The 115,053-nt window shown below is 69.9% G+C and carries 101 protein-coding genes (1 of these 101 only partly in view); 63 read left to right on the top strand and 38 right to left on the bottom strand.

What is annotated here, in order from left to right; all coding sequences use genetic code 11:
• Positions 1–117 precede the first annotated feature (117 nt).
• The 3 genes from AB0M51_RS25985 to AB0M51_RS25975 are packed head-to-tail and all read right to left on the bottom strand — an operon-like array spanning position 118 to position 2,228.
• Positions 118–885 carry an NPP1 family protein gene (locus AB0M51_RS25985; RefSeq protein ID WP_344187108.1) on the bottom strand — a complete coding sequence of 256 codons (768 nt, stop codon included), beginning with the start codon at positions 883–885 and terminating at the stop codon, positions 118–120.
• Between the two features lie 57 nt (positions 886–942).
• Positions 943–1,704 (bottom strand): hypothetical protein, encoded by a 762-nt coding sequence (locus AB0M51_RS25980; RefSeq protein ID WP_344187106.1) that lies wholly within the window; start codon positions 1,702–1,704, stop codon positions 943–945.
• Entirely contained in the window at positions 1,701–2,228 is a 528-nt protein-coding gene (locus tag AB0M51_RS25975) for a sigma-70 family RNA polymerase sigma factor (protein WP_344187104.1), read from the bottom strand. The genes AB0M51_RS25980 and AB0M51_RS25975 overlap by 4 nt, the downstream gene beginning before the upstream one ends.
• A gap of 86 nt (positions 2,229–2,314) precedes the next feature.
• Here AB0M51_RS25975 and AB0M51_RS25970 point away from each other — a divergent pair, with 86 nt between their 5' ends.
• Complete coding sequence (locus AB0M51_RS25970; protein WP_363750795.1) at positions 2,315–4,984, top strand: BTAD domain-containing putative transcriptional regulator; 2,670 nt, start codon at positions 2,315–2,317, stop codon at positions 4,982–4,984.
• On the opposite strand, the gene AB0M51_RS25965 is transcribed toward AB0M51_RS25970, so the two are convergent.
• Genes AB0M51_RS25965 through crcB (AB0M51_RS25950) form a run of 4 tightly spaced genes read right to left on the bottom strand, consistent with a single transcriptional unit; the run spans position 4,981 to position 8,387 of the window.
• Complete coding sequence (locus tag AB0M51_RS25965) at positions 4,981–6,174, bottom strand: MFS transporter (protein ID WP_363750793.1); 1,194 nt, start codon at positions 6,172–6,174, stop codon at positions 4,981–4,983. The two genes, AB0M51_RS25970 and AB0M51_RS25965, sit on opposite strands and share 4 nt — an antisense overlap.
• The gene (locus AB0M51_RS25960; protein WP_344187098.1) at positions 6,174–7,517 is read right to left on the bottom strand and encodes an ADP-ribosylglycohydrolase family protein; all 1,344 of its coding nucleotides are present in this window, start codon (positions 7,515–7,517) and stop codon (positions 6,174–6,176) included. The genes AB0M51_RS25965 and AB0M51_RS25960 overlap by 1 nt, the downstream gene beginning before the upstream one ends.
• A 19-nt stretch (positions 7,518–7,536) precedes the next feature.
• Positions 7,537–7,908, bottom strand: coding sequence for a fluoride efflux transporter CrcB (gene crcB / locus AB0M51_RS25955; RefSeq protein ID WP_344187096.1), 372 nt, complete (start codon positions 7,906–7,908; stop codon positions 7,537–7,539).
• Entirely contained in the window at positions 7,905–8,387 is a 483-nt protein-coding gene (gene crcB, locus AB0M51_RS25950) for a fluoride efflux transporter CrcB (RefSeq protein ID WP_363750790.1), read from the bottom strand. The genes crcB (AB0M51_RS25955) and crcB (AB0M51_RS25950) overlap by 4 nt, the downstream gene beginning before the upstream one ends.
• Before the next feature lie 253 nt (positions 8,388–8,640).
• Here crcB (AB0M51_RS25950) and AB0M51_RS25945 point away from each other — a divergent pair, with 253 nt between their 5' ends.
• Positions 8,641–10,665, top strand: a complete 2,025-nt coding sequence (locus AB0M51_RS25945) for a DNRLRE domain-containing protein (RefSeq protein ID WP_363750788.1) — start codon at positions 8,641–8,643, stop codon at positions 10,663–10,665.
• 12 nt (positions 10,666–10,677) lie between these two features.
• Entirely contained in the window at positions 10,678–16,662 is a 5,985-nt protein-coding gene (locus AB0M51_RS25940; RefSeq protein WP_363750786.1) for an RHS repeat-associated core domain-containing protein, read from the top strand.
• A 29-nt stretch (positions 16,663–16,691) separates the two neighbouring features.
• On the opposite strand, the gene AB0M51_RS25935 is transcribed toward AB0M51_RS25940, so the two are convergent.
• The 3 genes from AB0M51_RS25935 to AB0M51_RS25925 form a co-directional block, all read right to left on the bottom strand.
• Positions 16,692–19,676 (bottom strand): BTAD domain-containing putative transcriptional regulator, encoded by a 2,985-nt coding sequence (locus AB0M51_RS25935; protein ID WP_363750784.1) that lies wholly within the window; start codon positions 19,674–19,676, stop codon positions 16,692–16,694.
• Positions 19,677–19,735: 59 nt separating this feature from the next.
• The gene (locus tag AB0M51_RS25930) at positions 19,736–22,042 is read right to left on the bottom strand and encodes an FdhF/YdeP family oxidoreductase (protein ID WP_363750782.1); all 2,307 of its coding nucleotides are present in this window, start codon (positions 22,040–22,042) and stop codon (positions 19,736–19,738) included.
• A gap of 164 nt (positions 22,043–22,206) precedes the next feature.
• Positions 22,207–23,142, bottom strand: coding sequence for a hypothetical protein (locus tag AB0M51_RS25925; RefSeq protein WP_344187084.1), 936 nt, complete (start codon positions 23,140–23,142; stop codon positions 22,207–22,209).
• Between the two features lie 124 nt (positions 23,143–23,266).
• Between AB0M51_RS25925 and AB0M51_RS25920 the strand changes: the two genes are divergently transcribed.
• Both AB0M51_RS25920 and AB0M51_RS25915 read left to right on the top strand, forming a co-directional pair.
• Positions 23,267–23,689 carry a MarR family transcriptional regulator gene (locus tag AB0M51_RS25920; RefSeq protein ID WP_344187082.1) on the top strand — a complete coding sequence of 141 codons (423 nt, stop codon included), beginning with the start codon at positions 23,267–23,269 and terminating at the stop codon, positions 23,687–23,689.
• Between the two features lie 102 nt (positions 23,690–23,791).
• Complete coding sequence (locus tag AB0M51_RS25915; protein WP_344187080.1) at positions 23,792–24,226, top strand: DUF6069 family protein; 435 nt, start codon at positions 23,792–23,794, stop codon at positions 24,224–24,226.
• Here AB0M51_RS25915 and AB0M51_RS25910 read toward each other — a convergent pair.
• Both AB0M51_RS25910 and AB0M51_RS25905 read right to left on the bottom strand, forming a co-directional pair.
• Positions 24,187–25,350, bottom strand: a complete 1,164-nt coding sequence (locus AB0M51_RS25910; protein ID WP_344187078.1) for a globin domain-containing protein — start codon at positions 25,348–25,350, stop codon at positions 24,187–24,189. The genes AB0M51_RS25915 and AB0M51_RS25910 overlap by 40 nt on opposite strands.
• Positions 25,351–25,438: 88 nt before the next feature.
• A complete protein-coding gene (locus tag AB0M51_RS25905) occupies positions 25,439–26,260 on the bottom strand; it encodes a PIG-L family deacetylase (RefSeq protein ID WP_344187076.1) in 822 nt (273 codons plus the stop codon).
• Between the two features lie 81 nt (positions 26,261–26,341).
• Between AB0M51_RS25905 and AB0M51_RS25900 the strand changes: the two genes are divergently transcribed.
• The 9 genes from AB0M51_RS25900 to AB0M51_RS25860 all read left to right on the top strand — a co-directional run bounded on the left by AB0M51_RS25900 (position 26,342) and on the right by AB0M51_RS25860 (position 34,083).
• Positions 26,342–27,343: a lysylphosphatidylglycerol synthase transmembrane domain-containing protein gene (locus tag AB0M51_RS25900; protein WP_344187074.1), complete on the top strand. Its 1,002-nt coding sequence runs from the start codon at positions 26,342–26,344 to the stop codon at positions 27,341–27,343.
• On the top strand, positions 27,340–28,407 hold the full coding sequence (locus AB0M51_RS25895) for a glycosyltransferase family 4 protein (RefSeq protein ID WP_344187072.1): 1,068 nt from the start codon (positions 27,340–27,342) through the stop codon (positions 28,405–28,407). The genes AB0M51_RS25900 and AB0M51_RS25895 overlap by 4 nt, the downstream gene beginning before the upstream one ends.
• Positions 28,404–29,147 (top strand): FAD:protein FMN transferase, encoded by a 744-nt coding sequence (locus tag AB0M51_RS25890; protein WP_344187070.1) that lies wholly within the window; start codon positions 28,404–28,406, stop codon positions 29,145–29,147. The genes AB0M51_RS25895 and AB0M51_RS25890 overlap by 4 nt, the downstream gene beginning before the upstream one ends.
• The gene (locus tag AB0M51_RS25885) at positions 29,144–29,803 is read left to right on the top strand and encodes a response regulator transcription factor (protein WP_344187068.1); all 660 of its coding nucleotides are present in this window, start codon (positions 29,144–29,146) and stop codon (positions 29,801–29,803) included. The genes AB0M51_RS25890 and AB0M51_RS25885 overlap by 4 nt, the downstream gene beginning before the upstream one ends.
• A complete protein-coding gene (locus AB0M51_RS25880; RefSeq protein WP_344187066.1) occupies positions 29,800–31,020 on the top strand; it encodes a HAMP domain-containing sensor histidine kinase in 1,221 nt (406 codons plus the stop codon). The genes AB0M51_RS25885 and AB0M51_RS25880 overlap by 4 nt, the downstream gene beginning before the upstream one ends.
• Before the next feature lie 24 nt (positions 31,021–31,044).
• Entirely contained in the window at positions 31,045–32,466 is a 1,422-nt protein-coding gene (locus tag AB0M51_RS25875; protein WP_344187064.1) for a ferredoxin reductase family protein, read from the top strand.
• A gap of 334 nt (positions 32,467–32,800) precedes the next feature.
• Positions 32,801–33,064 carry an FMN-binding protein gene (locus tag AB0M51_RS25870; RefSeq protein WP_344187062.1) on the top strand — a complete coding sequence of 88 codons (264 nt, stop codon included), beginning with the start codon at positions 32,801–32,803 and terminating at the stop codon, positions 33,062–33,064.
• Positions 33,061–33,507 (top strand): FMN-binding protein, encoded by a 447-nt coding sequence (locus AB0M51_RS25865; RefSeq protein WP_344187060.1) that lies wholly within the window; start codon positions 33,061–33,063, stop codon positions 33,505–33,507. The genes AB0M51_RS25870 and AB0M51_RS25865 overlap by 4 nt, the downstream gene beginning before the upstream one ends.
• 111 nt (positions 33,508–33,618) lie before the next feature.
• Positions 33,619–34,083 (top strand): hypothetical protein, encoded by a 465-nt coding sequence (locus tag AB0M51_RS25860; protein WP_344187058.1) that lies wholly within the window; start codon positions 33,619–33,621, stop codon positions 34,081–34,083.
• On the opposite strand, the gene AB0M51_RS25855 is transcribed toward AB0M51_RS25860, so the two are convergent.
• Positions 34,080–34,679, bottom strand: coding sequence for a zinc-binding dehydrogenase (locus tag AB0M51_RS25855; RefSeq protein ID WP_344187056.1), 600 nt, complete (start codon positions 34,677–34,679; stop codon positions 34,080–34,082). The genes AB0M51_RS25860 and AB0M51_RS25855 overlap by 4 nt on opposite strands.
• Entirely contained in the window at positions 34,676–34,972 is a 297-nt protein-coding gene (locus tag AB0M51_RS25850; RefSeq protein WP_363750773.1) for an alcohol dehydrogenase catalytic domain-containing protein, read from the bottom strand. The genes AB0M51_RS25855 and AB0M51_RS25850 overlap by 4 nt, the downstream gene beginning before the upstream one ends.
• A gap of 33 nt (positions 34,973–35,005) precedes the next feature.
• Between AB0M51_RS25850 and AB0M51_RS25845 the strand changes: the two genes are divergently transcribed.
• Positions 35,006–35,263 (top strand): hypothetical protein, encoded by a 258-nt coding sequence (locus AB0M51_RS25845; RefSeq protein WP_363750771.1) that lies wholly within the window; start codon positions 35,006–35,008, stop codon positions 35,261–35,263.
• Between the two features lie 52 nt (positions 35,264–35,315).
• Here the strand turns inward: AB0M51_RS25845 and AB0M51_RS25840 are convergent, their stop codons facing one another.
• The 4 genes from AB0M51_RS25840 to AB0M51_RS25825 form a co-directional block, all read right to left on the bottom strand.
• Positions 35,316–35,528 (bottom strand): antitoxin, encoded by a 213-nt coding sequence (locus tag AB0M51_RS25840; RefSeq protein ID WP_344187052.1) that lies wholly within the window; start codon positions 35,526–35,528, stop codon positions 35,316–35,318.
• 14 nt (positions 35,529–35,542) lie between these two features.
• A complete protein-coding gene (locus AB0M51_RS25835; protein ID WP_344187050.1) occupies positions 35,543–35,965 on the bottom strand; it encodes a hypothetical protein in 423 nt (140 codons plus the stop codon).
• A gap of 210 nt (positions 35,966–36,175) precedes the next feature.
• Complete coding sequence (locus tag AB0M51_RS25830) at positions 36,176–36,562, bottom strand: metalloregulator ArsR/SmtB family transcription factor (RefSeq protein WP_344187048.1); 387 nt, start codon at positions 36,560–36,562, stop codon at positions 36,176–36,178.
• On the bottom strand, positions 36,559–37,152 hold the full coding sequence (locus tag AB0M51_RS25825; protein WP_344187046.1) for a sigma-70 family RNA polymerase sigma factor: 594 nt from the start codon (positions 37,150–37,152) through the stop codon (positions 36,559–36,561). The genes AB0M51_RS25830 and AB0M51_RS25825 overlap by 4 nt, the downstream gene beginning before the upstream one ends.
• Before the next feature lie 246 nt (positions 37,153–37,398).
• Between AB0M51_RS25825 and AB0M51_RS25820 the strand changes: the two genes are divergently transcribed.
• The 9 genes from AB0M51_RS25820 to AB0M51_RS25780 all read left to right on the top strand — a co-directional run bounded on the left by AB0M51_RS25820 (position 37,399) and on the right by AB0M51_RS25780 (position 46,374).
• Positions 37,399–38,358, top strand: coding sequence for a helix-turn-helix domain-containing protein (locus AB0M51_RS25820; protein ID WP_344187044.1), 960 nt, complete (start codon positions 37,399–37,401; stop codon positions 38,356–38,358).
• 97 nt (positions 38,359–38,455) lie between these two features.
• Positions 38,456–38,965 (top strand): DUF2505 domain-containing protein, encoded by a 510-nt coding sequence (locus AB0M51_RS25815; protein ID WP_344187042.1) that lies wholly within the window; start codon positions 38,456–38,458, stop codon positions 38,963–38,965.
• An 89-nt stretch (positions 38,966–39,054) separates the two neighbouring features.
• A complete protein-coding gene (locus AB0M51_RS25810) occupies positions 39,055–39,528 on the top strand; it encodes an oxidoreductase (RefSeq protein WP_344187040.1) in 474 nt (157 codons plus the stop codon).
• On the top strand, positions 39,525–41,540 hold the full coding sequence (locus AB0M51_RS25805) for a proton-conducting transporter membrane subunit (RefSeq protein ID WP_344187038.1): 2,016 nt from the start codon (positions 39,525–39,527) through the stop codon (positions 41,538–41,540). Before AB0M51_RS25810 ends, AB0M51_RS25805 begins: the two co-directional genes overlap by 4 nt.
• Positions 41,537–42,466: an NADH-quinone oxidoreductase subunit H gene (locus AB0M51_RS25800; protein ID WP_344187036.1), complete on the top strand. Its 930-nt coding sequence runs from the start codon at positions 41,537–41,539 to the stop codon at positions 42,464–42,466. Before AB0M51_RS25805 ends, AB0M51_RS25800 begins: the two co-directional genes overlap by 4 nt.
• Before the next feature lie 5 nt (positions 42,467–42,471).
• A complete protein-coding gene (locus AB0M51_RS25795; RefSeq protein ID WP_344187034.1) occupies positions 42,472–43,116 on the top strand; it encodes a hypothetical protein in 645 nt (214 codons plus the stop codon).
• Positions 43,116–44,585: a proton-conducting transporter membrane subunit gene (locus AB0M51_RS25790; RefSeq protein ID WP_344187032.1), complete on the top strand. Its 1,470-nt coding sequence runs from the start codon at positions 43,116–43,118 to the stop codon at positions 44,583–44,585. The genes AB0M51_RS25795 and AB0M51_RS25790 overlap by 1 nt, the downstream gene beginning before the upstream one ends.
• A 41-nt stretch (positions 44,586–44,626) precedes the next feature.
• Entirely contained in the window at positions 44,627–46,090 is a 1,464-nt protein-coding gene (locus AB0M51_RS25785; RefSeq protein WP_344187030.1) for an NADH-quinone oxidoreductase subunit C, read from the top strand.
• 20 nt (positions 46,091–46,110) lie between these two features.
• Positions 46,111–46,374, top strand: coding sequence for a hypothetical protein (locus AB0M51_RS25780; protein WP_344187028.1), 264 nt, complete (start codon positions 46,111–46,113; stop codon positions 46,372–46,374).
• On the opposite strand, the gene AB0M51_RS25775 is transcribed toward AB0M51_RS25780, so the two are convergent.
• A complete protein-coding gene (locus tag AB0M51_RS25775; RefSeq protein WP_344187026.1) occupies positions 46,352–47,299 on the bottom strand; it encodes a LysR substrate-binding domain-containing protein in 948 nt (315 codons plus the stop codon). The two genes, AB0M51_RS25780 and AB0M51_RS25775, sit on opposite strands and share 23 nt — an antisense overlap.
• A gap of 72 nt (positions 47,300–47,371) precedes the next feature.
• On the opposite strand from AB0M51_RS25775, the gene AB0M51_RS25770 reads away from it, so the two are divergent.
• Entirely contained in the window at positions 47,372–47,740 is a 369-nt protein-coding gene (locus AB0M51_RS25770) for a hypothetical protein (RefSeq protein WP_344187024.1), read from the top strand.
• Complete coding sequence (locus AB0M51_RS25765) at positions 47,733–49,280, top strand: multicopper oxidase family protein (protein WP_344187022.1); 1,548 nt, start codon at positions 47,733–47,735, stop codon at positions 49,278–49,280. Before AB0M51_RS25770 ends, AB0M51_RS25765 begins: the two co-directional genes overlap by 8 nt.
• Here the strand turns inward: AB0M51_RS25765 and AB0M51_RS25760 are convergent, their stop codons facing one another.
• From AB0M51_RS25760 to AB0M51_RS25750, 3 genes are read right to left on the bottom strand one after another with little or no spacing between them, the layout of a single operon-like run.
• Positions 49,281–50,876, bottom strand: a complete 1,596-nt coding sequence (locus AB0M51_RS25760) for a DUF4139 domain-containing protein (RefSeq protein WP_344187020.1) — start codon at positions 50,874–50,876, stop codon at positions 49,281–49,283.
• A gap of 9 nt (positions 50,877–50,885) precedes the next feature.
• Positions 50,886–51,398: a hypothetical protein gene (locus AB0M51_RS25755; protein WP_363750762.1), complete on the bottom strand. Its 513-nt coding sequence runs from the start codon at positions 51,396–51,398 to the stop codon at positions 50,886–50,888.
• A gap of 41 nt (positions 51,399–51,439) precedes the next feature.
• Entirely contained in the window at positions 51,440–52,357 is a 918-nt protein-coding gene (locus AB0M51_RS25750) for an LLM class flavin-dependent oxidoreductase (RefSeq protein WP_363750760.1), read from the bottom strand.
• Between the two features lie 161 nt (positions 52,358–52,518).
• Here AB0M51_RS25750 and AB0M51_RS25745 point away from each other — a divergent pair, with 161 nt between their 5' ends.
• From AB0M51_RS25745 to AB0M51_RS25735, 3 genes are all read left to right on the top strand, one after another.
• Positions 52,519–54,774, top strand: coding sequence for a DUF222 domain-containing protein (locus tag AB0M51_RS25745; RefSeq protein ID WP_363750758.1), 2,256 nt, complete (start codon positions 52,519–52,521; stop codon positions 54,772–54,774).
• 173 nt (positions 54,775–54,947) lie between these two features.
• Entirely contained in the window at positions 54,948–55,115 is a 168-nt protein-coding gene (locus AB0M51_RS25740; protein WP_363750756.1) for a hypothetical protein, read from the top strand.
• Positions 55,116–55,765: 650 nt separating this feature from the next.
• A complete protein-coding gene (locus AB0M51_RS25735) occupies positions 55,766–56,266 on the top strand; it encodes a hypothetical protein (RefSeq protein ID WP_344194599.1) in 501 nt (166 codons plus the stop codon).
• Positions 56,267–56,309: 43 nt separating this feature from the next.
• Here the strand turns inward: AB0M51_RS25735 and AB0M51_RS25730 are convergent, their stop codons facing one another.
• Positions 56,310–57,254: a hypothetical protein gene (locus AB0M51_RS25730; protein WP_344194601.1), complete on the bottom strand. Its 945-nt coding sequence runs from the start codon at positions 57,252–57,254 to the stop codon at positions 56,310–56,312.
• 205 nt (positions 57,255–57,459) lie between these two features.
• Between AB0M51_RS25730 and AB0M51_RS25725 the strand changes: the two genes are divergently transcribed.
• Together AB0M51_RS25725 and AB0M51_RS25720 are read left to right on the top strand one after the other, a co-directional pair.
• Positions 57,460–58,521, top strand: a complete 1,062-nt coding sequence (locus tag AB0M51_RS25725; RefSeq protein ID WP_344194603.1) for a LacI family DNA-binding transcriptional regulator — start codon at positions 57,460–57,462, stop codon at positions 58,519–58,521.
• Positions 58,518–61,889: a sugar-binding protein gene (locus AB0M51_RS25720; protein ID WP_344194605.1), complete on the top strand. Its 3,372-nt coding sequence runs from the start codon at positions 58,518–58,520 to the stop codon at positions 61,887–61,889. Before AB0M51_RS25725 ends, AB0M51_RS25720 begins: the two co-directional genes overlap by 4 nt.
• A 48-nt stretch (positions 61,890–61,937) precedes the next feature.
• On the opposite strand, the gene AB0M51_RS25715 is transcribed toward AB0M51_RS25720, so the two are convergent.
• Positions 61,938–63,119 carry an MFS transporter gene (locus tag AB0M51_RS25715; protein WP_344194607.1) on the bottom strand — a complete coding sequence of 394 codons (1,182 nt, stop codon included), beginning with the start codon at positions 63,117–63,119 and terminating at the stop codon, positions 61,938–61,940.
• Entirely contained in the window at positions 63,116–63,757 is a 642-nt protein-coding gene (locus tag AB0M51_RS25710) for a GntR family transcriptional regulator (protein WP_344194609.1), read from the bottom strand. The genes AB0M51_RS25715 and AB0M51_RS25710 overlap by 4 nt, the downstream gene beginning before the upstream one ends.
• Before the next feature lie 65 nt (positions 63,758–63,822).
• On the opposite strand from AB0M51_RS25710, the gene AB0M51_RS25705 reads away from it, so the two are divergent.
• Positions 63,823–64,389, top strand: coding sequence for a GNAT family N-acetyltransferase (locus AB0M51_RS25705; protein ID WP_344194611.1), 567 nt, complete (start codon positions 63,823–63,825; stop codon positions 64,387–64,389).
• Here AB0M51_RS25705 and AB0M51_RS25700 read toward each other — a convergent pair.
• Both AB0M51_RS25700 and ligA read right to left on the bottom strand, forming a co-directional pair.
• Positions 64,386–65,981 (bottom strand): DHA2 family efflux MFS transporter permease subunit, encoded by a 1,596-nt coding sequence (locus AB0M51_RS25700; protein ID WP_344194613.1) that lies wholly within the window; start codon positions 65,979–65,981, stop codon positions 64,386–64,388. The two genes, AB0M51_RS25705 and AB0M51_RS25700, sit on opposite strands and share 4 nt — an antisense overlap.
• A 131-nt stretch (positions 65,982–66,112) precedes the next feature.
• The gene (gene ligA / locus AB0M51_RS25695) at positions 66,113–68,110 is read right to left on the bottom strand and encodes an NAD-dependent DNA ligase LigA (RefSeq protein ID WP_344194615.1); all 1,998 of its coding nucleotides are present in this window, start codon (positions 68,108–68,110) and stop codon (positions 66,113–66,115) included.
• A gap of 99 nt (positions 68,111–68,209) precedes the next feature.
• Here ligA and AB0M51_RS25690 point away from each other — a divergent pair, with 99 nt between their 5' ends.
• The 15 genes from AB0M51_RS25690 to aqpZ all read left to right on the top strand — a co-directional run bounded on the left by AB0M51_RS25690 (position 68,210) and on the right by aqpZ (position 83,790).
• The gene (locus AB0M51_RS25690; protein ID WP_344194617.1) at positions 68,210–69,193 is read left to right on the top strand and encodes a CoA transferase; all 984 of its coding nucleotides are present in this window, start codon (positions 68,210–68,212) and stop codon (positions 69,191–69,193) included.
• A 10-nt stretch (positions 69,194–69,203) separates the two neighbouring features.
• Entirely contained in the window at positions 69,204–70,223 is a 1,020-nt protein-coding gene (locus tag AB0M51_RS25685) for a LacI family DNA-binding transcriptional regulator (RefSeq protein WP_344194619.1), read from the top strand.
• Positions 70,224–70,337: 114 nt separating this feature from the next.
• Positions 70,338–71,663 carry an extracellular solute-binding protein gene (locus AB0M51_RS25680; protein WP_344194621.1) on the top strand — a complete coding sequence of 442 codons (1,326 nt, stop codon included), beginning with the start codon at positions 70,338–70,340 and terminating at the stop codon, positions 71,661–71,663.
• Positions 71,660–72,559 carry a sugar ABC transporter permease gene (locus AB0M51_RS25675; RefSeq protein WP_344194623.1) on the top strand — a complete coding sequence of 300 codons (900 nt, stop codon included), beginning with the start codon at positions 71,660–71,662 and terminating at the stop codon, positions 72,557–72,559. Before AB0M51_RS25680 ends, AB0M51_RS25675 begins: the two co-directional genes overlap by 4 nt.
• The gene (locus AB0M51_RS25670; RefSeq protein WP_344194625.1) at positions 72,559–73,464 is read left to right on the top strand and encodes a carbohydrate ABC transporter permease; all 906 of its coding nucleotides are present in this window, start codon (positions 72,559–72,561) and stop codon (positions 73,462–73,464) included. Before AB0M51_RS25675 ends, AB0M51_RS25670 begins: the two co-directional genes overlap by 1 nt.
• Positions 73,464–74,579, top strand: a complete 1,116-nt coding sequence (locus tag AB0M51_RS25665; RefSeq protein WP_344194627.1) for a Gfo/Idh/MocA family oxidoreductase — start codon at positions 73,464–73,466, stop codon at positions 74,577–74,579. The genes AB0M51_RS25670 and AB0M51_RS25665 overlap by 1 nt, the downstream gene beginning before the upstream one ends.
• Complete coding sequence (locus tag AB0M51_RS25660) at positions 74,576–75,712, top strand: CaiB/BaiF CoA-transferase family protein (protein WP_344194629.1); 1,137 nt, start codon at positions 74,576–74,578, stop codon at positions 75,710–75,712. Before AB0M51_RS25665 ends, AB0M51_RS25660 begins: the two co-directional genes overlap by 4 nt.
• Positions 75,709–76,818, top strand: a complete 1,110-nt coding sequence (locus AB0M51_RS25655; protein ID WP_344194631.1) for an extracellular solute-binding protein — start codon at positions 75,709–75,711, stop codon at positions 76,816–76,818. The genes AB0M51_RS25660 and AB0M51_RS25655 overlap by 4 nt, the downstream gene beginning before the upstream one ends.
• Positions 76,815–77,264, top strand: coding sequence for a MaoC/PaaZ C-terminal domain-containing protein (locus AB0M51_RS25650; RefSeq protein ID WP_344194633.1), 450 nt, complete (start codon positions 76,815–76,817; stop codon positions 77,262–77,264). The genes AB0M51_RS25655 and AB0M51_RS25650 overlap by 4 nt, the downstream gene beginning before the upstream one ends.
• Positions 77,261–78,064, top strand: coding sequence for an amidohydrolase family protein (locus tag AB0M51_RS25645; protein ID WP_363750746.1), 804 nt, complete (start codon positions 77,261–77,263; stop codon positions 78,062–78,064). The genes AB0M51_RS25650 and AB0M51_RS25645 overlap by 4 nt, the downstream gene beginning before the upstream one ends.
• Before the next feature lie 143 nt (positions 78,065–78,207).
• On the top strand, positions 78,208–79,044 hold the full coding sequence (locus AB0M51_RS25640; RefSeq protein WP_363750744.1) for a glycosyltransferase family A protein: 837 nt from the start codon (positions 78,208–78,210) through the stop codon (positions 79,042–79,044).
• Positions 79,044–79,760 carry a polysaccharide deacetylase family protein gene (locus AB0M51_RS25635; RefSeq protein WP_363750742.1) on the top strand — a complete coding sequence of 239 codons (717 nt, stop codon included), beginning with the start codon at positions 79,044–79,046 and terminating at the stop codon, positions 79,758–79,760. Before AB0M51_RS25640 ends, AB0M51_RS25635 begins: the two co-directional genes overlap by 1 nt.
• A 68-nt stretch (positions 79,761–79,828) precedes the next feature.
• On the top strand, positions 79,829–81,478 hold the full coding sequence (locus AB0M51_RS25630) for a DUF4091 domain-containing protein (RefSeq protein WP_363750740.1): 1,650 nt from the start codon (positions 79,829–79,831) through the stop codon (positions 81,476–81,478).
• A 78-nt stretch (positions 81,479–81,556) separates the two neighbouring features.
• The gene (locus AB0M51_RS25625) at positions 81,557–82,966 is read left to right on the top strand and encodes an LCP family protein (protein WP_344194645.1); all 1,410 of its coding nucleotides are present in this window, start codon (positions 81,557–81,559) and stop codon (positions 82,964–82,966) included.
• Positions 82,967–83,028: 62 nt separating this feature from the next.
• A complete protein-coding gene (gene aqpZ / locus AB0M51_RS25620; RefSeq protein WP_344194647.1) occupies positions 83,029–83,790 on the top strand; it encodes an aquaporin Z in 762 nt (253 codons plus the stop codon).
• Between the two features lie 19 nt (positions 83,791–83,809).
• Here the strand turns inward: aqpZ and AB0M51_RS25615 are convergent, their stop codons facing one another.
• Positions 83,810–84,259, bottom strand: coding sequence for an Lrp/AsnC family transcriptional regulator (locus tag AB0M51_RS25615; protein ID WP_344194649.1), 450 nt, complete (start codon positions 84,257–84,259; stop codon positions 83,810–83,812).
• A gap of 150 nt (positions 84,260–84,409) precedes the next feature.
• On the opposite strand from AB0M51_RS25615, the gene AB0M51_RS25610 reads away from it, so the two are divergent.
• Positions 84,410–87,838, top strand: a complete 3,429-nt coding sequence (locus AB0M51_RS25610; RefSeq protein WP_344194651.1) for an indolepyruvate ferredoxin oxidoreductase family protein — start codon at positions 84,410–84,412, stop codon at positions 87,836–87,838.
• Between the two features lie 67 nt (positions 87,839–87,905).
• The gene (locus AB0M51_RS25605) at positions 87,906–89,444 is read left to right on the top strand and encodes a CehA/McbA family metallohydrolase (RefSeq protein WP_363750736.1); all 1,539 of its coding nucleotides are present in this window, start codon (positions 87,906–87,908) and stop codon (positions 89,442–89,444) included.
• A 3-nt stretch (positions 89,445–89,447) separates the two neighbouring features.
• Here AB0M51_RS25605 and AB0M51_RS25600 read toward each other — a convergent pair whose 3' ends face one another.
• From AB0M51_RS25600 to AB0M51_RS25575, 6 genes are read right to left on the bottom strand one after another with little or no spacing between them, the layout of a single operon-like run.
• Entirely contained in the window at positions 89,448–90,218 is a 771-nt protein-coding gene (locus AB0M51_RS25600) for a dihydrofolate reductase family protein (protein WP_363750734.1), read from the bottom strand.
• A 60-nt stretch (positions 90,219–90,278) separates the two neighbouring features.
• Positions 90,279–90,998: a respiratory nitrate reductase subunit gamma gene (gene narI, locus AB0M51_RS25595; RefSeq protein WP_363750732.1), complete on the bottom strand. Its 720-nt coding sequence runs from the start codon at positions 90,996–90,998 to the stop codon at positions 90,279–90,281.
• Positions 90,995–91,675, bottom strand: a complete 681-nt coding sequence (gene narJ, locus AB0M51_RS25590; protein ID WP_344194659.1) for a nitrate reductase molybdenum cofactor assembly chaperone — start codon at positions 91,673–91,675, stop codon at positions 90,995–90,997. Before narJ ends, narI begins: the two co-directional genes overlap by 4 nt.
• The gene (gene narH / locus AB0M51_RS25585) at positions 91,672–93,372 is read right to left on the bottom strand and encodes a nitrate reductase subunit beta (RefSeq protein WP_363750729.1); all 1,701 of its coding nucleotides are present in this window, start codon (positions 93,370–93,372) and stop codon (positions 91,672–91,674) included. The genes narJ and narH overlap by 4 nt, the downstream gene beginning before the upstream one ends.
• Positions 93,372–97,034 (bottom strand): nitrate reductase subunit alpha, encoded by a 3,663-nt coding sequence (locus AB0M51_RS25580; RefSeq protein WP_363750727.1) that lies wholly within the window; start codon positions 97,032–97,034, stop codon positions 93,372–93,374. The genes narH and AB0M51_RS25580 overlap by 1 nt, the downstream gene beginning before the upstream one ends.
• Positions 97,031–98,287 carry an MFS transporter gene (locus AB0M51_RS25575; RefSeq protein ID WP_344194665.1) on the bottom strand — a complete coding sequence of 419 codons (1,257 nt, stop codon included), beginning with the start codon at positions 98,285–98,287 and terminating at the stop codon, positions 97,031–97,033. Before AB0M51_RS25575 ends, AB0M51_RS25580 begins: the two co-directional genes overlap by 4 nt.
• A 166-nt stretch (positions 98,288–98,453) precedes the next feature.
• Here AB0M51_RS25575 and AB0M51_RS25570 point away from each other — a divergent pair, with 166 nt between their 5' ends.
• Positions 98,454–99,179, top strand: a complete 726-nt coding sequence (locus tag AB0M51_RS25570) for a VIT family protein (RefSeq protein WP_344194667.1) — start codon at positions 98,454–98,456, stop codon at positions 99,177–99,179.
• 131 nt (positions 99,180–99,310) lie between these two features.
• Entirely contained in the window at positions 99,311–100,165 is an 855-nt protein-coding gene (locus AB0M51_RS25565) for a universal stress protein (RefSeq protein ID WP_344194669.1), read from the top strand.
• 6 nt (positions 100,166–100,171) lie between these two features.
• Here AB0M51_RS25565 and AB0M51_RS25560 read toward each other — a convergent pair whose 3' ends face one another.
• Together AB0M51_RS25560 and AB0M51_RS25555 are read right to left on the bottom strand one after the other, a co-directional pair.
• Positions 100,172–101,149 (bottom strand): hypothetical protein, encoded by a 978-nt coding sequence (locus AB0M51_RS25560; protein WP_344194671.1) that lies wholly within the window; start codon positions 101,147–101,149, stop codon positions 100,172–100,174.
• Between the two features lie 33 nt (positions 101,150–101,182).
• Complete coding sequence (locus tag AB0M51_RS25555) at positions 101,183–101,623, bottom strand: pyridoxamine 5'-phosphate oxidase family protein (protein WP_344194673.1); 441 nt, start codon at positions 101,621–101,623, stop codon at positions 101,183–101,185.
• 205 nt (positions 101,624–101,828) lie between these two features.
• Between AB0M51_RS25555 and AB0M51_RS25550 the strand changes: the two genes are divergently transcribed.
• From AB0M51_RS25550 to AB0M51_RS25525, 6 genes are read left to right on the top strand one after another with little or no spacing between them, the layout of a single operon-like run.
• Positions 101,829–102,986: an extracellular solute-binding protein gene (locus AB0M51_RS25550; protein ID WP_344194675.1), complete on the top strand. Its 1,158-nt coding sequence runs from the start codon at positions 101,829–101,831 to the stop codon at positions 102,984–102,986.
• Positions 102,983–103,894, top strand: a complete 912-nt coding sequence (locus AB0M51_RS25545; RefSeq protein ID WP_344194677.1) for a sugar ABC transporter permease — start codon at positions 102,983–102,985, stop codon at positions 103,892–103,894. Before AB0M51_RS25550 ends, AB0M51_RS25545 begins: the two co-directional genes overlap by 4 nt.
• A complete protein-coding gene (locus tag AB0M51_RS25540; RefSeq protein WP_344194679.1) occupies positions 103,852–104,760 on the top strand; it encodes an ABC transporter permease in 909 nt (302 codons plus the stop codon). The genes AB0M51_RS25545 and AB0M51_RS25540 overlap by 43 nt, the downstream gene beginning before the upstream one ends.
• Before the next feature lie 7 nt (positions 104,761–104,767).
• Positions 104,768–105,844: an ABC transporter ATP-binding protein gene (locus tag AB0M51_RS25535; protein ID WP_344194681.1), complete on the top strand. Its 1,077-nt coding sequence runs from the start codon at positions 104,768–104,770 to the stop codon at positions 105,842–105,844.
• Positions 105,841–107,343: an inositol monophosphatase family protein gene (locus tag AB0M51_RS25530; RefSeq protein ID WP_344194683.1), complete on the top strand. Its 1,503-nt coding sequence runs from the start codon at positions 105,841–105,843 to the stop codon at positions 107,341–107,343. Before AB0M51_RS25535 ends, AB0M51_RS25530 begins: the two co-directional genes overlap by 4 nt.
• A gap of 29 nt (positions 107,344–107,372) precedes the next feature.
• Positions 107,373–108,359: a cytochrome c oxidase assembly protein gene (locus AB0M51_RS25525; RefSeq protein WP_344194685.1), complete on the top strand. Its 987-nt coding sequence runs from the start codon at positions 107,373–107,375 to the stop codon at positions 108,357–108,359.
• On the opposite strand, the gene AB0M51_RS25520 is transcribed toward AB0M51_RS25525, so the two are convergent.
• Positions 108,356–109,915 (bottom strand): N,N-dimethylformamidase beta subunit family domain-containing protein, encoded by a 1,560-nt coding sequence (locus AB0M51_RS25520; protein ID WP_344194687.1) that lies wholly within the window; start codon positions 109,913–109,915, stop codon positions 108,356–108,358. The genes AB0M51_RS25525 and AB0M51_RS25520 overlap by 4 nt on opposite strands.
• 111 nt (positions 109,916–110,026) lie before the next feature.
• Here AB0M51_RS25520 and AB0M51_RS25515 point away from each other — a divergent pair, with 111 nt between their 5' ends.
• From AB0M51_RS25515 to AB0M51_RS25500, 4 genes are read left to right on the top strand one after another with little or no spacing between them, the layout of a single operon-like run.
• On the top strand, positions 110,027–110,755 hold the full coding sequence (locus tag AB0M51_RS25515; RefSeq protein ID WP_344194689.1) for a thioredoxin domain-containing protein: 729 nt from the start codon (positions 110,027–110,029) through the stop codon (positions 110,753–110,755).
• The gene (locus AB0M51_RS25510) at positions 110,752–111,561 is read left to right on the top strand and encodes a cytochrome c biogenesis CcdA family protein (protein WP_344194691.1); all 810 of its coding nucleotides are present in this window, start codon (positions 110,752–110,754) and stop codon (positions 111,559–111,561) included. Before AB0M51_RS25515 ends, AB0M51_RS25510 begins: the two co-directional genes overlap by 4 nt.
• A complete protein-coding gene (locus AB0M51_RS25505; RefSeq protein ID WP_344194693.1) occupies positions 111,558–112,190 on the top strand; it encodes a GntR family transcriptional regulator in 633 nt (210 codons plus the stop codon). The genes AB0M51_RS25510 and AB0M51_RS25505 overlap by 4 nt, the downstream gene beginning before the upstream one ends.
• A gap of 1 nt (position 112,191) precedes the next feature.
• Complete coding sequence (locus AB0M51_RS25500) at positions 112,192–113,379, top strand: MalY/PatB family protein (protein WP_344194695.1); 1,188 nt, start codon at positions 112,192–112,194, stop codon at positions 113,377–113,379.
• On the opposite strand, the gene AB0M51_RS25495 is transcribed toward AB0M51_RS25500, so the two are convergent.
• Entirely contained in the window at positions 113,363–113,956 is a 594-nt protein-coding gene (locus tag AB0M51_RS25495; RefSeq protein WP_344194697.1) for a DUF2249 domain-containing protein, read from the bottom strand. The two genes, AB0M51_RS25500 and AB0M51_RS25495, sit on opposite strands and share 17 nt — an antisense overlap.
• 52 nt (positions 113,957–114,008) lie before the next feature.
• On the opposite strand from AB0M51_RS25495, the gene AB0M51_RS25490 reads away from it, so the two are divergent.
• Positions 114,009–114,641: a helix-turn-helix domain-containing protein gene (locus tag AB0M51_RS25490; RefSeq protein ID WP_344194699.1), complete on the top strand. Its 633-nt coding sequence runs from the start codon at positions 114,009–114,011 to the stop codon at positions 114,639–114,641.
• 5 nt (positions 114,642–114,646) lie between these two features.
• On the top strand, positions 114,647–115,053 hold the 5' portion of the coding sequence (locus AB0M51_RS25485) for a class I SAM-dependent methyltransferase (protein WP_344194701.1). The gene runs 187 nt beyond the window's last position; 407 of the gene's 594 nt are visible here — the first part of the coding sequence; its start codon is at positions 114,647–114,649; the stop codon falls past the right edge of the window.

The raw sequence follows: 115,053 nt of genomic DNA, 5'->3' as shown, positions 1-115,053 counted from the left end.
TTTTGGGGGGGGTGGGGGTCCCCCCCCCCCCCGGGCCCCGGGGTTTTCTCCCACCTTCGGGCGTGGCGCCCCCCGGGGGGGGGGCGGGCGCGGGGGGCCCCCCCACGCCGGAGCTGATCAGGCCCAGGGGTCGAACGGGATCCCGGCCGGCTCGGACGCGTTCAGCAGGTTGCGGAACCGGTCGTCCTTGTCGGTGATCTTGATCGTCGCGGACCCGAAGTCCGCGGTCATCAGCGTGTCGCGCAACGCCGTACTCGGGTAGCCGTTCCAGCCGACGAGCGGTGGGTAGCGCCAGTTGTGGTAGTGGTTCTCCGGCGGTTCGTCGTTGCTGTTGGCGAGCCGGAAGAAGTGCGTGCTCGCACCGTCCTTGTGGTAGACGACCTTCGGGTGCGAGCCGTCGAACCGGACCTGCGAGCGGGGGTAGGTGACCTGGCTCGAGTGCTGCGTCGTGGTCACGTACTCGACCTCGTTGGTGGCCTGGTTGACCCACGAGATCACGTGTTCCCAGTCGTGCCGGTGGCCGCCGAGGCTGCTGCCCGGGAGGGCCTGGTCCTTCTCGAAGTAGCTGGCGTACACGATCGCGCACCAGCCGTTGTTGCACTTCTCGCGCGAATAGGTCTGCGAGTTGTCGAGGTCGGACTGGTCGCGGCAGTTGCCGTTCAGCGCACCGGTCGGGTTCAGGCCCGGGTTCAGCGTGCCGTCGGGGCCGATCGCCGGGGTGGCGTAGCAGCCGTCGGTGTCGTAGTCGTACGCCGGCGAGAACGACTGCTCGTACCCGTCGGCGTTCTGCGGGAGGTTGTGCGGTGGCTCGGCGTACGCCATCGCGGCCGAGGTGATCATCAGGGCGGCGGTGCCGAGGACGACGCCGAGCGTTCGTCTGGGCATGTGTGCTCCTCACTTATTTCAGGGCGGTAAGGAAGGTGCACCCAGATCTTAGGGCGGTCAGAGCCTGAGCGTCAGGGTTGCGGCCGTGCCGTCGGTATACGTCACCTGCACGGGTACGCCGGTCTTGTTGGCGTTCACGAGTTCGTCGCCGGGGAACCAGAGCGCGAACTGGCCGGCGCTGACGCTCGCGGCGACCTTGCCGTGCGACCTGCTGGCGTAGCTGACCGCGGTGACGTCCTGGCCGGCCAGGCCGGTGATGACGGACAGGTCGTGTCCGTCACTGGAGCCGGTGCCGAGCGTGACCGGGGTCAGCGCGCGGGGCGCCGGCAGGTCGGTCGTCGTACCGATGGCGCCGAACTGGTCGCGGAACAGGTGCCGGGACCGATCGGTGATGCAGAGGGCACCGAAGCCTTTCCGGTCTGCGAGTACGACGAGGGTCCAGACGCCGCGGCGCTCCGCGATCGCCGTGCCGGCGGTGGCCAGTTGGTTCTTGTACTGGTCGTCGGAGTTGTCACGGCAGGCCTTGGAGGCGTCGAGGGCAGCCTTCCCGGTGAGTCCGCTCGGCGTGCCGGTCCAGGTCGCGAACGCCTGATCCCCGCCGACCGCCGAGGGCAGCACCAGGGCAGCCGCGGTCGCGGCAGCGACAAGACCTGTGCCGATGGCGAGCCGTGGTACCCACCGGCTGTGACGACGGGCCGGTGGTGGAGCGGGCGTGGCGAGGATGCGGTGCAGGGTCGCCTGGGCGCGGGGGCTTTGCGGGTCTGCGCCGGTGGCTGGGTCGAGGGTCTTGAGGACGGCCAGCTCGTCGGGTGCGGTCATGACGGGTGCCTTTCGGGAGTCTGTGCGGGGAGGTGGCCGAGCAACGAGCGCAACGCGCGCCGCGCCCGGCTCAGACGCAACCGGAACGCGACGGGGGAGATGCCGAGTACGGCGGCGGCCTGTGGCGCGCTGAGGTCGTCGAGGACCGCGAGCGCGAGCGCCTCCTGATGTCCGTCGGTCAGCCGTCCCCACGCGCGACTCAGATCGACCTGCCGGGCGACTAGTTCGACGTCGTCGTCGAGCGCCGCCGGGATCGTCGCGGCCAGCCGGACGGCGACCGCGTGTTGCCGGCGCGCCCCGCGGTGGGTGTTCAGGATGACGTTGCGCGCGATACCGAACAACCAGGCCCGCGCGTCCGCGGTCCCCGTCGGGAGATCGGCCGGCCGCCGCCACGCCACCAGGAACGCCTCGGCGACGATGTCCTCCGCCTGCGGCTCGGGTACCCGGCGCTGCGCGAACCGGACCAGATCGGCGTACGTCGCCTCGAACAGCGCGACGAACCGCTCCTCGTGATGGTTGCTCATAGCCCGTACCTGTCCGGCATCCCGTTCGGTGTGTCGGGCCATCATGCACGCTGGAGGGTGGACCCGGCCGGGCGCACAATGGCGTGGTGCGGTTTCGGATTCTGGGGTCCGTCGGGGTGGTGGCCGGGCAGAGCGAGCTCGTGATCCCCGGGGAGCGGGTCCGCACACTGCTGGCCGCTCTGCTGCTGCGTGCGGATCAAGTGGTGCCTGCGGAGCAGCTGCTGTACGACGTGTGGGGCGAGGACCTTCCGGCCAACCCGCGGTCGGCGATGCAGGCCGCCGTGTCCCGGCTCCGGCAGGCGACGGGTGCCGAGGTGCAGCATGCGTACGGCGGCTATCGGATCGCGCTGGACGGGCACGAGCTGGATCTGACGCAGTTCCGGGACCGGGTCGCCTCGGCCTCGGCGGCTGATGCCGAGGAGCGCCTCGACCTGCTGACGGCAGCGTTGCGCCTTCATCAGGGCGACGTCCTGCGGGGCGCGTCGACCGGGACGTTGGCGAGGCGGTTCGGGCCCGGGCTGCGGGACGAGTGGCTCGACGTACGGGAGCAACGAGCCGAGGCGTTGTTGCTGCTCGGGCAGGTGGATGGGGCCGCGGCCGAGCTCGTTGCGCTGACCAACGACAGCCCGCTGCGGGAACGGGCCTGGCTGTTCCTGCTGCAGGCGTTGCAGGCGGCCGGCCGTACGGCGGAGGCGCTGGCGGCGTACGAGAAGGTCCGGCAACTGCTGGCGGACGAGCTCGGCGCGGACCCGTCGCCCGAGCTGCGCGACCTGCACCAGCAGTTGCTCGACAGCGAACGCGCCGCGGCCTGGACCGCGCGTACCCGGCTGCCGCTCCCCGTCACCGGCTTCATCGGCCGCGACGACGAAACCGCCAAAGCCCTGGACCTCCTCACCCAAGACGACGGCCTCCCGGTCCTGCTCCTGTCCGGCCTCCCCGGCGTCGGCAAATCCGCCCTGGCCACCCGAATCGCCCACGCGGCGAAACACAGGTTCCCTGACGGCCAATGGTTCGTCCGCCTGCGCGATCGCCCTGCGGACGCTGTCGTCGGAGAACTCCTGGGGTACTGCGGCATCAGCGCGAGCGCAGTCCCGGACAGTCCCCGGGCGCGCACCGAGACCTACCGGGAAGCACTGGCGGGCCGGCGCGTTCTGCTCGTCCTCGACGACGCGATGTCGGCCGCCGACGTGCACGCGCTGCTGCCGAACAGCGCAGGCTGTGCCGTGGTCGTCACCAGCCGGCAGTCGCTGGCCGACCTGTCGATCACGGCCGGGGCCAGCGGCATGCTGCTCGCACCGTTGACGCCGGACCAGTCGACGACCTTCCTCCGCACCACCGGCGAGTTCGCGGCCGCAGGCGCTGCGGAGGAGCTGTCCGAGCTGTGCGCGGGCCTGCCGCTGGCGTTGCGGATCGCGGCCGCCGGGGCGCGGATGCTGCCGCCGTCGAAGCTGGCGGCGTACGTGAGCCTGCTCCGGAAGAGCCGCATCGAGGGGCTGTCCGGTGCACTGGGGTCTCACGGCGTCCGGGAGTCGTTCGACCTGTCGTACAACGCGCTCGATCTGCAACCACGCCGGCTGTTCGGATTACTCGGTCTGCACCCCGGAGACGAGTTCGGCGCCGGCGTGGCGGCGGCCCTGCTCGGCACCAGCACCGCCGAGGCCGGCCGGACATTGCAGGAGTTGGCCGACGCGAGCCTGCTCATCCGTACCGATGTCGAGCGGTACAGGTTCCACGATCTGGTCCGCGAGTACGCCGAGGACCAGGCCCCGGCCGACCGCGCGGCGGCTGTCGCCCGGATGCTGGACTGGTATCAGTTCTCGGCCGTGGCTGCGGAGGCCTTGATCCATGACGCGGACCTCGGACAGCTGGTCTCCCGGAGGTCGGTCGACGAGGTCCGGGTGCAGGCACCGGCCGACGAGTCCGCCGCTCTCGACTGGTACGACACCGAGTGGGAGAACCTGACCGCGTTGGCTCGCTGGGCCGCGGCGGCCGGCGAGCCGGACCTGACGTGGCAACTGCCCGGACTGCTCTGGTCGTACGTCGCACTGCGCCGTCGCTGGCAGGACCATCGGGAGCTCTACACCGCGGCGGTCGAGGCAGCCAAGGACCAGGAGCGTCTCGACGGTGCGGCCTGGGTCGCGCTGTATCTGGGCAACACGCAGCTCTACATCGGAGATCTCGCCGCGGCCGCCGAGAGCTATCAGGAGGTTGTTCGCCTGAGTCGGCTGATCGGCAACACAGACCGTGAGGCGGCCGGTCACGGCAACGCCGGGCTGGTGCTGCACACGATGGGCGATCTGCGCGGCGCGATCAGCTGCTACGAGGCGGCGCTCGAACTCGAGCGCCCCGGCAGCGGCCGCGCGCAGACCCTGAACAACCTGGCCAGCTGCCTTCGGCGCCTGGGCGCGCTCGACGAGGCACGAGCGGCGGCTGCCGAAGCGGCGGAGGTGTATCGGTGTCTGGACCAGCGGTCTGCGCTCGGATTCGCGGTGGGCAACCTGGCCGACGTCTGCCTCGCCCAGGGCGATCTCGAGGCCGCCCGGGGGTACCTGTCCGAGTGCCTCGAGATCGCCCGCGACTTCGAGATGGTACGGCTCGAGGCCGAGGCGTGCGCCGTACTGGCGTTGATTCATGAGGCAGCCGGCGAAGCAGCGGCGGCGGCCACCGCGGCTCGTTCCGCGATCGACCTGATGGGCCGCATCTCGACCCCGGAGACCGCCACGATCGCGGAGCGGGTCGAGCACCTGCTCGGCTAGCGCTGTTCGCGTCTGCTCAGCAGGGTGAAGGCGGCGATCGAGACGGCGGTCAGGCAGGCGGGGATGAAGAAGACGTGCGGGAGGCCGATGGCGGCGACGCCGATGCCGCCGATGGTGCCGCCGATCGCGGAGCCGAGGGGGATGGCGCTGAGGAAGATGCCGGAGGCGGTGCCGACACCCTCGGGATAGAGGCGCTGCGCGATCGTGACGCCGAGGGCGCCGACGCAGGCCCAGAGGCCGGCGGTCAGGGTCTGGCCGAGGAACAGGCCGGCGACCGACGTGCTGAGCGCGTACGTGACGTTGCCGGCCAGGCCCAGTACGGCGCCGGCCGTCATCGCGCGCATCGCGCCGTACCGATCCGCGAGCCGGGCGACGACCGGGAGCAGCAGGAGTTCGAGCAGCGGCTGGATGCCGATCACCGCGCCGCGGACGGCGTCGGAGACGTGCAGCTGGTCGGCCATGTAGATCGGCAGGTAGCCGAACTTGATCGTGTCGCCGGTCATCGCGAGCACGCAGACGGCGGTGAAGACCAGCAGCGGCAGCATGTGGTCGATCCGGCGGCGCTCCGTGGACGTGCTGCGGTGCGGGTCGTCGTACCGCTCGACGCGCTGCCGGCCGAGCGGGAGCACCTGGGCGAACACGCAGACAGCCGTTGCCACCAGCAACGGCCGCAGCCCGAAGACGCCGCCGAACCAGCTGCCGAACACCGGGCCGAGGATCCAGCCGGTGGTGAACGCCATCCGGATCGTCGCGATCACCCGGTTCTCGGCCCGGGTCGGGTGCCGGCTGAGCTCGTCCCGGCAGGCCGCGAACAGCTGCGCCATCGAGCCGCCGGCGACGCTGAGCGCGAGTGCGCTGATCACGAACGGCATCCACACCGCGGTCGACGCCGCCATCGCCAGCCACCCGGCCGCACCGATCAGCGCGCAGATCCGGAACCACAGCAGCCGGTCGTGGCTCCGGTCCGACCAGCGGCCGACCAGGAACCCGGCGAGCGGCGCGGCCAGGTTCGTCACGTAGTACAACCCGGCCACCGGCAGCGGCGTGTGCAGTTCGCGGACCAGGAACAGCGTCAGCTGTGGGGTCGCCGACGACACCCCGATGCCGGCGACCAGCAACGAGAGGAAGGCCGAGCGGTAGAACCGTGACCGGAGGACGACGCCGAGTGCGGACTCCGACCGATCGAGCATCACCGTCGGCGCTGCACGGCGAGCCGGACGGTGCGCTCGGCGAGGTCCGAGATCCGGGCGTGGTCGAAGCCGAACAGCGCGGACCGGGTCCGGTCCTCCAACGGCGCGATCATGTGCTCGGGCAGACCCCGGGTGCCGGTCAGTACGCCGAGCACCGAGCCGACAGTCGCGCCGTTCGAATCGGTGTCCCAGCCGCTCATCACCACCCGGCCGACGCCGGTCATCCAGTCGTCCTCCGACCACAGCAACGCGAGGGCGACGATCGCCGCGTTGTTGATCGTGTGCACCCACGAGTAGTGGCCGTACCGCTCCTGGACCCGGCCGAGCGCGACCTCCCACGCGACCTGGGAGTCATACAGCGCCAGCACGTCGCGCAGCGCCTCGGCCAGTCGCGACTCCGGCGGTACGACGCCTGTCGCGCGCTCCACCACCTCGCGCGGTGACGACGCGGTGAACGCGGCCGCCACCAGCGCCGCCGCCCACATCTCGCCGTAGATCCCGTTCCCGACATGGGACAGCGCCGCGTCCCGGTAGGAGAGCTGCGCCGCGGACCACGGGTCGCCGGCGTGCACGTATCCGAAGACGTCGCCGCGGATCTGCGCGCCGATCCACTCGCGGTACGGGTTCCGCCGCCGCGCGGCCTCCGGGACGGTGAACCCGTTGACCAGGTTCAGGTACGCCGCCCGCTCCGCCGTGTACACCTGCTCGATCGGGAACAGCCGCGTCCAGGCACGGCCGACGTCCTCGGTCCGCAGCTCGTCGCCGTGGGTCTCGAGCAGGTGCAGCGCCAGGATCGCGTAGTCGATGTCGTCGTCCCGCGCCGAGCCGTGCACGTTCCCGCGCGTGGTCTCCGGCCAGCACGGGACCAGCCGGAACCCGTCCGGCATCGGATCCAGCACCGGGACGTAGTCGCGCAGCGGGTAGGCGTCGGCGAGCTTCAGGTAGTCGCGGATCCGGTCGGTCGTCCAGTAGTCACCCGACTCGACCGGCTTGCCGAGGTTGCACCCGGCGATCCGCCCGAGCCACCCGGCCCCGATCCGGTCGGTCAGCTCCGCCTCGGGCACAGCAGAAGCGGCGGGCCGACCGTCGAGCGTGTCCTCGATGTCCCCGAGCCCGTCCGGTTCGACGTACGTCCAGCCGGGCAGCCGTTGCGCCAGGGACATCCGGTCGACCAGGTCCAGGACCGCGTCCCGGTCGCCCGGATCGGTCCGGTTCGCCTCCTGCACCAGCGCGTCGACGTCGTACCCGGTCTCGCGCCGCTGCCGGACCTCGTCGACCAGCAGGTTCACCGGCTGCATCGCGTCGTGGAAGTGGCTCGAGTACCCGGATCCCAGTTCTGTCACGTGCTCAAGTTCATCATGCTCAGGACCAGAGCGCCTGACTGACCGCCGTGCCCAGGAAAACGCTCCCCAGGCCGGCGACGATGCTCGCGGTCACGTTCGCGACGGCGAGGAACCGGGCCCGGTCCTCGAACAGCCGGATCGTCTCGTAGGAGAACGTCGAGTACGTCGTCAGCGCCCCGCAGAACCCGGTCCCGACGAACAGTTGGACGCCCTGCGGCAACGCGTTCGACGCCCCGGCCAGGAACCCGAGGACGAGCGCGCCGAGGACGTTCACGCTGAACGTCCCCCACGGGAACATGGAGTCGTGCCGGGCCTGGACGGCGCGGTCGGCGACGTACCGCAGCGGCGCCCCGAGCAGTCCGCCGGCGATCACCAGCAGGAGCCGGGTCATCGGGTCCGCCAGGTGATCAGCGCCCGGGTCGCGCTCACCGTGCAGCGGACCGCGAGCAGCGCGCCGACGACCGTGGCGGCGAGATACAGCAGCCCGGTCCCGGCGTGACCCCCGGTGACGAGCTTCTCGATGTCCACGGCGTACGTCGAGAACGTCGTGAACCCGCCGAGCACCCCGGTGCCGAGGAACGGGCGGACCAGCCGCTGCTGGGTGAAGACGTCCGTGACCAGCACCATCAGGATCCCGATCAGCCCGCAGCCGACGATGTTGATCACGAAGGTGTTGACGGGGAACCCGCCGGCCGGCGTCGGCCAGCCGAGGCTGATCAGGTATCGCGCGGTGGCCCCGAGCGCGCCGCCGACCGCGATCACGCCGAGAATCGCCGGGTCGTGCGCGCGCCGGGCACGGCCGTCGACCCGCAGGTCGACGTCGGAGTCGACCGCGCCGCGCGGCAGCGGGTTCACCGGGTGATGGTCCACAGACAGGCCTCCTACCAGCACTGACCTCCCGGCACGACGCCGAGAGGTTCCACAGGTAGGGACTGTTGGCCGCCGGACTGACGACAGTTCGGTCCGGCGAGCCCCACCGCCGGTCAAGCGCCGTCGATCATACCGGATGCCCTGCCGTCATCCGATGACGGTGAGTTGACGGTGGGCTCGGCCATGATCACGGCGGACGCTGCCGCGTCCGTCCGGGGGCCGGGGGTGGTCCGGCACGTCATGAGGGGTGTGGATGAGACAGATCCGGAAGTTCGTCCTGGCCGGGGCCGGGCTGAGTCTGATGCTGACCGGCTGGAGTACGCCGGCCGGAGCGGGACCGGCCGGCCCCGCCCATACGCCGGCGCCGGTGGTTGCGCGGTCGCCCGAGGCGCAGGCCCGGGCGACCGGGCAACGGGTGGAGGTCACCCGCGAGCGGTCCGAGACGTCGACGGTGTATGCGAACCCCGACGGGACGTACACGGCCGAACTGTCGCCGACCCCCGTCCGGGTTCGGCAGGGTGGCGGCTGGGCACCGGTCGACAACGGTCTGGTGACGCGGGCCGACGGCAGCGTGGGTCCGAAGGCGGCCGGCACACCGCTGCGGTTCTCCGGCGGTGGCAGCGAACCCCTGGTGACGTACGGCGAGAACGCTCGCCGGATCGTGCTGCGTTGGCCCGGCAAACTCCCGAAACCAGTCCTCTCCGGTGCCACCGCGACCTACCCGGAAGTCTTCCCCGGCGTCGATCTGCAGGTAAGCGCGACCACCGCGGGCTTCTCGCAGGTGCTGGTCGTGAAGAGCCGGCAGGCTGCGCGGAACCCGGCGCTGCGACGGGTCGGCTTCGGTCTGAGCACCTCGGGGCTGTCCGCGAAGGTCGGTCCGACCGGGATCACGGCGTACGACAGGTCCGGCAAGGCTGTGCTCGGCTCGGGAGCCGCCGCGATGTGGGACTCGGCCGGTGCCCGTAGCCAGAGCCGGATGACCCTCGCGAACGGCCGGCTCGTACTCGAGCCGGACCGGCGCCTGCTGACCGGCTCCGCGACGAAGTACCCGGTGTACGTCGATCCGCCGTGGGGTACGACCACGTCCGGATTCGTGATGGTCTTCAGCGGTCACCCCAACGACACGTACTACGGCGGTGACGGGGACCGGATCGCCAAGGTCGGCGACTGCGCGTGGGACTACTGCAACGGGATCGGCATCGCCCGGTCGTACTTCCAGTTCAACGCGTCGGCGTTGAAGGGCAAGCACATCATCAGCGCCGAGCTGAACGCGTTCGAGAACTACGCTCCGTCCTGCAGCGCCCGCAACGTCGAGCTGTGGTGGACGTCGTCGCAGGTCAGCAACACCACGACCTGGAACAACCAGCCGTTCGGCCGGGGTACCAACATCCACCTCGGGACCAGGACGGTGGCCTACGGCTACAGCTCCGCGTGCCCGGGCAACTGGGTCGGGTACGACGCGGTCGAGGCGGTCAAGCACGGTGTCTCGCAGGGCGGGATCACCACGTTCATGCTGAAGGCGCAGAACGAGTCGGACGCGCTGGCCTGGAAGAAGTTCACGATCCTGCCGTCGCTGTCGGTCGTCTACAACAGCTACCCGGGTACGCCGGCGGCGCCGACGGCCGAAGGCAAGAGTTGCGGCACCGCGCCGAACGAGGCGTACGTCAATCCGTACGTCGACAACGATCCGGCGAAGGGCCTGCGAGGGCCACGGCTCGCCACAAAGGTCACCGACGCCGACGGCGGCAACCTGCGCGTGAAGTTCGAGTGGTCGAACCGCAGCCACACGGTGCTCGGTACGGCGACCACCGCCAGCCTGTCCTCCGGGTCGACCTTCACCGCGGACGTTCCGGCGTCGCTGGCGGCGGACGGCGCCAAGCTCTCGTACCGCGCGATCGGTGACGACGGCACCGACGTCGGCCCGTGGTCGGCCTACTGCGACGTCACGATCGACCGGACCGCGCCCACCGGTGACCCGTCCGTTGCCTCCAGCACCTATCCGGAGTGCCTCGGGGCCGACTGCCCGGCCGGCGGCGGGATCGGCCAGGCGGGCACGTTCACCTTCGACGCCGGCGGGGACGCGGACGCGGTCGGCTTCCGCTACGGCCTCGACAACGACCAGACGCCGTTGTCAGTGCCGGCCGGCGCCGCCGGAGGGACCGCGACTGTGCAGGTCACGCCGACGGCGAACGGCCCGATGGACTTGTACGTCCGGACCGTCGACCGGGCCGGGAACCTCGGCACCGTCCTCCACCGCTACCACTTCTACGTCGGCTGACGGGGGCTCATCATGCGACGTCATCATGTGCGGGGGATCCTCGCGACAGTGCTCAGCGGGTGCTTGGTCGTCTCGCTGACAACGGCCGGCCGGGCGACTGCTGTGCCGACGCCGGCCAAGGTCACTCCGCACGGGGTCCAGAACATCCCGTCCGTCGGCGGGCGCGACGCGGCGCCGGTTCGCGTCGCCGAGCCGCCCGCCGACACCGCGGGACTGCCGGAACCGAAGTGGCCGCCGGCCACGTCGGCCGATGTCGCGGTCTCGAGCACCGCGGCGCGCGTGAAGGCCGGCCAGACGCCGGTGACCCTCAGTTCGCCGACACCCGGGAAAGTGCATCTACAGGTCCTCGACCGGACCTCCGCAACCCGTGCCGGAGTCGACGGTCTCGTGCTCAAGGTGCGCGGCGCGGCCCGGCAGAAGATGTCGGTCACGGTCGACTACAACGCCTTCAAAGGTGCGTACGGCGGCGACTGGTCGTCAAGGCTCCGGCTCGTACCGGAGTCCGGGGCCGGCGTCGGCGCCGTACACAACGATCCGCGGACCGGCACGCTGACCGCGGACGTCGCCTTCGACGGCACCGAGCAGACATTCGCGGTGACCGCCGCCCCGGCCGGCTCGACGGGGGACTACAAGGCCACGTCTCTGGCGCCGTCCGGCAAGTGGCAGGTGTCCGATCAGAGCGGCGACTTCACGTGGTCCTACGACCTCCGGGTCCCGCCGGTACCGAGCGGTCTCACGCCGGACCTGGCCGTGTCGTACGACTCGCAGTCGGTGGACGGCCGAACGGCGACCAGCAACAACCAGCCGTCCTGGATCGGAGAGGGCTGGGACCTCGGCGTCGGGTACATCGAGCGCTCGTACAAGGCGTGTGCGGACGACTTGAACGGCAACAACGGCACGACCAAGACCGGTGACCTCTGCTGGGGCACCGACAACGCGACGATGTCCCTCGCTGGGCACTCCACGCCGCTGGTGCTCGAGAACGGCACCTGGCGGCCGAAGTCCGACGACGGTTCGCGCATCGAGCACCTCACCGACGGCACCAACGGGGACAACGACCACGAGTACTGGCGTGTGACGACCACGGACGGAACGCAGTACGTGTTCGGTCGCACCACCGACTCGGCGTGGACCGTTCCGGTGTTCGGGAACAACGCCGGGGAGCCCTGCTACCAGACGACGTACGACGCCGCCTGGTGCCAGCAGGCGTACCGGTGGAACCTGCAATCGGTCACCGACGCGCACGGCAACACGATTACCTACAAGTACGCTCCCGAGAGCAACCTGTACGGGCGGAACCTCGGAAAGAGCGCGGTGTCCTACGTCCGCGGCGGCACGCTGCTCGAAGCGGACTACGGCACGCGCACCGGCAGCACCGGCCAGGCACCCGCCCGGGTGGTCTTCGGTACGGCGGACCGTTGCCTGTCGAACTGCACCACGCACAACGCGTCGACCTGGCCCGACGTGCCGTGGGACATGTCCTGCACAGCGTCCCCGTGCACCAGCAAGTACTCTCCGACGTTCTGGTCCACGAAGACGCTCAACACTGTGACTACGCAGGTCTCGACGGGCGGTGGCGGGTACCGCGACGTCGAACGCTGGACCATGACGCACAGCTTCCCCTCGCCAGGTGACGGCACCACCGGTGCGCTCTGGCTCCGCGACATCACCCACGCCGGCACGGCTGCCGGCACTGTGACACTGCCTGCGGTCGTCTTCGGGGGCACACTGAAGGCAAACCGGGTGAACAGCGCCGCGGACGGTCTGCCGGCGCTGTACAAGGAGCGCGTCACCTCGATCAAGAACGAGTCTGGTGGCGAGGTCGACGTGACCTACTCCAACCCGGACTGCACACCGACCAGCCTGCCGAGCGCGGCCGACACCAACACGAGACTGTGCTTCCCGGTCCGCTGGACGATGCCCCCGGCAACAACTCCGGCCAACGACTGGTTCCACAAGTACGTCGTCCGCCAGGTCGTGGAGAACGACCGTACCGGCTCGAACCTCGCGATGGTCACGAACTACGACTATCTCGGCACGCCCGCCTGGGCCTACAACGACAACCCGCTGCAGAAGCCGGAAGACCGCACCTGGAACGAGTGGCGCGGGTACAGCCAGGTCCGCGTCCGCCAGGGTGACACCGTCAACGACAAGAACAAGCCCGAGTCCGCGACGACGTACACGTACTTCCGCGGCATGAACGGCGACAAGCTCACCAGCGGCACCCGCACTGCCCAGATCAAAGACTCCACCGGCACCGCCATCGACGACAACGAGCAGCTGGCCGGCTTCCTCCGCGAACAGATCACGACCAACGGAGTCGGCGGACCCGAGGTCACCGGAGAGATAGACACGCCGTACAGCCGGCTGACCGCGACCCAGGGCACACTGCGCGCCTACCAGGTCGAGACGGCACAGAAGGACGGCCGAACCCGGCTGAACGACGGCACCTACCGCCGTACCCGGACCAGCTCGACCTACGACGAGTACGGAAACGAAACCCAGACGAACGACCTCGCCGACGTCACGTCACCGACGGACGACCGCTGCACCACGACGACGTACGCAAAGAACACGACCACCATGCTGGTCAACCTGCCGAGCTCGGAGACAGTCGTCGGAGTCGCCTGTGGCACGACGCCTACGTTCCCGGACGATGCGATCAGCGAGACAGAGACGTACTACGACGGCGCGGCTCTGGGTGTGGTGAGCAAGGGCGACGTCACCCGGACCAGGAAGGCGAAGTCGTATTCGGGCGCGACGCCCGTGTTCATGGACCTGTCCACGACTACGTACGACGGATACGGACGCGCACTCGTCGCGCGGGACGCGCTCAACCGGCCGGTGACGACTGCGTACACCGACGTCAACGGCCTGACCGTCGGGACGACCACTACGAACGCCCTCGGCCAGTCCACCAAGACCGTCGTCGACCCGGCCTGGGGCCTGTCGACGTCCACGACCGACGCGAACAACGCCCAGACAGGCTTGCTGTACGACGGTCTGGGGCGCCTGACCGCAGTCTGGAAGCCGGGGCGCTCGCAGGCGCACGGGGACACCCCGGACATGCACTACACCTACATCGTCCGGAATAGCCTGCCGAGCATCGTGCAGACCGACACGTTGGTTGCGAACGGCAACACAACGACCGGCTACACGCTGCTCGACGGGTTCCTGCGCTCCCGGCAGACCCAGGCCGAGAGTCCAGCGGGCGGCCGGATCATCACCGACACGTTGTACGACTCCCGCGGACTCGAGAACGTCGACCGTGCGGCGTACTACAACTCGTCCGCGCCCGGCACGACGCTGTTCCTCCCGGACGCCGGTCAGGTACCAAGCGCGACCGTGAAGGTGTACGACGGCGCAGGACGCGAGACCGCGTCGATCTACACCCATCTGAACGTCGAGCAATGGCGCACGGCCACGTCGTACGGCGGCGATCACGTCGACGTCGTGCCGCCGGCTGGTGGCACACTGACCAGCAAGTACAGCGACGCGCGCGGCAACACGACCAGGTTGCTGCAGTACCACGGACGCTCGTTGAGCGATCCGTACGACACCACGACGTACGACTACACGAAGGCCGGCGATCTGGCTTCCGTGACCGATGCTGCGGGCAACAGTTGGCGGTACGGTTACGACGTGCTCGGCCGGAAGGTCCGCTCGGACGATCCGGACAAGGGTGTCGCGACCATGACGTACGACGACGCCGGCCAGCAGTTGACCAGCACGGACTCCCGCGGCAAGACGACGGCCACGGTGTACGACGCGCTGGGACGGGTGCTGGAGACGCGGCTGGGCTCGGCAACCGGCACGCTGCTCACCCAGCGGGTGTACGACACCCTGGCGAAGGGTGCACTGACGTCCACGACGCGTTTCGTCGGCGGGAACGCCTACACCACGACGATGACGGGGTACGACGTCGCCGGACGACCCACTGGACAGACGGTGAGCATCCCGGCGAACGAAGGTGCACTCGAGGGGTTGTACACGACAGCGTTCACGTACGCGGCCGACGGCAGTCCGAAGACAACAAGCGAACCGGCGCTCGGTGACTTGCCGGGCGAGACAGTGGGGTTCGGGTACGACGATCTCGGCAAGCTGAACACCGTCGCCGGCGCGACCGCCTACGTCACTGGCACGGAGTACACGGCGCTCGGGGAGGTCGGGCAGACCATCCGCGGAGCCGTGGGCAAGCGGCTTTGGCAGACGTCGTACTACGAGGACGGCACCAGGCGGTTGCTGGAGACACTGACGGAACGAGAGCAGCCGGGCGGCGTGATGGCGCATGACATGCGGTACAGCTACGACCCGTCGGGCGACGTGACCAAGATCGGTGATCTGACGGCCGGCTCGGCTTCGGACACCCAGTGCTTCGGGTACGACTACCTGCAGCGCGTCAGCACCGCGTGGACGGCGACGGACGACTGTGCGGGCGCACCGTCCGCGTCGACGGTCGGTGGACCGGCGCCGTACTGGCAGAGCTTCGGCTACGACCTCACAGGAAACCGGACGAGCACCGTGCAACACGGTCTGGCCGGTGCGGCGGATGTGTCCAGCACGTTGACGTATCCGACGCCCGGCACGGCCCAGCCGCACACCGTTCGTGACGTCGTGACCGACGGCCGTACGTCGAAGTACAGCTGGGACTCGAACGGCAATCTGACCTCGCGGCCGGGACCGGACGGGACGCAGCAGACGCTGACCTGGAACGACGACGGGACCCTCGGCTCCCTCAGTTCGGCGGCCGGCACAACCGGGTACGTCTACGATGCCGATGGCAACGAACTGCTCCGGCACGACCCGGGCGCCACGACGCTCTACCTGGGCGACGGCGAACTCCGGCTGGACACGGCGACCGGCACGCTGACCGGGACGCGGTATTACGCCGGGATCGGAATCCGGACCGCGGCCGGTCTCGTCTGGACCGACGCGGACCAGCATGCCACCAGCACGGTGGCTATCGATGCGAACACGCTGACCGCGACCGTCCGCCGGATGGACCTGTTCGGCAACCTTCGCGGCCCCGACTGGCAGTACGGCGACCGGGGTTTCGTCGGCGGTCGCACGGAAGACTCAGGGCTGATCCGCCTGGGAGCCCGCGAATACGACCCGACCCTGGGCCGCTTCGTCTCCACCGATCCGGTCATCGACCCGACCGACCCGCAACAACTGAACGGCTACGCCTACTCCGGCAGCAATCCGGCGACCACCTCGGACCCCACCGGCCTGATCGGCTCCTGCCCGGACAACGACTGCCGGGGTCACCGAGGCTCCAACGCGAAGAAGCTCGACCAGCACCACCTGGACCGCGTGGCCCATCACGTGATCCGCGAGCGGCAGATCCTGCGGCGACTGGGTGCGTACTGGCGGAAGACCTACGCAGCCGAGGCACTGAAGCGGTACCGGGCGGCAGCGCCGGCCCGCAAGGCAGACGACGGGTACAACCGGAACGCCCCGACGACACAGGCCTACGACGGGAAGCTTGACCTGACCAACAACAGGGCGATGCGCAACTACTACGCGAGAGACGGCGTACCGACGGCCGACGGCATGCGGGTGGTGACCGGCCGGGTCTGGATGGCGACGGACTGTGGCGCCTGTCCGGGTAACGGGTATGTGGATGTCACGGTCACCGGCTCGTGGTCCGCGGACGGATCCTCGTACATCCAGAGCGTGACCTTCGACAACCACACGAACTGGGAGGTCGACGTTGTCCAGATGCGGCAGGTCGACCGCGGGGGGTACTTCGACGTCGACAAGCAGTTCCTGGCGCCCGGCGAGCGAAGGCCTGTTGCAGTGAATCGCCGCACCAGCGGCGGGAACTCGGACTTCTCGTTCACCATGATCGTCGGCGGTGTGATCGCTCCGATCGGCCCGGGCGACGGGGACATGGCGGAGGCCTCGCCGACGGGCAAGGGCAACGGCGCAGGCGGCTCCGGCCTACCGGGGAACGGAGGCCGCAACGAGTGGGTGATTCGTCCGGACGGTGAGTGAACGCACCCGCCTGGTGCGGGCTGGAGGTTTCAGTCCGCACCGGGTGGCGTGCCGCCGGCGAGGCCGGCGAGGAAGGTTTGGCACCGGATAGCGAGGGCGTGGTGGTGGGTGGTGGTGGCCAGGTGCAGGGCGGTGGTGCCGGCTTGCACGGCCCGGGCGGGGTCGGTGTGGAGGAGACAGTGCGCCTGGCCCAGGTGGGATTCCGCGATGTACAGGGTGAAGCCCTTGGTGGTGCTGAGGGCCAGGACCTGGGCGAACGTCGTGCGGGCGGCGCCGTGGTCACCCCGGGCGAGTTGGACCCAGGCGAGGGCGGTGCGGGTTTCGGCCTCGGTCAGGGGAGTGGCGTCGGTCAGGTCCAGGCCGGCCTTGGCATGAGCGAGGGCGACGGTGAGGTTGCCGGCGGCCAGTTCGGTGAGGGCGAGTTCGGCGAGGCAAGAGGCGCGGTTGCGGCGGTGGTCGGCGTGGAGCCCGGCGCCGAGGTCGACCCGGGCGCCGTCGAGATCGCCGAGCATCCGGCGAGCGGTGCCGCGGTTGATCCGGGTGATGACGGCGATCGACGGCGGCGGGTCGAGCGCCAGGCATCGGTTCGTGCTGACGAGTGCGCCGGCCGCATCCCCCAGGAGGAGCTGGTTGTGGCTCAGATTGAGGAGTGCGTTGGCGCTGAGCAGGTCGGCGCCGACGCACTCGAACCTGCCGACGGCCTGTGCGAGCAGTTCGGCCGCTCGGTCGAGTTCCCCGAGCGTGTTGTGGGCGAGTCCGAGGTTGGCGAGCATGGCCGCCTCACCGACGACGAACCCGGTGGCCCTGAACAGGCGAAGCGCGTGCTGACCGAGTTCGATGGCCGCCGCCGGGTCGCCACGTACGTACGACCGTGTGGCGAGACTCTGCCACAACAGCCCGCTTGTGCGATCGCAGGGCGCCGCGGCGATCCCGGCCTGGCAGAGCTGTTCCCATTCGGCAAAATGCAACCCGGCGAACAGGTAATGTCGCAGCGCGTCCGCGAGCTCGGCCGTTGCCTGCCCGGCCCGCGGATCGGCGGCGATCACCAGTAGATTGCGGAACTCGGCGTCCAGCCAGTCGCGGGCGTCCTCGGCCTCCGGGATGTCGTACCCGGCGCCCGGTTCCGGCGGATCGATGAGAGGCCGGTACTCCGGCTGGATCGCGGCCCGCGTCGTGCCGACGTACCAGGCTGCGAGGCGCTGCCAGGCGCTCTCGGCATCGGGGTCGGCGAGCTCGGCGGCGTACAGTCGCAGCAGATCATGGATTGCGTACCGCCCGGGCGCGACGACCTGCAGGAGATTCGACGCAACGAGTGTTCTGAGCAGTCGCTCGGACTCTTGCTGGGAAGATCCGAGCACGGGCGCGGTCGACGCGGCCGTGACGTCGTGGCACGGGTTGACCCCGAGCAGCCTGAAGCAGCGCCGCGTGTCCTCGTCCAGTACGGCGTACGCGAGGTCGAACACGGGACGTACCGCGGTCGCGGGATCGTCGAGGATCGCTAGGCGCGTGAGCCGGTCCGGGCCGTCGAGCTCCGCGCAGTACGCGGCGATGCCGGTGTGGGGCTGGACGGCCAGGTTCGCGGCCGCGATCCGCAGCCCGAGTGGGAGCCCGCCGCACAGCCGGGTGAGCCGACGGCAGCTCTCGTGCTCGGCTTCGACCCGCGCCCGGCCGAGAACCTGCGCGAACAGGCGGAGCGCGTCGTCGTCATCCAACGCGTGCACCGTGATCGGCGTTGCGCCCGCAGTGGCGACCAAGCCGGCCAGCAGACGCCGGCTGGTGACGAGGACGCCGGCGCCCGGGGTGCCGGGCAGTACGGCGCGTACCTGGTCGTCGGTGCGTGCGTCGTCGAGGACCAGCAGGACGCGCCGGCCGGCGATTCGGGCCCGGAGCAGGGTCGACAGTTCGTCCTCGTCGGCCGGCAGAGTCCGTGGATCAGCACCGGACGTACGGAGTAGTTCTCGGAGGACACTGGCATGGTCGCGGGCCGCGCGGCCCTGACCGAGCCGGACGTACCACTGCCCGTCCGGGTAGGCATCGGCCAGCCGGTGTGCGAGCCGGATCGCCGTCGCGGTCTTGCCGGCACCGGGAGGCCCGGTGACGGCGACCACGGAAACACTGTCCGGCGCCGGAGCGAGCGCCGTCGCTGCCCGGTCGAGCAGTTCGTCTCGCCCGACGAAGTCCCGGATCCCCAACGGCAACTGCCTCTGCACACTCCACCCGGTACCATCCGCAATCTTCGGAGCGGTGTCTGCGGAGGCCGCTGGATCGGTGGTCGTGCCGGGAGTGAGCACGATGTTGTCGGTAAGCAGGGACTGGCGGAGGTGACGGATGGTGAGGCCGGGGTCGACGCCGAGCTGGTCGACCAGTTGCGTCGCGAGTGCGTCGTACGCCGCGAATGCCTCCGACTGGCGGCCGCTGCGATGCAACGCGAGCATGAGCTGGCCGCACAGCCCTTCGTGCGTCGGGTGCGCGCGGGTGAGCGCTCGCAGCTCGGGCACCAGGTCGTGGTGCCGGCCGAGTTCGAGGCGGGCGTCGAGTGAGAGTTCGAGCGCGGCGAGCCTTTCGTCGAGCAGCTTCGCCGCAGCATCCCGGATCAGTGGACGATCGGTGAACTCCTCGAGGGGATCGGCTCGCCAGAGCCCGAGGCCGCGGTCGAGTACGGCGGTTCGCCGATCGAGGTCGCTGGTCGAGCGCGCCTGCGTGATCGACGTCCGGAACACGTCCATGTCGAGTTCGTCCGTGGTCAGCCGGATCCGGTAGCCCGTGGCGCCGGTTCTGATCCTGCCGCTGCCCAGTAGCTTGCGCAGACGGCGTACATAGGTCTGCACCGCGTCCTTGGGCGACACGGGCATCGCCAGCGGCCAGAGCAGGTCCGCGAGCTCGCCCACCGGGACTTCCCGATGAGCGCAGACCAGCAGTGCGGCAAGCAGGACCCGTAGGCGTGGGGCCGTCACCGGGACCGGTGCCCCGTCGTCGTCCAGGACCTGCAGTGGGCCGAGTACTCCGAATCGCACGGCAACCTCCCCCAGTCGTTCGCGACCGGAGGATAGTCGGAGCGGGCGGGGGCGCCCAATCAGTTCGAGGCTTCTCGAACCGTTGGTGTGACGCGGACGTGGATGTTCTTCATCAGGGGCTGGTCGCTCTGGGTGCTGTAGTCGGTGGCGGCGACGAGGACGTTCATTTCGGGCATGTAGCCGGCGGCGTTGCCGCGGGGCATGTCGTAGCGGAGGGCACGGTACTCGCGGAGGACGCGGGTGGAGCCGTCGCGGGCGGTGGCGGTGATGTCGACCAGGTCGCCCTGCGCGAGACCTCGGGCCTGCATGTCCTCGGCGTTCATCAGGATCAGCGTGCGGAGGTTCTTCACGCCGCGGTAGCGGTCGTTGTCGGAGTAGATCGTGGTGTTCCACTGGTCGTGCGACCGCATGGTCTGCAGGATCAGGACGTCGTCGTCGGCGGGCCGGAGGTCCGGCAGGTCCGCGGTGGAGAACTCCGCACGCCCGCTCTCGGTCCGGAAGACCAGTTCGCGCGCGGGCTGCCGGAGCCGGAAGCCGAGCGGGTGCCGCACCCGCCGGTTGAAGTCCTCGAACCCGTCCAGCGCCCGCGCCATGATGTCGCGGATCCGGTCGTAGTCCTCGACGTACGACGTCCACGGGGTGCGCGTGTCCGGCAGCGTGGCCCGGGCGATCCCGGCGATGATCGCGGGCTCGGACAGCAGCGCCGGCGAAGCGGGGCGTTTGCGGCCGGTCGACAGGTGCACCATGCTCATCGAGTCCTCGACCGACACCGACTGCGGACCGGCGGCCTGGACGTCGAGCTCGGTCCGGCCCAGGCACGGCAGGATCAGCGCCTGCCGGCCGTGTACGAGGTGGCTGCGGTTCAGCTTGGTGCTGACCTGCACGGTCAGCTCGCATGCGCGCAGGCCTTCCGCGGTCGCGGCGGTGTCCGGCGCGGCGAGCGCGAAGTTGCCGCCCATCCCGACGAACACCGTCACGGACCCGTCCCGCAGCGCCGCGATCGTCCTGACCGTGTCGAGTCCGTGGTGCCGCGGCGGGTCGATCTCGCAGGCGGCCGCGAGCCGGTCGAGGAACGCCGTACCCGGCCGGTGGTCGATCCCGCAGGTCCGGTTGCCCTGCACGTTGCTGTGGCCGCGGACCGGCGACGGTCCGGCGCCCTCACGGCCGAGGTTGCCGCGGAGCAGCAGCAGGTTGACGATCTCCCGGACGGTGTCGACGCCGTGCTCGTGCTGGGTGACACCCAGGCACCAGCTGATCAGCGTGCGGCGGGACCGCGAGTAGATCGTCGCGGCCCGGCGGATGTCCGCCTCGGTCAGCCCGGACTGCTCGACGAGGTCCGCCCAGTCGGTCTGCTCGCAGAGCTTCCGGTACGCCGCGAAGCCGTCGGTGTACCGCTCGAGGAACACCTCGTCGAGTGCCTTCGGGTCGGTCTCCGCCTCCTCGAGTACTGCCTTCGCGATCCCGCGGAGCAGCGCGAGGTCGCCGCCGACCCGGACCTGCAGGTTCAGGGTGCTGGTCGGGGTCGACCTGTTCAGCGCCATGTCGACGAACTCGTGCGGCACGATCGTCCGCCCGGCGGCCGCCTCGACCAGCGGGTTGATGTGCACGATCTGTGCGCCGCGCCGGTACGCGTCGGACAGCGCGGTCAGCATCCGCGGCGCGTTCGAGGCGGCGTTCACCCCGAGAACGAAGATCGCCTCGGCGGTCTCCCAGTCTTTCAGGTCCGCCGTACCCTTGCCGGTGCCGAGAGCGGCCTGGAGTGCGCGGCCGGACGCTTCGTGGCACATGTTCGAGCAGTCCGGGAGGTTGTTCGTCCCGTACTCACGGGCGAACAGCTGGTACAGAAACGTCGCCTCGTTGCTGAGCCGGCCGGACGTGTAGAACGACGCCTGGTCGGGGGAGTCGAGTCCCTGGAGCTCGGTGCCGATCAGGTCGAACGCTGCCTGCCAGCTGATCGGCACGTAGTGGTCCGTCGTCGCGTCGTACACCATCGGCTCGGTCAGCCGGCCGACGTCCTCGAGCGCGAAGTCCGTCCAGCTCTCCAGTTCGGCGACGGTGTGCGCGGCGAAGAACTCGCGGCCGGCGCGCTTCGGCGTCATCTCCCAGACGACGTGCTTGACGCCGTTCTCGCAGAGGTCGAGTTTCAGGCCGTCGATCGCGTCCGGCCACGCACACCCGGGGCAGTCGAACCCGCCGTTCTCGTGGTTCATCCGCAGCATCGCGCGCGGCCCGGAGGTGATCGCGTGCTCACGGCCGAGCACCTTGGCCACGGACCTCGCCGCACCCCAGCCCGCGGACGGATGGTGGTAGTCCTTCTGCGACCACTCGGCCTCGGTCGTCGGTCCGTCGCCGCCCTGGTCGCTCATCGTGTCCGCTCCCTCTGATCGCGCCTAGGTCCGAGTCTGCACCTTTCGGTCGCCGCGTGCGGAGAGGTTGTCGCCATCGACAGCCGGTGTCGTCTGTGGCAACAGCCGTACGTCGCCGGCGGCCGGCTCGGCCGCCGGCGACGTAGCCGGTTGGTGCGGAGCGGTCAGCCGCCGTTCAGGACGTCGTACTTCGGGGCGATCCGGAAGTACTGCGGGTCCGAGAAGGTCAGCGGGACCTTGCCGAGGCTCTTGATCACGGTGCTGCCGCCGTTGGCGTGGCCGACGGCGTACAGGTAACCGGACCTGGTGTCCCGGTCGATGCCGAGCAGCAGCGTGCCGCTCGTGCCGCACTTGGTCGCGACCAGCTGCTCGAAGCCCTGCCAGGTCGACCCGCGAACGACCTTGCTGGTCGGCGCCGCGAGGTACTTCGTCGGCCAGGTCACCGTGACCAGCGCGCCGGACCGGGTGTTGGCCAGGAACGTCTCGGAGGTCGCCGTCCGTCCGATCAGTGCGATGCCCTTGACCGTGCTCAGGCCGCCGACGCCGGAGGTGATCCGCCAGCTGCCCCCGTCGGACACCCAGCGCTGCGTGATGCCGTCGGTGCGCTGCCCGTACAGCAGGACGCGTGCCGGGTCACCGGCGTTCGCGGGCTGCAGGACGGACTGCTCGATCCAGCGGTAGTTCCCCCAGCCGCCGCCGACGCGCAGGTTGTTCTTCGGATAGTGCGGGTCGATCTGGCTCTCGCCGTCGACGACGAACGAGTTCGTGTACAGCGCGCCGCTCTGCACGGTGAGCCCGGACCGCGCCTCCAGCGTGCCGAGCAGCGGCGTACCGGTGAACGTGCTGATGTGCTGCACCTGGTTCGGTGCGAACACGCCGGCGGTGCCCCGGACGCCGCCGACGGTGATCGGGCTGGTGGCGTTGATCATCCGGCTGGTGAACGCCCCGGTGGACGTCACCGATCCGAGCCGGAGCGCGCACGCGGCCGTCGTCGCGGTCTGCCCGGCCGTCGTGGACTGCTGTGCCTGGGCCGTCGCGGCCGTCCCGATCCCCAGAGCGAGTACGGCGGCGGAAGCGAGTCCTACGGTCTTGCGAATCATGGCGGTTCCTCCCCTGACGCGGAGGCACCCCCGCCTCCGTCGTACCGGATTGGAATCCGGACCGGCCCGAAAAGTTGCCGCTATCGTTGGGCATCTTCCGCGGTCTTTCAGAAGGGTTGCGACAGTGGCGAAAGCACTGGCGGCCGGGCCGGCCCTGATCAGGGTGTCGACGGCGGTCACCGAGCAGTACGAGCGGATCAGTTCGGAGCTCGGGCTGACCATGCAGCAGGCACGGTTGCTGTTCGTCCTGCACCGGCAGCCGACGAACATGCTCGGCCTCGGTGCGGAGCTGCGGCTGACCAAGTCGACGATGACCGGCGTGGTGGCCCGGATGGAGACCGCCGGCCTGGTCGCCCGGGTGCCGGACGCGACCGACCGGCGGAACTTCGTCGTCACCCCGACCGAGCGCGGCGCCGAGGTCGCGGAGGAGTTCGAGCGCCGGCTGCGCACCGAGGTACGCCGGATGCTGCAGGTGCTCGAGCCCGCCGAACGGGACACCCTCGGCCTGCTGCTGACCGCGGTGATCGCCGGCCACGAAGGCAGGTAGTACGAGTTTCGGACTGATTTGGCCGAATCCCTGGTGTTTCGCCCGGGCTCTGGCCTACTCTCAAATTGGTACGAGAGTCGTACTGATTCTGGAGGTGGCCCGATGGCTTCGATCGATGTCCAGCAGCAGCCGGTGGCGGTCGGTCGCCGCCGGTACGCCGTCCTGTTCGGCGCCGCGGTGGTGGCGGCCGGACTCAACTACCTGGTCGCGCGCGGCGCCGTCGCGCTCGGGGCGAACGCCGGCTTCGCGCCGCTGACCGCGCCGGTCTTCGTCCCGCTGACGCTGCTCGGCACCGCGGCCGGGTACGCCGGCTGGACGCTCGTCCGCCGCCGGTCCGCGGCCGCGCTCAAGGTCGTGGTGCCGCTGGTACTCGTGCTGTCGATGATCCCGGACCTGTTGCTGCTGGCCACCAAGTTCATCCCGGACGCCTCCGGCACGGCCGTCGCGGGCCTGATGCTGATGCACCTGGTCGTGACGGCCGTCGCCGTACCGGCGTATCAGTTCACCAGCCAGGTGTCCGGCCCGAAGACCTCGTAGTGCACGTCCGCCGCGGCGACGCCGGCCTCGAGCAGTTGCGTGCGGACCGACTGCATGAACTCGAACGGCCCGCAGAGGAACGCCGTCGTCCCGGCCGCGATCGGCAGCCCGTCCAGCTCGACGAACCCGGTGCGCTCGGCCGGCCAGTCCGCGGGCGCCTCTTCGTACCAGACCTGGATGTCCAGCCCGGGCAGGTCATTGCTGAGGGCCTCGAGTTCGGCGCGGAACGCGTGCGCGCCGGCGGTCTGCTCGCCGTGCAGCACGGTGACCGGGCGGGCGGCGTCGGTGGCGGCGAGGTGCCGGAGCAGGCTCAGCATGGGCGTGATGCCGATCCCGGCCGACGCGAGCACGAGCGGCGCGTCCCCCTCCGGCAACGTCACCGTCCCGAACGGCGCGCTCACTCGCAATGTGTCGCCCACCGCGACCTCCTCGTGCAGGTACGCCGACACCTCGCCGCCGGTACGCCGTACCGCGAAGGAGTAGGTCGCGCTCCCGGGACCGTCGAGCAGGCTGTACTGGCGGATCTGCTGTGCACCGTCCGGCAGCGGCACCTGGACCGACACGTACTGCCCGGGGAGGTAGGACGGGACGGGCGGGCCGACGGTGAACACCACGGTGTCCGCGGTGGCGTCCCGCCGTTCGAGGACCGGGAGTTGGCGCCAGACGTCCTGCTTTTTGATCGCGGCCGCGGCGTACAGATCGGTCTCGAGGGCGATCAGCGCGTTGGCCATCAGCCAGTACACCTCGGTCCACGCTTCGGCGACCTCGGGCGTGACGGCCTCCCCGAGGACCTCCGCGATCGCACCGAACAGGTGGTCGTACACGACGGGGTACAGCTCGGGCGCGACCCCGAGCGAGGCGTGCTTGTGCGCGATCCGGGCCAGCATTCGCGTCGGTGGTACGACGGGATCGGCGAGCAGCGCGGTCGCGAACCGGGCGATCGATCCGGCGAGCGCCTGCGGCTGGTCGCCGTTCGCCTGGTTGCCGCGGTTGAACAGGTCGGTCAGCAGCGCGGGATGCGCGGCGAACAACCGGCCGTAGAAGTTCGTCGTGATTTCCCCGACAGCGGCTCCGACGGCCGGCAGGGTCGCGGCCACGGTGGTACGGGATTTCGGCGTCAGCATGAGCCCTCCTCGAGCGTCGTCTGCCTGACGCTAGGGACGGCATGTTTCACCGACGGTCAACCGGCGTGAACCAGGTGTGACCGCTTGCTCACACCACCGGACGCTGCCTGAGAGTGGCGAACAGGTCGTCGAGTGGTGCGCCGGGGGTGCGGCCGTGCTCGACGTACCACTCGCGGCCGAGCATCGACCGGAACAGCCAGCGCGGCAGCTTGAGCAGCAGGCCGAGCGTGCGGGCTCCTTCGTCGGCGCTCGCCTGGCTCGCGTGGGCCTCGAACGACGCCCGCTTCTGCGGTACGTAACGCCGTACGTCGACCCGGTGCGTGATCGCGGCGCTGGGGGAGTAGGCGTGGTCGTACGCCGCAGTCGACACCGCCGGCAGTACGCCGGGGAGCGCTGTCACGATCCGGATCAGCCGGCGGATCAGCCGCCGGTCGATCGTTGCCTCGAGCACCAACGGGGTGCCGGCCCGCTCGGCGGCGTACGTGCCGGCCGTGTAGACCTGCCGGTGGTCCGGATGCCCGTAGCCGCCGGCCGGGTCGTAGATCGTCAGCGCGTCGGCCTGCTCCTCCCGGAGCAACTCGATCAACGGCTGTGCGGCCTCCGCCGTGGGCAGCGTGCTGAAGCCGCCGTCCGTGGGCGGCCCCGACGATCCGGAGTCCTTGAAGCCGAACCGGACCACTCGCGCACAGCCGAGCGCGGCCGCCGACCGGTCCAGTTCGTCGCGCCGGAACGCCGCCAGCCCCGGGCCTGAGCGGTACGGCGAAGCGGCCGCCCCCGCCTCGCCGTCCGTGGCGACCGCGAGGACGACGCGATGCCCCTCCGCGGCGAGCCGCGCCAGGGTGCCGCCCATCAGCAGGGCCTCGTCGTCCGGGTGCGCGTGGAATGCCACCAGGGTGTACGGCCCGGCCATGCTGCGAGCATGGCATGCCGTACGCCCCCGGGCCAGTTGCTCTCAGCACCCTCTCAGCACCGGCGCGACAGGCTGGTGTCGATGAACGAGCGAGAACGGCTTGCGGGTTGGCGACGGCGGCTGCTGACGTCCGTCCTGAGTGCGTTGGTAACGGGGGCCCTTGTGGTGTTCCTGCCACGAGCGGTCGGGTCGACCTGGCGCGAGGTCGGCGACGTACTCGCGCGGGTGTCGGTCGGATCGCTGATCCTGCTCGCTGTTGTGTGGATTGCCGGCTTGTGGGCACATTCGTTCGTCCTGGCCGCGTCCCTGCCTGGACTGACGAAACGCCGCGCACTGACGCTGAGCCTCACCGGCAGCGCGGTGGCAAACGTTCTCCCGCTCGGTGGCGCCGTCGGTACGGCGCTGAACTTCACGATGGTGCGCCGCTGGGGTTTCACCCGGCGGGCGTTCGGCGGCTTCCTGACCGTGACGACGCTGCTGAACGTGGTGTCCAAGCTCGGGGTGATCGCGATCGCGCTCGGCCTGGTGCCGGTCCTGCACAGCGCGGCGGCGTTCGGCCCCAGCAGCCTGCTCTTCCTGCCGGTGCCGGTCGGCGTCCTGCTGGGCGTCTGGATCCTGGCCGACGAGCGGGTCGCCAAGACCATCGGCCGCCGGCTGGACAAGGTGTTCCGGCGTTCGCGTCTCGAGGAACGGCTTCCCCGGTTCCGGCGGACGACGCTGCAGCTGATGCGCACCGGCTGGCGGCCGATGACAGGCGGGATGGTCGCCTACCTCGCTCTGCAGCTGGCGCTGCTGTGGCTGTGCTTCCAGGTGCTGCACGTACCCCTCGGCCTGGCGGTGCTGTTCACGGCGCTGGCGGTGGAGCGGCTGCTGACACTGGTGGCCATCACGCCGGGCAGCGCGGGCGTCGTCGAGATCGGTACGTCGGCCGCGCTGGTCGCGCTCGGCGGCGACCCCGCGGGTGTGGCCGCGGGGTTGCTGCTGTTCCGCGGGTTCACGTTCCTGATGGAGATCCCGGTGGGCGGTGTGATGCTGGCGATCTGGACCTCCTTGCAGCGCAGGACGCAGGTGATGGCGGCATGAGGATCGCGCTGGTCAGCGACGTCTACCTGCCGCGGCTCGGTGGTATCGAGCTGCAGGTGCACGACCTCGCCGTGCACCTGATCCGGGCCGGTCACGAGGTCACGGTCTACACGCTCCAGGAGGGGCAGGGGGCCGGCGTACCGGTGGTGCGGCTGCCCTCGATGGCCGGCGTGCCGCTGCCGGTGTCGGTCGATCGGCTGCGGTCCGAGCTGCCGTCGTTCGACATCGTGCACGCGCACTCGTCGATCGTCTCGCCGCTCGCCTGGCGGGCGGCCCGCCTCGCGCGGTCCGCGATCGTCACCGTGCATTCGTTGCCCGGTCCAACGATGCCGTGGCCGCTGGCACAGCTCGACCGGTACATGGGGAAGGTTGGGTGGACCGCCGTCAGCGCGGCGGTCGCGCACGTGATCCGGCGGGCGCTGCCGGGGCGCACGGTCGACGTACTGCACAACGGCGTCGACCCGTCCGCGTGGCGACCCGCGCGGCGCGGGCCGCACCCGTTGACGATCGTGAGCACGATGCGGCTGGCCCGCCGGAAAAGACCGCTCGCGTTGCTGGACACGCTGGCGGCGATCCGCGAGCTCGTCCCGTCGACCGTCCCGCTGCGCGGCGTGATCGCCGGCGCCGGGCCGCGTGAGCGGGCGTTGGACGCCCGGCGGCGGGACTTCGCGCCGTGGGTGGAGCTTCCCGGACGGTTGACGCGGTACGAGCTGCGGCAGCTGTACGCGTCCGCCGACGTGTACCTGGCTCCTGCGGAGCTGGAGTCGTTCGGGGTGGCGGCCCTCGAGGCCCGGTGTGCGGGGCTGCCGGTGGTCGCGATGTCGACCGGCGGCGTCGGCGAGTTCGTCCGGAACGGCATCGAGGGGTACCTCGTCGACACCGACAGCGAGATGGCCCGGACCACGGCGGCGCTGCTGACGAGTCCCGCCGTACTGCATCGGCTGCAGCAGTACAACCGGCACACGCTGCCGAGCATGACCTGGGAGCGGGTGATCGCCCAGCATGTCGCGGCGTACCAGGCTCAGCTTGTTCTCAGGGAAGGCTCTCTAGCCTCGGCATCATGAGGCGGAGCTGGGTCGAGCAGGTGATGGGGATGCCCATCAGTGTGCTGGCCCGGGGCGAGGACGCCGGGTCCGCCGCGGCGGAGGCCGCGGTCAAGGAGCTGTACGCCGAACTGGTCGAGGTCGACCGGGTGTTCTCGCCGTACCGGCCGGACAGCGACGTGAGCCGGCTGGGGCGCGGCGAGGCCGGGTGGGACGAGGTTTCCGCCGAGGTTCGCGACGTCGCGGAGCGGTGTGCCGCGGCGCGGGAGCTGACCGGCGGGCTGTTCGACGCCGACCTGCCGGACGGCGGGTGGGACCCGTCGGGACTGGTGAAGGGCTGGGCGGTCGAGCGCGCCGGAGACCGGTTGCGCGCGGTGGACGGTGTCGACTGGTGCCTGAACGCGGGCGGAGACGTCCTCGTCGTCTGCCCGAGCGCGGAGCCGTTCACGATCGGGATCCAGGACCCGCACGATCCCGGCCGGGTGGTCGCGAGTCTGGCGCGGACCGGGGGAGCAGTGGCGACCAGTGGTACGGCGGCCCGCGGCGAGCACCTGTACGACCCGCGGACCGGGCGCACGGTCGAGACCCGCTGGCTGTCGGTGTCGGTCAGCGGGCCGTCCCTCGAGTACGCCGACATCCTGGCGACCGCGGCGTTCGTGGCCGGCGAGGGCTGGCCGGCAGTGCTGGTGCCCGGGTACGAAGGACTCGGGGTGCTTGCCGACGGCAACATGCACGCCACGGCCGGCTGGGGAGCCGGGTGAACGGGCGGATCCTGCTGATCGAGGACGACGCGGACCTCGCCGCCCTCCTCGCCCGCGTGCTGACCGACGAGGGGTACACCGTGAAGCGGGCGGCGGACGGGCACACCGGGCTGCACGTCGCGCTGACCCGCCCGTTCGACGCGATGATCGTCGACCGCGGACTTCCGGCCGTCGAAGGACTCGACCTGATCGCCCGGCTCCGCAACCGCGGCATCGGTACGCCGGTGCTGGTCCTGTCGGCCAGGAGCAGCACCGAGGACCGCGTTGAGGGCCTCGACGCGGGCGCGGAGGACTACCTCACCAAGCCGTTCGAGTTGACCGAGTTGCTGGCCCGCGTCCGCGCGTTGCTACGGCGGCACCTCGACCATGCGGTGCAACTCGCCGTACCGGGTGGTCTGCTCGATCTCTCGACCCGCACGGTGCAGCAGGCCGCCGGGGGCCGGGTGGAGCTCTCGGAGCGGGAGTCCGATCTGCTCGCGCTGCTGGCCGCGCGGCCCGGTGTCGTGTTCAGCCGCGCTGACCTGCTGGACCGAGTCTTCGACGATGCGGAGTCCGAGACGGTCGTCGACACCTATGTCCATTACTGCCGGCGGAAGCTCGGGCAGGGCGTGATCAGCACGGTGCGCGGGCTCGGCTACCGGCTGGGTGGTACGTGAGCGGCCGGGCGATCGGTGACGAGGTGCTGGTACGACGTGCCGCGCGGGGCGTCGCCGTCCAGGCCGCGGCCCTCGTCGCGCTGGCGATGCTGCTGCTGATCGTCCTGGTCACGGTCGTGATGATCCGCGGGCAGGCCGGTGCCGCGGACGATCTGCTGAGATCCGCGGTCGCCACCGCGGACGACGTCGGTGATCCGCCCGCCGGGGCCTGGCTGGTGATGGGCGACTCGGCGTCACCCGGGCTGCCGGCCGATCTGCGACCGGACCTGGTGGCGCTGCGAACCGAGGCAGGCGCCCGCATCCAGGTGACGACGGTCGAGGACGACGACGGTCAGTACCGGATCGCCACCGGGCTGGTGAAGGGGCGTCCGGTGCAGGCGGTGCTCGACCTCTCGTCACAGCAGAAGGAACGTACGCGGATGCTGCAGGCGATGGGCCTGGCCGCGGTGCTGGCGCTGGTGCTCGCCGGGTTGCTGGGCGTGCTGATCGGGCGGCGCGCCGTGCGGCCGTTGGCCGAGGCGTTGACGCTGCAGCGTGCGTTCGTGGCGAATGCCGGACACGAGCTGCGGACGCCGCTGACCTTGCTCAGCACCCGGGCGCAACTGCTCGGCCGGTCGCTGCATCGCGACGGTGCGAGCGAGCAGGTCCTGGACGATGCGGACGGGGTGGTCCGCGACACGCGGCGGTTGACCGACGTCGTCGACGATCTGCTCGCCGCCGCCGACCCGCGGCGCGCGCAGGAGCACGAGCCGGTCGACCTGGTCGAGCTCGCCCACGACGTCGCGGAGGCGGCGAGTGCCCATGCCCAGCAGGTCGGGGTGCGGGTCCGTTCGGCGACGGATCGTGACAGTGCGCCCGCGCTCGGTTCGCCGAGCGCGGTCCGGCGGGCGGCACTCGCGCTGGTGGACAATGCGATCGATCACACTCCGCGCGGCGGCGAGGTGCGGATCGGGGTCCGGAGGCAGCGCCGGGACGTGATCCTGTCGGTCAGCGACACCGGACCGGGGATCGGTCCGGAGGCGGCGCAGCGGGTGCTGCGGCGGTTCGACTCGGGCGGTCAGCGACGCGGGCGGGCGCACTACGGGCTCGGTCTGGCGCTGGCGCACGACGTCGCGAACCGGTTCGGCGGCCAGTTGCGGCTGGCGCCGAGTGAGGTCGGGGCGACGTTCGAGCTGGTGTTTCCGGCGTTGCGCGAGAACGGTCCAAGGAAGAGCTAAGAATCCCCGGGCATCGTCGGAGACATGACCTCCCGCGGAGCCGCATCGGCGATCAGCAGGCCGCGGATCCCGCATGTGCGCCGCCGGGCGCCGCGGACGCCCGGCTGGTGGCGGGACGCCGTCGGCATCGCCTGCTGGGCGAGCGTGCTCGCGGTTGTCGCGCTCTGGGTGTCGGGACGCGGGCTGCAGAGCTTGTTCAGCAACCCCGCGGACCTGATCACGTCCCTCGGCCGGCTGTCCGGTCTGGTGGCCGCCGACCTGCTGCTGGTGCAGGTGTTCCTGATGGCGCGGGTGCCGATGATCGAGCGGAGCTACGGGCAGGACGAACTCGCCCGGCGGCACCGGCTGGTCGGCTTCTGGTCGTTCAACCTGCTGCTCGTGCACATCGCGCTCATCCTCGTCGGCTACACGCTGCGGGACCACAACGACCTCCTGCACGAGACGTGGACCGTCGTCACGACGTACGGCGGGATGCTGCTGGCGACCGCGGCCGCGATCGCGCTGACCTTGGTCGTGGTCACCTCGATCCGCGCGGCGCGGAAGGTGTTGCGCTACGAGTCGTGGCACTTGCTGCACCTGTACGCGTACATCGGGGTCGGACTGTCGATACCGCACGAGATCTGGACCGGTGCGGATTTCACCACGTCCCGGCTCGCCCAGCTGTACTGGTGGACGGCGTACGGCGTGGCGGCCGGGGCGATCGTGCTCTACCGGGTGCTGTTGCCGGCCTGGCGGACGGTGCGGCACGGCCTCACGGTGCGCGAGGTGATTCAGGAAGCGCCTGGTGTCGTGACTGTTCTGATCGGCGGGCGTGGTCTGCACCGGATGCCGGTACGCGCCGGGCAGTACTTCGTGTTCCGCTTCCTCGACGGGCCCGGATGGTCGCGGGGCAACCCGTACTCGCTCTCGGCGTCGCCCGCGCCCGACAGGCTCCGCGTCACGGCGAAGGCCGCAGGGGACAGCAGCAGCCGGCTGGCCTGGCTGCGGCCGGGAACGCGGGTTGCGGTCGAGGGTCCGTACGGCCGGTTGACGGCCGAGCGACGGGTGACCGAACGGGTCGCGATGTTCGCCTGCGGCATCGGGATCACCCCGCTACGGGCACTGCTCGAGGAACTCGAGTACAAGCCGGGGGAAGCGGTCCTCGTGTACCGCGCGCACAGCGAAGAGGACCTCGTGTTCCGCGACGAGCTGGAGCAGTTGGCGCGGCGACGGGGGATCGCGGTGCACTACCTGCTGGGTCCGCGGTTGCGGCGTCGCCGGTCGTGGCTGCCGGACGGCGCGGCGTCCTGGTCGGACGAGTACGCCGTACGGCGGCTCGTGCCGGGCATCACGGAGTACGACGTGTACGTCTGCGGGCCGGACCCGTGGATGGACGCGGTCGCGGCGGCCGTCCTCAGGGTCGGACTGCCGGCGAATCAACTGCACCAGGAACGATTCTCGTGGTGAAGGGAGAGCGTGCGTGAGGCGCGGGATCAGGTTGCTGATGACGGTGGCGACGACGGCGGTGGTAGCGGTGGCGTTCCGCGCCAGCCTGCAACAACCGGCCACCTCCACCACAAGCGCGGCCGCGGTCGTGAACTCGGACCCAACGGTCCGCCCGACACACAGGACGGTACGGCCGAGGACAAAGCCGACTGCGCCGGCCAACACGCCGACGACGCCAACCAGAACGCCGTCTGCTCCAGCCAGAACCCCGTCCGCTCCAGCGAAGACGCCGTCCGCTCCGGCGAAGACGCCGGCCACTCCGGCTCAGAAGTCGGCGGTGGTCGACGGTGGTGTGGTGAACACGCAGTACGGTCCGGTGCAGGTGGAGGTCTCGGTCAGCGGCGGCAAGATCGTCAAGGCGCACACCCTGCAGCACCCGAGCGGCGACGGCCGGACCGACCAGATCAACAGCTACGCCGTACCGCAGCTCAACCAGGAGACGATGACAGCGCAGAACGCGAACATCGACACGGTCTCCGGCGCCACGTTCACCTCCGGCGGCTACCGCCAGTCGCTGCAGTCCGCCCTCGACGCCGCGCATCAAGCGGGCGCGCTGTGACGGCGCACGCCGAACGACTCCGCCGCAACCTCCTCGTCGGCGGCGGCACCGGCGTACTGCTCCTGCTGCTGTTCCTGTACCCGACCAGCACCAACCGCGTCGACCACCCGGCCGCACCGGCAGCCGCACCAGGAGTTGTCAGCTCCTCCACCGGGGACCTCACGGTGAACGGCACGTCGGAAGGCACGCGGTACGGTCCCGTCCAGGTTCGGATCACCGTCCGGTCGAGCAAGTTGGTCGCCGTCGAGGCTCTCGTCTACCCGTCGTCGGGCGGTCGCGACCGTGAGATCAGCTCGTACGCGCTGCCGCAGCTCAAGCAGGAGGCACTTGCTGCGCAGAGCTTCCATATCGACACGGTGTCGGGGGCAACGTTCACCTCTGACGGATACCGTCGCTCGCTGCAGTCCGCTCTGGATGCGGCGCATTTCCGGACTTCCGGCTGAGACCCACCGGAGTTCGCCGGCGGTTCGGCCCGTCGTGTGAAAGATGCCAGACCGGGGTGCTACCTGATAGACACGGGACCTGTACGTGTTGCAGACAGGGAAGCGGCTCCGATGGTGATGGCATGGCGGTTCGGCGCTGTCGGCGTCGACGCTGTCATGAGGGTGATCCAGGACCCGTCGCTGTTCGCGGAGTGGATGGCCGCCGTACCGCCGGAGGTGCGCGCCGGACCCGACTGGCCGAGGAAGGGCAGCGTCGTACAACGGTACGACGGCCGTGAACCACGCATGCGGCACGCGGAGAACCGGCACCTGACGGTCGCCCTGGTCGAACGCTGGCGCCCGGAGGACGAACTGGTCCTGCGGCTGCGCAGCGGTCTCGGTGGCTGGGTGCGGATCTGGATCAGGGTGCAGACCCGTCCCGGCGGGGCCCTGATCGAGGTTCATGCGGAGCCCGTCACCGCGACCGCCCGCCTGCGCTACACCGGCACGTCCCGCGGCCGCGCCGAGGAACGCTGCGCCCAGGTCGCCGAACGTCTGATCGAACTCGCGGGCAGGGAAGAACCCGAAGAAGACTAAGGCACCAGCACGATCCGCCCGAACACCTCGCCGGACTGCAGCTTCCGGTGCGCGACCACCGCCTCGTCCAGCGGAAGCTGCTCGTGGATCACGATCGGCAACCGCCCTTCCGCCGCGGCGGCGAACTGCTCGACGCGGGCGGTACGTCGGTCCGCGGGCGGTACGGTGTCCGCGCTGAACGTTGCGAACGACAACGACTTCCGGAAGTTCGCCATCAACGTCGTCCCGAGGTCCGCCGGCGGCGGCCCGGCGATTGCACCGACCGCGACGAGCCGCCCGTTCGGCCGTAGCATGCCGAGGAACGACGGCACCTGCGGACCGGCGACGACATCGATGATCACGTCGTACTCCGCCGGGCCGTCACCCACGCCGGAACGGTCCAGCACATGCGTCGCGCCCACCTTGCGCAACAGTTCGCCGCGTTCGGCCGACGAAGTTGTCACCGCCACCGCGGACGCGCCGCCCTGCGCGGCGAGCTGCACCGTGAGGATGCCGATACTGCCGGCCGCGCCGCGGACCAGGACGGACTCACCCGGACGGAAGCGCGCGTGGGCGAGCCCGAACTGCGCGACGATCCCGGAACCCCCCAGCGTCACCGAGCCCGCGGCGGAAAGCCCGGGCGGCAACGGTACGACGTCCTCGACCGCGGCGGTCGCTCCTCGGCGTATCCGCCGCCGAGGCCGGTGAACGCCCAGACCCGCTGCCCGACCCAGGACGCGTCCGTATCGGGGCCGACGGCAACCACCGTCCCGGCGACCTCCGACCCCGGTACCAGCCCCTCGCGGAATCCCCAGGCGGACAACGATCCGCTGCGGATCAGCGCGTCGACATCGCCGACGCCGATCGCCTCGACCGCGATCCGGACCTGGCCGGCACCCGGCTCGGGCACCGGCAGGTCGACGACGCCGAGGCCGGATTGACGGTGCCGATGCGGGACATCGCGCGCGGCGGGCGTCGGCCCGGCCACCCTGTACCGCCGGTACCCGACCAAGCAGGACCTGGCGACCGCGGCGTTCGCCGAACAGGAGCGAAGGCGCGTGGGCGGCTGCGCCGGGACTTCCAGCTGGCGGACCTGGTGATAGCGCATCGCGGGCTGCACGCGTCCTCGCCGGCCGCGCGGCTGGCGGCCTCGCGGCGGTTCGCGGCCCTGACCGTGCAGGCGTTCCAGGCACATGCCTGAGGCGGTCGTGGACCGTGTCCACGACCGCCTCTCAGCTGCTACGGGCTTGCGATCAGCCTTCGTTGTTCAGGTTGTTGACCTGGTCCTTCGCGACGTCAACGCCCTTGTCGATCTGGTCGCCGTACTTGCCGCCGGTCTTCTCGTCGACGAACTCGCCGGCCTTGTCCAGGCCCTGGCCGACCTGGTCCTCGTGACCGTCGATCAGGTCCGCGGCCTTGTCCTTCAGACCCTCGGCCGCGTCCTTGATGTTGTCGAAAACGCCCATGCTCTGTTCCCCGATCAGTTTCCGTAGTTGTTGTTGTCGTCGTTCGACGAGCCGTAGCCGCCGCCCGACTCCTGACCCTGGCTGAAGTCGCCACCGTCGTTCGAGTCGTTGCCCGAACCGTAGCCGCTGCCACCGTCGCGCGAGTCGTCACCGGAGTCGTTGCCGTAGCTGCTGCCGGAGTCGTTGCCCGAGTCGTTGCCGTAGCTGCTGCCCGACTCGTTGCCGGAGCGGTCCGAGTCGCCGCCCTGGTTGTAGTCGTTGCCGCCGTCGTTACGGTCGTTGCCGTACGAGTTCCCGCCGGATTCCCCTCCGCTGGAATCCTGGCCGAAGTCGTTGCCCTGGTCCCCGGATCCGTAGTTGTTGCCGGAGTCCTCCCGACCACCCTGCTCGCCGTACTGGCTGTCGTTGCGCTGGTCTTCGTCGTAAGGATTGCTCATGCGATATCTCCCCGTGAGATATGAGTTGTCGCCCGCCCGGAGCCGAACGCGTCGATCAAAGTCGCTCGGTACGACAGGGGCGGTCGTGAGCCGGATGGCACCCGCCCTTTCCTACCGGAACGTAGGAGGTGGCGCAAGCACTTCTGTCCCGTGTTTTGCGTGCCTTCACGAACCGGTCACCCGGATCCTCAGCCCGCACTCAGCGCACTCTCAGGCGGTACGCCGGGTTCGCCGTCCGGCGCGCGCGGTACGCCGGTCCTTCGTCGCGGCCAACGGCTCCTGCAGGTCCTGTAGCAGCTCGGCCTGTTCGGAGAGCATGCCTGTGAGGATCGACCGCGCCACCCGCAGCAGCTCCGCGACCTCCGGACTGGTCAGCGAGTAGATCACGGTCGACCCGTGCTTCCGGCTCGACACCAGCCCGGACCTGCGCAGTACGGCCAACTGCTGCGACAGGCTGGTCGGCTCGATGCCCACGTCGGTGAGGATCTCCGCCACCGAATGGTCCCGCTCGCTGAGCAGTTCGAGCACACGGATCCGTGCCGGATGGCCGAGCGTCTTGAAGAAGTCGGCCTTGACCCGATACAGCGGCGTACTCACCTCCCCAACAATAGTGGCGGCTCGAGATCCTTGAGTATTCGGCGCAGCCTGTTGGTGGCGCGGAACTGGAGTTGTTTGATCGCGCCGTCGGTGCGGTCCATCGCGGTCGCGGTCTCGTTGATCGACAGGCCGGTGAAGAACCGCAGCAGCAGGCACTCGCGCTGATCGTCCGGCAGCCGGCCGAGGGCGGCCCGTAGAGCTGCCTCGCCGACCGAGGCGAGCGCGGCCGCTTCCGGCCCGATCGCTTCGTCGACCTGCGGGTCGACCTCGTCGGTGACGATCGCCAGCCGGCTCCAGCCGGAGCGATGGTGGTCGATCACCACGTTCCTCGCGATCGTGACCAGCCAGGCCGCGAAGTTGAGGTGCGCCCGCGGCCGGCGGGCGATCGCGCGGAAGGCCCGCAGGAACGTCTCGCTGGTCAGGTCCTCGGCCGCGCTTCGCGACGAGGTCTTGCTGTAGGTGTACCGGTAGATCGACGGCAGGTACCGGTCGTAGAGCCGGCCGAAGGCCGCTCCGTCGCCCGCTTGCGCGAGCCGGACCAGTTCCTCTTCGTCGTCTTCGGTGTGGACGGTGGCGGTAGGTGCGGCCATGTGTATGGACATGTCTCGGTCACGCACCGCCCGGTGCGAATTCATCGATGTGCATGCGCTTCCCAAGCCCCGTTCTCAGTCAGCTACGCCGTGAACATCACGAAAAGATTACCGAAAGTCGCCCATTGTGTCACCACCCTTCCGCTGGGTATTCGCTTCGACCTGGTTCGAAGCGTTGGTGCTGACCCCGCGGACGGCGCACGATCAGGGTGCAGAGGTCGGTTCCGGAAGCCGGGGGAGAAGAGGATGGCGGTCGTCGAGGTGCGGTCGGCGCAGGTGCCCGACCTGTCGATGCTGTCGGTCACGCTGCAGTCGTTGCTCGGCGACGGCAAGGGGATCCCGCGGCACCTGCGGCTCCGCTTGCTCTCGGTGATGCACACGCCGGCCGGCCGGGCGGCACTCCGCCCGATGGTCAGCCAGCCGGGCCGGCGGCGGCAGATCCCGTCCGCGGTCGCGCCGCTGACACCGGTCGCGGACCTGCCGATCGACGTACAGGTCGACGCCCTCCGCTCGAATCACAACGACCAGTTGCGGGACAACTTGGTCGAGATCTACGGCGACCGCGTGCCGCAGGTGTGGCGGGCGGCCGCGGAGCAGCCGGCCCGCTGGTCGCGATCGCTCGGCGACGTACTCGCCGATGTCTGGGACGGCCCGGGGCGGGACGCCTGGTCCCGGTCGCGGCCGGCGCTCGACCGGGAGCGGCGGCGGCACGAGGACCTGGCGGCCCGCGGTGCCACGCACACGCTGCTGAACACACTCTCGCCACGGATCCGCTTCGAGTGCGGGACGTTCGTCCTGGACGGCCGGGTCCGGGTTCCGCTCCGGAAGCGGAAGGTCGTGCTGGCACCGATGATCTCGGCGCCGGACTCGATGGTGGTCGAGAACAGCGACCCGGTCGCGGTCGTGGTCGGCTACCCGCTGTCCGGTGCGCTGGCCGGCTGGACACCTGCCGGGCTGCCGGATCGTGAGTCCGCGGATCCGCTGGCGACGGTGATCGGCCAGGTCCGTGCCGACGTACTGCGGCTGCTCGTGCTGCCGTTGAGCATGAGCGCGCTGGCCGCCGAACTGAACTGTGCGCCGAGCACCGCGACGCACCACTGCAACACGCTCGCCGCGGCCGGTCTGGTGGAACGGGTCCGCCAGGGCAAGAGCATCCTGGTCCGCCGCACCACCCGCGGCGCGGGGCTGGTGGAGCTCTTCAGCTGACGCCCTTTGTTGCCTGAAGCAACTAGGGGCCGCCGGCCGCGGCCGGAAGCTGCAGTCGCAGTGACTCCGTGTGGCCGGTCGGTGCAAGATGGGGCGCATGGATCTGTCTCTCGCCACCACGTACGACGCCTCTCCGGAGGAAGTCTTCGCGATGATCACCGACGTCACGTTCCAGGAGCAGGTCTTCGAGCAACTGCGGGTGCAGTCGTACGGCGTGCAGGTGGGTGACGACGGTGACGACGTCGCGGTGCAGGTCCACTGGATGGTCTCCGAGGTGCCGGTCGTCGCGCGCCGGTTCGTCGGTCACAAGCTGGAGCTGGCGCAGTCCAAGCGCTGGCACCGCGCGGACGGCGACGGCGCCCGCGAGGCCGATGTGGACGGCGGCGTCACCGGCTCGGCCGGGGTGGCCGGCGCGACCGTGAAGGTCTCCGGTACGACGCGCATCCTGCCGATCGGGCGCGGCACCAGGCAGGCGTTCGACCTGCGCATCACGGCCTCGCTGCCGGTCGTCCGCGGCACCCTCGAGCAACTGGTGGCGGACGCGGTCCGGGCGCGGCTCGAGAACAAGTTCAAGGTCGCGTCCCGCTGGCTCTCAGGATCCCTCTGACCTCTCCGACGGTGCTCCGTTCGTTCATGAGTTGCAAACTTCTTCAATTCATGATCGCATGCATTGCGCACCACGTGGAGGGCTGTTGGTTGAGAGGTCTGTTACGCAAGATCCGGTCGACCGGCCGGGTCGCCGAGCCTGCGCCGGAGCGGGAGCCGGCTCAGGACCCCGCGTTACGCGGTTCCGTGCAGGTCCGGCACGTGGATGCCGGGTCGTGCAACGGCTGCGAGATCGAGATCGGGTCCGCCTTCGGCCCGGTGTACGACGGGGAGCGGTACGGCGCCCGGCTGGTCGCCTCGCCCCGGCACGCCGACGTACTGCTGGTGACCGGTCCGGTGACGCGGAACATGGCCGACCCGTTACGGAAGGCATACGACGCCACGCCGGCGCCGAAGCGGGTGGTCGCGGTCGGCGACTGCGCGCACGACTGCGGTGTGTTCAAGGGCGGGTACGGCGTCGAGGGCGCCGTCAGCGATGTGATCCCGGTGGACGTCGTCGTCCGCGGCTGCCCGCCCGAGCCACCGCAGATCATCGCAGCGCTGCGGGATCTGACCGGGCGATGACCATCGGTTTCGCGCTGCTCGGCCTCCTGATCGTCACCGGGCTCGGGGCGCTCGGAGGTGCTCTCCTCGGTGCACGTCCGCGGGCCGTCGTCGCGGGTGTGTCGACAACTGTCGCCGGTGCCCTCGGCGTGGTGGTCGGTGTGGCCGCACTGAACGGAGCGACGTACGGCGTCCGCGTCCAGGAGTTGTTGCCGTTGAGCGAGGCCTCGATCCGGGTGGACGCGCTGTCGGGCGTGTTCTGCGCGTTGATCGGCGGCGTCGCGGCCGTCGCCGGCCTGTACAGCATCGGCTACACGGACCACGCGGGCTCGCACGGTGCAGGTTCGCGGACGGCGCAGGCGTTGCTGCCGGTATTCGCCGCGGCGATGATCCTGGTGCCGGCCGCGGCAAACGTCACGACGTTCCTCGTCCTGTGGGAGCTGATGGCGCTCACCTCGCTCGCACTGGTCCTGGCCGAGCACCGCCTGCGTCCCGCCGTCCGCGAGGCAGGCGTCTGGTACGGCGCGATGACTCACGCCGGGCTCGTCCTGATCTTGCTCGGCCTCGTCCTGTTCGCGTCCAAGGCGGGCGGCGAGTCGTTCGACGCTCTCCGGGCGGCGCAGCTCTCGCCCACGACGAAGTCGGTCGTGTTCGTGCTGGTGTTCGTCGGCTTCGGCTCCAAGGCAGGTCTGGTGCCGCTGCACGTGTGGTTGCCGCGCGCGCATCCCGAGGCGCCCAGCCACGTCTCCGCGTTGATGTCGGCGGCGATGGTGAAGCTCGGGCTGTACGGCGTACTCCGGGTCGGGCTCGATCTGCTCGGCGGCGGTCCGCGCTGGTGGTGGCTGCTCGTCCTGACGGCCGGCGCGCTCTCGGCCGTGTACGGCGTACTGCAGGCCGGCGTCGCCACGGACCTGAAGCGGCTGCTCGGATACTCGACGACCGAGAACCTGGGACTGGTCATGCTCGCGGTCGGCGCCGGCGGCATGTTCGCGGCCGACGGCAACCGGACGCTCGCGAGTCTGCTGATCGCGGCCGGTGTACTGCACGCGGTGAACCACGCCGGCTTCAAGACGTTGCTGTTCTTTGGTGCCGGTTCGGTACTGCGGTCCACGGGCACGCGGGACCTCGACGCGCTCGGAGGGCTGGTGTCACGGATGCCCGTGACGACCGCGTTGTTCGGCGTCGGCGCACTCGCCGCCGCCGCGCTGCCGCCGGGGAACGGGTTCGTGTCCGAGTGGCTGCTCGTCCAGGGTCTGATCCACGGACTGCCCGGCGCCGACACGGTCGTGGCGGTCGCGATGCCGCTCGCCGTCGGCGTGGTGGCACTGACCGCGGGGCTCGGCGTGGCGACGTTCGTGAAGGCGTTCGGTGTCGGGTTCCTGGCCCGGCCGCGGACGACGAGGGCGGCGGATGCGCGCGAGGCGCCGGTCACGATGAAGGGCGCGATGATCGTGACCGCCGCTGCCTGCGCCGCGCTCGCGATCGTCCCGGCCGCGCTCGGGCCGGCGTTGACCGCCGTACTCGGCACGCTGCCCACCGCGCGCGACCAGGATCCGTTGCGCGGCGGCGTGACTCTGCGGCTGGCAGGGATCGAAGGGCAGATGTCGCCGCTGCTGATCCTGGTGGGCCTGCTCCTCGCCGCGTTGCTGGTGGCGCTACTGATCCGGCGCGGGTTGCCGCGTCGCAGGACGCTGGTCTGGGGGTGCGGCGGTACCCGCCTCGACCCGCGGATGGAGTACACGGCGACGTCGTTCGCGGAGCCGTTGACCCGGGTGTTCGACGACGTCCTGCGTCCGGAGTCGGACGTCGACGTGACGCATCACGCGGAGTCGCAGTACCTGATCCAGAGCGTGCAGTACCGGCAGCGGGTCGACGACCGGCTCGAGAACCTGCTGTACCCGCCGGTGCTCGCGGGCGGGATGCGCGCCGGGCGGCTCATCAGCCGGCTGCAGAACGGCAGCGTCCACCGGTACCTCGCGCTCGGTCTGCTCGGGCTGATCGTCGTACTCGTCGTCGTGGGGTTGGTGACATGAGCGCGGTGCTGCAGCTGCTGGTGCTGGTGGTACTGGCGCCGTACCTCGTGGGCCTGATGCGGCAGGTGCGTGCCTTGATGGAGGGACGGGCCGGTGCCGGGATCGGGCAGCCGTGGCGGGACCTGCGGAAGCTGTTCCGGAAGGAGCCGATCTCGCCGGACGGCTCCAGTTGGGTGTTCGTCGCGGCACCCGCCGTACTGGCCGCTACGACCTTGGTGATCGCGGCGGTCGCGCCGTTCGCCGCGACGGTGTCGCCGTTGGACGGGGTCGCGGACCTGTTCGCGGTCGTGGCGTTGCTGCTGCTCGGGACGGTCGCGCTGGCCCTGGCAGGATTGGACACCGGTACGGCGTTCGGCGGGATGGGCGCGAGTCGCGAGATCACCGTGGCGGCGTTGGCCGAGCCCACGATCCTGCTGGCCGGGTTCGCGTTGTCGGCGCGGGTCGGGTCGACGAACCTCGCAGCGATCGTTGAGCGGGGCAACCATTCGCCGGGGGACCTGCTGTCGCCCGCGACCCTGCTCGCCGCGGTCGCGCTCGCCGTCGTGGTGATCGCGGAGGCCGGTCGGCTGCCGGTCGACAACCCGTCGACGCACCTCGAGCTGACGATGATCCACGAGGCGATGGTGCTCGAGTACTCCGGGCGCGACCTCGCGCTGGTCGAGTTCGCGTCGGCGCTGCGGCTGACGGTGCTGCTCGGGCTCTGGGTGAACCTGTTCGTGCCGTGGGGGATCGCAACGTCGGAGGCGCCGTTGGCGTTGCTCGGCGGTGCGGCCGTGTTCGTCGTGAAGGTCGCGGTGGTCGGCGCGGTGCTGGCCGCGGGTGAGGTGTTCATGGCAAAGCTGCGGCTGTTCAGGGTGCCGGAGCTGCTCGCGGGATCGTTCCTGTTCGGTGTCCTGGCCGTGTCGTCCTCCTTCTTCCTGGCGTGATCGTGATGACCCAATGGCTCTACCTGATCTGCGGCGGCCTGTTGCTGTCGACGGTGCTTGTCCTGTGGCGGCGGGAGTTCACCGCGATCGTGCGCCTGCTCGTACTGCAGGGCGTGCTGCTCGGCGCGCTCGCCGGGACACTCGCGGTACGGCTCGACAGCCTGGAGCTCGCCGTGGTCGCGGTCGGCGTACTGGTGCTGAAGGCTGTTGTGGTACCGGGGATTCTGCGGCGGGTGCTGCGGGACAGCGGTGAGGCGCGGGAGACCGAGCCGCTGGTCAACGTGACTGCGTCGATCGTTGCTGCCGCCTTGTTGACGCTGCTCGCGTACGCCGCGAGCCGGCCGATCGTGCGGTTGTCGCCGACGGCCGAGACGCACGCCGTACCGGTCGGGCTGGCGATGGTGCTGATCGGGTTCTTCGTGCTGGTCACGCGGCGGCGGGCGTTGTCGCAGATCGTCGGGTTCCTGGTGCTGGACAACGGGATCGCGACGACTGCGTTCCTGATCACGGGCGGTGTTCCCGGAGTGGTCGAGCTGGCCGTGTCGCTCGACGTACTGCTGGTGGTTCTCGTGCTGCAGGTGCTGACCGCGCGGCTGCGGGCCGCCTTCGGCGGGACGGACATCGACGAACTGCAGGAGTTGCACGACTGATGGACGTCCTCTCGGTGGCGTTGCCGATCGTCGCGCCGGTGCTCGCCGCGGGCGCGGCGCTGGCGATGGGATGGCGCCGTTCGGTCGCGGTCGGGGCGATCGTTGCGTCCGCGGTGGTGCTGGTGGTCGGCGTCGGTACGGCGGTGTCGACCGCGGACGGTGGTGCGGTCGAAGCCGGGAGCTGGTTCCGGATCGATGCGCTGTCGGCGGTGCTGCTGATCGTGATCGGTGCCGTCGGGGTGATCGCGACGTGCTGCGGTCTCGGGTACGTCGAGGACGAGTTGGCGGCCGGGCACACCGACGCGGCCGGGGCGCGGCGGTACGGCGTACTCGTGCCGCTGTTCCTCGCGGCGATGGTGCTGGCCGTGGTGGCGAACAACCTCGGGGTGCTGTGGGCCGCGATCGAGGCGACGACGATCGTGACCGCGTTCCTGGTCGGGCACCGCGGATCGCGGCGGTCGCTGGAGGCGACCTGGAAGTACGTCGTGATCTGCTCGGTGGGGATCGCGCTGGCGTATCTCGGGACGGTGCTGGTGAACTACGCGGCGAAGCAGGCCGGGGTCGCGGCGCACGGAACGCTCGACTGGACGGTGCTGGCGGCGCACTCGGGGGAGCTGGACCAGGGGGTGATGCGGCTGGCGTTCGGGCTGCTGGTGCTCGGGTTCGGGACGAAGGCCGGGCTGATCCCGATGCACAGTTGGCTTCCCGATGCGCACAGTCAGGCGCCGGCGCCGGTGTCCGCGCTGATGTCAGGGGTGCTGCTGCCGGTGGCGGTCTACGGACTGGCTCGCTACCGCGTGATCGCGATCGACTCCGCGGGGCCTGGTTTCGTGCGGGTGCTTCTGCTCACGGTCGCCCTGGCGTCACTCTTGTTGGCCGCTGGTCTGCTGCTCGCCCAGCGCGACTACAAACGTCTGCTTGCCTACTCGAGCATCGAACACATGTCGTTGGCCGTCATCGGCCTGGCGATCGGTACGCCGCTGGCGGTGGCCGCCACCCTTCTCCACATCGTCGGCCACGGCCTCACCAAGTCCGTCCTGTTCTGCACGGCCGGCGAGATCCTCAACCGCGAACGCACCACCCGGATCGCGTCCGTCCAGGCTCTCTTCACCCGTGCCCCACTCCTCGCCGGCCTCTTCGCCGCCGGCTTGGTCGCCCTCCTCGGCCTTCCACCTTTCAGCCTCTTCGCCAGCGAACTCTCCCTCCTCCGAGCCGGCCTGAACGCCCACCTCCTGTGGCCGATGGCCGCAGTTCTCCTGCTCCTCCTGATCGCTTTCACCGCGATAACTGTCAAAACCACCGGTCTCCTTCTCGGAACAAGTGGCACCACGACCGCCTCAGCCGGGCTGCGGGTGAGCGTGGTCGTGCCGCTGGTGGTGGGGTTGGTTTTGGTCGGGGTCTTGGGGGTTGTTGGGTGGCCATTGGGGCGGTTGCTGGATGTTGCCGGGACGATTGTGGGGGTTCGATGAGTGTGGATGTGCGGACCTACCGGAATCGGCGGCAAGTGGGCGTGAGTGCGGCTGGGCTGGGGGAGCGGGCCGCGGGGTTGCTGGAGGACGGGTATCGGTTGGCGTTGGTGTCGGGGCAGGACGACGGGGACGTGTTCCGCGTCGTGTACCTGTTCGTGGCCGCGCAGCCGGATCGGCGGGTGGAGTTGGTGTTGACGGTCGGGCGAGACGCGCCGCGGATACCGAGTCTCGCGGGGCTGTCGTTCCCGGCGGGGCGGTTCGAGCGGGAACTGCGCGACCTGTTCGGGATCGAGGCGATCGACCACCCGCTGCCCCGGCGTCTCGTACTCCACCAGCACTGGCCGCAGGACTGGTACCCGCTGCGCCGCGACGCCGGGGACCCGCCTGGGTTCGGCGACATCGACGAGCCGTATCCGTTCCTGACCGTCGACGGCACCGGCGTGTACGAGATCCCGGTCGGGCCGATCCACGCCGGCCTGATCGAGCCCGGGCACTTCCGGTTCTCGGTGGTCGGTGAGACCATCCTGAAGCTCAAGGCCCGACTGTGGTTCGTCCACAAAGGCATCGAGAAACTTGCCGAGGGCAAACTCCTGGCCGACGTCCTCCCGCTCACCGAACGCATCTCCGGCGATACCTCCGTCGGCCACGCGCTCGCGTTCTGCCTGGCGGTCGAGGAGGCGCGTGACTGGGTGGTCCCACCCGAGGCGCAGACCGTCCGCGCCGTACTCCTCGAACTCGAACGCCTCTACAACCACGTCACCGACATCGGTGCCCTGTGCAACGACGTTGGCTACGGAATCGCCAACGCCCAGGCGCAACGCATCCGTGAACAGCTGCTCCGCCTGAACCAGGCAACCACCGGCCACCGCCTGCTCCGCGGCTCCGTCGCTCCCGGCGGCGTCCACGTCCGCAGCCTGCCCACGCCCGACGTCCTCCCCGGGATCGCCGCCGACATCCAGGAGGTCGTCGACATCGCACTCGCGAACAGCGTGGTCCGCGACCGGATGACCGGCACCGCGATCCTGACGCCGGACCAGGCCCGCGACATCGGCACCCTCGGGTACGTCGCCCGCGCCAGCGAGCTGGACCGCGACGCGCGCCGCGACCACCCGTTCAGCCCGCTGACCGCCGACGTACGACCGGCCGCGCACACCGGCGGCGACGTACTGGCCCGGCTGCTCACCCGCCTGGACGAGATCCACGCCTCCGTGGCCCTGATCGCCGAACTCCTGGCCACCCGCCCGCCGCTGAGCGCCGAGACCGCCAAGCCCGGTTGGCTCGCCGCCGGGCGCTCGTCCGGCGTCGGACTGGTCGAGGGCTGGCGCGGTACGATCGCGCACCGGATCGAGTTCGACCCCGACGGCACCGTGGCCCGGTTGAAGATCGTCGACCCCTCGTTCGTGAACTGGCCCGCGCTCCCGGTCGCTCTGGCGGACACGATCGTGCCGGACTTCCCCCTGACCAACAAGAGCTTCAACCTCTCCTACGCTGGGAACGACCTGTGAAACGCCGTCAGCCCAAACCGATGAAGATCGAGACCGTCCAGAAGTGGGTCGCGTCGGTCATCCTGTTCCACGTCGGCAGTGTCCCGGCGGTGTCACTCGCCGTGTACAGCATCGGCTTCGCCGAGCACGACCGTGGCCGGGGGATCGGCCTGTGGCTGATGTCCGGCGTGATCGGCCTTGCCACGATCGCCGGCATGCGACTCATCCACCGGCGCAACCCGCTGTCGTTCTGGTTGATCTTCGGCATCCTCCCGACCGTGATCACCGGCTTCTGGATGTTCTGACGCTCTTGCGAACGCCGGCAGGCCGTGGCCGGGCTTCTCCTGGCCCTGGAGGTGTCCACGGCCAACTCGTGATTGCCTCGCGCAGCAAGCGGGCGGCTGTCGACGGAGTGGTGTCCGCGCTCCAGAGCAGCGACAGGGTACGGCGGCACTCCGGGTGGTCGACCGGGATCGCGGCGACCGGGTAGTCGGGGATCGTCCGCCGGGCGAAGTCCGGGTTGAAGCCGATGCCGAGGCCGGAGCGGATCAGTTCCTGGATCGCGGCGGCCTCGTCGCTCTCGCAGACGATCCGGGGTGTCAGCCCGGTCTCCGCGAACAGCCGGTCGAGCAGCCGGCGCTGCCATTGACCCTTGCGCGCGATCACGAACGGTTCGTCGGCCAGATCCTCGACCTTGAGCGACTCGCGTTTCGCGAAGCGGTGACGCAGGTGCGTCACGACGAGCACCGGTTCGTCGAGCAGCACGGCTGACTCGAGCCCGGCGCTCGGGATCGGCTGGGAGGCCACGCAGAGGTCGACGTCCTGGGCGCGCAGCCGGCGCGGCATCTCGTCGGCCGGTAGCTGCTGCAGCTCGATCTCGATCGTCGGGTGCTCGCGCTTGAAGGCGGCGATCGGCTCGGTCAGCGCGAGGAAGGTCTCGGCCGCGAGCCGGACGCTGCCCGCTCCCTGCGCGGTGGCCTCGGCGACGGCGCGTCGCCCGGCGTCGAGCTCGCCGAGCGCGCGTTCGACGTACCCGCGGAAGAGGGCGCCGGCCGGGTTCAGCCGGAGGCGGTTCGTGCGGTCGAACAACGGCGTACCGAGTTCGCTCTCCAGGCGGGCGATCGTCCGGCTCAGGGACGGCTGGGCGACATGCAGCTCGTCGGCCGCCCGGCTCAGGTGTTCGAGGCGAGCGACGACGACGAACTGGCGGAGCGTGGTGAGGTCCGTCATGCGGTTCCTGTCATAACGAGATAGCGATATTGGTCTTGGACGCTCATAACGTCGGAATCATAGTGTCGAAGCATGATCAGTGGGTGGGTGTTGCGCGGCCTCGTCACAGCGCATCTGGTGGCGGTCTTCGGGCAGCCGGTGTTCGCCGGCGTCTATCTGAGCGGCGATTTCGACGGGCTGCGGATGCATGCGACGGGTGCGAACGTCGCGACGTCGATCGGCTACCTGCAGGTGATCGCCGCCGTCGTGGTGTGGGTGCGACTGCGTCAGGTATGGCCGTTCATGGCGTCGTTGGGTCTGGTGGTCGCGGAGACCGCGCAGTACGTCGCGGGGCAGGACGGGGCGCTCTGGTTGCACATCCCGCTCGGCGTGGCGACGATCGCGGCCGTGGCGATGATGTTCGTCGCGATCTGGCGGCAGCCGGTGGTCGGCCATGCGTGAGCGGCTGGGGCGTCGTCAGTTGCTGGGGATCGGGGGAGCGCTCGGTGTGGTCGCGGCCGGCGGGTTGTCGAGCGCTGCGGCGCTGTCGCGGCGTCCGGCGATGACGGGTGCGGTGTTGCGCAGCGCCGTACCGCTGCCGCCGGCGTACCAGGAGCCGCTGCCCGTTCCGCGCGTGCTGTCGGGGGCCGATCGGTACGACATCGTGCAACGGGTGGTGGACAAGGAGATCCTGCCCGGTCTGCGGACGCGGTTGTGGACCTATGACGGGACGTTCCCGGGGCCGACGATCGAGTCGCGGCGTGGACGTCCGATCACGGTTGCCCACCGCAACGAGTTGCCGGTGCCGTCGGTGGTGCACCTGCACGGCGGCCGGACGCCGCCCGCGTCCGACGGGTATCCGACCGACCTCGTGATCCCGGCGGGGTGGAACGACATGGGTCACGGGATGCACGATCCGCGCGCGGTGACGAGCCAGATCAGCCGGGTGTATACGTATCCACTCGATCAGCGGCCGACGATGCTCTGGTACCACGACCACCGGATGGATTTCACCGCACCGGCCGTGTGGCGCGGGCTCGCCGGGATGCACATCGTCCGCGACGATGCCGAGGACGCGCTCGGCCTGCCGTCCGGGGCGTACGAACTGCCGCTGATGATCACGGACCGGGCCTTCGCCGCGGACGGATCGTTGGACTACCCCTCGATCGATCCGTCGCTGATGATGCGGCCGGGAGTGAAGGAGGCTTATGTCGCAGGCGTTCTCGGCGACGTGGTGCTGGTCAACGGCGCGCCCTGGCCGGTGCGCGAGGTCGACGCGGTCCGCTACCGGTTGCGGATCCTGAACGCCTCGAACGCCAGGCATTACGACCTCGAAGCAGTCCTCGACGACGGGCGCCGCCTCGACCTGGTACAGATCGGCGCCGACCAAGGACTGCTCCGCGCGCCGGTCACCCACCGGAACCTACCGATCGCCCCGGCCGAGCGGTACGACGTGATCCTCGACTTCGGCCGGGTCCCGGTCGGCAGCCGGATACGGATCGTGAACCGGCTGGGCTCCGGGCGGACCCGGGACGTGCTGGCGTTCCACGTCGTACGGAAGGCGGCCGATCCGAGCCGGATCCCGGACACGCTGTCCGACGACCTGCCGGAGTGGAAGAGGTCGGACGCCGTACGGGTGCGCGACTTCTCGTTCCGGGCCGGGCAGATGGGAGACGGTCATGGGTGGCTGATCGGCGGGCAGCCGTTCGCGCCGGACCGGACCGACGTCACGACCCGGCTCGGCGACGTGGAGGTCTGGCGGCTGGTCGCGGACGTCCATCATCCCGTCCACCTACATCTGGTCGGGTTCCGCATCCTGTCGCGCGGCGGCCGCGATCCGCTGCCGCACGACGCCGGGCTGAAGGACACCGTGTCGCTCCGGCCGGGGGAGTCGGCCGAGCTCATCACGCGCTTCGACGGCTACCGCGGCCGGTACCTCTTCCACTGCCACAACGCCGAACACGAGGACATGGGCATGATGGCGAACCTCGAGATCACCTGATCATTCACGCCAGCCGTTCAGCTCCAGGGCCTTGGCGGTGTCGACGCGGAAGCCGAGTCTGACGACGGACTCGGCGCCCGGCGCGAGGTCGAGCTTCCAGGTGAGGACGCCGAGGTCGGTCGTCTCGGACGGTTGCGGGTCGGCGGTGATCGGCTTGACGGTGATCTCGTGGTCGCGGGCCACCGGCAGCTGGTCGAGGACCGTGATCTTTGCCTGCCGGGGCGTGTGGTTCTCGATGCGCGTCTCGTAGTCGACCTGCCGGCGGCGCGTCGAGCCGAGCGTCGCCTTGGACGCTTCCCGGCGTACCAGCTTCCGCTCGACGCGGATGCGGTCGTCGAGGCCGAGCGCCAGTTCGACGTCCTCACCCGGCGCCCACAGCGGGAGTGCCGCGGAGCCGACGAAGTCTGCCTCATGGAAGACGGCGGCCTTGCCGGCCGGCAGCGTGTGCTCGGACGAGTTCACCACCGTCGCTCGGAGATGGACGTCGGTGGAGCGGACCGGTGCAGTGATGTAGTCCAGCTCGGCGTCGAGGTCGAACGCGGCGATGGTCGCACGGTGCAACGCGCCGTCGGCGGGTACGGCGACCGGCCGCGGCGGCGTGTACGTCGCCGCGGTCACGCCCTGCTCGACGGCCGCGGTGACGTCCGCAAACGCACTTGACTGCTCGTGCACCGTCCCCAGGACTCCGTCCGCATCGGAGGCTGCCCTGTCGCGGCGATCAGCTTGCATGGCGAAGCTCGCGGCCCCCCGAGCGCCCGGCGCAGCGGCCACCGGCACCGGCGGCTGGAAGCGGTCGAGGTACCACGGGTCCAGCTCGGGCACCTTCGCCGTCACCGTCGGCCTCGCGGTCGACAGGGTCAGGTCACACTCCGGCCAGTCCTCACCCGTGTACTGCGAGATCATCCCGTACCAGGTCAACGTCAGCCGATCGCCCTGCAGCCGGACGTCGTACGAGCTGCTCCACCCGGCCAGCGGAACGACGTACGACAGCTCGATCTCCACCTCGGCCTCAGCCGCCACCTCCAGCCCGACGGCGGCCGCCTGACGGTCCGGGACGCGCTGCTCGCGTAGTGCCGTGAGTCGACGGTCGATTGCTCCGAACCGCTGCTCGGCCTCACGGCGCTGGGCGGCCAGCTCCCGGCGTTTCGCCCGTACGGCGGCCAGCCGGTCGGCGAGCGACTCCGTGAACCCGCCGAGCTCCGCGTCCGATTCACCCGACGCCAGCGCCCGCGCGAAGCTCCCACCCGCTCGTTTCGCCAGCTGCGCGAGGAACGTGTCCAGCTGCTGCTGTACGTCGTCCGCGTCGGCCAGCGCGGCGACCGCGTCCTGCGCCTCGTACCACGACCGCTCGGCCTCCGCGACGGTCTCGTCCGGCGCCTGAGGATGATGCCGCCTCACCACGTCCACCCCGAGGACGGTCGCAGGACCATGCCCGGAGACCCGCACGCTGTCACTCTCCAACTCCAGCGGCAGCGGCCCGACGTACACGGTCCGATCCCCGCCCGGCACCGTGATCACACCGCGCCGGGTGACCCGTGCCCGCTGCGGATAAACGGTCACGGCAACGATCGGCGCGTCCAGCACGAGTTCGCTCATACGGCGAGATTAGCCCCGCGGCGAGGTCTCCGGCTTGTCCTTCGGATCGCGACGCGGGAGACCCATTCGGTGACGTTCGCCATCGTGGTCGCGAGTGCGTGACGCGGCGTCCGGCTCCAGACCGGGGGCCTTCAGATACACGGTGCCGCCGCAGGTGGCGGAGACCTGCCCGAGGTGGGCCGCGAACTGGTTGTCCGCGGGGGTGAGGATCCGCCAGTCACCCGTACCGGTCCTCGCGTCCTCCGCATCGACGGTTGGCCAGGTCCTCGCGGGCAGCCAGCCGGGATTCCCGCGAAGGCGGTCACCGTGGTCGCGGACACGCTGATCGTCATCGTCCCGTCGACCTGCGACAGCTTCACGCCGTACACCGGGATCCCGAGCCGGGCGCCGGCCGTTACGTGGATCGGCGCCTCCAGATCGTGTGCCGCCACTGACGCTCAGCGTGCCGTTGACCGACGTGACCCGGCCGGCACTGCCGGCCGGGATCGCCATCGTGATCTCCCGGATCGTGCCGGCCTTCACTCGACAGGTGAGCGTGCCCGTCCCCGTTCGCGCAGGAATTCCTACTGTGCAAGGAGTTTCAGCTGGTTTCGGTACTCACCGAGTCCGGTGGTCGCGAGCCGGCAGATCAGGTGGCGGGCGCCGGCGTCGGCGTACGACTGGAGGTACTCCGCGACGTACGAGCGAGGACCGGCGATGACTGCCTGGATCTGGCGGAGGTTGTCGAGGTCCAAGCCGTAGTTCGTGCGGGCGTACGCGCGTAGGCGTTCCTCGCCAGCGGCGACGGTGTCGGTGACGGCGACCGAGACGAAGAGCGCGGGGGTGACCTCGCGGCCGGATTCCCGGATGGTCTTCAGCCCGGCGGCGTAGTCGTCGGCGCGCGGCGGATAGGGGAGCCAGCCGTCGTACAGCCGGCCCGTCCGTTCGAGCGCCGCCGGTGTCGAGCCGCCCAGCCAGATCGGCGGGCCGCCTGGCGTGTGCGGGCGGACGGTCGGCGGTACGTCGTCGAGCCGCAGTACGTCGCCGTGGAACGTCACGGGCCCGTCGGCGCTCCACATCCGCCGCCACAGCGCGACTGTCTCGTCCAGTCGCGCGAATCGCCGCTCCCAGGGCACCTCCGACCACCGATGCAGCGGTCGCCCGAACCGTCCCGGGAAGCCCGCGCCGACGCCGACCACGAGCCGCCCGCCGGACAGCACGTCCAGCGACGCGAGGCTGTGCGCCGCGTTCACCGGGCGGCGCGTCACGGGCATTAACGTCGCCGTACCGACGGTCACCCGCTCAGTCCGCGCGGCGGCAGCGGTGAGTACGGTCAGCGCCTCGATCCGCGGCGTCAGGATCGAGTCGTTCGCCCAGACGGAGTCGTACCCGAGGGCTTCCGCCTCGACCGCGAGGTCGACCGCTTCTCGCGGGTCGTCGCCGGTCTCCCACTGCGTTTGCACGGTCGGCAGCAGTACGCCGACCTTCGCGTTCACGTCCATACCGGAGATCGTCGCGGCCTCCGGCCAGGCCGGCAATTCCCCTCTGGGAATAGTGTATCGCGGATCCACCGTCGGCTGATGTGAGATTTTCCCTTGTGGACAAGGGGATTCGAGCACTTTCCGATTTGGCCGAGCAGCGCCGATGCCGTAAGATCGAATACATGTTCGATACTGATCTGGAGGTGCTGACGACCCGCGACCTGCTGGAGCGGGCCGCCGGCTGTCGCGCGATCGCGAACCGGTCCGACGCCGACCTGCTCGCCTGTGCCCAGATCTATGCGGACCGCTTCCACCCGTCCGTCTGTGGGCCCCGGCCGTCCCGGCGCCCGTGCGACGGCCGCGAACGCGCCGTGGTCCTGGGCGGCGACGACTGCCCGGAGATCGCGGAGTTCGCGATCGCCGAGTTCGCGGTCGTGATCGGTGTGTCGCCCGGCGTCGGCCGTGACCTGATCGCCGACGCCCTCGCCCTGCGCCACCGCTTCCCCCGGACCTGGGCCCGGATCCTGGCCGGCGAAGCCACCCCGTGGAAGGCACGCCAGATCGTGCGAGCCTGCACCAAACTCGACCACCCGGCCGCCGAGTACGTCGACCGCCAAGTCGCCGCCCTGGTGGACTCGATCTCCCCCTACCGCCTGGACAAGATCGTCCAGGCCGCGAAGAAGCACGCCGACCCGCAACGCGCCACCGACGAGGCCGCGGAGGCTGCCGACGAGCGCGGCGTATTCGTCGGCCGCGGTGACCAGCACGGCAACAAGACCATCTACATCAAGGCGGCAGCCGCTGCCGTCGACCGCCACGACGCGACCATCAGCGACATCGCGGAAGCCCTGAAAATCCTCGGAGACACCCGCCCTGTCCAGCACCGCCGGGCCCACGCCGTCGAAATCCTCGCCGACCCCCGCTTCACCCAAGAACTCCTCACCCAAGCCCACAACACCCCCCAGCCCCCGCCGCCCACCACCGCAAACGCCAAACCCACGCCACCCACCAACCCCACACAATCCACCGAGCCAAACAAGCCCACCCAGTCCAGCGGATCCTGCGAGTGCGCGAAGTCCACCGAGCCGAAGGGGTCCAGCGGGTCCACGGAGTCCACGGAGTCCACCGAGTCGAAGGAGTTCACGGCGTCCAGCGAGTCCAGCGAGTCCGGCGGGTCCACGGAGTCCACCGAGTCGAAGGAGTCCACGGCGTCCAACAAGTCCGGCGAGTCCGGCGAGTCCGGCGAGTCCGGCGAGTCCGGCGAGTCCGGCGAGTCCAGCGAGTCCGGCGGGTCCACGGAGTCCACCGAGTCGAAGGAGTCCACGGCGTCCAACAAGTCCGGCGAGTCCAGCGGGTCCACGGAGTCCAGCGAGTCCGGCGGGTCCACGGAGTCGAAGGAGTCCACGGCGTCCAACAAGTCCGGCGAGTCCAGCGGGTCCACGGAGTCCAGCGAGTCCGGCGGGTCCAAGGAGTCCATCGAGTCGAAGGAGTCCACGGAGTCCGCCGACTCCTGCGAGTGTGCGAAGTCCACCGAGTCGACCGAGTCCGCGGTGCCGAAGGAGCCCACGGAGTCGACCGACTCCACCGCCGAGCTGGTCGCCGGTCCCGGTGTGGCTGCCTTCACCCGCAGCCGGGACATAGCTGATGTCCTGGAGCCGACAGGCCCACCGGACGATCCCTGGCTGGAGGCAGCGGCGCCCCTCGACCCCGAACCAGTTGCCGACCCCTACGACACCAGGACCTCAACGCCGGACCTGCACCCGCACACTCATCCCCACCCCGAACCCGCGCAGGACCCGCCGATGGACGCCGCCGCCCTGAAGCTACTCAACGCCCGCCTCTCCCAGATCAAACACGACGCCCACACGAACCCGCCCCCCTCAAGCCCTGGCGCCGAACCGAGCCCCCGACGCAAGGCACACCTGCGCCCCGGAAAGACCGAGGTGGTCGTGCACCTCACCGACCACACCCTCGCCACCGGCGCCGGCGTCCTACGCGCCGAAGCGATCGGCCCTCTCCTCGCCGCCCAACTCACCGAACTCGTCGGCCACGGCCCTTACACCGTCACGCCAGTCATCGACCTCAACGACGCCATCAGCGTCAACGCCTACGAAATCCCCACCCGGATCCGCGAGCGAGTCAAGCTCACGCACCCGGTCGAGCTCTTCCCGTACGGCACCCGCGAAACCACCAACACCATCGATCTCGACCACATCCAGCCCTACGACCCGCACGGTCCCACCGGACAAACCAGCACCACGAACCTGGCACCCCTCGGACGCTTCGGTCACCGAGTAAAGACCCATGCCAGCGGGTGGACCGTACGCCGCATCGACTACAAAACACTCGAATGGCGAACGCCCCACGGCTTCACGTTCCAGGTAGACCCGACCGGCACGCACCGAGTCCCATCGGACCCACGGCAAACACGCACCTGATTGCCGAGCGGCATCGTCCGGCAACAGACACGCCCACCTCGCATCGCCGACAGCGCCCGCCGCGCAAGCGTGCGAACACCTGAACCGCCCGCTACGCCGCCCAGACTGAAGCAGGCCCAGAGAATCGACCATCACGCCCGTCACGCCCGGTGCTCCGGCACATCACCCCGGACATGACCACCAGGGCAGTCGCCTTCGTACCACTCACGCTGCCGCGGCACACGAAGTACGGCCCGGCGGCCCATGCCTGCATCGTGATGCTCGACGGCGCGCGGAGGTTGTACGCGATGACGTTGCGCGGAAACTGCGAGGTGACGTTGCCCGGGAAAGGTGCGCGATGACGTCGCGCGAGAGGTGCCGGCGAGGGCGTGCGGGGACTGCGTGCGGGAGGTGCATGGTGACGTCGCGCGGGACGTGCGCGGGAGGGTGCGCTGCGAGGGCATGCGGGACGGTGCGCGGGAGGGCGTGCGGGGACTGCATGCGGGAGGTGCGCGGTGAACGTCGCGCGTGAGGGTGTGCGGGGACCGCGTGCAGGACGTGCGCGGGAGGGGTGTGCGGTGAGGGTGTGCGGGGATGTGGCGCGCGGGGTGTGCGGGGCGGTGCTGGGTCTTGCGCGGGAGGGTGTGCGGTGGGTTGTGGGGAGGGTGTGCTGGGACGGCGGTCGGGGATGTTGCGTGTGGGTGGTGTGTGGGGAGTGGGCTCGCGGGCGGGACTGGACGGGGGCTGACGGGGGGCGGGTTACGGGGGGCTGACGGAGGGTGGTGGTGAAGGCCGGGTGATGAAGTCGGGGTGGGATGTGGGGTGGGGGCTGCTTGGTGTGGTGGGTTCGTCGTCGGGGGTGGTAGCCCACGTCGGGGCCGTCGTGGTGACGAAGGGGCGCGGCCGTCGGATCCTTGTCGTTGGGTGCGACTGACCGCTGGCCCTTGGTGGAGCTGGAGATCCTTGTGTTGCACGGAGGAAAGTGTCGGTGGGCGGCCTCACACTTGGGTGTATGAACGATCCGCTCAGTCGTTTCATCGTCTGGTCGCTGACGTTGTTTGCGCTGCTCCTCGCGGGGGCGGCTGCGCTCGGGACGTCGCAGACCTGGGCGCTGCGGCACCGGTCGTACGGGCCCTCGACGGTGTCGAAGGCGGAGGTTGTCAGTGTGCAGCCGCAGGCGGGCGCGCCGCCGGTGGTCATGGTCATGGGGCCAAGCGGTTCGGAGGTCAAGGTCAACGGGACCGAGGACCTGAATCAGCCGTATCCGTTGGAAGGTGACTACATCGAGGTGGTCTTCCTCCGCTCGGGAAGCGCGGTCATCCCGGCCGCCGGGCGGCGCGATCAGACCTACAATGCGACGATCCTGATCGCGGGGATCTGGCTGGGATGGTGTGTGGTGATCGGGGGCAGCGTGCTGGCGGGACGCTATCTGCGCGCGACCGTCAGGTCATGGCGCCCGCCGCAACGGGCAGTGCGCCCGGGCGTCCGGAGCCGGCAGCCCAGGCGAGACTGACTGCGCGGCAGGGATACGATCGCGGTACCAGCAAACGGTTGTGTCAGGCGGCCGTAGGTACTGCTCCGAGCTCATCCAGGGCATCGACGAGTGGGGCGACGTCGTGGAGATGAAACTCTCCGCGGCTGTAGTCGGTCACCTGGTACCAGCTGTCGCCGATGACGTAGTAGACGTGTGGGCTGACAGCGCCGGGGCTGATGTTGAAGAGCTTCGCGGCATACGCGGCGAGCATGGCCAATGCCTCAACTGCGGTTGCGTCTTGCAGCACGTGTACGAGCATCTTGTCGCGGGACGGCACGGCCACGAGACAGCCGGATGAAGGATCGTCGATGTGCAGCGAGTCGCGCAGCACCGTGTCGAAGACCAGCGCTCGGGACGCTGTGAACATGCCGCCCGTCAGAACGCTGAACTCGGCACCGCCGAGCTTGAGGGTCTCGACCTCGTCGTGGAGACGACGGAGATTCGCCAGGCCGATCCGGGTGGCTTCCGGCAAGGACACTCCCAGCCTGTCGACGTCGAAGTACATTGCGACGGCGCGTCCTGCGTAGAGAGCTGGCACTGTAACCAAGCCAGGCACGAACTCAGGTGCGTCGCGGACCATGTCGGGGTCATGCACGGCCGCGCAAACGAGTCTGAGGTAGAGCTGGTTCTCCAGGTCGTCCGGTGGGGGCAATAGTCGGTCGGGCGTTGGCATCTGGTCGAAATGATCGCTGACCTCCGCGTGCCACTGTTGCCGCGGGAGGCCGGCAACTTTGAGTGCGAGGTTCCCCAGGCCTGCGGTGCAACTGTCGGCGGTCCGTCCGGTGGCGGGCACGAGGGACCCGGCGCCGTCGTACCGCATGGTGAACCCGCGCTTCGCGGTTGCTGCTTCCGCGAGTCGCACCAGCCGCGCGGCTTGCGCAACGGTGAGCGGCTTGAGTACAGCATCCGGCTGCTGATCGTCCTGTGCCTGGCGTCGGCCAGGCCGGCGAATGTTTCTGATGGTCATCGAGACCTCCTGTCGCCCAAGAACGTACGGCGATGGAGGCGTGGTCGGCGGATGATCTTGCGGATCTGTGGAAAACGCGGTTTCACGGCGCGCGGGCAGCGTGGAGCGTTAAAACGGGAGGAGCAGACTGACCTCTTGACGGCGCAGCTTCTGACTCAGTAGCTTGCAGGCAGTTCTTTTAACGTTAATATCCTGGAGTACGCCGATGCAGCCAACCAGCCGCGGGCCGGCCCCGCACGGCCATGTCACGCTCGTCCAGGTGGCGCAGCGTGCGGGGGTGTCGGCGCAGTCGGTGTCGAACGCGCTGAACAACCCGGACAGGGTCGCGCCGGAGACGCGGAAGCGGATCCTGGCCGCGGTCGAGGAACTCGGGTACGAGCCGAACCTGTCCGCCCGCGCGCTCCGGAACCGGAGCTCGTCGCTGATCGCGTTCAAGATGCGCCCCGCCCGCCCTGACAAGGCATCGATGCTGATGGACGATTTCCTGTACGTCCTGAACGCGTCCGCCGTCGACGCCGGGTACCACCTGATCCTGTGTCACGCCGAGGGCGGGCAGGCCGGCGAGATCAAGGCGTACCGCGACCTGCTGAAGAAGACCTCGATCGACGCGTTCATCCTCGCCGAGACGCACCGCAACGACGACCGGGTGGCGGCACTGCGCTCCTGGGGTGTGCCGTTCGCCGCGTTCGGCAGGTCCTGGGACGGCGACGAGGAGATGGCCTGGGTCGACGTGGACGGCCGCGCCGGTACCCGCGCCGCGACCGCGCACGTCGCCGCCCAGGGGCACACCCAGATCGGGTACATCGGCTGGCCTGCCGAGTCCGAGCTCGGCGAGGACCGCCGCGCCGGCTGGCTGGACGCCTGCCGGGAACGCAGTCTGGACACCGACCTGCAGGCAGCCGTCGTCGACTCGCTCGAGAACGGCCGTCAGGCCGCGCACCGGATGCTCGACGCTGCCCGTCCCGCGACCGCCCTCGTCTGCGCGTCGGACACCCTCGCGCTCGGCGTCATGCGGGCCCTGCACGAACGAGGCCTGCGCCCCGGCGCCGACGTCGCGATCACCGGGTACGACGACTCGCCGACCGCCGCGCTGGTGAGCCCGGGGCTGACCACGCTCCGGCAGCCGATCGACGAGGTCGGGCGGCAGCTGATCCACACCGTCGACAACCTGATGGCCGGCGACCCCCGGACACCGCAACATGTCCTGCTCGAACCCGAACTGATCGTCCGCGACTCCAGCCTGCCAGGCCGAAGGGACACAAGATGAGGCACCGAACCAGACTGCTCTCGGCGCTCACCGCCGGGGCTCTCGTGGTGACCGCACTGATCAACACATCATCCGCACCAGCCGCCACGCCGCCCGCCGACCCGTTCGTGGTCAACGTCGAGAATCTCCCCAGCGGCCGCGGAGTGGCCGGCGCGATGGACCTCCCGTCGTACGGCGACCTCGACTGGGTGCACGTGACCGGTGCCTCGATCGACCGGAAAGCCGGCGGACAAACGCTCGCGGTCGACGACCTCAACCCCGCCGGCGGCCGGACGACGCTCGACGACAGCCCGGTCGCCTTCGGCTGGCCCGGGGCGACCGGCGTCACGACGGGTGGCGTCTTCAACTACGACACCACCACCGTCGGCGACGCGACCGCGCACGACGCCGGGTACCGGATCACCGTGCCGGCCGCCGACTCGCCACGACGCCTGGTGTTCGTGGGTGGGATCTGGCAGGCCACCGGCTCCGTGACGGTTGCCTCCAGCAACGGCAGCTACACGACGCCGATCACCGCGGGCGGTACGGCGGCCGTGAAGCGGTTCACGGTGACGATCCGTCCGGGGGAGGGCGTCGTCGTCACCGGCCGGTACGCGAGCAAGCTCCAGGCGGCCGGGAACCTCTCATTGTCTGCAGCAGGATTGTCGACAATCTCCACCTTCTCCGCCACTGCGGCGCCGGTCTCGATGAACCTGACCGCGGAAGGTACGTCGGACTGGATGCACCTCGACGGAGCGACGATCAACCGGCGCGTCGGGCAGTCGCAGCTCGGGATCACGAACCGCCAGACCGGTGGCACGATCGGCGCGCAGAACGACAACGCGGTCAGCTACTCGTGGACGAACGGTACGCCGACCGCGTCGCAGGCAGGCACGCATCAAGGCGGGATCTTCTTCGCCGACGGTGCCAGCACCGGCGTGGATCTGACCGACCCGTACGGGTACGACCTCACGGTGCCGGCTGCTGCTGAGCCGCGGACGCTGCGGTTCGTGACGGGCGTCTGGCGGGCCGCGGCGACGATCTCGGTGTACCTGAACGGTGCGGCGGATCCGGTGTCGGTGAACACGGACCTGGTGAGTTCGGATCCGTCGGTGACCAAGTCGTTCGAGCTGAACCTCGCGGCCGGTGACTCGGCCCGGATCAGCGCGCAGGTGACCCGCAAAACGCATGCCTCCGGCAACGTGACGCTCGCCGGCGTGGCGCTGGCCGACACCTCCGCGGCAGGCTACCGGCAGCTGACGCAGAACGTCCTGGACGAGGCCGCGACGGCCGACGTGTACGCCGCGAGCGAGTCGGCGCAAACCCAACTGGACAACGAGATCGCGGCCGCTCGTGCCACGCTCGGCAACAGCTCGGCGTCGCGGGACGATCTGCGGCTCGCGTACCTGCTGGTCAAGGCGGCGTACGACGAGGCTCTGTCGTCAGCGGCGAACGCGCAGTACACCTACGTCACGAACCCGGGGCTGACCTCGTCGTTCGGGTGGGAGGGTGACCTGAACGCGCCGATCGCCTTCATCGACGGCAGCTACCGGCTGCGGAGCCGGGGCGACGCGATGATCACGTTCGGCGTACCGAACATCCCGGGCAAGATCAAGTGGTCGAACGCCGAGGGCTACCTGCCGGCGTTCGTCAGCGAGTACGCGAAGGACGGCCTGCGGATCAAGGTCGAGAACTTCGCCGACCTGGCCGTTGTCAGCGGCAACCGCTTCGAGATCGCGTACTCGCGGATGACGGTCACCAACACGACCCAGCAGGAGACGAAACTCCCGCGGGTCTCGAACCTGTTGACCCCGCTCAACTCCGCGCCGTCGACGATCACCGCCGGGCAGACGGTCGTCCGGGACTACGCGGTGGCCGCGGACCGGTTCGACGGGACGTACGAGTGGCCGACCACCGGCCAGCTGACCCAGCTCGGAGGGTTCGACCAGCACTACCAGCACATGCGGCAGTACTGGAACGACCGCCTGTCCAAGATCGCGAACCTCACGAACCTCCCGGACAAGCGGCTGATCAACGCCTACAAGGCGGGTTACATCTACACGCTGATCATCCGCGACGACATCAACGGCACCAAGGAGCTGCACGTCGGCGAGAACGGGTACGACGAGATGTTCGACCACGACACGATCGGCATCGTGTCGACGTTGCTCACGGTCGGCGACTTCACCTATGCGAAGGACTACCTGACGTCGCTGCCGGCGCAGCTGCAGTACGACGACGCGAAGTGGAAGTACTCCTGGCCGTACGCCCTCTACCTGCAGCGCACCGGCGACAAGGACTTCATCCGCGAGCGCTTCGAGACGATCAAGAAGAACACGCACACGATCGAGACCGACCGGATCGACGACGGCAAGGGCATCATCAAGGCCACCAACGCGATCGACTCGCACGGCTACTGGACGATCGACAACTGGGCGGCGCTGACCGGCCTCACGACGTACCGCTATCTCGCCACCGCCCTGGGGGAGACCGGCGAGGCGGCGTGGGCGAAGGCGCAGTACGACGACCTGTTGCGCGTGGCAACGGACCGGATCAACCAGACGATGGCGCAGTACAACCTCGACTACCTCCCGATCTCGATGGTCGAGCCGAACGAGACCGGCCCGCGGAAGGATCCGCGGGACGCGAACTGGGCGTCGATGTTCCTGTTCGGCCGGTGGGCGTGGGACGGGTACCTGTTCGGCGCCGAGCAGACCGGGACGATGTTCACCAAGATCGACGACACGTACACGCACGGGTTCGACCGGCGGAAGGACATCTCGGACACGATCTACAACTTCGGCGGGTACCCGCACGGGTACTTCTCGAGCGCGTACAACGCCGGGTACGGAAGCGCGGCGCTGCGCGGTGAGCAGTACCGCGACCTGGGGATCAAGGCGTACCAGTTCATGATCGACAAGAGCCAGGGCGGGCCGTTCGGCTGGTGGGAGGGCGTCGACTACCCGAGTGCGACCTCGCCGTGGGACATCGACCACGCGGCCGGCGGCGGCGGTTCGAACCAGCACATGTGGGGCCAGTCGACGGCGACCAAGGTGCTGTTCGACTCGCTGATCGCGGAGAAGTCGGACGGGTCCGTGATCGTCGGCCGCGGCGTACCGGACGAGTGGCTGCGCGGCAACGGCGAGAAGATCGGGCTGCAGAACTACCCGGTGAGCGGCGGCCGGCTCGGCTACCAGTTGTCGGTGGCCGGCAAGACGGTCACGATCCGGTTCACCGGCAAAGCACCGGCGGCCAGCATCGAGCTGCCGGGCCTGCGCAACAACATCGCGAACGTCTCGGTCAGCTCGACGATCGATCAGTCCGCCGGCACGATCAAGGTCCCGCGAGGCACCACCCAGGTGACCATCGTCCTGAAGCACACCCTGTAGCCCGCGTGCGCCCGGTCGGGACCCGCTCCCGGGCCCCGACCGGGCCTGTCAGGAAGCTTTGCGTGACCAGCCTGTGGAACACACGAGCGTGCAGGCGAGACAGGTCAGTGCGACGCCGGTCAGCATCGCGGGCAACGCGAACCAGTGGCCGAGGAACGCCAGCACGGCGGGGAGCAGGAAGCCGACGTACGCGAGCGCGTAGTACACACCAGTCAGCCCGCTGAGCTCTTCCGGACTCGCCATCCGCTGCACCTCGAGCAGTCCCGAGACGACTGCGATGCCGTACGCCGCACCGAGCACCAGCGCGACCGGTACCGCGAGCCAGGGACGACGTACGACGGCGGTCAACGCCGCGAGTGCCATCCCCAGCGTCATCAGGCCCATCGAGACGACGACCGCGCGGGCCGTGGACAGGTCGTCGAGGCGGCGAGCGATCGGCTGCACGAGGACGCCGGTGACGAGGGTGGCGACGGTCAGCGCGGCCGTGAACAGCAGGGCCCAGCGTCCGAGAGAAGCGTCGACGACCTGCGGGATGATCGCGTACGCGACACCGGCCGATCCGAAGATCCACGGCGCCATCGGCAGTACGACGTGCAGGAAACGGCGATGGACCCGGAGCCGGACACGCCGCGTGTGCTCGCGCCGGGTCTCGACCGATCCGGTGACGACGAGCCAGATCGCGGGCAGGCACAGCGCGAGATGGACCACGTACGGCCAGACAAGCGCGGGGGCGGTCCACTGCGCGAGGAGCCCCGCCGATGCGGGTCCGGCCGCGAAACCGGTGGTCAGCAGGATCGCCGAACGACGTGCGCCGGCGCCCGGGACGGACAACTCGGTGACCCACGCCGTGCCGACGGCCATCGCGATGCCGACCGCGATCCCGGACAGCGCGCGACCGGCGAAGAGCGCGGGATAGCCGGCGATGTCGCCCAGGGCAAGCAGTGCGCTGCCGAGGAAAGACGCGGCGAGTCCGATCAGCATCAACGGGCGGCGGCCGTACCGGTCGGAGAGTCTCGAAGCGATCAGCAGGCCGGGGACCAGGCCGACGACGTACGCGCCGAGGAAGACGTCGACGTCGAGTTGGGAGAACCCGCCGTGCGCGCGGTACACCATCAGCAACGGCGTGAACTGGTTGCCGCCCCACCCGATCACGAGCATCGCGAGACCGACCGGCCGCCAGGCTCGGCTCAGCTCGCGGGCCGGAGCCTGGTCGAGGGTCGTCGCGGTCACAGGGCGCCGCCGAGCAGCGCCGAATGGGTCGCGCTCAGGTGTGCCGCGAGCGCCTGGTCGAAGCCGTCCGCGTCGCCGGTGTCGACGAGATCGGCCAGGTTGCGGTGCTCGGCGACCAGCGTGGTCAGATGCTCGGTCCGGGTACCGATCGAGTTCAGCGCCATCCGTCGCTGCCGATCCGCGAGCGTCGCGTAGAACCGGATCGACAACGCGTTCCCGCTCGCCTGCACGATCGCGCTGTGGAACTGCTCGTCCGCCACGACGAACCCGGGTACGTCGCCCGCACCCGCCAGCGCCTGCTGTGCGTCGAGCAGCCGTACGAGCGTGTCACGCAATGCGGAGCGGTCCGACCCGGCAAGCCGTCGGACGGCGGCACTCTCCAGGGCGCGGCGTACCTCGAGGACGTCGGTGGCCTCGCCCGGGCCGACCGGAACGACGACTGCGCCGCGGCGGGGGACCAGCCGGAGGAGGCCCTCGGCCTGCAGGCGCAGGAACGCCTCGTGGACCGGCGTGCGGCTGATGCCGAGCGGGGTGCCGACCTCGACCTCGCTCAGCAGTTCCCCACCGCGGACCTCGCCGGTGAGGATGCCTTCCTTCAACGCCAGGTACGCGCGCTCGGCGGCGGCAATCTCGGTCACGGCCGGCAAGCATACAAGCTTGCATGCAAGGCGGATTGTCCGGGGCGGGCGCTACGGTCTGACGCATGAGCGACGGCTATGCGGTGCGGATGCTGACCGAGGAGACCTGGCCCGCCTTCGCCGAACTGGTAGAGGCGAACAACGGGGTCTGGGGCGGCTGCTGGTGCATGGGGTTCCACGTCAAGCTCGGCAAGGACCGGTCGGCCGAGCAGAACCGGGCGGACAAGGAGCAGCTCGTCCGCGAACGGCGTACCCACAACGCGTTGGTGTTCGAGGGCGACCGGTGCCTCGGCTGGTGTCAGTTCGGTGCGCCGGACGAGGTGCCGCTGATCAAGAGCCGGCGGCTGTACGAGAAGGAGTTGATCGCGCTGCCCGACTGGCGGATCACGTGCTTCTTCACCGGCAAAGGACTGCGCGGCCGCGGTGTCGCGGAGGCGGCGCTGGGCGGGGCGCTCGCGGAGATCGCGCGGAACGGCGGCGGGGTCGTCGAGGGGTATCCCGAGGAGACCGACGACCGCAAGGTGTCGGGGTCGTTCCTGCACACCGGTCCGATGGCGGCGTTCGAGCGCCACGGCTTCACCCGCACGCGGCCGATCTCACCGCACCGCTGGGTGGTGACTCTGACCGTCTAGTCCACGACTGCTTCGTCGGGGGCGGGCTTGCGCTCGCGTTTGCGGGGGAGCATCACGGCGGGGATCAGCGTGAGCAGGACGAGCGCCCACGCGACCCAGTACGTGTGCGCGAACGACGACGCCGCGTCGACCAGTCCACGTCCGACTGCGGCGGGATCCAGGTGCAGTTGCGCGACGTTCTCCGGTCGGGTGTTGGTGAGGATCGCGGCCTGGGTCTCGCGGAGGCCGCCGTTCAGGCCGGGGATGTTCTGCGTGCCGGGGATGACCGGTGAGTTGTTGAGGTGGTTGGTGAGGATCACGGACATGGTCGCGACACCGCAGGACGACGCGATCTGCTGGGTGATGTTCAGCAACGTCGACCCGCGGGCGACCTGCGGCCCGGCCAGTGTCCGGAGCGCCGAGGTGAACAGCGGCATCATCGTCCCGCCCATCCCGAGCCCCATCACCACCAGCATCGCGATGATCACGCCGTACGGCGTGGTGGAGGTGAGCTGGGTGAGCCCGAACATGCCGACCACGATCAACGCGATCCCGAACGGGACGATCCGCCCGATCGGCAGTTTGTCCACCAGCCGGCCGGCGATCGGCATCGTGATCATCGCGCCGAGGCCCTGCGGTGCGACCAGCAGGCCGGCGTGCAGCGTGGACTCGCCGCGGATCTGCTGGTAATACGTCGGGACCAGCAGCAGGCCGCCGAAGAACGCGGCGCCGAACAGGAACATCGTCACGATCGAGACCGTGAGGTTGCGGTTCCGGAACAGCCGCAGGTCGAGCAGCGGATGCTCCGGCCGGAACGAGTGGAAGACGAACGCCACCATCAGCACGACCCCGGCCAGCATCGATACCCACACCCGCGGTGCGCCGAAGTCGCCGTTCTTCGCCGGCAGCGACGAGACGCCGAACAGGAACAGCGCGAGTCCGGGCGACATCAGCACGACACCGAGGAAGTCGAACGACTCGGCCCGCTCCGGGTGGTCCTTCGCGAGCGCGAACCAGGCATAGACCAGCGCGATCAGGCCGAGCGGAACGTTGATCAGGAAGATCCAGTGCCAGCTCGCCACCTGGATCAGCCAGCCGCCGAGGATCGGGCCCATGATCGGACCGAGCAGCATCGGTACGCCGAGGATCGCCATCAGCCGGCCCATCCGGTGCGGACCGGCGGCGCGGGTCATGATCGTCATCCCGAGCGGCATCAGCATGCCGCCGCCGAGCCCTTGCAGCACCCGGAAGCCGATCAGCATGTCGATGCTGGACGCGGTCGCACAGAGCGCGGAGCCTGCGGTGAACAGGAAGATCGCGGTCATGTACAGCCGTTTGGTGCCGAACCGGTCGGCCGCCCACCCGGTCAGCGGGATGACGGTCGCGAGCGCCAGCGTGTACGCCGTGACGGTCCACGCGACCGTCGAGTACGCCACCGGGTTCTGCGGAGTGCCGAACTCGTCCTGGAACGTCGGCAGTGCGACGTTGACGACCGTGATGTCGAGGATCGACATGATCGCCCCGAGCACGACGACGCCGGCGATCTTCAACACGGCCGCGTCGATGTTGTCGGGATACTCCGGAAGGTTCGGCTGGGTCGCGGACTGGCTCACGATCGGTCCCCCCTCGGGCACGCGTCACGTACGCCCCCGAGCCTACGCGCAGACCGCCCGCCGACACGAGGGACTTCCGGCGGAAGGTTGCCGCCTGCAAGCTCTCTGTCAGCGGACGGTTGCTGAGGGTGTCAACGGGGAAGCAGGTCGGCCTCCTGGAGCTGTTGCCAGATCTCGGACTGGTCGACGACGGTGACGCCGAGCTTCTCCGCCTTGGAGAGCTTGGCGGCGCCGACGTCCGCGCCGGTGATCAACAGGTCGGTGCTCGCCGAGACCGACGACGCGATCGCGGCGCCGGCCTTCTCGCAGAGGCGCTGGAACGCCGGGCGGGCGACCTTCTCGCCGGAGCGCGGGTCGCTGATCGAGCCGGTGACGACGACGGTCTTCCCGGCCAGCGGTGCGCCGGCGGCGACGACCGGCGGCAGGTCCTCCTCGCGGACGTCGAGGGAGACGCCGGCGGCGCGCAGCCGTTCGAGCTCGGGGCGCAGCCGGGTCAGGTGCTCGATCAGCGAGGCGGCGACCTTCGGGCCGATGTCCTCGACCGCGACCAGCCCGTCGACGCCCGCGTCCGCGACCTCCTCCAGCGAGCCGAACCCGGCCCGGCACAGGCGGGCCGCCGTACCCTCCGAGGCCATCGGGATCGCCAGGCCGATCAGTGCGCGGCGCAGGCCGACCTGGCGGCTGCCGTCGATCGACTCGATCATCCGGGCCGCCGACACCTCGCCGATCCGGTCGAACTCGAGCAGGCGCTCCGCGGTCAGCCGGTAGAAGTCCGACGGGTGCTCGAGGATGCCGGCGTCCGACAGCCGCTCGATCCAGACCCCGCCGATCGCGTCGATGTCCGCGGCGGCGCGGGACGCCCAGTGGATCAGCCGCCGCACGGTCTGGGCCGGGCAGGAGACGTTGGTGCAGAACAACTCGCGGCTGTTGCCCTGCTCGATCAGGGGCTGCTCGCAGGACGGGCAGACGGCCGGCGGCTCGATGTCGCGCTCCGCGCCGGTGCGTTTCGAGGCGTCGAGTACGCCGGCCACGAACGGGATCACGTCACCGGCCCGGCGGACCAGCACGGTGTCGCCGATCTTGATGTCGCGGGCGCGGATCACCTCCTGGTTGGCGAGCGTCGCGCGGGTCACCGTCGTACCGCCGACGAAGACCGGCTCGAGCCAGGCGACCGGTGCGACCTTGCCGATCTTTCCGACGTCCCAGACCACGTCGAGCAGCAGCGTGGTCTTCTCCTCGGCGGCGAACTTGTACGCCAGCGCGCCGCGGGGCGAGCTGGACCGGGTGCCGGCGGCGGCGTACGCGTCCCGGTCGGCGAGCCGCAGCACGGCGCCGTCGAGGTCGTAGTCGAGCTCGTTGCGCTGCTGCTCGATCGCAGTGATCGCCTGCTGCGCCGCGGCCGCGTCCGCGCAGTGCCGCATGTCCGCGACCGTGAAGCCCATCGTCCGCAGCGCCCGCTCGAGGTCGGCGTCGGTGCTATCCCGCTCGGTGAGCAGGTCGAACGCGAGGAACTGCAGCCGCCGCTCGGCGACCGTGGCCGCGTCCTTCGCCCGGAGCGTGCCGGCGGCCGCGTTCCGCGGGTTGATCAGCGGCTTGTCCGGATGGGCGGCGTTGTACGCGGCGAAGGTCGACCGCAGCATGACCGCCTCGCCGCGCACCTCGATCCGGTCCGGTACGTCGAGCCGGTCCGGGACACCGTCCGCGAGCGCGCGCACCAGCGGCGTCACGTCGTCACCGGTGGTCCCGTCGCCGCGGGTCACCGCACGGGCGAGCTGCCCGTTCTCGTACACGAGCGCGAGTGACAGCCCGTCGAGCTTCGGCATCACCACCACCGACTGCCCCGGGAACCGCGCGAAGAACGCCTCGACCTGCTCGGGCTTCGTCGCCTTCTCCAGCGACAACATCGGCCGCGAGTGCCGCACCGGCGCGTGCAGCACCGTCGGCGCCCCCACCTGGTCCAGTGGGTTCGGCTCCGGCGTCAGCTCCGGATGGCTCTCGATCAGCCCCCGCAGCTCGTCCTCGACCGCGTCGTACTCCGCGTCCGCCACCACCGGCGTGCCGCGGTAGTACGCATCGCGCAACTCGACGATCCGCGTCGCCAACTCCTGAATCCGCTCCCCAACATCCACGCGGAGGACCCTACCGGGCCGGACCGACAGTCCGTGGTTGCTCGGGGGGCGTCGGTCGCTTATCGTTGCGCAAACGATTGAGCAAGCTGAGGGGGAGCGGTGGAACTGCCGTTGGACGGGGTGCTGGTGCTGGATTTCAGCCAGTTCCTGGCTGGGCCGGTGGCGGCGTTGCGGCTGGCGGATCTCGGGGCGCGAGTGGTGAAGGTCGAGCGGCCGGTGGGTGGGGAGATCGGGCGGACGCTGGCGTTCGCCGGTCGCTGGGCCGACGAGGACACGATGTCGTTCCACGCGATGAACCGGAACAAGGAGGCGGTCGTCGCGGACCTGAAGGATCCCGGGGACCTGGAGGCGGTACGGCGGCTGGTGGCGCGGGCCGACGTCCTGATCCACAACTTCCGGCCCGGCGTGATGGAACGCCTGGGGCTCGACTACGACGCCGTACGGGCGTTGAACCCGGGGCTCGTGTACGCCGCCGCGTCCGGGTACGGCGCCGCCGGCCCGTGGGCGACCCGCCCGGGCCAGGACCTGCTCGCGCAGTCGATCTCCGGGTTGACCTGGGCGCACGGCACCGGACGCCCGACGACGGTCGGACTCTCGCTCGCCGACCACCTGCTGAGCTGTCACCTCGCCGAAGGGGTCACGGCGCTGCTGGTCCGGAAGTTCCGCACCGGCCGCGGCGGGCTGATCGAGTCCAGCCTGCTCGAATCCATGCTCGACCTCCAGTCGACCCGCCTCACCGCCCACCTCAACCCAGGACTGGAAGAGCCGCCCAACGGATACCTGTACCGGACGTCCGACGGCTATCTGGCGACGGTCGACGAGCTGGACGAGAGTTGCGCGTCGGAGACCACGGCGTACTGGGTGGAGGTGCTGAGAGACAGGGGAGTCGACTGTGCGCCGCTGATGACGCTCGACGAACTGCTCGCCTCTGCGGAGTTCGCGGCCGTCGAGATGACGCAGACTGTCGAGCGGGACGGGCTCGAGCTGCGGACCACCCGGAGTCCGATCCGCATCGACGGCGAGATACTGCGCAGTCGGCGCGCTGCGCCGCGGTTGGGTGCCCAGGGCAAGGTCGGTCAGTAGGGTGGGTCGCATGGCGACCTTGGGTGATGTCGCGGCGCGGGCCGGTGTCTCGATCTCGGCGGTGTCACGGGTGCTCAGCGGCGCACCGGACTCGCGGGTCAGCGCGGCCACCCGGCAGCGGATCGTGGACGCGGCGAGCGAGCTGCACTACCGCCCGAACTTCGCCGGCCGGGCGCTGAAGTCCGCCCGGACGCAGGTCGTCGGCCTCGTCGTACCGGACATCACCAACGCGCTGTTCACCGAGCTGATGCACGGCGCCGAGGACGAGGCGACCGAGCACGGGTACACGGTCCTGCTGGGCCGCTCGGACGACGTCCGCCCGGGCGGCGAGGTGATCGCCCGCCTGATCGGCGAGGGCCGCGTCGACGGGATGGCCTTGCAGGTCGGCGACGGCGTACCGCCCGCCGGGCTGGACGACCTGCTCACCACCCAGGCGCCGATCGTGCTCGTCAACTCCTCGGCCCCGGGGCACTCCGGCTCCGTGGTGCTCGACGACCAGCGCGGCGCACAGATCGCGACCGGCCATCTGCTGGAACTCGGACACGAACGGATCGCGTTCGCCAACGGCCTGCCGCGGTCGTTCACCGCGAAACGCCGGCACGCCGGCTACAAGCTCGCCCTGGACGGCGCGGGAATCAAAGTTCCCAAGCAGTACGAGACCCGTGCCGGCTACACGGTCGACAACGGCCGTACGGCGCTGCGCCGGCTGATGGCGCTCACCCCGAGACCGACCGGCGTCGTGGTGGCGAACGTCAACGCCGCCGTCGGCCTGCTCGGCGAGGCACGCAAGCTCGGGATCAAGGTCCCGGAGGACCTGTCCGTCGTCACGGTGCACGACTCGTGGACCGCCGAGAACACCTGGCCTCCGTTGACCGCTGTGCAGATGCAGTTCTACGCCGTCGGCCGGACGGCCGTCCGCAGCGTGATCCGCCGCATCGAGACCGGCGAGACCTCGGACGAGGTCGTCACCGACCCGCCGCCGGAGCTGGTCGTGCGCGAGTCCACCGCACCGCCGCACCCCCGCGGCTGACCAGAGCCGTAGGTTCTGCGGCGGTTGATCAAAAGTCCCTGCGCAAACGATTGACCAATGCGGGACCTGCGGTCTAGCGTTCCTGCTCTAACGTTTGAGCAGATGGAGTCCGTCATGAAGTCAGTTCGTCTCGGGACAGTGCGTGCGCTGGCGGCCCTGGTGTCCGCGGCCGCGCTGCTGACCGCCTGCGGTTCGTCGGGTGGGGGAGCCGGCGCGGATGTGAAGCAGACCGACTCGGGCGGCGCGATCACCGTCTGGGTGGATCCGCCGCGCGTCCCGGCCGCGAAGGCCTTCCAGCAGGCGCATCCGGAGATCAAGGTCACGATCAACCAGATCGACGGCACGGTCGGCGGCAAGTCGCTGCAGCAGCAGTTCGCGCAGTTCAACCAGGCCGGCAAGGGCTGGCCGGACGCGATCTTCTTCCCGTCGAACGACGACATCGCGTGGGCGTCCGGCGCGCAGGTCAACTACACCGCCGATCTGACCGACCAGGTCCCGGACGTGATCAAGGGCTACGAGGAGTCGGTGATCGCGCCGTGCAAGATCGACGGCAAGATCCGTTGCCTGCGCAACGACGCGGCGCCGGACGTGTTCTGGTACAACAAGGCCTTCTTCGCCCAGTACGGCTACCAGGTCCCGAAGACCTGGGAGGAGTACGCCGACCTGGCGGTTCGGATCGCGAAGGAACACCCGGGCAAGTTCGCCGGCTTTACCGGTGACGCGTACGCCCCCGACCGGTACCTGTGGGCGTCGGGCTGCCCGACTAACGCGCGCCAGTCCGAGACGGAGGTGCACATCGACCTCACCGACCCGAAGTGTGTCCGGGCCAAGGAGCTGCTCGCGAAACTCGTGCAGGCGAAGGCGATCTCGGCGCTCGGCATCTTCGACGCGGACGCCGCGAAGGTCGGCAAGGACATGGTGATGAGCCCGGGCGCCGCCTGGTGGGGCGACTACCTGTTCCGGCAGTCCTGGAAGATCCCGGCCGGCCAGATGACCGCGGTCGCGCCGCTGGCCTGGAAGGGCGAGGACAAGCCCGCCACCGGTGACGAGGGCGGCGGCCTGTGGGGTGTCTCCCGGCACATCACCGGCAAGGAGCTCGAGAACACGCTGACGTTCGCGAAGTTCGTCGCCACCGACCCGAAGTGGCAGGTCGAGCTGTCGACCGGTCTCCCGGCGTACGGTCCGGTCCAGGACGCCTGGGTGGCGAAGCAGGCGAAGACGAAGTACTTCGCCGACAACACCGAGACGTTCGCGGCGATGAAGGGTGCGAACGCCTACGTCCAGCCGGACCACGCGTACATGCTCTACAACACCGGCAGCGTGTGGACCGAGACGGTCGCCGCCGGCCTGGCCTCCGGAAAGACCGTCGACCAGGTCTGGAGCGGTTTCAACGACGAACTTCTCAAGCAGGCCAAGGCGATGGGCTACACGGTCAAGTGAGGGCTGCCAGGTCAAGTGAGGCCAGGGGCGCCTGGATCCTGCTCTCGCCGTACGTCGTCCTGCTGCTCGTCGGCGGGGTCATCCCGGTGGGGTACGCGCTCAAGACCGCCCTGGAGAAGCCGCCGACGCCGCTGGACCCGAGTACCGGGTTCGGCGGGGTGGCGAGCTTCAGGACCGTGTTCACCGACTACCGCTTCCTCGACACGTTCCAGAACGTGTTCGCGACGCTGGTGATCTGGCTGCCGATCATGATGATCGGCATCGTCGGACTGGCGCTGCTGATCCACGCCAGCCCCGGCCGGTTCGGCTCGGCGATGCGGTTCGTGTACTACATCCCCGGCGCGCTCGCCGGGATCGCGAACTTCGTGCTGTGGGTGTACCTGCTGAACCCGGGCCAGTCGCCGATCGAGGGCTTCTGGCACGCGGTCGGCGTGGAAACGATCAAGCAGGCGGTCGCGTCGCCGGGCAACCTGCCGTTCGTGCTGACCGCGATGATGTTCTTCCAGGGCGTCGGCTCCTGGATCGTCGTGGTGAACGGCGGCCTGAACGGCATCCCCGACGACACCCTGGAGGCGGCGGCGCTGGACGGTGCCGGGGCCTGGCAGGTCGCGTGGCACGTGAAGCTGCCGATCATCCGTCCCTGGATCGGGTACGCCGCGTTGATGAACCTGGCCTACGGGTTCCAGCTGTTCCTCGAGCCGCAGCTGCTCGACCAGGTCGCGAGCAACGCGCTGCCGGACCAGTGGACGCCCACCCAGCTCGGCTATGCGTTTGCTTTCAGCAACTACAACTTCCCGGCCGCGGCGGCGATGTCGCTGATCCTGCTGGTGATCACGCTCGGCATCGGGCTGCTGATCGTCTTCCGCAGCGGGCTGTTCGGCAAGGAGGACAGCTGATGACCCGGATCGAGAACTGGAGCGTCGGCCGGCTGGCCCGGGTGGTGACGATGCTGTTCGTGGCGGCGATCTTCCTGCTGCCGATCGCCGGCTTCGTCGCGATGGCGTTCCGGTCGAACAACGGCGTCGACGCCGGCGACGGCGGGTTCCTCGGCCTCGGGGACATCTCCTGGAGCAACGTCAGGTACAGCTGGTCACAGGTGAACGGCTTCGGGCCGCAAGGCGGGCTGTTCTCACGCTGGCTGACGAACTCGCTGATCGTCGCGGCCGGTGGCGCGATCCTCGCGGTGGTCGCCGCGCTCCCGGCGGGCTACGCGATGGCGCGCCTGCGGTTCCGGGCCCGGCGCGCGCTGCTGCTGATCACGCTGGTCACGATGGTGATGCCGAACACCGTGCTGGTCATCCCGCTGTTCCTCGAGGTGAACGCGGTCGGCGCGGTCGGGCAGCTGTGGCCGGTCGCGCTGATCATGGGCTTCTTCCCGTTCGGCGTGTACCTGTCGTACATCCACTACCTGACCACGATGCCGAAGGAACTGGTCGAGGCCGCCCGCCTGGACGGGCTCGGCGAGGTGTCGGTGTTCTGGTGGATCGGGCTGCGGATCTCCAAGCAGGTCGTCGTACTGGTCGCGTTCTTCGCGTTCGTCGCGAACTGGACGAACTTCTTCCTGCCGCTCGCGCTGCTGTCGTCGAACCAGAACAACCAGACCGTCTCGATCGGCCTGCAGCAGCTGATCGGCGCGAGCCCGCTGTTCAACCCGACCGTCGCGGCCGGCCTGGACGTGAAGCTGTACATGCCGCAGCTCGCGCTGGCGACGTTCATCTCGATGCTGCCGTTGCTCGCGGTGTTCCTCGGCGCGCAGCGCTTCCTGATCCGTGGCGAGACCGTAGGAGCGGTGAAAGGCTGATGACCGACGAGTTCACCCCGCATCCCGGGTACACGCTCGCGCTGCCGGCGCAGCCGCGGCCGATCGCGGTCGTCGGCGCCGGCGGTATCGTCCGCGACGCCCACCTGCCGGCCTACCGGAAGGCCGGCTTCGAGATCGCGAGCATCACCGACCTCCGGCGGGACCGCGCGCAGCAGCTGGCGGACGAGTACGGCATCCCGCGGGTGTACGACGAGGTCGCCCGCGCCGTCGCGGCCGCCCCGCGCGACGTCGTGTACGACATCGCCCTGCCGCCCGAGGCGCACGTCGACGTACTCGAGCAACTGCCCGACGGCGCCGCGGTACTGCTGCAGAAGCCGCTGGGCAACGTGCTCTCCGAGGGCGTCCGGACCCGCGAGGTGTGCCGCCGCAAGGGTCTCGTCGCGGCGGTCAACACGCAGCTCCGGTTCGCGCCGTACGTCGCCGTCGCCCGGCAACTGATTGCCGACGGCACCATCGGCGAGCTCTACGACTTCGAGATCCGGGTTTCGGTCCGGACACCGTGGGAGATGTTCCCGTACGTGCTGGAGCTCGACCGGCTCGAGATCAACATGCACAGCGTCCACTACCTGGACCTGATCCGCTCGTTCCTCGGTGATCCGACCGGCGTCTCGGCGGTCACCGTCAAGCACCCGGAGAAGTCGCACGCGAACAGCCGGTCGGACATCGCGCTGACGTACGGCGACCGGCCGGTGCGGGTGGTGGTGTCGACGAACCACGACCACCACTTCGGTGAGCGGTACGAGGAGAGCTACATCAAGTGGGAGGGCACCAAGGGCGCGGTCCGGGTGCAGCTCGGGCTGCTGCTGGACTACCCGCGCGGGGGTGAGGACCGGCTGGAGCTCGTCACCGACGACCGGCTCGCGGACGGCTGGCGGCCGGTGCCGTTCGAGGGGTCGTGGTTCCCGGACGCGTTCATCGGGTCGATGAGCGTCGTCCAGCGGTACCTCGAGGGCTCGATCCCGTCGCTGCCGACCTCGGTGGAGGACGTCTTCCGGACCATGGCGGTCGTCGAGGCGGCGTACACCTCGGCCGCGAAGGGCGGCGAGCCGCCGGCGTACGACTTGGAGACTTCGAAAGGACCGACCGAGTGGTGACGGAACTTCCCCTGGCCGGGCTCACCGTGCTCGACTTCAGCCAGTTCCTGGCCGGGCCGGTGGCCGCGCTGCGGCTGGCCGATCTGGGCGCCCGGGTGATCAAGATCGAGCGTCCCGGCAGCGGCGACGCCGGCCGGCAGTTGGCCTTCGCGGGCAAGCTGGTCGGCGACGACAGCATGTCGTTCCACGCCATGAACCGCAACAAGGAGAGCCTGGTCGCGAACCTGAAGGACCCGGCCGACCTGGCCCGGGTGCGCGCGCTGGTCGCCCAGGCCGACGTGGTGGTGTCGAACTTCCGCCCCGGCGTGATGGAACGCCTCGGCCTCGACTACGAGACGGTACGGCGGATCAACCCGGGCATCGTGTACGGCAGCGTCAGTGGGTACGGCGACACCGGGCCGTTCAAGGACCGTCCCGGGCAGGACCTGCTCGCGCAGTCGATCGCGGGCCTGCCGTGGCTGAACGGCTCCCGCGACGACCCGCCGGTCCCGGTCGGCCTGGCGGTCGCGGACCACCTGGCCAGCTGCCATCTCGCGCAGGGCATCACGGCCCTGCTGGTACGCCGGTTCCGCACCGGGCGCGGCGGTCACGCGCAGACAAGCCTGCTCGAAGCGCTGCTCGACCTCGAGTTCGAGCTGCTGACGACCCGGCTGAACGACCCGTCGATCGAGGTACGGCGGAAGGGGATCCGCTCCGCGCACGCGTTCCTGCCGGCGCCGTACGGGATCTATCCGACCAGCGACGGCTACCTGGCGATCGCGATGAACCCGGTGCCGGTGATCGGCCGGCTGCTCGACCTGCCCGAGGTCGCGGCGATGACCGACCCGCAGTCCTGGTGGGACCGGCAGGAGGAGATCGAGGACCTGCTGTCCGAACGGCTGCGGACCCGGACGCGGGACGAGTGGCTCGCCGTACTGGATGCCGAGGACGTCTGGTGCGCGCCGGTGCTGACGCTGGACGAACTGGTGGACCACGACGGGTTCCGGGCGATCGCGATGACGCAGCAGCTCAAGCGCGACGACGTCGACCTGATCACCACCCGCAGCCCGATCCGGATCGACGGGTCGCGGCTGACCAACCCGCGGCCGGCGCCCCGGCTGGGCGAACACGAGCCGCTGGAGGAGATCGCATGACTGTGTTGCGGGGCATGACCTGGGAGCACCCGCGCGGGTACGACTGCCAGGTGGCGGCGGCTCGTGAGTACGGGCGACTGACCGGGGTGGACGTGCAGTGGGAGTTCCGGTCGCTGCAGGCGTTCGCGGACGAACCGATCGACGGGCTCGCCGCGCGGTACGACCTGCTGGTGATCGATCATCCGCATGTTCCGCTGGCGGCGGAGCACCTTGCGCCGCTGGACGGGGCCGGTCACGACGTGGCGCTGGCGGCGCTGGCGGACGATGCCGTGGGCAACAGTCATACGTCGTACGCGCACGCCGGGCACCAGTACGGGCTGGCCACGGACTCGGCGGCGCAGGTCGCCGTACACCGGCCGGATCTGCTGGCGGAGCCGCCCAGCGATTGGGACGCCGTACTCGAGCTGGCCGACGCGGGGCGGGTGGTGTGGCCGGCGAAGCCCATCGACGCGTATTCGACCTTGTGCACGCTGGCTGCCAACCGCGGTACGCCGGTCGCGGCCGAGCCCGGGCGCTTCCTGGCCGACGACGATGCGGCGGCCGTACTGGAGCTGATGCACCGGCTCGCGGAGCGGGTGCCGGACTGGTGCCTGGCGGCGAATCCGATCGAGGTGGCCGAGGCCGTGGCGGGGCACGACCGATGGGCGTACGTGCCGTTGGCCTATGGGTACACGAACTACTCGCGGCGCGGGTTCCGTCCGCATCGGCTGAAGTACGTCGACATCCCGGGCGTGGTGGGTTCGCAGCTGGGCGGCGCGGGGATCGCGGTGTCGGCGTACTCGCCGGAGGTCGACGCGGCCCGCGCGTACGCGATCTGGCTGGCGTCGCCGGCCGTGCAGTCCGGGGTGTACTACGACGCCGGCGGGCAGCCCGGGTACGCGTCCTCGTGGGACGACGACCGGCTGAACGAGGACTCGTGGGACTTCTTCCGCGGCACCCGGCAGACGCTGGAGAACGCGTGGGTGCGGCCGCGGACCGCGGGCTACATGGAGTTCCAGGACGTCGTGTCGCCGTGGGTCACCGCGACGCTGCGCGGCGAGCTGACCGACGCCGAGCTGGTGAAGCGGGCCGGCGAGCAGGCCGAGCGTCTGCTGGGGGAGCGATGAAGGTAGCGGAGCGCTGGTACGAGGACTACGCGATCGGCGAGAGCCGGACGACCGTCGGGCGGACGATCACCGAGGCCGACATCGTGCTGCACGCCGGGCAGACCGGGGACTTCTTCCCGCACCACATGGACGCCGAGTGGATGGCGACCCAGCCGGCCGGGCAACGGATCGCGCACGGGACGCTGATCCTGTCGATCGCGGTCGGGATGACGGCCGGAGACATCAACCCGCGGTCGATGTCGTACGGCTATGACAGGATCCGGTTCATCAAGCCGGTGTTCATCGGCGACACGATCACGGTCACCGCCGAGATCACCGAGAAGTCGGAGCACAAGCGGCCGACGCACGGCTACGTGCACGAGTTGGTCAGCGTCACGAACCAGCGGGGCGAAACCGTGCTCGTCCTCACCCATCTCTACCTGGTCGACAAGCGAGGTGCCGAATGATCATCGACGCGCATCAGCACGTGTGGGACCTGGAGCGTTCGCCGTACCGCTGGCTGGGTCCGCAGACGCCGGAGTGGAACCGTACATTCACGTTCGACGAGCTGCGCCCGCAGCTGGTGCGGAACGGCGTGGACGCGACGGTGCTGGTGCAGTCCGACGACGACGATCGCGACACCGACCTGATGCTCGAGCAGACCGCGCCGGAAGTGGCGGCAATCGTCGCGTACGTACCGCTGGACAAGCCGGAGCGGGCCGCGGAACGACTCGCGGAGCTGCGCAAGGACCCGCGCGTGGTCGGCATCCGGAACCTGATCCACGACCTCCCGGACCCCGACTGGATCCTCCGCCCTGAGGTCGACGAGGGGCTCAGCGTGCTCGAGCAGGCGGACGTCACGTTCGACTACGTCGCCGTACTCCCGCGCCACCTGGAGCACGTCCCGACGCTGTCCGAACGTCACCCGGACCTGCGCATCGTCATCGACCACCTCGCCAAACCCCCGCTCGGCGAGCGCGAACCGTGGTGGACGCAGATCGAAACCGCCGCCCAGAACCCACTGGTCCACGCCAAGCTCTCCGGCCTGTACGGCGAGCCCCTGCAGGCGTACGTCGACCGCGCGCTGGAGGTCTTCGGCCCCACCCGCCTGATGTACGGCGGCGACTGGCCCATCTCCACCGCCTTCGGCGGCTACGACCAAACCTTCCAAACCCTCGCCGCCACCCTCGAGGCGCTGTCACCCGCCGACCGCAACGAAATCTACGGAGGCACGGCCCAGCGCTTCTACCGCATCCCTCGCAGCTGACACAGCGCGACCTGGGCAACACGGGGGAGTCGGGCGAACTGGTCTACTACAAGACATACTGACGGCTCTCAGCGTTTTCTCAGCGCTCGCTCGACAGGATGACAGTCGTCCTGCTCAGCGACCGCACCGGAGAGGCCGATTGCATGGGTGGGCCCAGATTCAGCGTGGTGATTCCCGCGTTCAACGAGGAACGTTTCATCGCGGAGTGTTTGCAGTCACTTGCCCGGCAGGACTTCGCCGGTGTGTACGAAGTGATTGTCGTCGACAACAACTGCACGGACCGGACCGCGGAGATCGCGCGGAGCTGTGGGGCGACCGTCGTCCGTGAGGAGACGCCCGGGGTGTGCGCGGCGCGGCATCGCGGGACGCTGTCGGCGAGCGGGCAGATCGTGGTGTCGACGGATGCCGACACCGTGTTCGGTCCCGGGTGGCTCACCGGGATCGACCGGTCGTTCCGCCAGGGCCCCGGGCGGGTCGCGGTCGCCGGTCCCTGCCGGTATCCGGAGGGGCCGTGGTGGGGCAAGGTGTACGCGCGGATCCTGTTCGAGTCCGTCTACCTGACGTACCGGGTGACCGGCCGGGTCGGGTACGTCACCGCGACGAACATCGCGTTCCGCAAGGACGCCTGGTCCGGGTACGACCTGACCGGAACGCAGGGCGCCGACGAGCTCGGTCTGCTCCGGCAACTGCGTTCGCGCGGCAAGGTCGCGTTCGACCGCGGCAACCCGACGCTCACGTCCGCGCGCCGGCTCGCGCAGGGGCTGACGTACAACGTGGTGGTGTCGTTCCTGTACTACTACGCTCTCGCCGTCACGCTGAACCGGCTGGCCGGGCGGACCGTGATCGGCACCGCGCCGTGCTTCCGGACCGACAAGAGGTGGCCGGCGCCGCGGCGGTACCGGACTCGGCTGCTCGCGATCGGATGGCTGGTCGCGGCCGCGGCGGCGACCGTACTCACGGACCGACTGATGGACGGCTGATGCGTCGAGCAACGAAAACCCTGGCAGGTGTGGCGGCCGGCGCCGGTACGGCGTACTGGCTGATGATGTCGCCGTATTCGCAGGTGTTCGGGCCGTTCCCGTACCGCGGGCGGGCCGACGGGTCGAAGGTCGCGCTGACCTTCGACGACGGGCCGAACGAGCCGTATACGTCGCAGCTCGCGGACTACCTCGACGGCGAAGGTATCGCGGCGACGTTCTTCCAGGTCGGCCGCGCGGTGCAGCGGTACCCCGAGGTCACCCGGCGGCTGGCGGACGCGGGGCATGTGATCGGGTTGCACGGCTACACGCACGACTTCACGCAGTACCTCCGCCGCGCGACGCTCGCCGACGAACTGGAGCGCGGGCTCGACGCGTTCGCCGAGGTCGGGATCCGCCCGGCCCTGTACCGCCCGCCGTGGCTGCTGCGCATCCCCGCATTGCACAGCTTGGCCCGCAAGCACCGCCTGCAGTTGGTGTCCGGCGAGTTCTGCCACCCGCTCGAGGTCGCCCAGCCGAGCCCGGAACGCATCGCCCGTCTCGCCGTCCGCGTCACCCGCCCCGGCTCGATGCTCATCTTCCACGACGGCCGCGACGGGAAGGGCGGCCCGCGAGCCGCGACGGTCGAGTCGGTCAAACTCGTCGTCGAAGGCCTCCGCGCCAAGGGCTACGGCTTCACCACGGCCGACGACCTTCTCGGTGTACCGGCGTACCACTGACCCGTTGTGCATTACTGCGTGAACCGGCAGGATTGGTGCCACATTCACGCAGGAGGGAGTGGTCGGGAGTGGCCGCGAAGTGGGAGTTCGTGCTCTGCGACGCGCTGGTCAAGGTGCACCCGGTCCGGGAGCCGCGGCCGGTGTCCGCGGAGACCCGGTTCCAGGCGTTCCTCGGGGAGCCGGCGTCGTTCCAGCTCGCGTACCGGCCGCCGATGGTGCCGGATTTCCGTGACCCGAGTCCGCTGCGGGTACGGGTCGAAGGACCGGCCGCGGACCTGGTGACGGTGTCGAGCGTCGACCTCGTCCCGTGCGCGTACGTCGCCCTGCCGGGCCACGACGACGGCTACGAGTTCGACGAGCCGGGGCTGTACCCGGACGTCCTGCGTCCGATCCCGGACGGCGAGGCCCCGGTGCGGTTCGGCGGCTGGGCCGCGCTCTGGTTCGACGTCCGTACGACGGATCCCGCCCGCGCCGGCCGCCACGAACTCGAGATCGTGATGCTCGCCCCCGACGGCGAAGAGCTGCACCGTACGACGGTTTCCGTCGAGATCACCGAGATCGAGCTGCCGCCACTGGACATCGTGTCGAGCCACTGGATGCACCTCGACGCGCTCGCGGACCACTACGGCGTAGAGGTTTTCGGCGAGGAACACTGGGCGATCGTCGAACGCTTCATGGCGTCCGCGGCGGAGATGGGCGCGACATCGCTGCTCGCACCGGTCTGGACGCCGCCGCTCGACACCGCGGTCGGCTCGTACCGGACCGTCGTACAGCTGATCGAGATCACCACGACGGCCGACGGGTACGCGTTCGGCTTCGACCGGTTGCGGCGCTGGCTCGAGCTGTGCCGCCGTACCGGGATCGCCGGTGTCGAGGTCGCGCACCTGTTCACCCAGTGGGGCGCGAAGGCGACGCCCGGCATCGTCGTGGACGGGGAACGGGCCTTCGGCTGGGACGTCCCCGCGACCGACGCGCGGTACCGCGACCTGATGCAGGCGCTACTGCCCGCCCTGCAGGCGGTGCTGGACGAGGAGTGGGACCGGGAGTACGTCGTGTTCCATATCTCCGACGAGCCGTCGGGGGAGGACGGGTTGGCGAGCTACCTCGACGCGAAGGCCGTCGTCGCCGATCTGCTCAAGGGCTGGACCGTCGTCGACGCGCTGAGCGAGCACTCGTTCTACACCTCCGGCGCGGTCGCGTTGCCCGTCGTCGCGACGAACCACGTCGAGCCCTTCCTCGCCGAGCGCCCCGAGAAGCTGTGGGTCTACTACTGCGTCAGCCAGGACCGCGACGTCGCGAACCGCTTCATCGGCATGCCGTCGGCCCGCAACCGCGCGATCGGCCACCAGTTGTTCGCCTCCGGCGTGGACGGCTTCCTGCACTGGGGTTTCAACTTCTGGTACACCTGGCACTCGATCCGCCGCATCAACCCGTTCGCCGACACCAGCGCCGGTGGTGCCTTCCCGTCCGGCGACCCGTTCACGGTCTACCCCGGCCCGGACGGTACGCCGTGGCCGTCACTCCGGCACCGCGTCTTCGCCCAGGCCATCTGGGACCACCGCGCCCTCCAGGCCATCCGCGCAGCCCACGGCAACGCGGCCGCACTCCAGATCGTCGACCCGGACCGCACCCTGCGTTTCGACCGCCCCGTTCTGGATCCGCTCCACTACTACGAGGCACGCCGGCGGATGGTGGACGCGCTGACGCAGGACGAGTGACAACCTGCGCGCCGGCCGCGGAGTCCTTCAGGTGTGAGGGACTTCGCTGACCGGCGTTGTACGCGTTCCATCGCGGTCGTGCTCGCACTGACGGTGATCGGGGCGCTGCTGCCCGGCGTCGGGCTGATCGTCGGCGGGCGGCGGAGGCTCGGTGCGTTCGTGCTGACGGTGAGCCTCGCGCTGGCCGGGGCTGCGGCGTACGTCGCGGTCGTCCGGCCGCCGGCGGTCCTCGCGCTGGCCGTGTCGCCGCGGAAGCTGCTGATCGTCGCGGCCGCGCTGGTGGTCGTCGGGCTCGCCTGGGTGTGGGTCGTGGTCGCGTCGCACGAGCTGGTCCGGCCGCTGACGATGAAGTGGATTCCGCGGCTGTCCGGGGCGTTGCTGGTCGGCGTACTGAGTTTCGCGATCGTGCTGCCGACGACCGCGGCGGTGACGGCGGTCCTGTCGCAGCGGGACCTGATCGGCACCGTCTTCCTGCCCGGCGTGGATTCCCGGAGCGCGACCCGGCCGACTGTGAACGTGCGCGACCCGTGGGCGGACCGGCCGGAGCTGAACATCCTGCTGCTCGGCGGTGACGGCGGCGCGAACCGGTCCGGGATCCGCACCGACAGCGTGATGGTCGCGAGTATCGACACGCACACCGGCACGACGCATCTGATCTCGCTCAGCCGGAACTGGATGCGGATGCCGTTCCCGCTGAACTCCCCGCTGCACAAGGCCTATCCGGACGGCTTCTGGGACCCGGCGCTCGGCGACGTCGAGCAGCCGGAGTACTACCTGGACGCCATGTACGACAACGTGCCGAAGGCGCATCCCGGGATCCTCGGGCCGACCGACAACGAGGGTGCCGACGTACTGAAGGAGTCGGTCGGGACCGCGGTCGGGCTGCCGATCGACTACTACGTCCAGCTCAGCGTCGTCGGGTTCGAGAAGATGATCGACGCGCTCGGCGGGGTCACGGTCAACATCAACTACCCGGTGCCGATCGGCGGCGACTACGGCCTCGGACCCGGGACCCGCGGTGCGCGGAAGCCGAGCGGGTACCTGCAGCCGGGACCGAACCAGAAGCTCGACGGGTACCACGCGATGTGGTTCGCCCGCGGCCGGTACGGGCTGGACGACCCGTCGCGGCAGGCGCGGCAACGGTGCACGATCCAGGCCCTGGTGCACAGCGCGAACCCGGCGACGCTGGTCTCGAGGTACCAGCAGATCGCTGCCGCCGGCAAGCAGCTGCTCCGTACCGACATCCCGCAGGAACTGCTGCCCGCGCTCGTCCAGTTGGCCGTGAAGATGAAGCACGCCGCGATCACGAACGTCGACCTGGACGCGGCCAGGAATTTCCCGACCGGCCGCGACCCGAACTACCGGGCGATCCGGGAACTCGTGCAACAGGCACTGCATCCGGTCCACCACCCGGCCACCACCAGGCACGCTTCCAAGGCGAGTCCGACCGAGAGCCTCGCGCAACTTTGCGCCTATCACCCGCAGTGATTTCACGCACTGTGTCGATTTGGTGTCGTACTGTAACAGTACGTTCACTCAAGGAGGCAGTCGTGGAATCACCCAGTCCTGCTGCTCGGATAGGTGCGGAGTTTCTCGGAACGTTCTGGCTGGTGTTCGCCGGGTGCGGTGCGGCGGTACTGGCCGGCGTCGTCCTGACCCCGGACAAGGTGACGGTCGGCATCGGGTACCTCGGTGTCGCGCTGGCGTTCGGCCTGACCGTGCTGACGATGGCGTTCGCCGTCGGACATGTCTCCGGCGGGCATTTCAACCCGGCGGTCACGATCGGTCTGGCCGTCGCCAAGCGGATCGAGTGGAAGTGGGTGCCGACGTACATCGTCACCCAGGTGGTCGCCGGTACCGTGGCGGGCGCGATCCTGCTGGTCATTGCCAACGGCAAGCAAGGCTTCAGCGCGGTCGACAGCGGCTTCGCCAGCAACGGGTACGGCGACCGGTCGCCCGGCGGATACTCGCTGCTGGCCTGTGCGCTCGTCGAGATCGTGCTGACGGCGTTCTTCCTGTACGTCATCCTCGGCGCGACCGACGACCGGGCACCGAAGGGCTTCGCCCCGATCGCGATCGGCCTCAGCCTGACGCTGATCCACCTGGTCGGCATCCCGGTGACCAACACGTCGGTCAACCCGGCGCGCTCGCTCGGCGTCGCCTGGTTCGCCGGCGGTGCGGCGCTCGGGCAGGTCTGGCTGTTCATCGTCGCGCCGATTGTCGGGGCCGCGATCGCCGGCGTGAGCTATGCCGCGATCACCGGGGCCCGCGCGGCGGACGAGGTTGATCTGGGGGTCGCCAACAACCCGTGAGTGCGCGGCTCGGCCGCCGTCAGCCGAGCCGCGTCCACTGCTCCAGGACGACGAGCGTCTTCGTGCCGGCGATCGCCTCGCCGGAGCGCAGCTTGCTCACGACCCGGCGCAGGTCGTCGACGCCCTCGACCCGGATCCGCACCAGCGCGTCCGGGTCGCCGGCCAGTGTCAGGACCTCCTCGACCTCGGGGATCTGCGCGACGAACTCCATGATCTGGGCGAGGTCCAGGTCGTCGGCGAAGTGCAGTTCGGTCATCGCCTCGATCCCCGTGGCGATCCGGCCGTGGTTGATCTTCACCGTGTACCGCTCGATCACGCCGAGCTTCTCCAGCCGTGCGATCCGGCGCTGCACCGGCGCCACGGTGAGCCCGACCGCCGCCGCGATCTCGCGCAGCGGCCGGCGGGCGTTCTCCCGGAGCAGGTCGAGGATCACGCGGTCGGTAGGGTCGAGGGTCGCCTGGTCGGTCACGCAACAAAATGTACGCCCGACAGTGGATATGTTGCGTAGGCTCCCGACAGATCGGCGTGCCGGTTGCGGATCGTCGCCAAAGTGCGGGACCGGTGTTGTGACCCGCCCCACCAGGCCTCACGCTCGGGGCAACCGATCCTGGGAGTACAGATGACCGAGTTGCTCGATCACCCGGTCGCCACGACGGCGCCCTACGACCTCGGCGACCGTTTCCGTGCGGCGGGCCCGCCGACGCTGCTGACCGGCGTCCAGGCGATCGCCCGGCTGCTCGTCGAGCATCGCGCACTGGACCGGCGGCGCGGGCTGCGGACCGCGTCGTTCGTCTCCGGCTACCAGGGCAGCCCGCTCGGCGGTCTCGACAAGCTGCTCGGCGGGATGCCGGACGTCCTGGACGCGAACGACATCCGGTTCGTGCCCGGCCTGAACGAGGAGCTCGCCGCCACCTCGGTGTGGGGGAGCCAGATCGAGCTGCCGCTCGGCACCGCCAGCCACGACGGTGTCACCGGCTTCTGGTACGGCAAGGGCCCCGGCGTCGACCGCGCGACCGACGCGTTGCGGCACGCCAACATGTACGGCGTGAACCCGCGCGGCGGCGCCGTACTCCTGGTCGGCGACGACCCGGCGTCGAAGTCGTCGACCGTACCGGCGGTCAGCGAGCGGTCCCTGGCCGCGCTCGGCATCCCGGTGCTGTTCCCGCGGAACGCCGCGGAGATCGTGACGCTCGGCCTGCACGCGATCGAGCTGTCCCGGACGACCGGCTGCGTGGTCGCGCTGAAGATCGTCGCGGACGTCGCCGACGGCGCCTGGGTGGTCGACGCCGCCGCGGCCGACGTACGCCCGGTCGCGCCCGCGATCGAGTGGGACGGCATGCCGTACAGCTACCAGCAGCGCCCGATGATCATCCGCCCGGACGCGATCGTGCGCGCCGAGGCCGATCTCGTCGGCCCGCGGACCGAGCTCGTCCGGGCGTACGCCGTGGCGAACGGGCTGGACGTGCTCGACGTCGACCCCACGGATGCGCGGGTCGGATTCGTTGCCTCGGGCAGCTGTTACGACTCGATGCGGCAGGCCATGACCGACCTGGGTGTCACCGACGAGGCGCTCGACCGGGCAGGGATCCGGGTACTGCGCCTCGGCCTGATGAGTCCCGTTGCCGCCGGCACCGTTCGCGCGTTCGCGGAAGGCCTGGACCGGATCGTGGTCGTCGAGGACAAGACGGCGTTCGTCGAGACCCAGATCCGGGAGATCCTCTACGGTACGCCGAGCGCGCCGGAGATCGTCGGCAAGCGGGACGCGGCCGGCCGGATGCTGATCCCCGCCGACGGCGAGCTCACCTCGGGTCGCCTGCTCGGCCCGCTCCGGCAGGTGCTGCAGGACGTGGTCGCGATCACCCCGCCCGCCCCGCAACGGACGCAGCTTCCGCTGTTGTCGACCAGCCGGTCGGCGTACTTCTGCAGCGGCTGCCCGCACAATCGCTCGACCGCGCTGCCGGAGGGCTCCATGGGCGGTGGCGGGATCGGCTGCCACGCCATGGTGACGATCTCCGACCGTGCGGACAGCGCGGTCACCGGTGTCACCCAGATGGGCGGCGAGGGCGCGCAATGGATCGGGCAGGCGTGGTTCACCGACGCCGGCCACATCTTCCAGAACGTCGGGGACGGGACGTTCTTCCACTCCGGGCAGCTCGCGGTCCAGGCGTGTATCGCGGCCGGCGTGAACATCACGTACAAGCTGCTCTACAACGAGGTCGTCGCGATGACCGGCGCCCAGGACGCCGAGGGCGCGCTCACCGTGCCGCAGTTGACGCACAAGCTGCACACCGAGGGCGTGCGGAAGATCGTCGTCTGCGCCGAGGACCCGAGCCGGCACCGCCGCCGCGATCTCGCGCCCGGCACGCTGCTCTGGGACCGCGACCGCCTCGACGAGGCGCAGCGCATGCTCCGGGAGACCCCGGGCGTCACCGTGCTGATCTTCGACCAGCACTGCGCCGCGGACGCCCGCCGGCAGCGCAAGCGCGGGAACCTGCCCGCCCGGACCCAGCGTGTCGTCATCAACGAGGCGGTCTGCGAGGGATGCGGCGACTGCGGTGTGAAGAGCAACTGCCTGTCCGTGCAGCCGGTCGAGACGGAGTACGGGCGGAAGACCCGGATCGACCAGACCTCCTGCAACACCGACTACAGCTGCCTCGACGGCGACTGCCCGTCGTTCGTGACCGTGGAGACGGCGTCGAGCCGCAAACGGACGTCGTTCCCGGAGCCGCCGGCGGTCGTCCCGAGCAGCGCCGAGGACCGGGTGACCGGCACCCAGAACGTGTTCATGGCCGGTATCGGCGGCACGGGGATCGTCACGGTCAACCAGGTACTGGCGACTGCCGCACTGCGCGCCGGGTACTCCGTCGAGTCCCTCGACCAGACGGGCCTGAGCCAGAAGGCGGGACCGGTCACCGGTCACCTGCGCTTCGCCGACGGCGACCTGGAGCCGGCGAACCGGCTCACGCCGGGGTCCGCGGACTGCTTCCTCGGCTTCGACCTGCTGACCCTCGCCGAGGACCGGAATCTTGCCTACGGCAACGGCGCGCTGACCCGTACCGTGGTCTCCACCAGCCGGACGGCGACCGGTGCGATGGTGTACGACCCGGAGGTCCGGCATCCCGACGAGGCCGGCCTGCTGGCGCGGGTCCGCAGCGCCACCGCGGAGCTGTTCGAGTTCGACGCGCTCGAGGCCGCCGAGCGGATCTTCGGCAACACCCTCGCGGCGAACTTCCTGCTCGTCGGCGCGGCGTACCAGACCGGCGCCCTGCGGCTCCCGGCCGCCGCGATCGAGGAGGCCATCGAGATCAACGGCACCGCGGTCGCCGCCAACATCGCCGCCTTCCGCTGGGGCCGGGCGGCCGTCACGAACCCGGCCGCCTTCCGTGCACCGGAAACCCCGGCCCCGGTCCGCGAGGTCCCCGCCTCGGTGGCAGCCTCCGGTCTCGAAGGCGACGTACTCCGGCTGGTCACCCGACGAGCCACCGACCTGGTCGCGTACCAGAACGTCAAGCTGGCCGACGCGTACGTCGACGTCGTCGCCCGGGTCGCGGCCGCCGAGCAGGCCGTCACCACGGAGACGCGGCTCAGCGAAGCTGTCGCGCGGAACCTGTTCAAGCTGATGGCCTACAAGGACGAGTACGAGGTCGCCCGGCTCCTCACCGACCCCGAGTTCCTGGCGGCGGCGGCCGGCCCGGTCTCGTTCAAGCTGCACCCGCCGATCCTGCGGGCGCTGGGCCGCACGAAGAAGATCTCCTTCGGCCCGCGCACCCACGGAGCACTCCGCCTTCTGGCCCACCTGAAGCCCCTGCGCGGAACCCGGGCCGACCTCTTCGGCTACGCCCACGTCCGCAAGCTCGAGCGCGCGCTGCGGGACCACTACCGCGACCTGGTCACGGATCTGGCCGGCTCGCTCGACGCCACGTCGTACGACCGAGCGGTCCAGCTGGCCGAGCTCCCCGACCTGATCCGCGGCTACGAGTCGGTCAAACTCCGCAACATCGAGCGCTACACCGCGGCACTCCGGGAGCTCGGCGCCGAGATCGACTGAGAGCCCGTTCGGGCGGTGGTCATGTTGCCGTTGCCTGGAAGTCGCCGAGGAGTGTTTGGTTTCCGACATGACTGACGCCGCAATGACCGCCATCACCAGGAGAGGCCTGTTGACCGCAGCCGGTGCGGGGACGATCGTCGCCTTGGCGCCGATCAGCTTCGCGGCCGCGGCGACCGGTACGACGAGCACCCAGGTGGTGGAGGGACACGTCGCACCCGGACCGACGGACTTCGTGTACCTGCCGGTCGACGTCCCGCGAGGGGTGCAGCAGATCTCGGTGAGCTACAGCTACTCCAAGCCGCCGGTCCCGTCCGGTACGCCGGGGAACTCCTGCGACATCGGGATCTTCGACGCGCGCGGATTCGATTTCAACGGCTCCGGGTTCCGCGGCTGGTCCGGCGGCTTCCGCACCGCGTTCAGCATCAGTCGCACCGAGGCCACCCCGGGGTACCTGCCCGGCGACGTGATGCCGGGGACCTGGCACATCGTGCTCGGGCCGTACCAGGTGGCGCCGCAGGGCCTGGACTACCACGTCGAGGTCACACTCACGTACGGCGACCCGGGCGCGGCCTACGTCCCGGCGTACCCGCCGACCCGGGCGAAGGGCCGCGGCCGGGACTGGTACCGCGGCGACTGCCACCTGCACACGGTCTACTCCGACGGGCGCAACCAGCCCGCGGACCTGGCCGCCGGAGCGCGGACGGCCGGGCTCGACTTCATCGTGTCGACCGACCACAACACCAACGCCTCGCACGGCGCGTGGGGTCCGCTCGCCGGGGACGACCTGCTGATCGTCACGGGTGAGGAGGTCACCACGCGGAACGGTCACTGGCTGGCCCTCGGCACCAAGCCCGGCCAGTGGGTGGACTGGCGATTCCGGGCGCGGGACGGCGTGTTCGAGAGGATCCAGCAGCAGGTGCACAAGGCCGGCGGGCTGTGCGTGTCGGCGCACTTGTACTGCCCGTGGATCGCGAGCGAGTGGAAGTTCGGGTTCGAAGGGCTCGACGCGACCGAGGTGTGGACCGGTCCGTGGGGCTGGGACGACGACGCTGCCGTCTCGACCTGGGCGAACCTGCTCGCCGCCGCGGTCCGGGAGAAGAAGCCGTGGCTGCCCGCGATGGGCAACAGCGACGCTCACAACCCGGGAAACGTCATCGGCCTGCCGCACAACGTGGTGCTCGCCGACGACCTGTCGAAGGACGCGGTGCTCGCCGGTCTGAAGGTCGGCCGGTCATGGATCGCGGAGTCCTCGAAGGTGTCGCTCGAGTTCACCGCAACCTCGGCGTACGGCCGGAAGGCGGGGATCGGAGAGCGGCTGGCGGCACAGCCCACCGAGCAGATCACCGTGACGACCAAGGTCAGCGGCGTACCCAACGGCACCGTGCGGATCCTCACCGACGAGGGGCAGATGTTGCAGAGCAGCCTGGACAGTACTGGCGCCGGTACGGTCACCTGGCTGACGACGCCGCTCAGCGCCGCGTTCGTCCGTGCCGAGGTCCGGCACCCGCTCGCCGACGGCACGCCCGGGCATACCTCGATGGACCCGGGGCTGACGTTCGGCGCGATGGCCGCGCTGACCAACCCGATCTTCCTCGGGCGCGGCTGATGGTCAGGCCGACTGTCTGTCGGCCACGGCGTAGTGCAGTCGGACGGTGCCGCCGGTGTCCGTGTGTACCGAGAGCAGCTCCAACCGGGTAGCAGGCTCGCCGGCAGCGAGGGGCGTGCCGTCCATGACCGATGGCGTACCGAGGCCACCGATCAGTGCGGGCAGGACCGTGACGTAGACCTCGTCGATCAGGCCTGCTCGTAGCAGCGCTCCGTTCAGCCCGCCGCCGGCTGTGGAGAGGATGCAGGTGATGCCGACCTCGGTGCCGAGAGCGGCGATCGCCGCGGGCAGGTCGACGCGGTCGTCGCCGGTGACGAGGTAGCAGATGCGCTCGCGACGGAGGTACGCGAGATAGTCGGCCGGCGTCGCCCGCGACACCAGGACGAGGGCGTCCCAGTTCTCGTGGTTCTCCGTCCAGCGCACGCGCCCGCGGCTGTCCACGACCATGAACCACATGTGCGGCGGCGACACCTGCCCGACGATGTCCGCGGGCAGGAAGTGCTCGTACAGCTCGTTGGCGTCGCCGTCGTACGCCGGAAGGTCGCTCGGTGCCTCGTCCTCCGCGACCAGGCTGCCGCTCCCTTCGAGGAAGGCGTTGCAGCCGTACTGCGCCTTGAGTACCTCGATGACGTCGACGAAATCGGCAGCCTTCGGACTCAACGCCGCCCACAACTTCGAACTCGGCTCCCGCATCAGCAACGCATCACGAGCCAGCGCGACCTTCCCGTCGGCACTCGCCCCCACACTGACCACCACACGCGGTCGTTCACCCATCGTCGCCTCCCTGATCGTGGGCCCCAACGTGTACCAGGGCCCACCGACAGAAACCGGGCGTCAGCGCGACTGGGCGTCCCAGCCGCGGCGAGGGGAGTGGGTCGTCGGGCCGGTGTCGCGGCTGCGGTAGACGATGTACGGGCGGGTGAGGTAGCCCAGCGGGGCGCTGAAGACGTGGACCAGGCGGGTGAAGGGCCAGAGCGCGAACAAGGTGATCGCGACCAGGCCGTGCAGCTGGAAGGTGATAGGGGCGCCGGCCATCAGGTCGGGGTGCAGGGAGAAGCGGAAGATGCCGCGGAACCAGATCGACACGCTCTCGCGGTAGTCGTAGCTGCCGAAGACGTTCGCGATCACGGTGTTCGCCAGGCCGAGCAGGATGACCGCCGCGAGGAAGACGTACATCAGCTTGTCCATCCGCGTCGTCGCCGAGAACACCGGTCCGACGGTCCGGCGGCGGTAGATCAGGATGGCCAGGCCGACGAGCGTGCAGAAGCCGGCGATCGCGCCGATCGAGACCGCGAGGAAGTGGTAGAGGCCTTCGTGGATCCCGACTGCCTCGGTCCAGGACTTCGGTACGCCGAGGCCCATCACGTGCCCGAGGAACACCGCGAGGATGCCGAAGTGGAACAGCGGGCTGCCGATCCGGAGCAACCGGTTCTCGTACAGCTGGGACGATCGCGTGGTCCAACCGAACTTGTCGTACCGGTACCGCCAGAAGTGTCCGACGACGAAGACCGTCAGGCAGATGTACGGGAAAACCACCCACAGGAACTGCTTCATCGCTGTCCTCCGGGGAAGCTCGGCATCGGCAACGGCTGGACCCCGGCGTCGAAGGCCGGTGTGGCGTACGGCGTCATGCCGACCTCCTCCTGCGGTGGACCCTCGGCGGCCAGACGCGCGACGGCGTCCCGCTCGTCGCCGGCCAGCGGCGGCAGTGTCGCGGTGACGGCCTGCACGGCCCCGTGCCAGTCGGAGTCGGCTTCCGCGAGCGCGATCCGCAGCAGCTCGAGACCGGCGCGGTGATCGAGGAGGAGCCGGCTGCCGAGGCGTTGGTCGACCGTGGCGGCGTACTCGAGCACGACACACAGATGATCAGGCAGTTCTGAATCGTCGAGGACGAAGCCGGACCGCAGGTAGGTCTGCTTGAAGCGCAGCAACGCGACACCACGACGGCGGGTGTCGCCGTGGGCGAAGTACGTGAGGTACAGGTTGTGGCGCCGGCGGTTGTCGAAGGTCTCGACGTACTGCGCCTGCAGAGCGGGCAGATCCTTGGTCGCGACAGCCTGCGCGGTGCGGCAGAGCGGATCACGGACGGCCGCCGGCAGTTCGGCCGCCGCCCGGAGGATGAGGGGGAGCCGTTCGCGGAGCGCCTCGTCGGGGTAGTCCAGCAGCAGCGACGCCGATTGCCAGGCGATCGTCAACTGCCGGGCGGGCAGAGTCAGAGCGGGATGCTTCATTTCAGGTCCGCCCCGCCGGTCCCACCGGGGGCTCCGTCCGCCGGCGGCGGGAACATGCCCTCCGGTTTCCCCTTGCCGTCCCAGTTGAGCAGGTTGACCCGGGCCTGCTTGTCGGCCGGTGACGCGACGGTTTCGGACGTCTGGCGGTCCTTCAGCATCTGGAAGTTCTCGACCGCGATCGGTGTCGATACGCCGGACCCCTCGCCGAAGGGCCCTGATCCGCCCATGCCGGGCCCGCCCTCGTAGTCGAGCGCGCACTCGGTCGCGAGCTCTTCCAGCGAGTGCGCCTGCTCGGCGTGCGCCGGGGGGATGACGTACCGCTCGTCGTACTTCGCCAGCGCGAGCAGGCGGTACATCTCGTACATGTCCTCCTCGCCCATCCCGACCGAGGCCGGGATCGAGCCGTCCGGGTCGCGGCCGAGGTTGATGTCGCGCATGTACGAGCGCATCGCCGCGAGCGTGCGCAGTACCCGGTCCACCGGTGCGACGTCGCCGGCGGTGAAGAGCTCGGCGAGGTACTCGATCGGGATCCGCAACGCGTCGATGGCGGCGAACAGGTTGTCCTTGCGCTCGGCGTCCTCGCCGGTCTCGCGGACCACGTCGACGACCGGCGACAGCGGCGGGATGTACCAGACCATCGGCAGTGTGCGGTACTCCGGATGCAGCGGCAGCGCGACCTTGTACTTGTTGATCAGCGCGTAGACGGGCGATCGTTGCGCGGCCTCGATCCAGTCGTGCGGGATCCCGGCCCGCTCGGCCGCACGGCGTACGGCGGGGTCGGAGGGGTCGAGGAACACGTCACGCTGGGCCTCGTACAGCCCGTGCTCGTCGGGTGTCGACGCGGCGGCCAGCACCTTGTCGGCGTCGTACAGCACCAGCCCGATGTAGCGCAGCCGGCCGACGCAGGTCTCCGAGCAGACGGTCGGGATGCCCACCTCGACCCGTGGGAAGCAGAACGTGCACTTCTCCGCCTTGCCGGTGCGGTGGTTGAAGTACACCTTCTTGTACGGGCAGCCGGAGATGCACATCCGCCAGCCGCGGCACCGGTCCTGGTCGACCAGCACGATGCCGTCCTCGGTGCGCTTGTAGATCGCGCCGCTCGGGCAGGACGCCGCGCAGGACGGGTTCAGGCAGTGTTCGCAGATCCGCGGCAGGTAGAACATGAAGGTCTGCTCGAACTCGAACTTGACCTTGTCGCCGACCTTCCTGCGGAGCTCGTTCAGCACCGGGTCACGCTCGGCGGTCGCCGCCGAGCCTCCGAGGTCGTCGTCCCAGTTGGCCGACCACGAGATCTTCATGTCCTGCCCGGAGATCAACGACTTGGGCCGCGCGACCGGGGTGTGCTGCTGCGCCGGGGCGTCGGTCAGGTTCGCGTAGTCGTAGGTCCACGGCTCGTAGTAGTCGTGGATCGACGGCAGCTTCGGGTTCGAGAAGATCGTCAGCAGCTTCTTCAGCCGGCCGCCCGCCTTGAGCGTGAGCCGGCCGCGCTTGTTCAGCGTCCAGCCGCCCTTCCAGTTCTCCTGGTCCTCGTACGTGCGCGGGTATCCCTGACCGGGCCGGGTCTCGACGTTGTTGAACCAGACGTACTCCGTGCCGCTGCGGTTCGTCCACGCCTGTTTGCACGTCACCGAGCAGGTGTGGCAGCCGATGCACTTGTCGAGGTTCATCACCATCGCCATCTGCGCCATCACTCGCATCAGTACGTCACCTCCTGCGAGCGCCGCCGGATGACGGTGACTTCGTCGCGCTGGTTCCCGGTCGGCCCGAGATAGTTGAACGCGAAGGACAACTGCGCGTATCCGCCGATGAGGTGCGACGGTTTGATCAGCAACCGGGTCAGCGAGTTGTGGATCCCACCGCGCTTCTTCGACGTCTCGGCCAGCGGTACGTCGATCAGCCGGTCCTGCGCGTGATGCATGTAGACAGTCCCCTCGGGCATCCGGTGCGAGACGATCGCGCGGGCGACCACCACCCCGTTGCGGTTCACCGCCTCGATCCAGTCGTTGTCGGCGATACCTGCCTTCGCGGCGTCCTTGTCGCTGATCCAGATCGTCTGCCCGCCTCGGCTGAGCGACAGCATGAAGAGGTTGTCCTGGTACTCGGAATGGATCGACCACTTGTTGTGCGGGGTCAGATAACGAACGGTGAGGCCGAGCTCGGTCATCTCTCCGATCCGCGGTTCCGCGAACAGCGCGGCCATGTCGAGCGGCGGCCGGTAGACAGGCAGGTTCTCGCCGAGCTCGGCCATCCAGTCGTGGTCGAGGAAGAAGTGCTGCCGCCCGGTCAGTGTGTGCCACGGCTTCAGGCGCTCGACGTTGATGGTGAACGGCGAGTACCGGCGGCCGCCCGACTCCGAGCCGGACCACTCGGGTGAGGTGATCACCGGGACCGGCGCGGACTGGGTGTCGGCGAACGTGATCTGCTTGCCCTCGTGCTCGGCCGCGAGATCGTGGAGCGGCTTGCCGACGCGGGCCTCGAGTGTCTTGAAGCCCTCGGTCGCCAGGCGGCCGTTCGTCGTACCGGAGAGGGCCAGGATCGCCTCGCAGGCATGGACGTCGCGGCGGAGCGACGGACGTCCGTCGGCGGGGCCGCCGTGGATCGTGCCGTTCTTGGCCCGCAGGTACTCGACCGACCTGGTCTCGTCGAACGTCACGCCCTTCGTGGTCGCGCCGAGCTTCTCCATCAGCGGGCCGAGCGCGGCCATCTTGGCCCCGACGGCGGCGTAGTCGCGTTCGACCTCGACGAGCTTCGGCATCGTGAGACCGGGGATCGGCTCGCACTCGCCGGCCTTCCAGTCGCGGACGACACCGTGCGGTGTGGCGAGCGCGTCGGGTGTGTCGTGGAGGAGCGGTACGGCGACGACGTCTTTGCGGACGCCCAGGTGCGTGGCGGCCAGTTCGCTGAACTTCTCGGCGATCGTCTGCCAGGCGTCCCAGTCGGTCCGGGTCTGCCAGGGCGGCGCGATCGCCGGGTTGAACGAGTGCACGAACGGGTGCATGTCGGTGGTGTTCAGGTCGTGCTTCTCGTACCAGGTTGCCGCGGGCAACACCACGTCGGAGAACAGCGTCGTACTGGTCTGCCGGAAGTCGAGCGTGAGCAGGAGATCGAGCTTGCCGCGCGGGGCCTCGTCGCGCCACTCGAGCTCTTGGGGATGCACGCCTTCGCCGGCGCGGAGCGAGGAGCCGGCGCCGAGGAGGTGCTCGAGGAAGTACTCGTTGCCCTTCGCGGACGAGCCGAGCAGGTTGGCCCGCCAGATCGACAGGATCCGCGGGAAGTTCTCCGGTGCGTCGGGGTCCTCGCAGGCGAAGCGCAGCTTACCGGCTTTCAGTTCGTCGACGATGTGCTTGTCGACCGGCCGGCCCGCGGCGGCGGCCTCGTCGGCGAGGTCGTGCGGGTTGCGGTTGAACGTCGGGTACGACGGCATCCACCCGAGCCGGGCGCTCAACGCGATCAGGTCGGCGGTCGTCTTGCCGGCCATGCTGCCCGCGCCGGAGCCGGCAGAGCCAGCGGCGCCGGTGGTGAACGAGTCGGCGGCGAAGTGGTCGTAGCGGTACTGGTCGGTGTGCAGGTACCAGTACGCGGTCTGGATCATCTGCCGCGGCGGCCGCGACCAGTCCAGCGCGGAGGCGAGCTGCGCCCAGCCGGTGACCGGCCGGCACTTCTCCTGACCGACGTAGTGCGCCCAGCCGCCGCCGTTCACGCCCTGGCAGCCGGTCAACGTGGTGAGCGCGAGGAACGCCCGATAGATGGTGTCGGAGTGGAACCAGTGGTTGGTGCCCGCACCCATGACGATCATCGAACGACCCTTGGAGTCCTCGGCGTTCTGGGCGAACTCCCGGGCGATCCGCGCCGCCGCGGCCGCCGGCACACCGGTGATGCGTTCCTGCCAGGCGGGAGTGTACGGCGCATCGTCGTCGTACGACGACGGCCAATCCCCAGGCAGGCCGGCCCGGCCTACGCCGTACTGCGCGAGCATCAAGTCGTAGACGGTCGTCACCAAGTGCCCACCTACGCGCCGCGCCGGCACCCCGCGGAGGAGCTGTTCGCCGGCGGCGGTGTCGAATCTCGGCATTGTGACCGGAACGCCCTCATCGCCCAGAAGCGTGAGGAGCGGGTCGGTCGCGCCCAGGTCGAGGTTCCACTTGCCCTTGCCCGTTTCGCCGAAGCGATGGCCGAGGGAACCGTTGGGGACCACCGGCTGCCCGGTGCCCGCGTCGAGGACGACCGGCTTGAACGCGGCGTTCTCCTCGTCCGTGCCCAGCTCCGCGGCGGTCAGGAACTTGCCCGCGCGATACCCGCCGGCGGTCTCCTCCAGCCGGACGAGATAGGGCAGATCCGTGTACTTCTTCGTGTACTCGACGAAGTACGGCGTCTCGCGGTCGACGAAGAACTCCTTCAGGACGACGTGGCCCATCGCCATCGCGAGCGCGCCGTCGGTACCAGGTGCCGCCGGCAACCATTCGTCGGCGAACTTCACGTTGTCCGCGTAGTCCGGCGCGACCGCGATGACCTTCTGCCCGCGGTACCGCGCCTCCGCCATCCAGTGCGCGTCCGGCGTCCGCGTGACCGGGAGGTTCGAGCCCCACATGATCAGGTATCCGGCGTCCCACCAGTCCCCGGACTCCGGGACGTCGGTCTGGTCGCCGAACACCTGCGGCGAGGCGACCGGCAGATCGGCGTACCAGTCGTAGAAGGACAGCATCGTGCCGCCGACCAGCGAGGTGAACCGGGCGCCGGAGGCGTGCGACACCATCGACATCGCCGGAATGGGGGAGAAGCCGGCGATCCGGTCCGGCCCCCACTTCTTCAGCGTGTGGACGTACGCCGCGGCGACCAGTTCGACCGCTTCGTCCCAGGTCGTGCGGACGAGACCACCCTTGCCGCGGGCAGCTTTGTACTGTCGCGCGAGCTCGGGATCGTCGACGATGTGCGCCCAGGCCGCGACCGGGTCGCCGTGCTCCGCCTTCGCCTTGCGGTACAGGTCGACCAGCACTCCGCGGACGTACGGGTAGCGGATCCGTGTGGGGGAGTAGGTGTACCACGAGAAGGCAGCGCCGCGCGGGCAGCCGCGAGGCTCGTACTCCGGCTTGTCCGGCCCGACCGACGGGTAGTCGGTCTGCTGGGTCTCCCAGGTGATGATGCCGTCCTTGACGTACACCTTCCACGAGCACGAGCCGGTGCAGTTCACGCCGTGCGTCGACCGCACCACCTTGTCGTGGCTCCAGCGATCCCGGTAGAAGTCGTCGGCGCCGCGCCCGCCGGCCTTGGTCAGTGTCCGCAGGTCGTCGGAGACCTTGCCTCTGGTGAAGTACCTCCTGGTGCTGACGAGAGCGTCGGTGAGTTCGTTGTCGAGACTCATGCAGGTTCCTCGCTGGTCGTGGTTCCCTGTCTCTGCTCCTGGATGCCCGGCCGGGCCGTCTTCCTCACGATCGTCAGCGTGAGCAGCAACGTCAAGGCTGCGGTGATCGCCAGCAAGGTCAGCCCGATGCCGTACGACTGCGTGCGGCCGTAGACGTAGCCCATGATCAACGGCGGTACGAACCCGCCCAGGCCGCCCGCGGCGCCGACCAGCCCGGTCACGCCGCCGACGCGCGCCGGATCGGTCACCTGCGCGACGAGCGCGAACGTCGCCCCGCTGCCGGCGCCCAGCGCCGCCGCCATCGCCAGGAACGCGACCGTACCCACGTGGTTGAGCAGCGGCGTCGTCGCCGCGACGGCGGCACCCGCCACTACCACCGCGTAACATACGGCCAAGACCGGAACGGGCCCGAACCGGTCCGACAGCCAGCCGCCCACCGGCCGCATCACGACGGCGATCACGACGAACCCGGCCATCCGGTTCGCGGCGTCGGCGGCGTCCAGTCCGTAGGCGATCTTCAAGTACGACGGCAGGTAGACGGAGAACGCGACGTACCCGCCGAAGGCGACGGCGTACAGGATGCACGCCTGCCAGCTGATCGGCAGCTTCGCGTTCGCGACGAGCCGCTGGACGAAACCCCCCGGTGCGGGCCGCCGCCCCGGGGCGTCGCGGAGCACGAACCACGCGATGACGGCATAACAGGCCAGCGCGATCGCGGTGATCAGGAACGGCACCCGATGCCCCGCGTTCGTGTAGAGCTTGACGGTCGTCAGCGCGCTGATCGCCGTACCGCCCATACCGGCGCCGAAGACGCCGACCGCGAGACCGCGGCGCTCGGGCGGGAACCACGCGTTGACGAACGGTACGCCGACCGCGAAGGCGGTCCCGCCGATGCCGAGGAAGAACCCGCCGACCAGCAACGCGCCGTACGAGCTGAGCGCGAAGAAGCCGATGAACAGGATGGGCACGATCGTGGCTGCCGAGACCAGCGGGAACATCAGCCGTCCGCCGTACCGGTCGGTCAGCGCGCCGATCGGGATCCGCCCGACCGAGCCGACCAGGACAGGGACCGCGACCAGCAACGCCACATCGGACTCGCTCAACGTGCCGAGGGTCCCCTGCGTCCGGAACAGCGGCCCGAGCGGGCTGAGCAGCGCCCAGGCCCAGAAGTTGACCGCGAATCCCAGGGTGGCGAGAGCGAGCATCAGCCACGGCGACCGCTCCGCAGTCCCGCCCGACCTGGACTCTGTCATCGTCCGCTCCTTCGTCGCGTGACAGCCGAATTTCCAGAGTGCGCCCGTCCGGCGTACGCGGTCGAGGGCCAAAGGTCCTGTGTCGGACCCGTATCGCGGATGGTGATAGAGCCTCCGAGGAATCTTTGGGAGCCTGTGATGTGTAGCGATCCGGAGGAGGAACGGCATGACTGGCTTCGACGAGGTGCCCGCGCATCCCGGTGAACCGCATCGCGGCGGCCTTGCACAGCGGCTGAACTGGCTGCGGGCGGGGGTGCTGGGTGCGAACGACGGCATCGTGTCGACGGCAGGCCTCGTGGTCGGCGTGGCCGGGGCGACCACGTCCGCGACCGCGATCCTGACCGCGGGAGTCGCCGGACTGGCCGCGGGCGCGGTGTCGATGGCACTCGGCGAGTACGTCTCGGTGAGCAGCCAGCGGGACACCGAACGCGCACTGCTCGCCAAGGAACGTGCGGAGCTGGCCGACTCGCCGGAGGACGAACTGGCGGAGCTGACCGCGATCTACGTGGCGAAGGGTCTGCGCCCGGAGACGGCTGAACTGGTGGCGGCCGAGCTCACCGAGCGGGACCCGCTGGTGGCGCACGCCGAGGCGGAGCTCGGCATCAGCCCGGACGACCTGAGCAACCCGTGGCACGCGGCGGGCGCGTCGGCGCTCGCGTTCACGGTCGGCGCGCTGCTCCCGCTGATCGCGATCCTGCTCCCGGGGCCCGGCGACCGGGTCCCGATCACCTTCGTGGTCGTCCTCCTCGCCCTGGCCGGCACCGGGGCGCTGAGCGCCCACCTGGGCGACGCCCGTCGGCTACCGGCGATCGCGCGGCTGGTGGTCGGCGGCGCCCTCGCGATGGCCGTCACCTTCGGCGTCGGCCAACTGGTCGGCTCGACGGGCCTCTGAACGCCGACACGGCAGTCGGGCCGTGTGGGTGCGGAGGTCGGGACTTTGGCCTCTGCCCTGCGCCGGTCGTGACGACCAGGCTGGTGGTGATGGGTTCCACCGCAGTCGGGACGACAGAAGGGGACGCAGTGATGAGCAAGTACATCCTCGTGGGTGTGGACGGTACGCCGGAGGCGCAGGTCGCGTTGCGCTGGGCCGTGGACGCGGCCGAGCAGCGCGGGCTCGCCGTCCGGGTGGTGAGGGCGTACCTGAACGATCTCGAGCGCTGGCCCGCGCTCGGGATGACCGCGTATGTGCCGCCACCGCTGCCGTTGCCGCTGGAGGAGTTCCAGGGCGAACTCGACGAGGCGGTGCAGCTCGTCCGCGACCGGCTGGGCGCCGAGCGGGGCTCGGGCGTGCTGGTCGCGCTGGATCCCGCGCACGCGCTCCTCGGCGAAATGGGCGACGCCGAGCTGGTCGTCGTCGGCACCAGGACGCAGAACAAGATGTCGGCCGCGTTCCTCGGATCAGTCGCCACCGCGGTGGCGGCGAAGGCGCCGTGCCCGGTCGTGGTGGTACGCGGCGAGCTCCGCACCGGGCCGGTCGTGGTCGGCACCGACGGTTCGCCCGACTCCGAAGACGCGCTCGCGTTCGCGTTCGAGGAGGCGGCGCGGACCGGGGAGCTGCTCCGGGTCGTGTACTGCTGGCGGCCGGAGGCGGAGTACGCCGTACTGGTCGACAGTACGAAGGAACTCCTGAAGAACTGGCTGGCCGAGAGCCTCGCGCCGTACCAGGAGAAGTACCCCGCGGTGACGGTCCGGGCGACGGTCGTCGAAGGGCGGGCCGGTGCGAGCCTGATCCAGCTGTCCGAGACTGCCTCGCTGGTGGTCGTCGGTTCGCGGGGTCGCGGCGGCGTCAAGGGGCTGCTGCTGGGCTCGGTCAGCCAGAGCCTCCTGCACCACGCCTCCGCACCGGTCGCGGTCATCCGCCGCCACGAGGCAGACTGACTTCCGTCACGACGACCCTGACGGCTTGAGGAAGTCGGCGACCGGGCGGCGCGCGGTGGTGCCGTGCGAGCGATCGTGCCCGAAGCGGATGATCATGTGGGCGTGGCCCGGCCGCCCGGTACGGCGCTGCACCTCGCGGCGGAGGTCGTCATACTCGAGCGGTTGGTTGAGGAACGACGCACTGACGCCGGCCCGGGTCGCGGTCAGGAGCACACGCTCGAGCGCGGCACCCGCCGTCACGTGGTCGGCCGGCTCGTCGGACTCGGTGGAGAGTACGGCGAGATCCGGGTGCTGCTCGAACCGCCGCTCGGCCCGTTGCCGATCGGCCGGCCGGATCCCCATGTCCCGGACAGCGGACGGATAGCCCTCGGACCGCGGTCCGAGCGCCGCGCTGGGTACGCCGTCGACCGGCCGTTCGCCACCGACCCACCGTGCCCGCTCGGCGCGGCGGCGCCAGTCGTGGATCTCGCGCAGGTCGGCGTCGACGATCAGCTCGAGCACGCTGCGAATGTCGTCGTCGCCGAGCCAGGTCAGCTCCGCCCCCTCGGCGTGCGCCGCCCGCATCAGCGCGACCCGCACGTCCTCGGCGATCGGCACCGCGTCGGACGGCTCCCGGTCGGTGTGCCGGTACGGGATGTACCGGGCGAGATCGGTGAGCTCGTCGTCCCGCGCCGCGGTCGGTTCGAGGACGATCCGGGCGAGCAGGTCCGGCTCGTCACCCGGGTACGGTGCCAGCCCGAACCAGGCGCCGTACCCGAGGGTCTCGGCCGCGCACCGGAGGTTGAAGGTGGCGGCGCCGGCGGCGATCCGCATCGCCCGGCCGGTCGGGTCCTCGGCGGGCAGCGTCCGCGACCCGTCCAGGTACACGTCGAGCACGCGCCCGCCGACCTCGAAACGCCATGGCTGGGTGTTGTGCATACTCGGCGCGGCGACGGCTGCCGACAGCAGTACGTCGACGTCGCGCGCGGGGAGCTGATCGGACACTGCGGGCTCCTTCCACTGGGTCTCCGTCGGCGGTCAGCTTCGGCGGGCCGTTCCCCACGGGACCAGGCGGCGGCCTTGGACCGACTCGACGCCGAGGCGGACCAGGTGCGGCTCGTCGATCGGCATCCAGGAGTGCAGGGCGAGGGTACGGCGCAGCTCCGCCTCCTCGTCGTCCGTGACGACGGACAGGTGCCCGATCGCCGTGACGGTCCAGCCGACATGACGCTCCAGGTCCACCTCGTCGGCCTCGAACGCGACGACGTCGCCGCGCTCCGCGGCCCGGAACTTGTCGCCCTGCCCGGTGCTGAACACGATCGTGTCGTCGTCCACGACGAAGTTGACCAGGCGGATGGCCGGCAGTCCGGCGTACGTGAAGACGAGCCGGCCGAGCGGGACCGAGTCGAGCAGGCGCAGGCACTCGGCCGGAGAGAGGATCTTCAACCGGGCGGTGTCGGTCAGTCTGCGCGTGCTCACTCCCTCACTGTCGCCGGGGCCCCGTGCCGCGGCCAGGGTCGAAAGTCCCGTGAGATCTTCCCCATCAGGTCATGATTTGTTAAAACAAATTGACGCACCTGGCAATGTTGCCCGAGGCAGCATTGCCCGGGGCGGCGCTGTGAGGATAGCGTTCGCCAAATTGTCGCTGCGCGGGTTGGGCGCGGCGCTCGATCAGGAGGCTCGTGTGAAGTTCACGTCTGCCGTCGGGGTTACCGCGGCGATCGCCGCGGCGGCCCTCGGCCTTGCCGGATGCGCTCAGAAGAGCACCGGCTCCGCGAACTCCGGTGGTGACTCCGGGACCAAGACCGTCCGGGTGTTCCTCAGCGGCGACACCAATGTCCAGACGCTGTGGGAGAAGGACCTCGCCCCGGCCTTCGAGAAGGCGAACCCGGGCTACAAGGTCGACGTCACCCTCGACCTGCACGGCGAGCACGACGCGCAGACGATGGCCAAGCTGGCCAGCTCGGTCGCGCAGAAGAAGGACCCCGGGTTCGACATCGTCGACGGCGGCTTCGTGGCCAAGGCGTCGGCGGCGAACCTGCTGCAGCCGGTCGACGCGAGCAAGATCTCCGCGCTGTCGGACATCCCGGCGGACGTGGTGAAGGCCGGTGGCACCGGCGGTATCCCGTACCGCGGCTCGTCGGTCCTGCTGGCGTACGACACCAAGACCGTGCCGACGCCGCCGAAGACGCTCGACGAGTTGCTCGCCTGGATCAAGGCGCACCCGGGCAAGTTCACGTACAACTCGCCGAAGTCCGGCGGCTCGGGCGGTGCCTTCGTGGCCACGGTGCTCGACAAGTACGTGCCCGCCGACGCGCGCGCGAAGATGACGGTCGGCTACGAGAAAGACCTGGAGTCCTACTGGGACAAGGGGTTCACCGAGCTCAAGGGCCTGAACCCGTACGTGTACCAGAAGGGCGTCTACCCGAACGGCAACCAGCAGACGCTGGACCTGCTGGCCCACGGCCAGATCTCGATGGCCCCGGTCTGGTCCGACCAGTTCACCACCGGCGTCGCGAACGGCTCGATCCCGTCGACGGTCAAGGCCGCGCAGATCTCGGACCCGTCGTTCACCGGCGGCGCCGCCTACCTCGGCATCCCCGCGAACACGCCGAACGGTGACGCGGCGCTCAAGCTGGTGAACTTCGTCCTCGAGCCGGCCCAGCAGGCCGCGATCGTCAAGGACATCTCGGGCTACCCGGCGATCTCGACCGACAAGCTGCCGGCCGAGGTGACCGCGAAGTTCGCGAACGCCGACACCCGGAACCTGCGCAAGGGCTACTACGACCAGATGGGCAAGGACCTCAACAAGCTGTGGGACGAGAAGGTGCCCGGCAAGTGAGCCGGCCGGTCCGGCGCGGCAGGGAGGGGCAGACCCGCGGCCTGTTCATGGCGCTGCCCCCGATCGTGCTGATCGCGCTGTTCATCGGGTTCCCGATCGTGCTCGCGTTCCTGTTCAGCCTCGGCTACACCGGCGGCCTGAACCGGACGATCGCGCTGATCGGCCAGAACGTCCACCACGCGAACGGCGGTACGCCGACCGCCGGCGCGTACTCCGACCTGTTCTCCGACCAGCGCTTCCTCGGCGACCTGGTGGTGACGGTCGTCGTCACGCTGGTCAGTACGACGGTCGTGATCCTGCTCGCGACGACGATCGGGCTGTACCTGAAGTGCCGCGGCGGGATCCTGGGCAAGGTGCTGTCCGCGCTCGCGGTGATCCCGCTGTTCATCCCGGTGGTGATCGCGTCCTGGGCGATCCTCGGGTTCTACTCCGCCGACGGGTTCCTGCGCAGCGTGGCGGCGCAGTTCGGGGTCGAGTTCCCGATCTGGTCGTTCACGATGGTCACCGTGATCATCGGGTCGGTGTGGACCTCGCTCCCGTTCGCGACGCTGCTGGTCTCGTCCGGGCTGCAGGCCGTACCGCAGGCGATGATCGACGCCGCCCGGGACGCCGGCGCCTCGTTCGTCCGGGTCGTCACGTCGGTGCTGGTGCCGATGGCGGGGGTGCCGATCGTGATCGCGACGACGTTCACGGCCATCGGTACGCTCGGCTCGTTCACGGTGCCGTACTTCACCGGCCCGAACTCGCCGAACATGCTCGGCGTGGACATGTCGAACTACTTCTCGGCGTTCAACCAGCCGCAGCAGTCCGTGGTGATGGCGTTCGTGGTGTTCGCGATCGCGTCCGGGATCGCCGCGGTGTACGTGTGGGCGAACTTCCGCTCGGCCAAGGAAAGCGGGGCGGTCTGATGGCCGAGGCAACGATCGGACCCGCGGCGAGGCCGCTGACGGACTCGTCGCGGGTGGCCCGGCGCGCCGTCAGCGGCGCGGTCGCGACGATCTTCGCGCTCGCGCTGGCGATCTTCATCATCGGCCCGCTGGCCTGGCTGGCGGTGCACGCGTTCGCGAAGAGCTGGACGTACCCGAACCTGCTGCCCGACGGCTGGACGATGCACTGGTGGAGCGTCGTGTCGCAGGACCACGCGCTCGGGGTCGCCGTACAGAACTCGTTGTTCTTCGCCCCGATCACGGTGCTCGCCTCGGCGGTCGTCTGCCTGCCGGCGGCGTACGCGTTCGCGCGGTTCTCGTTCCCGGGCCGCCGGTTCTTCCTGATCGGGCTGTTCGCGGCGAACGCGTTCCCGAAGATGGGGCTGTTCGTGTCGCTGGCGGCGCTGTTCTACGCGCTGAACCTGATGAACACGATCCTCGGCATCCTGATCGTGCACGTGCTCGGCACGGTGGTGTTCATGACGTGGATCCCGGCTGCCGCGTTCGCCGCCGTACCGCGGAGTCTCGAGGAGGCCGCGCGGGACGCCGGCGCGTCGAAGCTGCGGACGTTCTTCAGCGTGACGCTGCCGATGGCGCTGCCGGGCATCCTGGTGGCGGCGATCATGAGCTTCCTCGCGTCGTTCGACGAGGCGCAGGGCACGTACCTGGTCGGTGCACCGGACTACATGACGATGCCGACCGAGATGTACAGCCTGGTGCTGAACTATCCGACCCAGGTCGCGGCGGTGTTCTCGATCCTGCTCGCCATCCCTTCCGTCGCGCTGCTGCTGGCCGCGCAGAAGCACATCCTCGGCGGTCAGCTCGCCGAGGGCTTCCAGATCAAGTAGAGGCACCGTGACCACCACCAACTCAACCGTCAGCACCGCCCCCGGGGCGGCCACCGGGTCCGCCGCCGCCGGGCTGGAGATCACCGGCCTGCACAAGGCGCTCGGCGGCCGGACCATCATCGACAGCCTCGACCTCACGGTCCGGGCGGGCGAACTGGTCTCGCTGCTCGGGCCGTCCGGCTGCGGCAAGACCACGACACTGCGGATGATCGCGGGCTTCCTCACCCCGGACGCGGGCTCGATCCAGGTCGGCGGCCGCGAGGTCGTCCGGCTCGGGCCGGAGCAGCGGCCGAGCGCGATGGTGTTCCAGAACTACGCGCTCTGGCCGCACATGACGGTCGCGAAGAACGTCGGCTTCCCGCTCAAGCTGCGCAAGCTCCCGAAGAAGGAGATCGCCGAGCGGGTCGACGCGGCGCTCGCGCTGGTGAACCTGATGCACCACAAGGACTCGCGGCCGGCCCGGATCTCGGGCGGCGAGCAGCAGCGTACAGCGCTGGCCCGCGCGCTCGTCCAGGAGCCGGAGCTGCTGCTGCTCGACGAGCCGCTGAGCAACCTCGACGCGAAGCTGCGGGTCAAGGTCCGGGAGGACATCCGCGAGATCCAGCAGCGGCTCGGCATCACCACGGTCGTGGTCACGCACGACCAGGAGGAGGCGATGTCGATGTCGGACCGGATCGCGGTGATGAACGACGGCCGGATCGAGCAGTTCAGCACCTCGGTCGACCTCTACAGCGCGCCGGCGACGGAGTTCGTCGCGACGTTCATCGGGAGCCTGAACCGGTTCGAGGGACGGATCGAGGCCGGCCGGATCGCGATCGGGGAAGGTGTCGTCGGCATCCGCCCCGAGGATGTCCGGTTCGCGACGGACGTTGCGGACGGCAACGACGGCTGGGTGCCCGCGACGGTCGAGCGGGTGGTGCCGCGTGGGCACTTCGCCGAGCTGTACGTGAAGCGCGAGGACGCCGAGCTGCGCGCGTACGTCACCGGGGCGTTGCCGCCCGTGGGGGTCCGCGGGCACGCGCGGGTGGAGAAGTGGCTCGAGTTCGAGGACGGCAAGCTCGTGCGTCAGGGGTCGGCCCGTTGATCACCGCACACCGGGGAGACGTCGAGCGATACCGGGAGAACACGCTCGCGGCAGTCCGTTCCGCGGTCGAGGCCGGTGCCGACCGGGTCGAGATCGACGTCCGCGTGACCCGTGACGGCCGGGTCGTACTGCTGCACGACGCTACGCTCGAGCGGCTGTGGGGAGATGACCGCGCCGTCGCGGAGGTCGACTGGGCCGAGGTGGCGGCGCTCGGCGACGGCGACGACCGGATTCCCCTGCTCGCCGATGCGCTCGCGGTCGTTGCCGGTACGCCGGCGACCCTGCTGATCGACATGTCCGACCCGGAGTGCGCCGCGCCGGCCGCTGCCGTCGTACGCGAGGTGCCGGACGCGAACGTCGCGTGGTGCGGTGACCTGGAGGCGATGCGGCGGATCCGCGAGCTCGACACCGACGCGCGGATCTGGCTGCCGTGGGACCGGCGCGACCTGCCGTCGGCCGACCTTGTCGCGGAACTGCGGCCCGACGTCGTCAACTCGGCGTACATCTTCCTCAGCCCCGCGCTCGTCGAGGCGGCGCACGCGGCGGGCGCTCGGGTGGCGTGCTGGACGGTCGACGACGAGGACGTGATGCGCTGGGTTCTCGCCACCGGTGCGGACGCCGTGACAACGAACCGGTTGCGCGTCCTGCAGCGAGTCGTTGCCGAAGGCCCCGAATCGTGGAAGAGCGCGCCCCGGCCGGCGCTGCTCACGTACGAGGAGCTGGAAGAGGCCGTGGCGGTCGCCCACGAGCTGGCACGCTGGGCCGTCGACTACACAAGTAGCGCCGACCTCGGCGTGATCCGGACGAAGGCGCACGCCGCGGACCACGTCACCGCGGTCGACGTCGCGGTCGAGCAGCACGTCCGCGAGGTCATCGCCGAGCGACTACCGGGCCACCTGGTCGTGGGTGAGGAGCTGGGCGGCGTCGCGCAGCCCGGGACGCCGTGCTGGTACGTCGACCCGGTCGACGGTACGGCGAACCTCGCGAACGGGATGCCGTGGACCGCGTTCTCGCTGGCGCTCGCCATCGACCGGGAGCCGCTCGTCGCGGTCGTCGGCGATGCCTGGCACGGGCAGGTGTTCGGAGCCGTCGCGGGCCGCGGGGCGGAGCGGGACGGCGTACCGCTGGAGCTGCCGCCGGCGGAGAGTGCGAGCCTGACCGGGACGATGGTCAGCACCGAACTGCTGGGGCATCAGGCGTGGCCGGGGATGTACGCGTTCTTCGACGCGTTGCGGGACCGGTTCTGCACTGTCCGGATGATGGGGTCGGGAACGCTGTCGCTGACCGGTCCGGCGGCGGGACGCGGTGCCGGAGCGGTCATCGACCGCTTCAGCCCGATCGACCACCTGGCCGCCGCGTTGATCGTCCGCGAGGCGGGCGGCGTACTCCTCGACGACGCCGGGAACGAGACCGTCTGGCCTGCTGCGGGTGGGATTCTCGTGGCGCGTCCGGAGTACGCGGCCGAGCTGTACGACGTCTGGAGCACCGCGCGCGGGTGACGGATCGCCATGTGTAATGCTTGCTGGTGATGTCTGACATGAGTGGCATGGAGCCGCTGACCTGGGCCTCGTTCCTGGGCAGTTGGCGGCTCGCGCCGGGCTGGCTCGCGGTGTGCGTTGTGCTCGCGGGCGGCTACCTGTTCCTGTGGCTTCGCGGTCGCGGGCGATCGACCGTGCGTACCTGGCGCGCGGTGTCCTTCGTCCTCGGCTGCGCGATCCTCTGGGTGTGTATCGCGTCCGGGGTCGGCGCGTACTCGATGTCGGTGTTCTGGATGCACATGGTGCTGCACCTGACGCTGATCATGGTCGTTCCGATCCTGCTCGTGCTCGGGCATCCGATCACGGTCGCGCTCGAGTCCGCTCCCGCCGATCGGCAGTCCCGGGCCCGGCGGCTGGTGTCGTCACGACCGGTCGGCCTGCTCACGCATCCGGCGGCCGGGCTGGCGATCTACACGGTCGTGATCGTGGCGACCCACCTGACCGGGTTCATGGACCAGATGGCGATGCATCCCTGGCTGATGACGGGCGAGCAGGTGCTGTACGTCGTCGCCGGGTACCTGTTCTTCCTGCCGTTGCTCGGCGAGGAGCCGCTGCACTCGGACCCGGGATACCTGCTCCGGCTGGTGCTGTTCCTGATCGCGATGCTGCCGGACACGGTCGTCGGCATCGTGCTGCTGCAGACGACCAGCAACCCGTTCCCGATGATGATGGCGATGCATCCACGCTGGGCGCCTCCGGCGCTGGCGGACATTCATGCTGCCGGCGGACTGATGTGGGCGGCGGGGGACGGGCTGATGATGTTCGCCGCCGTCGGGCTGATGATCAGCGTCGTCACTTCACCGGCCAAGCGCGAGCGGATGACCGGCAGCTGGCTGGACGCCGTACGCCGCGGCGTGATCGCGACCGAGGTGGGCGCGGACCCGAAGGAGCAGCTGGACCCGGACAGCGACGAGGCCCTCGAGGCGTACAACCGGATGCTGCACAGGCTGGCCGGCGAGCAGGACAAGCGCTCCTAGGGTTTTGGCTTGGGCATCGGTGCGACCACGCCGACCTTGCCGCCGGTTCCGGTCGCGGTGGAAGCCTGGTTGTGCACGGCGGCCAGGTTGGGGACGGCCGGATGGGTGCGCCCCATCGGTCCCGCGGCCAGTGCCTTGAACAAGTTGAGGGTGACCTTCCGCGCGAAGTCCACCGACGGCTGGTTCACGTTGAACTCGGGGTCCGGGCCTTCCAGCGCGCGGACCCACTCGATCGTCCCGGTGCCGAACACTCCCGCACCGGACGGCGTCGTGTAGTACGTCGAGTCCGCGACCGTGGTGCGGACACCGCAGGTGGTCGGCGAGTGAGCGACCACCTGCAGGTTCGCGGGCGTCCCCGCGATCGGGTAGGCGCGGTCCGCCTCGTCGCCGATCAACCCCTGGTACGCCGTCCCGAGACCGGCGCCGGTCCCCGCGAACAGGAAGAAGTTCGGGTCGAGGACCGTGAAGTTGCCCTTCGCCGGAGCGCATTCGTACAGGGTGCCGGTGAGCGAGTTCTCCGGGTCGGGATGCGGCGCCGCGCGCCAGTGCACGGTGGTGTCGGGCGCATCGTGGATCGGGTCCAGGTCGGCGTCCTTGTAACCGAACATGATCCGGTTCGGCCCGTGCGCGTCCGCGCCGTACCGGACCCGCCAGAACACGGAGTTCGCGCCCATGAACGCCAGGTTCGTCCCCGCGTCGCGCGCTCGCGTGACGGCCGCGCGGGCGGCGAGGGTCCAGTACTCGTCGTGCCCGCTGAAGACCACTCCGCGCGCGCCCTTCAGCAGCCCCGGGTCGGCCGCGAGGTCGACGCTGGTCGCGTACGCCAGCCGTACGCCGCTGCGCTCTGCCTGCTGCACCAGCGGGTCGTACTCGTTGAGCACCCCGCGGGCGCCGTCGAAGTCGTACGGGCGATCGAACGTGACCATCAACGACCGCCTGGTCGGGAGTCGGTGCGGGCCGTGGTACAGCGAGTACCCGCCCCAGGCGTTGTACGCCTCCTCGGTGTTGACCGCGTCCACGATCAGCACGGCCCGGCGTGCCGTGTCCGAGCGGACCATGAACGGGACGTACTTCTCCTTGCCGTTCGCCGCGCGCAGCAGCAGGAGATATCCGCCGGCCGGCCAGCCCTTGGTCCGGACGGTCAACGACGGAGTCCAGTCGACCGCGGTGATCATCCGGTCCGCGGTACGTCGTGGTTGCGGCTGGGCCTTGCCCGGGATGCCCGCCGACGTCCAGATCAGCTTCGCGCCGGCACCGCCGTACCACCCGACCCGGTACGCGCGGACGGTGAACGCCCCGGCGGACGACGTCACGAACAGGCGGAACGACTCACCGCTGCGGACGCTCACGTGATCGGCGTACCCCGCGAGCTCCATCGGTCCGGCGACCTGGTCGTCCGGGATCTGCCAGGCCTCGCGGCCCCACCCGATCGCGACCTCACCCTGCTCCGGCCCGACGTCCACCTGCCCTTGTCCGGAGCTGACCGACGGCCCCTGGCAGCCGCACAGGACCGCCATCGCCGCCACCCCGACGGCCAGCAGTTTCGCACCCCTCAACCAGCACCTCCCCGGTCCGCGAAGCATCGTAGACACGCGACGATGTGCAAACGCTGAGAGCGTGCTGCTTGTATCCTAGTTGTACATCAGTCGGTGCGGGAGAGGATTCGAGTGGCAGGCAAGGAGTCGCGACGGGCGACGTATCTGCGGTGGGCGCCGGTGGCGGCGATCGCGTTGGCCGGGGCGGTGCTGGTCGGGGTGTCGATCCAGGGCGGCGGGGACAAGCCCGAGGCCGCGCCCGCCTCGCAGGCGACCCCGGCGGATCCGGCGAAGGCCGAGGATCCGGGGCTGGCGCATCGGAAGGCGGGGGACCCGCTGGCGCTGGGGAAGCCGGACGCGCCGGTGGCGATCGTCGAGTACGCGGACTTCCGGTGTCCGTTCTGCGCGCAGTTCACCCGGGAGACGTTGCCGGCGCTGGTGAAGGAGTACGTCGACAAAGGGCTGGTGCGCTACGAGTTCCGGGACCTGCCGCTGTTCGGCGAGGAGTCGTGGCAGGGTGCGATCGCGGGGCGGGCCGCCGCGCGGCAGGGCAAGTTCTGGGAGTATCTCGCGGCCGTCCACAAGGCTGCGCCCGCGCATGGTCACCCGCCGCTGCCGCGGGCGAAGTTGATCGCGTTCGCCCGGCAGGCCGGAGTGCCGGACCAGGCGCGGTTCGAGCGGGACCTGGCGGACAAGAGCCTGCGGACGGCCGTGCAGTCGGACGCGGAACTGGCGCAGCAGTTCGGGCTGAACACCGTGCCGTTCTTTGCCATCGACAACGTTGCGGTGTCCGGGGCGCAGCCGGTGTCGGTGTTCCAGCAGGTCATCGAGCAGCGGCTGAAAGCGCACAACGTCCGATGACGGAGCTGCAGGCGGGTGTGCAGATCGGGCTCACCGCGGCGCTGCTCGCCGGGCTGTTGAGTCTGCTGAGCCCGTGCTCGGTGATGCTGCTGCCGGCCTTCTTCTCGTACACCTTCGACGATCCGCGCAAGCTGATCGGCCGGACGGTGGTGTTCTACGCCGGCCTGCTCACGACGCTGGTTCCGCTCGGCGTCCTCGCGGGCGGACTCGGATCCTTCCTGATCGAGCACCGCGGGGCCTTCAGCCGGGTCGCGGCGTACGCGCTGATCGCTCTGGGCTGTTATCAGGCGCTCGGTCTGCGGCTGCCTGGCCGGACCAGCGCACCGGCCCGCAGTACGTCGGCCGTCTCGGTGTATTTGCTCGGCACCGTCTACGGGCTCGCCGGTGCATGTTCGGGTCCGCTGCTCGGGTCGGTCCTCACGTACGCCGCCTTCGGTGCGAGTGCGGCGTACGGCGGGGTCGTGATGGCGGTGTTCGCGCTCGGTATGGCGGCCCCGCTGCTGGTGCTGGCCCTCGTGTGGCCGAAGGCGCGGATCGTCGTGCGGCCGCGGACGGTGCAGGTCGGACCCGTGCGTACGACGTGGACGCAGATCGTGTCCGGCCTGGTGACGGCCGTGATCGGCGTACTGCTGCTGGTCACCGACGGGTTTGCCGGGCTCACCTCGGTCGACTCCGAGTCCGCTCTGGAGCAACGCGCGGCGAGTCTCGCGGCGCACGTGCCCGACACGGCGTTGATCGGGGTCGCGTTGCTGGTCGTCGCCGCGCTCGGCGCAGTGCGGCTGCGACGTTCTAAGGTGTCAGAGTGACTGGGGAGAGCGCGGCCGACCGCGCGCACGCCTTCGTCCGCGGCGGGATCATGGACGGTACGTATCCGCCCGGGTCGATGCTCAGCGAGAACGAGGTCGCCGCGTCGCTGGCGATGAGCCGTACGCCGGTCCGTGCCGCGCTCGCCCGCCTGCAGGACGAGGGCTGGGTGCGGATCTACGCCCAACGCGGCGCGCTCGTCCGTGAGCTGACGCCCGCCGAGGTCCGCGAGTCCGCGGAGGTCCGTCACGCCCTGGAATCGGCCGGTGTCCGCCGTGCGGGTCCGCGCGAGCGTGAACGTCTTCGTGAGCAGCTGACGGGGAACCTCGACGAGCAGGAGCGGGCGCTGAACGCCGGCGACTTCCCGACGTTCACGAAGCTCGCGATGCGGTTCCACCGGGCCTTCGTCGAGCTTGGTGGAAACGCCACGATGCTTGCGATGTACGACCGGCTCCAGGACCGCCAGCAGTTGTCGATCATCCGCAGCGCCGACCGGATCACCGACGATCCACAGCAGGTCATCGAGGAGCATCGCGGCCTGCTCGACGACGCGGAAGCGGGGGACTGGGCCGCGTTCGCGACGCACCTCGACGAGCATCAGTCCCGCAGCCACGCCCTGGAGGGACGGTGAGATGAACGGGTCCGTCTTCGACGAGGTCGTCGACCGCAGGACGGCGAACTCGATGAAATGGGCCGGGGGCAAGCAATGGCTGAGGCCCGACGAGGTCGCTGCCGACCCGCTGCCGATGTGGGTCGCCGACATGGATTTCAAGGCACCGCAGGCAGTTCTCGACGCGCTGCACGAGGCCGTGGACCACGGGGTCTTCGGCTATCCGAACGGTCCGACCGACAGCTACCTGGACGCGGTCACCGGCTGGCAGGCCCGCCGGTTCGGGTGGGAGGTGCCGCGCGAGTGGGTGCTGGTGACGGCGGGGATCATCACCACGCTGAAGACCGTCGTACAGGCGTTCTCGGCGCCGGGTGACTCGGTGCTGATCCAGCCGCCGGTGTACGCGCACTTCCACGACGACGTACGGCTGAACGGACGGCACCTGGCGTACGCGCCGCTGGTCCGCGAGGGCGACGGGTATGCCTTCGACGCGCAGGTGTTCGAGGCCGCGATCCGGCCCGACACCAAGGTGTTCATCCTCAGCCATCCGCACAACCCGACCGGCAACGTGTGGTCGGAGGACGAACTGCGGACGATGGGGGAGATCTGTGCGCGGCACGGGGTGCTGGTCGTGGCGGACGAGATCCATCAGGACCTCGTCGTCAACCCGGACAAGAGACACATCCCATTCGCCTCGCTCGGCCCGGAGTTCGCGCGGAACAGCATCACGTGTACGGCGCCGAGCAAGACCTTCAACCTGCCCGGGTTGCAGTGCGCCAACGTGTTCGTCCCCGATCCGCGGTTGCGTGCGGAGCTGGCCCGCCAGTACGAACGGAACCTGTTCCCGATCGTCAACCTGCTCGGGATGGTCGCGGGCGAGGCGGCGTACAGCCACGGCGAGCCGTGGCTGGCGGAGCTGTTGACGTACCTGCGGGGCAACCATCTCCGCTTCGCCGACGCCGTGAACTCCGCCACCGACAAGCTGCACGTGCTGCCCGCCGACTCGTTGTACCTGACCTGGATGGACTGTCGCGGTCTCGGTCTGGACGCCGAGGCGCTTGACAAGTTCATGCTCACCAAGGCCCGGCTGTGGCTGGACAAGGGCCAGAAGTTCGGAGTGGAAGGCCACGGCTACATGCGGGTCAACCTCGGCTGCCCGCGCAGTACCGTCGAGGAAGCGATCACCCGCCTGCTTACTGCGGTGGGCTGAGGACGAGTGCCTGGCGGCGCTGATGAACAGTCAGGTAGCGGAGGCCGTCGGGGCCGGCCGTGAACTGACGGTGGGAGCGGCGGGGGAGCCAGACGAGTGCTCCGGGCTCGAGGTCGATCGTGCTGAGCTCGGTCGTCAGCCGGCCGCTGCCGGCGAGGATGTGGATGAGTACGTCGAGGTCCGGGCCGCTGTGCGCGTCGATGCGTTGGCCGGCTGCCAGCGCGATGATGTTCGAGTCGAGGTCCCGCTCGCGGGCCTGCAGCTTCCAGGTCGCACCGGTCGCCGCACCGGTCGTGTCGCCGCTGACCGTGCCGGTGTCGACCAGGACGCGGGGGAGCGGCGTACTGGCGAGCTTGGTGATCTTGATCCGCCAGTCGCGGGGCTCCCGGTTGAGGTACTCCCAGTCGTAGCTGCCGGCGTGGTCCGCCTCGAACTCCTCGTGCAGGTGCTTCGGGTCGTGGTCGTTCACCAGCACGAACGCCGCGCCGACGGGCAGTTCGGCGTACCTCGCGAAGATCGCCGGATGTTTGTCGGGCTTGCGCATCCCTCGCACGTCGAGCTCCGGTACGGCTGTCATCGCGGATCCCCTCCTGGATTTATACAAAGCCTACTTGTGTAAACTCTAGGGCATGGCGGAGACGGGGCGTCGCGCGGAGGTGCTGCGGGTACTGCGGGACGCCGATCGGCCGATGGGCATCCCGGAGATCGCCGAGCGACTCGGGGTCCACGTCAACACCGCCCGATTCCACCTGGACACCCTGGTCGGCAACGGCCAGGCCGAGCGTACGACGGGGGACCGGGGCGGTCCGGGGCGCCCGCCGCTGATGTTCCAGGCGGTACGCCGAATGGATCCCCTGGGCCCGCGGCAGTACCGCCTCCTCGCGGAAATCCTCACCGCGAACCTCGCCGCCACCCCGAACCCCACAGCCCAAGCCACCACAGCCGGCCGCCAGTGGGGCCGCACCCAACCCCCGTCCCTCGCCGCGCCGCCGGAGGCGGGGGAGTCGGTTGGGATGCTGATCGAGATGCTGGACGAGCTGGGCTTCGCCCCGCAACAACTCCCGGGCGACGGCGCACTGCGGCTCGGCCTCCGGCAGTGCCCGTTCCTCGAGCTCGCCGAGGACCGCTCCGACATCGTCTGCGCGATCCACCTCGGCCTCATGCAAGGCGCCATGGAATCCTGGCAATCCCCCCTCACCGTCGACACCCTGCGACCCTTCGCCCAGCCAGACCTCTGCATCGCCCACCTCGCCAGAAAGTGAGTGCAATGGACGAGAAGCTGACCGCCCTCACCGACCAGCTGCACCGGTACGGCGTCGACCACGACGCCGGCAAGCCGGACCGCCTGGACCGGCTCCGCAATCTCGAACCCGACAGCGCCGCCCTCCTGGCCCTCATCGTCCGTGCAACCCGTACCCAGCACCTGCTCGAACTGGGAACCTCGAACGGCTACTCGACCCTCTGGCTCGCCGACGCCGTCCGCGCGAACGGCGGCCGGATGGTCAGCGTCGAGCTCGACCCCGACCGGAGCGCCGAGGCCGCCGCCAATCTCGACCGCGCCGGCCTGCGCTCTGTCGTCGAACTTCGGATCCAGGACGCCGCCGACGCGCTGAGTGAATCGGCCGACGGCGAGTGGGGCATGATCTTCCTCGACGCGGAGCGCCCCGCGTACCG

It is taken from the genome of Kribbella sp. NPDC051137, assembly GCF_040682535.1.
Lineage (GTDB): Bacteria > Actinomycetota > Actinomycetes > Propionibacteriales > Kribbellaceae > Kribbella > Kribbella karoonensis.
The sequence above is the reverse complement of the archived record's forward strand: the minus strand, read 5'-3'. Positions and strand labels throughout refer to the sequence as shown.

Excerpts from the sequence above, each read along its gene's own strand:
- AB0M51_RS25775 (WP_344187026.1), bottom strand. The coding sequence starts at position 47,299 with ATGACGGACCTCACCACGCTCCGCCAGTTCGTCGTCGTCGCTCGCCTC.
- AB0M51_RS25975 (WP_344187104.1), bottom strand. The coding sequence starts at position 2,228 with ATGAGCAACCATCACGAGGAGCGGTTCGTCGCGCTGTTCGAGGCGACG.
- narJ (WP_344194659.1), bottom strand. The coding sequence starts at position 91,675 with ATGAAGCATCCCGCTCTGACTCTGCCCGCCCGGCAGTTGACGATCGCC.
- AB0M51_RS25670 (WP_344194625.1), top strand. The coding sequence starts at position 72,559 with ATGACCCGGATCGAGAACTGGAGCGTCGGCCGGCTGGCCCGGGTGGTG.
- AB0M51_RS25760 (WP_344187020.1), bottom strand. The coding sequence starts at position 50,876 with ATGAGCGAACTCGTGCTGGACGCGCCGATCGTTGCCGTGACCGTTTAT.
- AB0M51_RS25735 (WP_344194599.1), top strand. The coding sequence starts at position 55,766 with ATGAACGATCCGCTCAGTCGTTTCATCGTCTGGTCGCTGACGTTGTTT.
- AB0M51_RS25835 (WP_344187050.1), bottom strand. The coding sequence starts at position 35,965 with ATGAGCAATCCTTACGACGAAGACCAGCGCAACGACAGCCAGTACGGC.
- narH (WP_363750729.1), bottom strand. The coding sequence starts at position 93,372 with ATGCGAGTGATGGCGCAGATGGCGATGGTGATGAACCTCGACAAGTGC.
- AB0M51_RS25895 (WP_344187072.1), top strand. The coding sequence starts at position 27,340 with ATGAGGATCGCGCTGGTCAGCGACGTCTACCTGCCGCGGCTCGGTGGT.
- AB0M51_RS25610 (WP_344194651.1), top strand. The coding sequence starts at position 84,410 with ATGACCGAGTTGCTCGATCACCCGGTCGCCACGACGGCGCCCTACGAC.
- AB0M51_RS25490 (WP_344194699.1), top strand. The coding sequence starts at position 114,009 with ATGGCGGAGACGGGGCGTCGCGCGGAGGTGCTGCGGGTACTGCGGGAC.
- AB0M51_RS25655 (WP_344194631.1), top strand. The coding sequence starts at position 75,709 with ATGACTGTGTTGCGGGGCATGACCTGGGAGCACCCGCGCGGGTACGAC.
- AB0M51_RS25665 (WP_344194627.1), top strand. The coding sequence starts at position 73,464 with ATGACCGACGAGTTCACCCCGCATCCCGGGTACACGCTCGCGCTGCCG.
- AB0M51_RS25730 (WP_344194601.1), bottom strand. The coding sequence starts at position 57,254 with ATGACCATCAGAAACATTCGCCGGCCTGGCCGACGCCAGGCACAGGAC.
- AB0M51_RS25925 (WP_344187084.1), bottom strand. The coding sequence starts at position 23,142 with ATGATTCGCAAGACCGTAGGACTCGCTTCCGCCGCCGTACTCGCTCTG.
- AB0M51_RS25815 (WP_344187042.1), top strand. The coding sequence starts at position 38,456 with ATGGATCTGTCTCTCGCCACCACGTACGACGCCTCTCCGGAGGAAGTC.
- AB0M51_RS25510 (WP_344194691.1), top strand. The coding sequence starts at position 110,752 with ATGACGGAGCTGCAGGCGGGTGTGCAGATCGGGCTCACCGCGGCGCTG.
- AB0M51_RS25525 (WP_344194685.1), top strand. The coding sequence starts at position 107,373 with ATGTCTGACATGAGTGGCATGGAGCCGCTGACCTGGGCCTCGTTCCTG.
- AB0M51_RS25575 (WP_344194665.1), bottom strand. The coding sequence starts at position 98,287 with ATGACAGAGTCCAGGTCGGGCGGGACTGCGGAGCGGTCGCCGTGGCTG.
- AB0M51_RS25910 (WP_344187078.1), bottom strand. The coding sequence starts at position 25,350 with ATGCTGACGCCGAAATCCCGTACCACCGTGGCCGCGACCCTGCCGGCC.
- AB0M51_RS25685 (WP_344194619.1), top strand. The coding sequence starts at position 69,204 with ATGGCGACCTTGGGTGATGTCGCGGCGCGGGCCGGTGTCTCGATCTCG.
- AB0M51_RS25565 (WP_344194669.1), top strand. The coding sequence starts at position 99,311 with ATGAGCAAGTACATCCTCGTGGGTGTGGACGGTACGCCGGAGGCGCAG.
- AB0M51_RS25905 (WP_344187076.1), bottom strand. The coding sequence starts at position 26,260 with ATGGCCGGGCCGTACACCCTGGTGGCATTCCACGCGCACCCGGACGAC.
- AB0M51_RS25875 (WP_344187064.1), top strand. The coding sequence starts at position 31,045 with ATGACCTCCCGCGGAGCCGCATCGGCGATCAGCAGGCCGCGGATCCCG.
- AB0M51_RS25800 (WP_344187036.1), top strand. The coding sequence starts at position 41,537 with ATGAGCGCGGTGCTGCAGCTGCTGGTGCTGGTGGTACTGGCGCCGTAC.
- AB0M51_RS25980 (WP_344187106.1), bottom strand. The coding sequence starts at position 1,704 with ATGACCGCACCCGACGAGCTGGCCGTCCTCAAGACCCTCGACCCAGCC.
- narI (WP_363750732.1), bottom strand. The coding sequence starts at position 90,998 with ATGAAGCAGTTCCTGTGGGTGGTTTTCCCGTACATCTGCCTGACGGTC.
- AB0M51_RS25795 (WP_344187034.1), top strand. The coding sequence starts at position 42,472 with ATGACCCAATGGCTCTACCTGATCTGCGGCGGCCTGTTGCTGTCGACG.
- AB0M51_RS25570 (WP_344194667.1), top strand. The coding sequence starts at position 98,454 with ATGACTGGCTTCGACGAGGTGCCCGCGCATCCCGGTGAACCGCATCGC.
- AB0M51_RS25600 (WP_363750734.1), bottom strand. The coding sequence starts at position 90,218 with ATGGGTGAACGACCGCGTGTGGTGGTCAGTGTGGGGGCGAGTGCCGAC.
- AB0M51_RS25890 (WP_344187070.1), top strand. The coding sequence starts at position 28,404 with ATGAGGCGGAGCTGGGTCGAGCAGGTGATGGGGATGCCCATCAGTGTG.
- AB0M51_RS25720 (WP_344194605.1), top strand. The coding sequence starts at position 58,518 with ATGAGGCACCGAACCAGACTGCTCTCGGCGCTCACCGCCGGGGCTCTC.
- AB0M51_RS25640 (WP_363750744.1), top strand. The coding sequence starts at position 78,208 with ATGGGTGGGCCCAGATTCAGCGTGGTGATTCCCGCGTTCAACGAGGAA.
- AB0M51_RS25780 (WP_344187028.1), top strand. The coding sequence starts at position 46,111 with ATGAAGATCGAGACCGTCCAGAAGTGGGTCGCGTCGGTCATCCTGTTC.
- AB0M51_RS25860 (WP_344187058.1), top strand. The coding sequence starts at position 33,619 with ATGGTGATGGCATGGCGGTTCGGCGCTGTCGGCGTCGACGCTGTCATG.
- AB0M51_RS25580 (WP_363750727.1), bottom strand. The coding sequence starts at position 97,034 with ATGAGTCTCGACAACGAACTCACCGACGCTCTCGTCAGCACCAGGAGG.
- AB0M51_RS25650 (WP_344194633.1), top strand. The coding sequence starts at position 76,815 with ATGAAGGTAGCGGAGCGCTGGTACGAGGACTACGCGATCGGCGAGAGC.
- AB0M51_RS25645 (WP_363750746.1), top strand. The coding sequence starts at position 77,261 with ATGATCATCGACGCGCATCAGCACGTGTGGGACCTGGAGCGTTCGCCG.
- AB0M51_RS25805 (WP_344187038.1), top strand. The coding sequence starts at position 39,525 with ATGACCATCGGTTTCGCGCTGCTCGGCCTCCTGATCGTCACCGGGCTC.
- AB0M51_RS25985 (WP_344187108.1), bottom strand. The coding sequence starts at position 885 with ATGCCCAGACGAACGCTCGGCGTCGTCCTCGGCACCGCCGCCCTGATG.
- AB0M51_RS25765 (WP_344187022.1), top strand. The coding sequence starts at position 47,733 with ATGCGTGAGCGGCTGGGGCGTCGTCAGTTGCTGGGGATCGGGGGAGCG.
- AB0M51_RS25825 (WP_344187046.1), bottom strand. The coding sequence starts at position 37,152 with ATGGCCGCACCTACCGCCACCGTCCACACCGAAGACGACGAAGAGGAA.
- AB0M51_RS25790 (WP_344187032.1), top strand. The coding sequence starts at position 43,116 with ATGGACGTCCTCTCGGTGGCGTTGCCGATCGTCGCGCCGGTGCTCGCC.
- AB0M51_RS25915 (WP_344187080.1), top strand. The coding sequence starts at position 23,792 with ATGGCTTCGATCGATGTCCAGCAGCAGCCGGTGGCGGTCGGTCGCCGC.
- AB0M51_RS25745 (WP_363750758.1), top strand. The coding sequence starts at position 52,519 with ATGTTCGATACTGATCTGGAGGTGCTGACGACCCGCGACCTGCTGGAG.
- AB0M51_RS25605 (WP_363750736.1), top strand. The coding sequence starts at position 87,906 with ATGACTGACGCCGCAATGACCGCCATCACCAGGAGAGGCCTGTTGACC.
- AB0M51_RS25940 (WP_363750786.1), top strand. The coding sequence starts at position 10,678 with ATGCGACGTCATCATGTGCGGGGGATCCTCGCGACAGTGCTCAGCGGG.
- AB0M51_RS25750 (WP_363750760.1), bottom strand. The coding sequence starts at position 52,357 with ATGGACGTGAACGCGAAGGTCGGCGTACTGCTGCCGACCGTGCAAACG.
- AB0M51_RS25945 (WP_363750788.1), top strand. The coding sequence starts at position 8,641 with ATGAGACAGATCCGGAAGTTCGTCCTGGCCGGGGCCGGGCTGAGTCTG.
- crcB (WP_344187096.1), bottom strand. The coding sequence starts at position 7,908 with ATGACCCGGCTCCTGCTGGTGATCGCCGGCGGACTGCTCGGGGCGCCG.
- AB0M51_RS25495 (WP_344194697.1), bottom strand. The coding sequence starts at position 113,956 with ATGACAGCCGTACCGGAGCTCGACGTGCGAGGGATGCGCAAGCCCGAC.
- AB0M51_RS25635 (WP_363750742.1), top strand. The coding sequence starts at position 79,044 with ATGCGTCGAGCAACGAAAACCCTGGCAGGTGTGGCGGCCGGCGCCGGT.
- AB0M51_RS25900 (WP_344187074.1), top strand. The coding sequence starts at position 26,342 with ATGAACGAGCGAGAACGGCTTGCGGGTTGGCGACGGCGGCTGCTGACG.
- AB0M51_RS25930 (WP_363750782.1), bottom strand. The coding sequence starts at position 22,042 with ATGAGCGACCAGGGCGGCGACGGACCGACGACCGAGGCCGAGTGGTCG.
- AB0M51_RS25680 (WP_344194621.1), top strand. The coding sequence starts at position 70,338 with ATGAAGTCAGTTCGTCTCGGGACAGTGCGTGCGCTGGCGGCCCTGGTG.
- AB0M51_RS25740 (WP_363750756.1), top strand. The coding sequence starts at position 54,948 with ATGACCACCAGGGCAGTCGCCTTCGTACCACTCACGCTGCCGCGGCAC.
- AB0M51_RS25840 (WP_344187052.1), bottom strand. The coding sequence starts at position 35,528 with ATGGGCGTTTTCGACAACATCAAGGACGCGGCCGAGGGTCTGAAGGAC.
- AB0M51_RS25965 (WP_363750793.1), bottom strand. The coding sequence starts at position 6,174 with ATGCTCGATCGGTCGGAGTCCGCACTCGGCGTCGTCCTCCGGTCACGG.
- AB0M51_RS25705 (WP_344194611.1), top strand. The coding sequence starts at position 63,823 with ATGAGCGACGGCTATGCGGTGCGGATGCTGACCGAGGAGACCTGGCCC.
- AB0M51_RS25770 (WP_344187024.1), top strand. The coding sequence starts at position 47,372 with ATGATCAGTGGGTGGGTGTTGCGCGGCCTCGTCACAGCGCATCTGGTG.
- AB0M51_RS25725 (WP_344194603.1), top strand. The coding sequence starts at position 57,460 with ATGCAGCCAACCAGCCGCGGGCCGGCCCCGCACGGCCATGTCACGCTC.
- AB0M51_RS25500 (WP_344194695.1), top strand. The coding sequence starts at position 112,192 with ATGAACGGGTCCGTCTTCGACGAGGTCGTCGACCGCAGGACGGCGAAC.
- AB0M51_RS25820 (WP_344187044.1), top strand. The coding sequence starts at position 37,399 with ATGGCGGTCGTCGAGGTGCGGTCGGCGCAGGTGCCCGACCTGTCGATG.